At 51.8% G+C, this 114704-nt stretch carries 111 protein-coding genes, 2 pseudogenes and 1 riboswitch (2 of these 114 running past the window's edge); of the genes and pseudogenes, 62 read left to right on the plus strand and 51 right to left on the minus strand.

Going from position 1 to position 114704, the window contains the following annotated elements; translation table 11 throughout:
* Positions 1–22, plus strand: the 3' end of a protein-coding gene (locus tag LQK91_RS13265; protein ID WP_008924582.1) for a nitroreductase family protein. 719 nt of this gene lie to the left of the window's left edge; the window shows 22 of its 741 coding nt (coding positions 720–741); its start codon lies beyond the left edge, outside the window; the stop codon is at positions 20–22.
* 163 nt (positions 23–185) lie between these two features.
* Complete coding sequence (locus tag LQK91_RS13270; RefSeq protein ID WP_008924583.1) at positions 186–1388, plus strand: MFS transporter; 1203 nt, start codon at positions 186–188, stop codon at positions 1386–1388.
* 63 nt (positions 1389–1451) lie between these two features.
* Here LQK91_RS13270 and LQK91_RS13275 read toward each other — a convergent pair whose 3' ends face one another.
* Both LQK91_RS13275 and LQK91_RS13280 read right to left on the minus strand, forming a co-directional pair.
* The gene (locus LQK91_RS13275) at positions 1452–1667 is read right to left on the minus strand and encodes a YdgH/BhsA/McbA-like domain containing protein (RefSeq protein ID WP_003848189.1); all 216 of its coding nucleotides are present in this window, start codon (positions 1665–1667) and stop codon (positions 1452–1454) included.
* Positions 1668–1776: 109 nt separating this feature from the next.
* Positions 1777–2694, minus strand: coding sequence for a LysR substrate-binding domain-containing protein (locus LQK91_RS13280; protein ID WP_003848191.1), 918 nt, complete (start codon positions 2692–2694; stop codon positions 1777–1779).
* Between the two features lie 161 nt (positions 2695–2855).
* On the opposite strand from LQK91_RS13280, the gene LQK91_RS13285 reads away from it, so the two are divergent.
* Together LQK91_RS13285 and LQK91_RS13290 are read left to right on the plus strand one after the other, a co-directional pair.
* Positions 2856–3536: a type 1 glutamine amidotransferase domain-containing protein gene (locus tag LQK91_RS13285; RefSeq protein WP_008924585.1), complete on the plus strand. Its 681-nt coding sequence runs from the start codon at positions 2856–2858 to the stop codon at positions 3534–3536.
* Positions 3537–4665: 1129 nt separating this feature from the next.
* Complete coding sequence (locus tag LQK91_RS13290) at positions 4666–5190, plus strand: phenolic acid decarboxylase (RefSeq protein WP_003854933.1); 525 nt, start codon at positions 4666–4668, stop codon at positions 5188–5190.
* 17 nt (positions 5191–5207) lie between these two features.
* On the opposite strand, the gene clcA is transcribed toward LQK91_RS13290, so the two are convergent.
* Together clcA and LQK91_RS13300 are read right to left on the minus strand one after the other, a co-directional pair.
* Complete coding sequence (gene clcA, locus LQK91_RS13295; RefSeq protein WP_105099796.1) at positions 5208–6599, minus strand: H(+)/Cl(-) exchange transporter ClcA; 1392 nt, start codon at positions 6597–6599, stop codon at positions 5208–5210.
* A 93-nt stretch (positions 6600–6692) separates the two neighbouring features.
* Positions 6693–7001 carry a YicS family protein gene (locus LQK91_RS13300; protein WP_003854940.1) on the minus strand — a complete coding sequence of 103 codons (309 nt, stop codon included), beginning with the start codon at positions 6999–7001 and terminating at the stop codon, positions 6693–6695.
* Positions 7002–7164: 163 nt separating this feature from the next.
* On the opposite strand from LQK91_RS13300, the gene LQK91_RS13305 reads away from it, so the two are divergent.
* Together LQK91_RS13305 and LQK91_RS13310 are read left to right on the plus strand one after the other, a co-directional pair.
* Positions 7165–8391, plus strand: coding sequence for an FAD-dependent oxidoreductase (locus LQK91_RS13305; protein WP_003854942.1), 1227 nt, complete (start codon positions 7165–7167; stop codon positions 8389–8391).
* A 151-nt stretch (positions 8392–8542) separates the two neighbouring features.
* A complete protein-coding gene (locus LQK91_RS13310; protein ID WP_105099795.1) occupies positions 8543–10315 on the plus strand; it encodes a sensor domain-containing phosphodiesterase in 1773 nt (590 codons plus the stop codon).
* A gap of 33 nt (positions 10316–10348) precedes the next feature.
* Here the strand turns inward: LQK91_RS13310 and LQK91_RS13315 are convergent, their stop codons facing one another.
* The 6 genes from LQK91_RS13315 to ascF form a co-directional block, all read right to left on the minus strand.
* Positions 10349–11284, minus strand: coding sequence for an ABC transporter substrate-binding protein (locus LQK91_RS13315; RefSeq protein ID WP_003854946.1), 936 nt, complete (start codon positions 11282–11284; stop codon positions 10349–10351).
* 23 nt (positions 11285–11307) lie between these two features.
* Entirely contained in the window at positions 11308–12063 is a 756-nt protein-coding gene (locus LQK91_RS13320) for an ABC transporter permease (protein WP_003854948.1), read from the minus strand.
* Complete coding sequence (locus tag LQK91_RS13325; protein ID WP_008924590.1) at positions 12060–12800, minus strand: ABC transporter ATP-binding protein; 741 nt, start codon at positions 12798–12800, stop codon at positions 12060–12062. Before LQK91_RS13325 ends, LQK91_RS13320 begins: the two co-directional genes overlap by 4 nt.
* Positions 12797–13498 carry a thiaminase II gene (gene tenA, locus LQK91_RS13330; protein WP_003854952.1) on the minus strand — a complete coding sequence of 234 codons (702 nt, stop codon included), beginning with the start codon at positions 13496–13498 and terminating at the stop codon, positions 12797–12799. Before tenA ends, LQK91_RS13325 begins: the two co-directional genes overlap by 4 nt.
* Before the next feature lie 68 nt (positions 13499–13566).
* Positions 13567–13669, minus strand: a riboswitch (TPP riboswitch).
* 105 nt (positions 13670–13774) lie between these two features.
* Positions 13775–15205: a 6-phospho-beta-glucosidase gene (locus LQK91_RS13335; protein WP_105099794.1), complete on the minus strand. Its 1431-nt coding sequence runs from the start codon at positions 15203–15205 to the stop codon at positions 13775–13777.
* Between the two features lie 35 nt (positions 15206–15240).
* A complete protein-coding gene (gene ascF / locus LQK91_RS13340) occupies positions 15241–16689 on the minus strand; it encodes a PTS cellobiose/arbutin/salicin transporter subunit IIBC (protein ID WP_105099793.1) in 1449 nt (482 codons plus the stop codon).
* 257 nt (positions 16690–16946) lie between these two features.
* Between ascF and LQK91_RS13345 the strand changes: the two genes are divergently transcribed.
* On the plus strand, positions 16947–17963 hold the full coding sequence (locus LQK91_RS13345; RefSeq protein WP_003854958.1) for a LacI family DNA-binding transcriptional regulator: 1017 nt from the start codon (positions 16947–16949) through the stop codon (positions 17961–17963).
* Here LQK91_RS13345 and LQK91_RS13350 read toward each other — a convergent pair.
* Both LQK91_RS13350 and LQK91_RS13355 read right to left on the minus strand, forming a co-directional pair.
* Complete coding sequence (locus tag LQK91_RS13350; RefSeq protein WP_105099792.1) at positions 17960–18709, minus strand: DNA-binding transcriptional regulator YciT; 750 nt, start codon at positions 18707–18709, stop codon at positions 17960–17962. The genes LQK91_RS13345 and LQK91_RS13350 overlap by 4 nt on opposite strands.
* A 76-nt stretch (positions 18710–18785) precedes the next feature.
* Complete coding sequence (locus tag LQK91_RS13355; RefSeq protein WP_039661478.1) at positions 18786–20051, minus strand: DUF1479 domain-containing protein; 1266 nt, start codon at positions 20049–20051, stop codon at positions 18786–18788.
* A gap of 254 nt (positions 20052–20305) precedes the next feature.
* Here LQK91_RS13355 and LQK91_RS13360 point away from each other — a divergent pair, with 254 nt between their 5' ends.
* On the plus strand, positions 20306–21127 hold the full coding sequence (locus LQK91_RS13360; protein WP_140034045.1) for a Cof-type HAD-IIB family hydrolase: 822 nt from the start codon (positions 20306–20308) through the stop codon (positions 21125–21127).
* A 13-nt stretch (positions 21128–21140) separates the two neighbouring features.
* On the opposite strand, the gene LQK91_RS13365 is transcribed toward LQK91_RS13360, so the two are convergent.
* Positions 21141–21545 (minus strand): winged helix-turn-helix transcriptional regulator, encoded by a 405-nt coding sequence (locus LQK91_RS13365; protein WP_003854965.1) that lies wholly within the window; start codon positions 21543–21545, stop codon positions 21141–21143.
* 110 nt (positions 21546–21655) lie between these two features.
* On the opposite strand from LQK91_RS13365, the gene LQK91_RS13370 reads away from it, so the two are divergent.
* Entirely contained in the window at positions 21656–22705 is a 1050-nt protein-coding gene (locus LQK91_RS13370; protein WP_105099791.1) for an NAD(P)-dependent alcohol dehydrogenase, read from the plus strand.
* A gap of 225 nt (positions 22706–22930) precedes the next feature.
* On the opposite strand, the gene LQK91_RS13375 is transcribed toward LQK91_RS13370, so the two are convergent.
* Positions 22931–23617 carry a hypothetical protein gene (locus tag LQK91_RS13375; protein ID WP_105099790.1) on the minus strand — a complete coding sequence of 229 codons (687 nt, stop codon included), beginning with the start codon at positions 23615–23617 and terminating at the stop codon, positions 22931–22933.
* A gap of 340 nt (positions 23618–23957) precedes the next feature.
* Positions 23958–24218 (minus strand): hypothetical protein, encoded by a 261-nt coding sequence (locus tag LQK91_RS13380; RefSeq protein ID WP_370640816.1) that lies wholly within the window; start codon positions 24216–24218, stop codon positions 23958–23960.
* Positions 24219–24411: 193 nt separating this feature from the next.
* On the opposite strand from LQK91_RS13380, the gene LQK91_RS13385 reads away from it, so the two are divergent.
* Both LQK91_RS13385 and LQK91_RS13390 read left to right on the plus strand, forming a co-directional pair.
* A complete protein-coding gene (locus tag LQK91_RS13385) occupies positions 24412–24720 on the plus strand; it encodes a hypothetical protein (RefSeq protein WP_105099789.1) in 309 nt (102 codons plus the stop codon).
* Between the two features lie 188 nt (positions 24721–24908).
* Complete coding sequence (locus tag LQK91_RS13390) at positions 24909–26003, plus strand: sensor domain-containing diguanylate cyclase (protein WP_008924597.1); 1095 nt, start codon at positions 24909–24911, stop codon at positions 26001–26003.
* Positions 26004–26039: 36 nt separating this feature from the next.
* On the opposite strand, the gene map is transcribed toward LQK91_RS13390, so the two are convergent.
* Both map and LQK91_RS13400 read right to left on the minus strand, forming a co-directional pair.
* Positions 26040–26825, minus strand: coding sequence for a type I methionyl aminopeptidase (gene map, locus LQK91_RS13395; protein WP_003854972.1), 786 nt, complete (start codon positions 26823–26825; stop codon positions 26040–26042).
* Positions 26822–27067 (minus strand): ParD-like family protein, encoded by a 246-nt coding sequence (locus tag LQK91_RS13400; protein WP_003854973.1) that lies wholly within the window; start codon positions 27065–27067, stop codon positions 26822–26824. The genes map and LQK91_RS13400 overlap by 4 nt, the downstream gene beginning before the upstream one ends.
* 222 nt (positions 27068–27289) lie before the next feature.
* On the opposite strand from LQK91_RS13400, the gene LQK91_RS13405 reads away from it, so the two are divergent.
* Entirely contained in the window at positions 27290–27709 is a 420-nt protein-coding gene (locus tag LQK91_RS13405) for a cell envelope integrity TolA C-terminal domain-containing protein (RefSeq protein WP_225613826.1), read from the plus strand.
* A 109-nt stretch (positions 27710–27818) separates the two neighbouring features.
* Here the strand turns inward: LQK91_RS13405 and LQK91_RS13410 are convergent, their stop codons facing one another.
* Together LQK91_RS13410 and LQK91_RS13415 are read right to left on the minus strand one after the other, a co-directional pair.
* Positions 27819–28310, minus strand: coding sequence for a hypothetical protein (locus LQK91_RS13410; protein ID WP_225613825.1), 492 nt, complete (start codon positions 28308–28310; stop codon positions 27819–27821).
* Between the two features lie 362 nt (positions 28311–28672).
* Positions 28673–28921, minus strand: a complete 249-nt coding sequence (locus LQK91_RS13415; protein ID WP_003854978.1) for a hypothetical protein — start codon at positions 28919–28921, stop codon at positions 28673–28675.
* Positions 28922–29497: 576 nt separating this feature from the next.
* On the opposite strand from LQK91_RS13415, the gene LQK91_RS13420 reads away from it, so the two are divergent.
* The gene (locus LQK91_RS13420; protein WP_033742902.1) at positions 29498–30040 is read left to right on the plus strand and encodes a GNAT family N-acetyltransferase; all 543 of its coding nucleotides are present in this window, start codon (positions 29498–29500) and stop codon (positions 30038–30040) included.
* A gap of 39 nt (positions 30041–30079) precedes the next feature.
* Here the strand turns inward: LQK91_RS13420 and LQK91_RS13425 are convergent, their stop codons facing one another.
* Complete coding sequence (locus LQK91_RS13425) at positions 30080–31252, minus strand: EAL domain-containing protein (RefSeq protein ID WP_105099787.1); 1173 nt, start codon at positions 31250–31252, stop codon at positions 30080–30082.
* A gap of 609 nt (positions 31253–31861) precedes the next feature.
* Between LQK91_RS13425 and LQK91_RS13430 the strand changes: the two genes are divergently transcribed.
* The 3 genes from LQK91_RS13430 (at position 31862) to LQK91_RS13440 (ending at position 33860) form a co-directional block, all read left to right on the plus strand.
* Positions 31862–32833: a D-2-hydroxyacid dehydrogenase family protein gene (locus tag LQK91_RS13430; RefSeq protein ID WP_105099786.1), complete on the plus strand. Its 972-nt coding sequence runs from the start codon at positions 31862–31864 to the stop codon at positions 32831–32833.
* A gap of 185 nt (positions 32834–33018) precedes the next feature.
* Positions 33019–33336 carry an ArsR/SmtB family transcription factor gene (locus LQK91_RS13435; protein WP_003854984.1) on the plus strand — a complete coding sequence of 106 codons (318 nt, stop codon included), beginning with the start codon at positions 33019–33021 and terminating at the stop codon, positions 33334–33336.
* Positions 33333–33860, plus strand: coding sequence for a rhodanese family protein (locus tag LQK91_RS13440; protein ID WP_008924603.1), 528 nt, complete (start codon positions 33333–33335; stop codon positions 33858–33860). The genes LQK91_RS13435 and LQK91_RS13440 overlap by 4 nt, the downstream gene beginning before the upstream one ends.
* A 92-nt stretch (positions 33861–33952) precedes the next feature.
* On the opposite strand, the gene LQK91_RS13445 is transcribed toward LQK91_RS13440, so the two are convergent.
* Positions 33953–34336: a hypothetical protein gene (locus LQK91_RS13445; protein WP_192378056.1), complete on the minus strand. Its 384-nt coding sequence runs from the start codon at positions 34334–34336 to the stop codon at positions 33953–33955.
* Positions 34337–34353: 17 nt separating this feature from the next.
* Between LQK91_RS13445 and LQK91_RS13450 the strand changes: the two are divergent.
* The 7 genes and pseudogenes from LQK91_RS13450 to LQK91_RS13480 form a co-directional block, all read left to right on the plus strand.
* Positions 34354–34708: pseudogene (locus LQK91_RS13450) on the plus strand (methyl-accepting chemotaxis protein); the annotation flags it as partial.
* A 193-nt stretch (positions 34709–34901) separates the two neighbouring features.
* Positions 34902–35462 (plus strand): fasciclin domain-containing protein, encoded by a 561-nt coding sequence (locus LQK91_RS13455; RefSeq protein WP_105099784.1) that lies wholly within the window; start codon positions 34902–34904, stop codon positions 35460–35462.
* 61 nt (positions 35463–35523) lie between these two features.
* On the plus strand, positions 35524–36072 hold the full coding sequence (locus LQK91_RS13460) for a sigma-70 family RNA polymerase sigma factor (RefSeq protein WP_039661468.1): 549 nt from the start codon (positions 35524–35526) through the stop codon (positions 36070–36072).
* Positions 36069–36746 (plus strand): anti-sigma factor, encoded by a 678-nt coding sequence (locus LQK91_RS13465; RefSeq protein WP_105099783.1) that lies wholly within the window; start codon positions 36069–36071, stop codon positions 36744–36746. Before LQK91_RS13460 ends, LQK91_RS13465 begins: the two co-directional genes overlap by 4 nt.
* 112 nt (positions 36747–36858) lie before the next feature.
* Complete coding sequence (locus tag LQK91_RS13470) at positions 36859–37299, plus strand: GNAT family N-acetyltransferase (RefSeq protein ID WP_033763312.1); 441 nt, start codon at positions 36859–36861, stop codon at positions 37297–37299.
* A gap of 302 nt (positions 37300–37601) precedes the next feature.
* A complete protein-coding gene (locus tag LQK91_RS13475) occupies positions 37602–38150 on the plus strand; it encodes a GNAT family N-acetyltransferase (RefSeq protein WP_105099782.1) in 549 nt (182 codons plus the stop codon).
* A gap of 115 nt (positions 38151–38265) precedes the next feature.
* Positions 38266–39690, plus strand: a complete 1425-nt coding sequence (locus LQK91_RS13480; RefSeq protein WP_105099781.1) for an alpha,alpha-trehalose-phosphate synthase (UDP-forming) — start codon at positions 38266–38268, stop codon at positions 39688–39690.
* A gap of 186 nt (positions 39691–39876) precedes the next feature.
* On the opposite strand, the pseudogene LQK91_RS13485 reads toward LQK91_RS13480, so the two are convergent.
* Both LQK91_RS13485 and LQK91_RS13490 read right to left on the minus strand, forming a co-directional pair.
* Positions 39877–40295, minus strand: a pseudogene (locus LQK91_RS13485) (GNAT family N-acetyltransferase).
* A 106-nt stretch (positions 40296–40401) separates the two neighbouring features.
* Positions 40402–41328 carry a LysR family transcriptional regulator gene (locus tag LQK91_RS13490; protein ID WP_033763314.1) on the minus strand — a complete coding sequence of 309 codons (927 nt, stop codon included), beginning with the start codon at positions 41326–41328 and terminating at the stop codon, positions 40402–40404.
* A gap of 81 nt (positions 41329–41409) precedes the next feature.
* Here LQK91_RS13490 and LQK91_RS13495 point away from each other — a divergent pair, with 81 nt between their 5' ends.
* Positions 41410–42387, plus strand: coding sequence for an MBL fold metallo-hydrolase (locus LQK91_RS13495; RefSeq protein ID WP_105099780.1), 978 nt, complete (start codon positions 41410–41412; stop codon positions 42385–42387).
* Between the two features lie 110 nt (positions 42388–42497).
* On the opposite strand, the gene LQK91_RS13500 is transcribed toward LQK91_RS13495, so the two are convergent.
* A complete protein-coding gene (locus tag LQK91_RS13500) occupies positions 42498–43706 on the minus strand; it encodes an MFS transporter (protein ID WP_039661465.1) in 1209 nt (402 codons plus the stop codon).
* 177 nt (positions 43707–43883) lie between these two features.
* Between LQK91_RS13500 and LQK91_RS13505 the strand changes: the two genes are divergently transcribed.
* Positions 43884–44501, plus strand: a complete 618-nt coding sequence (locus LQK91_RS13505) for a TetR/AcrR family transcriptional regulator (protein WP_039661464.1) — start codon at positions 43884–43886, stop codon at positions 44499–44501.
* 100 nt (positions 44502–44601) lie between these two features.
* Entirely contained in the window at positions 44602–45003 is a 402-nt protein-coding gene (locus LQK91_RS13510) for a YkvA family protein (RefSeq protein WP_231001628.1), read from the plus strand.
* Here the strand turns inward: LQK91_RS13510 and LQK91_RS13515 are convergent.
* Positions 44984–46945 carry a sigma-54-dependent Fis family transcriptional regulator gene (locus LQK91_RS13515; RefSeq protein ID WP_105099778.1) on the minus strand — a complete coding sequence of 654 codons (1962 nt, stop codon included), beginning with the start codon at positions 46943–46945 and terminating at the stop codon, positions 44984–44986. The two genes, LQK91_RS13510 and LQK91_RS13515, sit on opposite strands and share 20 nt — an antisense overlap.
* A 186-nt stretch (positions 46946–47131) precedes the next feature.
* Here LQK91_RS13515 and LQK91_RS13520 point away from each other — a divergent pair, with 186 nt between their 5' ends.
* The 4 genes from LQK91_RS13520 (at position 47132) to LQK91_RS13535 (ending at position 51395) form a co-directional block, all read left to right on the plus strand.
* On the plus strand, positions 47132–48580 hold the full coding sequence (locus tag LQK91_RS13520) for a sugar porter family MFS transporter (RefSeq protein WP_105099777.1): 1449 nt from the start codon (positions 47132–47134) through the stop codon (positions 48578–48580).
* A 12-nt stretch (positions 48581–48592) separates the two neighbouring features.
* On the plus strand, positions 48593–49606 hold the full coding sequence (locus tag LQK91_RS13525; RefSeq protein WP_105099776.1) for a Gfo/Idh/MocA family oxidoreductase: 1014 nt from the start codon (positions 48593–48595) through the stop codon (positions 49604–49606).
* Complete coding sequence (locus LQK91_RS13530; protein ID WP_105099775.1) at positions 49606–50385, plus strand: TIM barrel protein; 780 nt, start codon at positions 49606–49608, stop codon at positions 50383–50385. The genes LQK91_RS13525 and LQK91_RS13530 overlap by 1 nt, the downstream gene beginning before the upstream one ends.
* A gap of 86 nt (positions 50386–50471) precedes the next feature.
* The gene (locus tag LQK91_RS13535; RefSeq protein WP_105099774.1) at positions 50472–51395 is read left to right on the plus strand and encodes a substrate-binding domain-containing protein; all 924 of its coding nucleotides are present in this window, start codon (positions 50472–50474) and stop codon (positions 51393–51395) included.
* Between the two features lie 163 nt (positions 51396–51558).
* Here the strand turns inward: LQK91_RS13535 and LQK91_RS13540 are convergent, their stop codons facing one another.
* The 4 genes from LQK91_RS13540 to LQK91_RS13555 all read right to left on the minus strand — a co-directional run bounded on the left by LQK91_RS13540 (position 51559) and on the right by LQK91_RS13555 (position 57317).
* The gene (locus LQK91_RS13540) at positions 51559–51906 is read right to left on the minus strand and encodes a hypothetical protein (protein WP_003855026.1); all 348 of its coding nucleotides are present in this window, start codon (positions 51904–51906) and stop codon (positions 51559–51561) included.
* 685 nt (positions 51907–52591) lie between these two features.
* A complete protein-coding gene (locus tag LQK91_RS13545; RefSeq protein ID WP_008924621.1) occupies positions 52592–54211 on the minus strand; it encodes a methyl-accepting chemotaxis protein in 1620 nt (539 codons plus the stop codon).
* An 83-nt stretch (positions 54212–54294) separates the two neighbouring features.
* Entirely contained in the window at positions 54295–55905 is a 1611-nt protein-coding gene (locus tag LQK91_RS13550) for an EAL domain-containing protein (RefSeq protein WP_105099773.1), read from the minus strand.
* A gap of 473 nt (positions 55906–56378) precedes the next feature.
* Complete coding sequence (locus LQK91_RS13555; RefSeq protein ID WP_105099772.1) at positions 56379–57317, minus strand: GlxA family transcriptional regulator; 939 nt, start codon at positions 57315–57317, stop codon at positions 56379–56381.
* Between the two features lie 472 nt (positions 57318–57789).
* On the opposite strand from LQK91_RS13555, the gene cybB reads away from it, so the two are divergent.
* Complete coding sequence (gene cybB / locus LQK91_RS13560) at positions 57790–58314, plus strand: cytochrome b561 (protein WP_003855033.1); 525 nt, start codon at positions 57790–57792, stop codon at positions 58312–58314.
* A gap of 84 nt (positions 58315–58398) precedes the next feature.
* The gene (locus LQK91_RS13565; RefSeq protein ID WP_105099771.1) at positions 58399–58749 is read left to right on the plus strand and encodes a DUF3147 family protein; all 351 of its coding nucleotides are present in this window, start codon (positions 58399–58401) and stop codon (positions 58747–58749) included.
* Positions 58750–58778: 29 nt separating this feature from the next.
* Here LQK91_RS13565 and LQK91_RS13570 read toward each other — a convergent pair whose 3' ends face one another.
* Together LQK91_RS13570 and LQK91_RS13575 are read right to left on the minus strand one after the other, a co-directional pair.
* Positions 58779–59459 (minus strand): VIT1/CCC1 transporter family protein, encoded by a 681-nt coding sequence (locus LQK91_RS13570; RefSeq protein ID WP_370640818.1) that lies wholly within the window; start codon positions 59457–59459, stop codon positions 58779–58781.
* 287 nt (positions 59460–59746) lie between these two features.
* The gene (locus tag LQK91_RS13575; protein ID WP_146257623.1) at positions 59747–59938 is read right to left on the minus strand and encodes a hypothetical protein; all 192 of its coding nucleotides are present in this window, start codon (positions 59936–59938) and stop codon (positions 59747–59749) included.
* A gap of 181 nt (positions 59939–60119) precedes the next feature.
* On the opposite strand from LQK91_RS13575, the gene LQK91_RS13580 reads away from it, so the two are divergent.
* The 4 genes from LQK91_RS13580 (at position 60120) to fetB (ending at position 63158) form a co-directional block, all read left to right on the plus strand.
* Positions 60120–60779 carry a DUF1345 domain-containing protein gene (locus LQK91_RS13580; protein WP_105099768.1) on the plus strand — a complete coding sequence of 220 codons (660 nt, stop codon included), beginning with the start codon at positions 60120–60122 and terminating at the stop codon, positions 60777–60779.
* Between the two features lie 179 nt (positions 60780–60958).
* The gene (locus LQK91_RS13585; protein ID WP_003855038.1) at positions 60959–61447 is read left to right on the plus strand and encodes a hypothetical protein; all 489 of its coding nucleotides are present in this window, start codon (positions 60959–60961) and stop codon (positions 61445–61447) included.
* 276 nt (positions 61448–61723) lie between these two features.
* The gene (gene fetA / locus LQK91_RS13590) at positions 61724–62392 is read left to right on the plus strand and encodes an iron efflux ABC transporter ATP-binding subunit FetA (RefSeq protein ID WP_105099767.1); all 669 of its coding nucleotides are present in this window, start codon (positions 61724–61726) and stop codon (positions 62390–62392) included.
* On the plus strand, positions 62379–63158 hold the full coding sequence (gene fetB, locus LQK91_RS13595) for an iron efflux ABC transporter permease subunit FetB (RefSeq protein WP_105099766.1): 780 nt from the start codon (positions 62379–62381) through the stop codon (positions 63156–63158). Before fetA ends, fetB begins: the two co-directional genes overlap by 14 nt.
* 185 nt (positions 63159–63343) lie before the next feature.
* Here the strand turns inward: fetB and LQK91_RS13600 are convergent, their stop codons facing one another.
* Positions 63344–63745: a VOC family protein gene (locus LQK91_RS13600; protein WP_039661453.1), complete on the minus strand. Its 402-nt coding sequence runs from the start codon at positions 63743–63745 to the stop codon at positions 63344–63346.
* 143 nt (positions 63746–63888) lie between these two features.
* Here LQK91_RS13600 and LQK91_RS13605 point away from each other — a divergent pair, with 143 nt between their 5' ends.
* The 9 genes from LQK91_RS13605 (at position 63889) to LQK91_RS13645 (ending at position 71263) form a co-directional block, all read left to right on the plus strand.
* Positions 63889–64203: an antibiotic biosynthesis monooxygenase gene (locus LQK91_RS13605; protein ID WP_039661452.1), complete on the plus strand. Its 315-nt coding sequence runs from the start codon at positions 63889–63891 to the stop codon at positions 64201–64203.
* 186 nt (positions 64204–64389) lie between these two features.
* Positions 64390–65349 (plus strand): LysR family transcriptional regulator, encoded by a 960-nt coding sequence (locus tag LQK91_RS13610; RefSeq protein ID WP_105099765.1) that lies wholly within the window; start codon positions 64390–64392, stop codon positions 65347–65349.
* Positions 65350–65702: 353 nt separating this feature from the next.
* The gene (locus LQK91_RS13615; RefSeq protein WP_039661451.1) at positions 65703–67157 is read left to right on the plus strand and encodes an NAD(P)-binding domain-containing protein; all 1455 of its coding nucleotides are present in this window, start codon (positions 65703–65705) and stop codon (positions 67155–67157) included.
* Entirely contained in the window at positions 67154–67636 is a 483-nt protein-coding gene (locus LQK91_RS13620; protein WP_003855044.1) for a CMD domain-containing protein, read from the plus strand. Before LQK91_RS13615 ends, LQK91_RS13620 begins: the two co-directional genes overlap by 4 nt.
* Entirely contained in the window at positions 67633–68199 is a 567-nt protein-coding gene (locus tag LQK91_RS13625) for a peroxidase-related enzyme (protein ID WP_008924630.1), read from the plus strand. Before LQK91_RS13620 ends, LQK91_RS13625 begins: the two co-directional genes overlap by 4 nt.
* Before the next feature lie 12 nt (positions 68200–68211).
* Positions 68212–68949, plus strand: a complete 738-nt coding sequence (locus LQK91_RS13630; RefSeq protein ID WP_003855046.1) for an amino acid ABC transporter ATP-binding protein — start codon at positions 68212–68214, stop codon at positions 68947–68949.
* A 20-nt stretch (positions 68950–68969) separates the two neighbouring features.
* On the plus strand, positions 68970–69785 hold the full coding sequence (locus LQK91_RS13635) for a transporter substrate-binding domain-containing protein (protein ID WP_003855047.1): 816 nt from the start codon (positions 68970–68972) through the stop codon (positions 69783–69785).
* 79 nt (positions 69786–69864) lie between these two features.
* Complete coding sequence (locus LQK91_RS13640; protein ID WP_197066380.1) at positions 69865–70554, plus strand: amino acid ABC transporter permease; 690 nt, start codon at positions 69865–69867, stop codon at positions 70552–70554.
* A 16-nt stretch (positions 70555–70570) separates the two neighbouring features.
* On the plus strand, positions 70571–71263 hold the full coding sequence (locus LQK91_RS13645) for an amino acid ABC transporter permease (RefSeq protein WP_105099764.1): 693 nt from the start codon (positions 70571–70573) through the stop codon (positions 71261–71263).
* Between the two features lie 452 nt (positions 71264–71715).
* Here LQK91_RS13645 and LQK91_RS13650 read toward each other — a convergent pair whose 3' ends face one another.
* The 4 genes from LQK91_RS13650 to LQK91_RS13665 form a co-directional block, all read right to left on the minus strand.
* Positions 71716–72987: a hypothetical protein gene (locus LQK91_RS13650; RefSeq protein WP_105099763.1), complete on the minus strand. Its 1272-nt coding sequence runs from the start codon at positions 72985–72987 to the stop codon at positions 71716–71718.
* Positions 72984–75404 (minus strand): TcfC E-set like domain-containing protein, encoded by a 2421-nt coding sequence (locus LQK91_RS13655; protein WP_231001629.1) that lies wholly within the window; start codon positions 75402–75404, stop codon positions 72984–72986. Before LQK91_RS13655 ends, LQK91_RS13650 begins: the two co-directional genes overlap by 4 nt.
* Before the next feature lie 68 nt (positions 75405–75472).
* Positions 75473–76006 (minus strand): CS1 type fimbrial major subunit, encoded by a 534-nt coding sequence (locus LQK91_RS13660; protein ID WP_105099761.1) that lies wholly within the window; start codon positions 76004–76006, stop codon positions 75473–75475.
* Between the two features lie 72 nt (positions 76007–76078).
* Positions 76079–76705: a hypothetical protein gene (locus LQK91_RS13665; RefSeq protein ID WP_008924635.1), complete on the minus strand. Its 627-nt coding sequence runs from the start codon at positions 76703–76705 to the stop codon at positions 76079–76081.
* Positions 76706–77502: 797 nt separating this feature from the next.
* Here LQK91_RS13665 and LQK91_RS13670 point away from each other — a divergent pair.
* Positions 77503–77766 (plus strand): hypothetical protein, encoded by a 264-nt coding sequence (locus tag LQK91_RS13670; protein ID WP_370640819.1) that lies wholly within the window; start codon positions 77503–77505, stop codon positions 77764–77766.
* 182 nt (positions 77767–77948) lie between these two features.
* Here LQK91_RS13670 and LQK91_RS13675 read toward each other — a convergent pair whose 3' ends face one another.
* A complete protein-coding gene (locus tag LQK91_RS13675; protein WP_003855058.1) occupies positions 77949–78179 on the minus strand; it encodes a hypothetical protein in 231 nt (76 codons plus the stop codon).
* A 1091-nt stretch (positions 78180–79270) separates the two neighbouring features.
* Here LQK91_RS13675 and LQK91_RS13680 point away from each other — a divergent pair.
* Positions 79271–80380, plus strand: a complete 1110-nt coding sequence (locus LQK91_RS13680; RefSeq protein WP_105099760.1) for an SDR family oxidoreductase — start codon at positions 79271–79273, stop codon at positions 80378–80380.
* A gap of 420 nt (positions 80381–80800) precedes the next feature.
* A complete protein-coding gene (locus LQK91_RS13685; RefSeq protein WP_181405302.1) occupies positions 80801–81883 on the plus strand; it encodes a tyrosine-type recombinase/integrase in 1083 nt (360 codons plus the stop codon).
* Positions 81884–81901: 18 nt separating this feature from the next.
* Here LQK91_RS13685 and pagP read toward each other — a convergent pair whose 3' ends face one another.
* Entirely contained in the window at positions 81902–82471 is a 570-nt protein-coding gene (gene pagP, locus LQK91_RS13690; RefSeq protein WP_105099759.1) for a lipid IV(A) palmitoyltransferase PagP, read from the minus strand.
* Positions 82472–82914: 443 nt separating this feature from the next.
* Here pagP and fhuE point away from each other — a divergent pair, with 443 nt between their 5' ends.
* Complete coding sequence (gene fhuE, locus LQK91_RS13695; protein WP_105099758.1) at positions 82915–85137, plus strand: ferric-rhodotorulic acid/ferric-coprogen receptor FhuE; 2223 nt, start codon at positions 82915–82917, stop codon at positions 85135–85137.
* A gap of 177 nt (positions 85138–85314) precedes the next feature.
* Here the strand turns inward: fhuE and LQK91_RS13700 are convergent, their stop codons facing one another.
* From LQK91_RS13700 to LQK91_RS13735, 8 genes are all read right to left on the minus strand, one after another.
* Positions 85315–86454 (minus strand): amidohydrolase, encoded by a 1140-nt coding sequence (locus LQK91_RS13700; RefSeq protein WP_105099757.1) that lies wholly within the window; start codon positions 86452–86454, stop codon positions 85315–85317.
* Positions 86455–86669: 215 nt separating this feature from the next.
* Positions 86670–87896 (minus strand): MFS transporter, encoded by a 1227-nt coding sequence (locus LQK91_RS13705; protein WP_105099756.1) that lies wholly within the window; start codon positions 87894–87896, stop codon positions 86670–86672.
* Positions 87897–87972: 76 nt separating this feature from the next.
* A complete protein-coding gene (locus LQK91_RS13710) occupies positions 87973–90327 on the minus strand; it encodes a GNAT family N-acetyltransferase (RefSeq protein ID WP_105099755.1) in 2355 nt (784 codons plus the stop codon).
* A gap of 1 nt (position 90328) precedes the next feature.
* Positions 90329–91621: a lysine N(6)-hydroxylase/L-ornithine N(5)-oxygenase family protein gene (locus LQK91_RS13715; protein WP_105099754.1), complete on the minus strand. Its 1293-nt coding sequence runs from the start codon at positions 91619–91621 to the stop codon at positions 90329–90331.
* A gap of 1 nt (position 91622) precedes the next feature.
* Positions 91623–93185, minus strand: coding sequence for a pyridoxal phosphate-dependent decarboxylase family protein (locus tag LQK91_RS13720; RefSeq protein ID WP_105099753.1), 1563 nt, complete (start codon positions 93183–93185; stop codon positions 91623–91625).
* 533 nt (positions 93186–93718) lie between these two features.
* A complete protein-coding gene (locus LQK91_RS13725; protein ID WP_008924645.1) occupies positions 93719–95092 on the minus strand; it encodes a PTS ascorbate transporter subunit IIC in 1374 nt (457 codons plus the stop codon).
* 39 nt (positions 95093–95131) lie between these two features.
* The gene (locus LQK91_RS13730; RefSeq protein WP_003855084.1) at positions 95132–95404 is read right to left on the minus strand and encodes a PTS sugar transporter subunit IIB; all 273 of its coding nucleotides are present in this window, start codon (positions 95402–95404) and stop codon (positions 95132–95134) included.
* A gap of 48 nt (positions 95405–95452) precedes the next feature.
* Positions 95453–95902 carry a PTS sugar transporter subunit IIA gene (locus tag LQK91_RS13735; protein ID WP_039661439.1) on the minus strand — a complete coding sequence of 150 codons (450 nt, stop codon included), beginning with the start codon at positions 95900–95902 and terminating at the stop codon, positions 95453–95455.
* Between the two features lie 420 nt (positions 95903–96322).
* Here LQK91_RS13735 and LQK91_RS13740 point away from each other — a divergent pair, with 420 nt between their 5' ends.
* From LQK91_RS13740 to LQK91_RS13795, 12 genes are all read left to right on the plus strand, one after another.
* Complete coding sequence (locus LQK91_RS13740; RefSeq protein WP_003855087.1) at positions 96323–97057, plus strand: GntR family transcriptional regulator; 735 nt, start codon at positions 96323–96325, stop codon at positions 97055–97057.
* Between the two features lie 419 nt (positions 97058–97476).
* Positions 97477–98475: an MsnO8 family LLM class oxidoreductase gene (locus LQK91_RS13745; protein WP_105099752.1), complete on the plus strand. Its 999-nt coding sequence runs from the start codon at positions 97477–97479 to the stop codon at positions 98473–98475.
* A gap of 19 nt (positions 98476–98494) precedes the next feature.
* Complete coding sequence (locus tag LQK91_RS13750; RefSeq protein ID WP_105099751.1) at positions 98495–99646, plus strand: amidohydrolase; 1152 nt, start codon at positions 98495–98497, stop codon at positions 99644–99646.
* An 80-nt stretch (positions 99647–99726) separates the two neighbouring features.
* On the plus strand, positions 99727–101040 hold the full coding sequence (locus LQK91_RS13755) for an LLM class flavin-dependent oxidoreductase (protein WP_105099750.1): 1314 nt from the start codon (positions 99727–99729) through the stop codon (positions 101038–101040).
* A 10-nt stretch (positions 101041–101050) separates the two neighbouring features.
* Positions 101051–101992, plus strand: a complete 942-nt coding sequence (locus LQK91_RS13760; RefSeq protein WP_105099749.1) for an ABC transporter substrate-binding protein — start codon at positions 101051–101053, stop codon at positions 101990–101992.
* A 10-nt stretch (positions 101993–102002) separates the two neighbouring features.
* Positions 102003–102515 carry a GNAT family N-acetyltransferase gene (locus LQK91_RS13765; protein ID WP_105099748.1) on the plus strand — a complete coding sequence of 171 codons (513 nt, stop codon included), beginning with the start codon at positions 102003–102005 and terminating at the stop codon, positions 102513–102515.
* Positions 102516–102524: 9 nt separating this feature from the next.
* A complete protein-coding gene (locus tag LQK91_RS13770) occupies positions 102525–103451 on the plus strand; it encodes an amino acid ABC transporter permease (RefSeq protein ID WP_105099747.1) in 927 nt (308 codons plus the stop codon).
* Complete coding sequence (locus LQK91_RS13775) at positions 103435–104229, plus strand: amino acid ABC transporter ATP-binding protein (RefSeq protein ID WP_008924653.1); 795 nt, start codon at positions 103435–103437, stop codon at positions 104227–104229. The genes LQK91_RS13770 and LQK91_RS13775 overlap by 17 nt, the downstream gene beginning before the upstream one ends.
* Positions 104226–105125: an ABC transporter substrate-binding protein gene (locus LQK91_RS13780; protein WP_105099746.1), complete on the plus strand. Its 900-nt coding sequence runs from the start codon at positions 104226–104228 to the stop codon at positions 105123–105125. The genes LQK91_RS13775 and LQK91_RS13780 overlap by 4 nt, the downstream gene beginning before the upstream one ends.
* Before the next feature lie 208 nt (positions 105126–105333).
* Positions 105334–105894, plus strand: a complete 561-nt coding sequence (locus LQK91_RS13785; RefSeq protein ID WP_003855100.1) for a non-canonical purine NTP pyrophosphatase — start codon at positions 105334–105336, stop codon at positions 105892–105894.
* A complete protein-coding gene (locus tag LQK91_RS13790; protein ID WP_003855101.1) occupies positions 105891–106685 on the plus strand; it encodes an SIR2 family protein in 795 nt (264 codons plus the stop codon). The genes LQK91_RS13785 and LQK91_RS13790 overlap by 4 nt, the downstream gene beginning before the upstream one ends.
* Positions 106686–106841: 156 nt before the next feature.
* The gene (locus LQK91_RS13795; RefSeq protein WP_105099745.1) at positions 106842–107183 is read left to right on the plus strand and encodes a YebG family protein; all 342 of its coding nucleotides are present in this window, start codon (positions 106842–106844) and stop codon (positions 107181–107183) included.
* A 74-nt stretch (positions 107184–107257) separates the two neighbouring features.
* On the opposite strand, the gene LQK91_RS13800 is transcribed toward LQK91_RS13795, so the two are convergent.
* Complete coding sequence (locus LQK91_RS13800; RefSeq protein WP_008924656.1) at positions 107258–108391, minus strand: Fic family protein; 1134 nt, start codon at positions 108389–108391, stop codon at positions 107258–107260.
* Between the two features lie 521 nt (positions 108392–108912).
* Here LQK91_RS13800 and LQK91_RS13805 point away from each other — a divergent pair.
* Positions 108913–110853, plus strand: coding sequence for a methyl-accepting chemotaxis protein (locus LQK91_RS13805; RefSeq protein ID WP_003855106.1), 1941 nt, complete (start codon positions 108913–108915; stop codon positions 110851–110853).
* A gap of 239 nt (positions 110854–111092) precedes the next feature.
* On the opposite strand, the gene LQK91_RS13810 is transcribed toward LQK91_RS13805, so the two are convergent.
* The 4 genes in view from LQK91_RS13810 to LQK91_RS13825 are tightly spaced (at most 2 nt apart) and all read right to left on the minus strand, a layout consistent with a single transcriptional unit that may run on beyond the window.
* On the minus strand, positions 111093–112175 hold the full coding sequence (locus LQK91_RS13810) for an ABC transporter ATP-binding protein (protein WP_105099744.1): 1083 nt from the start codon (positions 112173–112175) through the stop codon (positions 111093–111095).
* Between the two features lie 2 nt (positions 112176–112177).
* Positions 112178–113125 (minus strand): carbohydrate kinase family protein, encoded by a 948-nt coding sequence (locus tag LQK91_RS13815; protein ID WP_105099743.1) that lies wholly within the window; start codon positions 113123–113125, stop codon positions 112178–112180.
* Between the two features lie 2 nt (positions 113126–113127).
* Positions 113128–113967: a carbohydrate ABC transporter permease gene (locus tag LQK91_RS13820; protein ID WP_105099742.1), complete on the minus strand. Its 840-nt coding sequence runs from the start codon at positions 113965–113967 to the stop codon at positions 113128–113130.
* Positions 113957–114704: the 3' portion of a carbohydrate ABC transporter permease gene (locus LQK91_RS13825; protein WP_105099741.1), read on the minus strand. It continues 161 nt past the right edge of the window; the window shows 748 of its 909 coding nt (coding positions 162–909); the start codon falls outside the window, past its right edge — the gene reads right to left on this strand; it ends in the stop codon at positions 113957–113959. The genes LQK91_RS13820 and LQK91_RS13825 overlap by 11 nt, the downstream gene beginning before the upstream one ends.

Consider the following 114704-nt stretch of genomic DNA (forward strand, 5'->3'; position numbering starts at 1 on the left):
GGGTTTCGGCACAGATAAATAATTAACTCTTTGTTGAGTGAAACGCAAGGCCACTCGCACACCGTTGCGGGTGGCCTTTTTCATTTTGTTACTATAACGAAATGTGACTTTCCAGGTTGTAACACATAATTTCCCTGTTAACCGAAGCGCAACTGCCTTTAACACTTACTTTCCAGGGTAATTACATGTCTCAGCGTTCACTTTATGCGCTCTGTTTAATGAGCTTTTTTCTGGCCGATGTCCGCGATGGTCTGGGGCCCTTTCTGGGGATATTTTTAACGGAACGACACTGGCGACCAGACGAAATTGGTCTGGTGATGACCTGTGGCGGAATAGCCGGATTACTTGCCACCCTGCCTGCGGGCATCGCTGCCGATGCAACCCGCCATAAAAAAATGATTGTGCTGCTGGGCTGCCTTGTCATCACCGTTGCCACGCTGCTGCTGTGGTACAGCAATCAGACATGGACGGCGATGGTCTCACAAATCGTGGCAGGTATTGCGGCGGCCTTCATCGGCCCGACCGTTGCGGGAATTACCCTGGGTCTGACCGGTCAGCGTGGTTTTAACCATCAGATGGGACGCAACGAAGCCTTTAACCATGGCGGTAATACCATTGCTGCACTGCTGGCGGGTTTCTCAGCGTGGTACTGGGGAATGGGGGCGGTCTTTATTCTGATGACCGTGATGGCGGTTTTCGCAGCCTTCGCAACGCTGGCGATTCGCGGTGACGAAATCGATAACGATGTGGCGCGTGGATATGAAAAACAGGAAGAGCGACAGCCTGCGCTCAACTTATCGATGCTGATACGTAAACCCGCGCTCATGATAGCTGGCGTGACGTTACTGCTGTTTCATCTTGCCAATGCCGCGTTGCTGCCAATGCTGAGCATGCGCGTTGCTTCGGCTGGGGGCCAGGCGGCAGTAAGTCCGGGGCTGTATGCGGCGGCAACGGTGGTGATTTCACAACTGGTAATGATCCCGGTTGCGCTGTGGGTGTCAAAGCGCGTTGAAACGCAGGGTTATCGTCTTTTCATTATGGTTGCGCTGATGATTTTACCGCTGCGCGCGGTGATTGCGGCAGGTTTTGCCGAGCCGATTTTTGTTATTCCGGTTCAGGTGCTGGATGGTATTGCGGCTGGAATTCTCGGTGTGGCGGTGCCTGGCTACATTGTTACGTTGATGCGCGGCACGGGGCATGTTAACGCCGGACAGAGCGTCATTATGCTGATGCAGGGTGTAGGTGCTGCGTTGAGTCCTGCCATGACCGGCATGATCGCCGCACGTTATTCCTATAGCACGGCGTTTGCGGTACTCGGAGCGATAGCGCTGGCCGCGCTGATTTTATGGTGGCGTACCGGCAGTTCACACGCCACCCGTCTTGCCTGATCGGGCACAAAAAAGGCTGCCCGTTGGGCAGCCTCTCCTGGCAAATCCGTTTGCGACCATCCGTTATTTATACAGTTCTGCGGTCATGTGAACACGGTTATTGGTGTTCGCTTCCGTAATTTTGTACTGCGCGCCCTGTTCCTGAGCCTGAGCAGCGATTTTAGATTCTGCGCCATCCAGTGTGGATGAGGTCACAGAAACAGTCTCAGCAAAGCTACCAAACGAGATCATTGAGAGTGCAGCGATAGCGGCGATAGAGAGTGCTTTTACGTTTTTCATGGTCATATTCCTGAGTGATGAATGGGGAGGGTGTCTGCCTCCGATGGGAATAATACTAACTCAGGTTATCATATCGTTATTAACTATTAGTTCGGCAATGGTGATCATGCTAATTGTTTGTCTGTGAGTCAGAAAGCTCCCGTGCCGTTTCCATGATTAACGTCCTGAACCAGCGATGGGCTGGATCGCTGCGATAACGTGTATGCCAGCCCATTTCCACAGGAAACGTGCCGAGATCGACAGGTGCGGGAACAATTTTGAGTCGCGGATCCCGGGAAAGGTGCTGACAGATCAGACGTGGCAGGGTGGCGCAATAGTCTGTGACTGCAATCATTTCTGGCACGGCGAGAAAATGTGTCACGGATACGGCAACCTGACGACGCAGACCGCGCTGTTCAAGCGCCTGATACAATCCTGCACGCATACGGCCAGGTGGCAGAACATTGACGTGTTTAAGCTGCTCATACTGTTCGGCACTGAAGCTATCGCCTGCAAACGGATGATCTGCGCGTAATACACAGGCCAGACTCTCATTCATCAGGTGCTGCACCACCAGATTATCGGGAGGATCAACGATTCGACCCAGCACCATATCGGTGTTGCCGGAAATTACGCCGGTTTCGGTGACGTCATTGCCAAAAGGGGTGAGGCGAAGCCTGACATTAGGTGCTGAAGTCCGCAGGCGAGCCACAATGGCAGGCATCATGATGAATTCAACGTAGCTATTCGGTGCGAGAGTAAATAGCCGTGTGGCATGAAGGGGATCAAAATCCTGCTGGCCCAGAATCACTTTATCGATGGATGACAACGCCGATCCAACCACCTGAGCCAGCTGTTCGGCTTTTGGTGTCGGGCGCATCCCATAACGTTCACGAATAAATAGCGGGTCGTTGAGTGTCTCACGAAGCCGGTTCAGTGCATTAGATAGCGCCGGCTGGGTGATACCCAGTCGTTCTGCTGCGCGAGTAACGTTACGCTCTTCCATCATGACCAGCAAAACTGGCAGTAAATTCAAATCGTATTTCATTGAGCTATAATGCTATGTGAATAGCTGAAATTGAAGAGATAAATTTCATAAATACTCTTAAGCCCGCCATGATTAATGGGTCAACGCCGTGACTGGCGGCTTACACGCAGATTTTGAATATTCTTACACCTGAAACCGACTGACTGTTATATGGAGCGTAAATGAAAATTTTGATGGTTTTGACCTCGCATGATGAGTTGGGTACCACCGGCAAAAAGACCGGTTTCTGGCTGGAAGAACTTGCCGCGCCTTACTATGCCTTTCTTGATGCGGGTGCTGACATTACGCTGGCGTCGCCAAAAGGCGGACAGCCGCCACTTGATCCAAAAAGTGATGAGCCCGATTCTCAGACCGATGAGACCCGTCGCTTCCATGCTGATTCTGCTGCTCAGGCTGCGCTGGCTTCGACTGTCAGACTTGATACGGTGAACCAGGATGCATTTGATGCCGTCTTCTATCCTGGCGGTCATGGACCGTTGTGGGATCTGGCAAATGACAAACACTCCATTTCATTGATCGAACAAACGCTGCAGGCTGGCAAACCGGTTGCACTGGTTTGTCATGCTCCCGGTGTCCTGCGTGATGTGAAAAATGCGGATGGCACGCCTCTGGTTAAAGGCAAAAAAGTTACTGGCTTCACAAACAGTGAAGAAGAGGGCGTTGGCCTGACGGACGTAGTACCGTTCCTGGTAGAAGATGCATTAAAACAGAATGGCGGTATCTACTCACGTGGCGATGACTGGCAGTCCTACACGGTTCAGGATGGCCTGCTGATTACTGGTCAGAATCCGGGTTCATCGGCTGAGACCGCAAAAGTGTTGCTGGCAAACCTGAAAAAATAAAGCAGGTTTTGGCATACACTGATTGAGGGGCGCCTGCGGGCGCCTTTTTTATTACCGCCGTGCGTGGAAAATAAATAGTGACCTGCTGAATTATTTATATCGAATAGATTAGGCTTCAATTATTCTTAACCTTTAGAGGAAATCTGCGGGCTTGTGCAGAGATTAAATAATTGGTAAACCCTTCTACTGCAGATATAAACATGTCTTTAATAACAGTGTTGACATCGTTTTTTATATGCGTAAAGTAGAACTCATCAGCGGCATGAAGCAGCCCTGATACACCAGAAACCTACGGTGTTAAGCGTAAAAGGTGTCGACGAATATTGGTTCAACATCGTCGGCGGTTCTGTTAAACATTGTTCTTTGAAACTAAACATTAGTTAATGATAACCCTGTTAAATGGAGTCGAAGTAAGTTTTAAGGTGTTGTAATATGTAGTTTGCAGTATCGCGTCGCGATGATGTAAGGCCTCGTAGTTCTGAACGTTACGTTACGACAGGATACGATTGCGGTTTAAACGTCGTAATGAAAGTAAGGCAACGCATCAAAGAGTATATATCGCGATGGGGGTGTACAGATTTATACGGGCCTGACCTGTCTTTGTCTCCTGAAAGACTATCAGGTGGTGAAAACCGCTAATGGTAATGACATTTTTCTTTCGTGATCATTATTATCCGCAGGATCTGTTCATAAATAGTAGTATCGAAGCAGTACCTTTCAATTAAGTTAGTTAATGGTAAACGTTAAATCTGTCGTACCTTAAAAGCCCTGGCTATTTCAGTCAGGGCTTTTATCATTTAGTGCCTCTGATATCAGCCCCCGATTTTAAGACTCAGATGTATACAGTCTTTCAGACTAATGACGACGACCCGTCAATTCATTTATCTTCAACAATGTATGACCGGTTTGAGAGGCTCTGCTTTATGTCTGGATGAATTCAATTCACTTGCGGTTTTATCAAATAAATAAAAAACGGTCCCCGATTTTTTATTTATCAGAAATATTTCTGGCAGCATATGGCAAAAAAAAGAATCTGCGCCATAGTCTAAATTCACTGACCTATTGTGCTAAAGCCTGTTTTTGACATTCATCCGTGCATTTCAAATGCGCTTTTTTAACAGAGGTTAACATGTCAGGAGAATCTCCAGAGAATATCGCCAGCGATCTGTCTGAGTTCATTGGCACGCATTTTGTTTATACCTATGATAATGGCTGGAAATATGAGTGGTATGCTCGCAATGAAACTACCTGTGACTACCGTATCCATCAGGGATTGGTAGGTGGTCGGTGGGTAACCAACCAGAAAATGCACGCGGTGCAATTTGCGCCAGGCATCTACAAAGTTGACTGGCATGAACCTACCGGCACCTGCGTCAGTCTGTTGTTTGATTTGAATCGCACTCTGCTTCATGGAACGATCTTCTTCCCACAATGGATTGCGGGGGAAGGCCAGCATCCGGAGAAAACCATCTGCTATCAGAATGACTTTATCGATGATATGCACCGCTTCCGCGATGAAGGTCCGGCCTATCCGTACGTAATTATTCCTGAGTTTGCGAAAGTGACTTACATGAAAAACGAAGGGCCTGATAACGATAGCGTAATCAATCAGGCACCTGGACAGATGCCGTCTGATTATTTTGATAATAAGTAACTAAGCCGTCTACCCGCTCACTGCGAGCGGGTAGCGTCTGCCTGACGCGCCAGCGTGCGGGCCAGAATAGATGAGTAGAGTGGTTTTCCTCCCAGGAACTGTGCCAGTAGCGTAGCGCCCAGACAGGTAATGATCATCGGCAATATCAGCTGATAGTTATCTGTCATTTCCAGTACCAGCACAATGCCGGTGAGTGGTGCTCTTACCGAAGCCGCGAACAGTGCGCCCATCCCTGCGATAGCAAAAGTACCCGCATCAAGATGGTAAAACGGAAACAGATCCGTCATTGCCACCCCAAATGCTGTACCGAGTAGTGTCCCTAATGCCAGCATCGGGGCAAAGATACCGCCGGGTGCACCTGACCCAAAACAGAGCAGAGTCGTTATCAGCCTGACCAGGAAGATAACCAACAGCAGGGTGAACGGGAAGAGACCATGAACCGCCTGGGGAATCAGTTCAGAACCGCCGCCTGCGCCTGGAGCGAACAGAAGAGCCAGAATGCCGCAACCCCCGCCCAGCAATGCGCCTGCCAGTACCACACGTGCCGTTTTACCCGCGTAAAAGCGGGCAAAAAGATCCTGCGTGATGAATATCAGACGGTTAAATAAGACGCCGACCATACCGATAACCATACCCAGTATCAGATAGAGCCACAGCGTCTGCACTGGCGCATCGGCCAGCTTGCCAACGGAGATGACTGCCTGTTCGCCGTTGAAATAGCGAAACACGATGCTCGCCATAATGACGCCGGTAAACACAGCTTTAATCGAAATCAGGTTATAACGAAACTGCGGGCGCATCTCCTCGATGATAAACAGGATGCCCGCCAGCGGTGCATTAAAAGCAGCAGCCAGACCGGCGGCCGCACCGGTAGCCAGCAGCGTATGTCGGGCTTCATTACTGCGCATTCCCAGAATATCAATGACCATGCGTCCTATGTTCCCGCCCAGCTGTACCGTTGGGCCTTCCCGGCCCAGCACCATTCCGGCACCCAGCGTGCCCATGCCGCCAAAGAATTTCACGGGAATGACCCGCCACCACCGCACAGGTCTTAGCTCTTCAAGCGCCCCTTCAATTTCAGGAATGCCCGAGCCACCCGCTTCGGGAGCATAACGTCTGACGAGAAAATAGCCGACCATCGCCAGCAGAGCCGAGATGGCAAAGGCAGTGGCGTAGAGTATCCAGCCTTGTAACTGCCCTGGCGTCAGCGTGTCGGCACGCCACTGCTGGATGGTTTCAACGGCGCGTGCAAATGCCACGCCTGCCAGGCCAACCAGCGAACCGACCAGCGCAGCACAAAACAGCATCGCCAGCGGCGTTTTATCACGATAGAGAAGGGCGCGGAACATCCGGCTACGCGCTGCAATGGAGCGAGGAACATAAACCGGCTGCGGTGATTCTTCGTTCATTAAGACATTCTTGTTTAAACAAACCAGCGTGCCAGTTTACTGAGTGGTAAAGTGAAAACAAACGCCAGGATCAATTTCGCCTGAGGAAAAGTGTTACTCGGTTTGTGGTGGACAAACCACTTGTGCCACGCGTTCGCGATAGGCTGGATTGTCATGATTTTTCAGGGCCTGCACCGCTGCTTTTAATGTTGCCTGATTCTGTTCCATGTTCTGTTTATCGTTGATAAACGTCTGCCGCAATTTTTCATCAGATACGGCGGGCAATATCTGACACTTCTGGCGCAGATCATCCGTTATTTGCTGCTGCCGCAGAGCAAACTTCAGGGTGTCATACGGCGCGGCGACCACAACCAGTGGGCTTAACAGCGGCAGAATAAAAAGCGTATTGCGGATCACGTTCATGATGATCTCCTCACTGCTGAATCAATAATGGCCGTTCAGCAGCTTCGATTGGAATAAATCGCATTGAGTGATTAGTCTGAGCACAGCACCATCAACCGGTGGCGGTCATATCGCCACGGCTGACGCAATAATCATAGCAATACTGGCGCAACAGGGAGCTGATATGCAGCCACATTCCACTGAAATTCTCACCACTGACTGCTGTATTGTGGGTGGTGGTCCTGCGGGATTAATGCTGGGCTATCTTTTTGCCCGCGCGGGACTGCGTGTCATAGTGATCGAAAAGCACGCCGATTTTCTGCACGATTTTCGTGGTGATACCATCCACCCCTCGACGCTGGAAATTATGCATCAGCTCGAACTCCTGGACGCTTTCCTGAGGCTACCGCATCAGCGTGCTGAAAAGCTGGAGGCGGAGATAGCAGGACAGAGCATTACAATGGCTGATTTCTCACGTTTGCCGGTTCAGTGTCGCTTTATTGCCTTTATGCCTCAGTGGGATTTCCTGAACTACATGGCAGAACAGAGCATCCGCTATCCCGGCTTCAGTCTGCTGCAATCAACGTCGTTTGAGTCGCTGAAATATGAGAATGGCACGGTCAGTGGCGTGACGGCTTCTCGTGGGAATCAGCAGCTGCATATCACATGTAAACTGGTGGTCGGTGCCGATGGCCGCCATTCCCGTGTGCGCGAAGCGGCCGGGCTGACGGGACAGGAATTTGGCGCAGCGCGCGATGTTATATGGTTCCGCTTAAGTAAGCAGCCACAGGATCCCGACATTGGGATGGGACATAAAGGACCCCGTCAGAACTTTATCGTTATCGATCGCGGTGATTACTGGCAGTGCGGGCTGACTATTCCGAAAGGAGAGTTTGAAGCGAAACAGGCTGCCGGACTCGACGCGTTTAAAGCAGAGGTTGTGGCACTATCACCTTTTGAAGCGACGCGCATGGCAGAAATCGAGAGCTGGGAGGCGTTTAAGCTGCTGTCGATACGTATTGACCGGCTGGATAAGTGGGCCAGACCCGGCGTGCTCTGTATTGGTGATGCGGCTCATGCCATGTCGCCAATTGGCGGGGTGGGTGTAAATCTGGCGATTCAGGATGCAGTTGCGACGGCGAACCTCCTGACGGAATCCCTGAAGCGGGGTGAACTGCAACTGCGCGATCTGGAAAAAGTGCAGAAACGACGTCAGTTCCCTACCGTCGCCACGCAGTTTCTTCAGATTAAAATGAGTCGCAACAAAGCAAAAAGAAAACCCTCGGGCAGTAGCAAGATTCCTGCGATTATCCGTCGCCTGCCATTCTTGCGTTTCGTGCTGGGACGCCTGATTGGTCTTGGCTTCAGACCGGAGTCGCCACAGGTTGCGCGCGTGAAAGAAGAGCGTTAAATGGTTTCGACAGCGATCATATATCGTGCGACACTGTTTCGCTGTGAAAGTACTGTCAGATTGAGCCGTTATTTATCTGATAATTGGGCGTTAATTGAGCATTTGTAAGCTAAATTATTTCGATTTTTGCGCCTGCATAAGAGAGGTTTCATTGCATAACGAGCAAAACGGCAGCGACGTAAAACGTCTTAGTGCAATTAAGGCACTTTTGTCACCAGATGAAGCACGGGACAAAGTGCTGGAGAGATTTGTTAATCTCGCCAGCCAGGTGCTGGGTATTTCAGGCAGTTTTATTTCGATTGTTGACGACCACAATCAGTATATTAAAGCGTCTCGTAACTTTGATCTTAAGCAATCGACCCGTGATGAGTCTCTCTGCCGCCATGTTATTGATGGTGAAGGGCACCTGGTCGTGTATGACACCTTACTGGATGAGCGCTTTGTTACTCACCCGTTTGTTAAAGGCGACCCGCATATTCGCTTTTATGCCGGCGTTTCGCTGCAGAACCTCGACGGTGCCGTGCTGGGCACACTCTGTGTAACTGATACGCAGCCACATCCCTTTGCGGATGACAAACTCGTCACGCTGCGCTCACTGGCTACGCTGGTTTCCTCTTTTCTGGATGCCTGGAATAACGCGGGTTTTGCCGACGTTATTACGCATCTGCCGAATCGTCCCCGCCTGATTCGTGATATTCATCAGCTGACCCTGACCGCGCCTCATAGCCGTTTTCGCCTGATTCTTATCGACTGTCTCGATATCATTCGCGCTTATGAACTTACGCGCGCGGTAGGCGTTGCGCCGATGGAAAAACTCCTGAAGCAGATGGCGCAGGATGTCGCACACCGGCTCAATCTGCCGGAGAATGAAACACTCTATTCGTTTGCACCTGGCCGTTTCGCCATCGTTCAGCCCTATTCGGATCGGTTTACAGCACACAATATGCCCGACCTGTTTAAAGGCATGAAGGCCGACCTGGCGGAAAACATTACGCTCGATCTGAATGTCTTTACTGGCGAAACAGAGTTTGTTCCGGGCCAGATGAATGCGAATGAAACGATACGTCAGGCCGTGAGCGCGCTGCATGAGGCCATTGATGAAAACATCAATGCAATGTCGTTTGACGAGAGTTACGACTCGCGGCGCACCGATGATTTTATGATCATGAACGATCTGGCTCAGGCGCTGAATAAAGATGAAGAGCTCTATCTGGCCTGGCAGCCTAAAGTGTGCCTCAGAACTGGTAAGACGGTCGGGCTGGAGGCGCTGATTCGCTGGAATCATCCTGAGCGAGGTGAGCTCTTTCCATCCGAATTTATTCCGTTAGCGGGTAAAACCAACCTGATTTCCGATCTGACCAACTGGGTTATCGATCACACCGTTGAACAACTGGCGCGCTGGAATCGCGAATATGATCTGATTCCGGTCTCAATCAACGTCAGTGAGCGCGATTTCGCCAGGCCCGATTTTGCCGATGAGCTGGTGGCTAAACTCGCGGCCGCTCAGTTGCCTAACGCTATCCTGGGCATTGAGTGTCTGGAGAATGAACTGATCACCAAAAGTGATGTGGCGATAAAAGGGCTGGAAGCGCTGAAATCTCACGGTTTTGTGATCTCACTGGATGATTTCGGCACCGGTTACAGCAACATTAGCTATTTGCAGGATATCCCGCTGGATGTGATTAAAATTGACCGGTCACTGATCTCGCGTATGGGTGAGGATGACGCATCGAAAATCATCGTCAGATGCATTATCCAGATGCTGAAAGAGCTGAATTATACCGTGCTGGCTGAAGGCGTCGAAACGGAAGCGACGCTGGGATTACTGAAAACCTACGGTTGCGATCAGATTCAGGGTTACTTCTTCTCAAAACCTCTGCCCGCCAGTGACATTGAACACTGGTTGTTTCAGAAGTCTCATTAATAACCTGCCCGCAGCGCTCGCTGCGGGCGCTTATCACTCACTGCCGATAGCGTAGCGCTGAACCGGCGTGATGCCTTTAATCAGCTTGTTATCAAACAGAAATTGCTCATAAGCCTGATAGCGTGCACGATCCAGTTTTGCCGGATCGGCGGCGAACAGCGGCAGCGTGGCACGCCATGCCTGATGGTTTAGCGGTGTATTCAGCTCAGGATGCTCGCGGGCAAAGATCAGCCAGTTCTCCTCAGGATGCGCCTGCAGCTCCGCATTTCCCTTCTTCAATGCCCGCAGAAACTTCTGAATCTTCTCCGAGTGCGCCTCGTCACGGTTGGCGACGATAATCAGCTCGTCATAAGCGGGAACACCATAATCCTCGACGTTAAGCACCACGGGTTCTTTGCCGGCAAGTTTCAACTCCAGCGCTTCAATATTGCGATAGCCGCCGATAACCGCATCTACCTGGCCGGTCATCAGGGCGCTGGTGAGCTGAAAATTAACGTTAATCAATTTGACCTGATCGGCTTTGACGCCGTCATGGGCCAGCATGGTCGCCAGCGTCGCCTGCTCAATGCCACTCACTGAATAGCCGATGCGTTTACCTTTTAAATCCGCCGGTTTTTTCACCGTTTTGTCTAACGTCATCAGTGTGTTCAGTGGCGTGTCAATCAACGTGCCCACCCGCATCAGTGGCAATCCCTGATCGGCGAAGAAATGCAGCTGAGGCTGATAGGTAATGGCTAAGTCCGCCTGCTTTGCCGCGACCAGACGTGGCGGCAGGGCCGGATCGGAAGGCGGCACGATATTTACCTCCAGTCCTTCAGCGGCAAACGCGCCGGTCTGCTGCGCCACCATAATGGGCGCGTGATCGGGATTGATATACCAGTCGAGTACCAGCGTCAGTTTTTCCATCGCCTGAACCTGAGTGGTTAAGGTGGCGCTGAAGAGCAGGGTTAACAGGGGCAGTTTAGTCATGGGATTTCTCATTTTAAGGGTCATCAAATTGTCTCAGGAGCCCAGCTAATCAGGCGGCGCAGCAGGCGATCGATAGTCAGCCACAGGGCGAGGGTCATCAGCACCAGAATGAACAGGGCAGCGAAACAGAGGTCGCTCTGCATCCGGGCATTGGCATTCAGCATCACGAAACCCAGCCCTTCCGCTGAGCCGACCCATTCGCCGATAATTGCCCCTATCGGCGCGACGGCCGCCGCCATCCGTAACCCTGAACCCAGCGCAGGCAGCGCCGCTGGCAGCCTGACATGGCGCAGTTGTGCTGAAGGGGAAGCGCCCATAGTGCGAGCCAGGTCAAGGTAGCCGGGCGTAACGCGGCGCAGGCCATCAAAAAAGCTGGAGGTTACCGGGAAGAAGATCACCAGCACGGCCATCGCGACTTTGGCGCTCATGCCAAAGCCAAACCAGAGAACCAGCAGCGGAGCCAGCGCAAATACCGGAATCGCCTGGCTGGTGATCACCAGCGGCATCATCCAGCGCTGTAACCACGGTGAATAGGTCATGCCCAGCGCCAGCACACCACCCAGCAGCACGCCGAGCGCCATGCCGCTGAGGATCTCGGTCAGGGTAATCAGAGTGTGATAGCTGAGATAGTCAGCGTTCTGCCACAGCGCAATAGCGACTGCAGCGGGCGAGGGCAGCAGAAAGGCGGGAATACAGGTCAGCGTGGCCAGCCACCATGCTGCAATCAGACCGGCAAACAGCGTAATTCCACGACGCAAACGTACGAAACGTGTGCTCATCTGGCTATTCCGCTTAGCTGTTTCAACAGTGCGGCCTGACTTCGTATTAAGCCGGCGTCCTCGGCTGCCCTTGGCGGCAGGCCCTGTAGTGGTGGAGAGGCTTCGATTCCCGCCGCACCGATCACCAGCAGGTGATGACTGAGACGACAGGCTTCGGCGGCATCGTGGGTGATCAGCAGCACCGTGTGACCGACCAGCACCTCCGCCGCCAGCATCTGAATCTCATGACGGGTCAATGCATCCAGCGCGGAGAATGGCTCATCCATTAACACAACAGGCTGACGCGTGTAGAGAGTGCGGGCCAGCGCAGCGCGCTGACGCATCCCGCCGGAGAGTGTAGCGGGCCGCGCGCGGGCGCTCTGGCTCAGCCCAACCCTTGCCAGCAGATACTGCGCCCAGTCGCGATCGGCTTTCTCGCCTTTCAGCCGACTGGCCAGGCAGACATTTTGCTCAATCGTCAGCCACGGATAGAGCAAATCCTGTTGCCCCATCCAGGCGATGCGTCCGGTCAGCGGAAGGCCATCGCTGCCGCTAATCTGTCCCGAACTGGGTGGCGTAAGACCGGCAATGACACGCATCAGGCTGCTTTTGCCTGCACCGCTGGCACCCAGTAACGCCGTAAATTTACCCCCGGCGATCTCCAGATCAAGCTGACTGAAAAGTTGTTGCTGACCCAGCGTAAGGCTGAGCTGGCGAACTGAAATACCTGGCGGTGTGGCATTGCACAGCTGGCTCATGGTCTGACCCGAAGATCGGCAGCGTGATCTATCCCCATTTGCCAGAATGCCGCTTCCAGCCGGGTCGCAGTGGTGAAAATCTCCGCCAGCCGATCAAAACGTTGTTCTCCGGCGCGCTGCTGAGCCAGCGTTTCAAAAAGTATCAGTGACGAGCCTACCCCGGCCAGATAGGCTTCATCGCCGTAATTTTCAATCCATTCGGCGTAAGGGTTGCCCTCAATGCGCGTCGCAGGATCATCCAGCAAAGTCAGGCCGATTTCAGCGTAACCGGCAACACAGGGCATCAGCGCCGTTATGAGCTCCAGTGCATCGCCGGTGTGACCGGCATCCAGCACATAACGGGTGTAATTGAGCGTTTCCGCTGCTTCGGGTTCGCGTGCCATTGTTGCCTCGCTGATGCCCCATTGCTGGCAGTAAGCGAGGTGCAGCGGCAGTTCACCGATAATCGCGTTAAGTGATGCCGTAGCGCGTCGTAGAGCGTCAGGCTCAGAGAGTTTGCTGATCAGCAGACCCCAGGCACGGGCGAAGTGGAGCAGGAACAGATAATCCTGGGTGAGATAGTGACGGAAGGCGGCAGGAGGCAGCGTACCCTGACCGAGTTGCTGCACAAAATCGTGCCTTACATAGGCGTGCCATTGCGTGCCCGCCTGCTGGCGCAGACGACCATAGAAACCGGTCTCGAAAAGCGGATGTGACATGGGATCTCCATTAAAAGGGAGATCCGGGCATACGGTCTGGAACAGGGGATAGTGCAGGAAATGAGACAGAAAATCTGCCGACCCGTCCCTTCGCTGGCATGACCCAGATCAGGTTCAAAGGGTTCGGCTTTCGCCATCTCAGCCCATGACAGGACACCCCTCGGAGACATTCGTTATACGATAATTAGTGCCTGAGCACAACGGATGCGTCAGTGTTATGCTCAGGCACGTTTGCTACGCGACAGTGCATTCAGATGTGCTTTTTAAGTGACAGTGTCACTCAAGATCTGCGCCATTACTGGCAATCACTTTCTTATACCACCAGAATGATTTTTTTCGCGTACGCGCCAGCGTGCCGTTACCCAGATCGTCGCGGTCTACGTAGACGAAACCGTAGCGCTTGCTCATTTCGCCGGTCGAGGCGGCAACCAGATCGATACAGCCCCAGCTGGTATAACCCATCACCGGCACGCCATCTTCAATGGCGTCGCCCATCGCGCGGATATGTTCACGCAGATAGCTGATGCGGTAATCGTCATTAATCTCGCCATTCGCGTCGACTTCATCGCGTGCGCCCAGGCCATTCTCCACCAGGAAGAGAGGCTTCTGATAGCGGTCATACATCATGTTCATCGTGATACGTAACCCCAGCGGATCGATGCCCCAGCCCCAGTCACTGCGTGGCACATGGGGATTAGTCAGGGATTTCACCACGTTGGCGGCGCTACTGTTCTGCTCGTTCATTTCTGCCGACGCGCAGCGCGAAGCGTAGTAACTGAATGAGACAAAATCGACGCTGTTTTTCAGAATGTCGGCATCACCGTCAGCGATCTCCAGCGTCACCCCTTTTTCACGGAACACGCGGGCAGCGTAAGCCGGATAGGCACCGCGCGCCTGCACATCTATAAAAAAGAGGTTTTCGCGGTCTTTCTCCAGTGCAGCCCAGACATCTTCCGGTTTGCTCGACCAGGGATAGAAATTGCCGCCGGCCAGCATGCAGCCGACCTGATTGACCGGATTCACTTCATGCGCGATTCGCGTAACCAGCGCGCTGGCAACCAGTTCATGATGTGCCGCCTGATATTTTACCTGGTCTCTATTCTCGCCGGGTTCAAAGACCAGGCCAGCCCCGGAAAACGGACTGTGCAGCAGGATATTGATCTCGTTGAAGGTCAGCCAGTATTTCACCAGTCCATCAAACGCCTCGAAACAGCTTCGTGCGTAACGGGCAAAAAAATCGACCATTTTGCGATTGCGCCATGAGCCATATTCCGTGACCAGATGCATCGGGACATCAAAATGGCAAAGCGTGACCAGCGGTTCGATATTGTATTTCCGGCACTCTTCGAAGACCGCACGATAAAACGCAATGCCTTCCGGATTAGGCGTCAGTTCGTCACCGTTAGGATAGAGCCGGCTCCAGGCAATTGAGGTGCGGAACACGCTGAACCCCATTTCGGCCATCAGCGCAATATCTTCCGGATAGCGGTGATAGAAATCGATAGCGTCATGACTGGGGTAGAACTCGTCGTCACGCAGGGCAAAACGTTTTTCCAGACCCAGTTTAACCGGCATCCGGTTTAGGCCATGGGGGATCATATCGACGGTGGTTAAGCCCTTTCCGCCCTCACGAAAACCACCTTCACTCTGGTTAGCGGCCAGCGCGCCGCCCCATAAAAACCCTTGCGGGAACCTTGAATCAGACATGCAATCCTCTTTTTTGGGTCAGCCTGACCCTTTTCCTAATGGCTATTGATCGCGTTAGCGCGTTCGGTAGCAGGCGCAGGTTGCGCAGCGCTTTCGGGTTCTGTCTCAGGAATATCCTCGAAGCCTAACAGTAGCGTCAGCACGAATGACAACACCACCGAGAGCACCATGACCGCACCGACCCAGACAATACTCATGGGATTGGTGGGATCGAAGAACTGTACGCTGGTAAAGAGGCCGGGTGAGGCCATCGAGTGGCTGGCCAGCCCGCCAATGCCCGCAACCGCGCCACAGATAAAACCACTGATCAGACAGGCGATCAGTGGGCGTTTCAGGCGCACTGCAACGCCATACAGCGCCGGTTCTGAAATCCCTGCGATAATGGCTGATGCCGCAGCTGCCAGTGCGGTCTGGCGCAGTTCACGGTTTTTAGTGCGGAACGCCACCGCCAGCGACGATCCGCCCAGCGACAGGTTGGCGCCGATCTCTGACGGCATCACCATGCCTTCTTTGCCGGTTTCGGCAATGGTCTGGATAATGGTTGGTGTGAAAACCCGGTGCATACCGGTCATCACCAGCAGCGGCCAGAGAGCGCCCATAATCGCAACAGAAAGCCAGCCAAGATAACCATGCACGGTGTAGACCAGCGCGGAGATGCCGCTGCCGATCCAGATACCAATCGGGCCAATCAGCACAATCGCAATGGGTGCCGCAATCAGCACAATCAGCATCGGTTTCAGGAAGTTTTTAGTGACCGCAGGGGTGATGCGATCCACGCCTCGCTCAATGTGTGACAGGATCCACGTCATCACCAGCGCCGGGATCACCGTATAGGTATATTTCACCGCGGTGACCGGAATGAAAGCGAACTCGACCGGCTGGCCCTGCGCCGCTTTTGCCATCAGCTCAACAAAATTGGGATGGACCAGAACGCCGGCAATGGCAATCGCCAGCGACATATTAGTTTTGAACTTCAGCGCCGCTGAGGCGGCAACCATGATCGGCAGGAAGAAGAATGCCCCGTCGCCAATGACGTTGAGGATCACCAGCGTTGATGAACCTTTTTCAAACACGCCCGCCATATCAAGAATCATCGCCAGCAGTTTCACCATGGACCCACCAATAATGGCTGGGATCAATGGCGACATGGTGCCCACCAGCGCATCCAGAATGCCTGCGCCAATACTTCTCAGGGTAATTTTGCGTTTCACCGGCACAGTCGAAGCTGCGCAGGGCGATCCCAGTTCCAGCACCGCCTGGTAAGCCTGCGATACGTTATTCCCGATGATCACCTGGTACTGGGTATCGTTGTGTACCACGCCCATGACACCTGTGATGGCTTTAAGACGTGGATAGTCGACCTGTGTTTGATCCTTCAGGACAAAACGCAGGCGGGTCATGCAGTGAGTGACGGCTTCGATATTGGTGAGGCCGCCAAGCGCATCGACAATGGCGCGTGACACCTCGGCATAGTTCATGGGCATGATCGCTCTTCTCTGTAGGGTAAATCGGTCAAAATTTTTATGTTTTTAATGCCTGCAAGCAGACAAATAGGAAACCGGTTTCACAAAATCATGAAGGTCTTTACGTTCGGCGACAAGAGTATAAATCGGGCAGATTTCTATTTTGTGAAGTGCATCACCTGCTAAATTTGATGATGTGCGTATACATACCGGGTAAATATTTCCAATATTGAGAGGCTTAGGTAGACTGCAGGACGACGTAGCAAAGGAGCATCACAATGACAACGATTCAGGAAGTAGCAATTAAGGCGGGCGTTTCAAAAGCGACAGTGTCACGTGTGCTCTCCGGTAATGGCTACGTCGGACAGGAAAAACGTGAAAGGGTGTTGAAGGCGATTGCAGAAACCGGGTATCGGCCTAATTTGCTGGCCCGCAATCTGGCGACAAAAACGTCTCAGACAATCGGACTGGTCATCACCAACACGCTTTACAGCGGCAGCTACTTTACTGAGTTAATGGCCCACTCCGCACGCATGATGGAGCAGCAGGGCCGTCAGCTGATTCTGGCGGACGGCAAGCACACCGCCAGGCAGGAAGAGGCGGCCATTCAGTTTCTGCTCGATCTGCGCTGTGACGGCATCATCATCTATCCGCGCTTCCTCAGCATTGACGCGCTGGATGCGATTATCTCCAGCCACAAACAGCCCATTCTGGTTATTAACCGGCGGCTGCGCGTCAACCACAGCTACTGCATTTACAGCGATCAGCACGCCAGCAGTGCCACGGCCGTGGGCTATCTGCTGAACCAGGGACACCGCGATATCGCATTTATTACCGGTTCGCAGGATTCCCCGACCGGCGTTGAGCGCCTTAACGGTTATCGTGCTGCGCTGGCGGCAAAGGGCCTTAACGCTGACGACCGCCATATTGTGGCGGGTAAATGGACGGCGCAGAGCGGTATGGCAGCCGTCGACACGCTCCTTGAGCGCAACGTGTCATTTACTGCGCTGGTGGCGAGTAATGATGAGATGGCGATTGGTGCAATCAAACGCCTGACCGAGTGCAACATTGCAGTGCCCGATCAGGTCTCGGTAATAGGCTTTGATGATATCCCGCTGGCACCCTATATCACGCCGTCATTATCGAGTATGAAGCTACCGGTCACAGAAATGATCGACGAGACGATCAACCGCCTGGTAACCATGCTGGACGGGGGTGACTGGCAGACTCAGGCGCCTTTCACGGCCAGCCTGATGATGCGGGACTCCGTGACTAAAGGCCCCTGGTCGGCTTAACCTGTCGCGATCTGTATCACCTCGATCCCCTGTTTGCTGAGTTGCACGACCGTCGCGGAATCCAGTGTCTCATCAGTAATTACATGCCCGACCTGAAAGCCGGATGAGAGCGGATAGGGGTGAATCTGACCAAATTTAGACGCGTCAGTCAGCGCATAGCTTTCAGCGCCTTTCGCCAGCACTGCATCTACCACATCACAGCGCAGCATATTGCGGCCGGTGAAACCCGTCTCCGGATGCCAGCCATCCACGCCAACAAACGCTTTGTGAAAATGGACCTGCTGAATGGAATAACGCGTCAGCGGACCCACAACGGATTCACTGCTTTTCTGCAATAATCCGCCAAGCACAATCACTTCACAGGCAGCCTCACGCAGAAGCTGGGCAATATAGTGGCTGACGGTAATCAGCGTAAGGTCCGCACGGTCGGCCAGCGCCCGCGCCAGCAGCGCATTGGTACTGCCCCCTTCGATGAAAACCGACTCACCCGCCTGCACCAGGCTGGCCGCATGTCGTGCCAGCGCCTGCTTGGTAGAATAACGGGTATTCATGCGGGTGCCGACGTTATCGCTATCCAGTGCCAGCGCAGAGCCATGAACCCGGCGAAGCAGCCGATCACGTTCCAGCAGTGTCAGATCCTGGCGCACCGTCACTTCCGAAACTCCGGTATGCTGCGCCAGTTCACTGACAGTTACGCTGCCCCTGTCATTAACTAATTGAATGATCTGATGATGTCGCGGTTTCATAATCGCGCTTCGCCGTTAAATAAAAGAGGCAGTGTAACAGGGATTATCCCGCGCCGGTGCGCGACGCGGGGTTGCGTCAGGCTAAATTCAGAGACCGTCGGCCATTGAGGTTGAGATCTTCCGGCATGAAACGTTGCTCCCATTCTGCTTCATAGTCTTCAGGCGGGAAATCGGCCGGTGAACGTCCCTGCTCCAGCGCCTCTGCAACACGACGGGCATAAGCGCGGTTTTTCTCACACATCGGTGCTGCGGGGATATACATCACGTTGCCCCAGCCTTGTTGGTTCTCAACCGGTGCAACAGCGTGAATCACATCACAGTGCCACCACACGGAATCACCCGCCTCAAGAGCCGGTATTGAACAGAGCCCGGCAATCAGGTGCGGATGCCACTGTTCATTCACGGGCAATACCCGACCCGGCGCCACACCGCACAACTCATCTTCAGGCACATCCGAAAGCAGCGGACGCAGCAAAACGTAAGCCATCGCCTGCGGCACCGGCACCACATGCAACAGGCCCTGGCCGGGGATCATATCGGAGAGCGCGGTCCAGCCCTGAAAGGTGCGAAACACAGAACATTTGGTGGTGCCTGGCAGATCATATTCGTTTACGTCGGTACGGTGAGCCGCGTCCCAGGGATCGTATGCGGCAAATTCACCGTGGAACAGCTTACTGAAAACCTGCTGATAAGCGGGCAGCAACCAGCGCTCAAGTGCTCCTGAATCGGTGTGGGCACCCAGGCCTTTAGAGGTTGTACCCGGCAAGCGACGACGGATGCGATCGGGATAGATAACGCTGACATCCGGATCAAACCACTGCTTGCCCTGGGAATTAAACGTCCATAGCCGGTTAAGAAAAGATTGTGCCTCTGCCATTGCCGGGCTCTGCCGCGCCTGCATTTGCGCCTGCGACCAGTAGATGGGATAGATTTCAGGACGGGAGGCAGCCAGGGTGCCAAAAAAGTCATCACCGGGCCCACGATACTGTTCATCAAAATGATTGTGATCCAGATAGTCGAGCATCGACTTATCCCAGGCCAGAGCCTGATTTCGTGCAAAATGCTGCTTAATCACCACACAACCGCGACGTTTAATCAGCAACCGGGTTTCATCTGAAACCTTTCCTTCAGTAATGTCCTGCATTGGCACGACCGGCCAGGCCGTGCCGGTTTGCGCTTCCTCTGTTTTTGCCTGCGCAATGGCAGTGGTGATGTTGTCGCAGACCTGTTTGAACAGAGCATCAACATCGCCGATTTGTTGACGTAACTGCTGTTTCATTTTGCGGATAGCGGTTTTGACGTCGTCAGGTAATGGGGTAGCCAGGGTTTCATCACGGATCATATTCTGCTCCTTTATCGTCATGGTTGAGTTTCGAATGTAATTTAAATAATCTTCATTCGTAATTTGTCGTTGAGCTTAACATTCTTTTAACGACATAAACCGTGCGCGCTAACACAACTGATCAACCGGAACGCTCTGAAATCCGTTAGCAATGTCACTATTTGCATTCTCATTAATCCACACAGCGAGTAAGCTTTATGAATCAAATCAATCAGCCGAAAGGACAGAACGGCGAACGTAAAGGGGCAGGCGAAATGGCGGTTAAGATGATTGCGGTGGATATGGATGGCACCTTTCTGGACGATAATAAGCAGTACAACGTCCAGCGGTTTTCACGTCAGTATGCGCTGCTGAAGCAGAAGGGCATTCGTTTTGTGGTGGCGAGCGGGAATCAGTACTACCAGCTCCAGCGCTATTTTCCCGACATTAAAGATGAAATCGCGTTTGTGGCAGAAAATGGTGCGTGGGTTTCGGACTGCAATGAAGAGATTTTCTGCGGCGAGTTAGCGCAGGAGAAAGTGCATAAGATCCTCGATATCCTGGCGCATGAACCCGACATCGCGGTTGTGGTCTGCGGACGCAATGGTGCGTATGTGCACGCATCCGCTTCAGACGAGATGATGGCGCAACTGGCAAACCATTATCACCGACTCGAAAAGCGTGATGACCTTTATGCCATCGACGACACCATTTTCAAGTTCTCGCTGAAGCTGGAGCACGAAGGCGTTAATGCACTGCTGCAAAGACTGCACGCCACACTTGGCGAGCTGGAAAACATTATGCATCCGGTCTCCAGCGGCTTTGGCTTTATCGATCTCATCATTCCCGGTTGCCATAAAGCACACGGCATTGCGCTACTACAGGAAAAGTGGGGCATCAGTGACTGTGAAGTGCTGGCGATTGGTGACAGCGCCAATGACATTGAGATGCTGCGTCAGGCCTGCTACAGCTTCTCGATGGCAAATGCTGCTGAGGCTGTCGCCGCCGTGGCGCACTATCAGACACAGAGCAACAACGACGAAGGCGCGCTAAATGTGATTGCGCGCGTGCTGGCGCGCGAATTCCCGTTCGATTAATCCGTAACGTGCATCACTGGCGGTCATCTCCGCCACTCTCCTGATGGCTGCGCGCATGATTTTCCATTTCATCCAGCGCAGCCTGATTCTCCAGACCCCATTCATACATCTGCTCAATCGGTTCTGCAAAGGTATGGCCGAGTGGTGTAAGGCTGTACTCCACTTTCGGCGGGACAACCTGCCAGACATGACGCGACACCAGCCCGCGCTGCTCAAGCTCGCGCAGCGTCTGAATCAGCATCTTCTTTGAAATTCCCTGCAGGCTGCGCTCCAGTTCCCCTGTGCGCGCCCGATTTTCCGGCCAGTGATAAAGCGCATGCAGCACCATCGTGCTCCATTTCACGGAAAAGAGCTCAAGCAGGCGACGTGGTGGTGAGTCCGCATAAAAATAAAGTTTTCCTTCAACCCAGACCGGCACAGTCTCTCCTCACATTCATGGTAACCAAAAGGTAACTACTACCAAACAGGTTCCTGCATGTCTATAGTGGGCCGCTTTCTTTACGACCATCAGATGAGAAGAGGCAACAGATGAAAATTAACGCGCTGGTAGCCACCCAGTCAGATCAACCGTTAAAGGCGGGTCAGATTGAGTTACGTGACGTGCAGGCTGACGATGTCAAAATCGAAATCCTTTATTGTGGCGTCTGTCATTCTGACCTTCATATGGCACGGAATGAATGGGGCGTGAGCCGCTATCCACTGGTTCCCGGTCATGAGATTGTAGGACGCGTGGTGGATAAAGGTGACAATGTCACACGCTTTTCTGTCGGAGATACCGTAGGCGTGGGTGTTATGGTCGATTCATGCCGTGAATGCCATTTTTGCCAGCAGCAGGAAGAGCAATATTGTGAAGCGGGCTTCACGCCAACCTATAACGGCACCGACAAATACACTGGCAATACCACCTTTGGCGGGTATGCGCAGCATGTCATTGCCGACCAGCATTTTGTGGTGACGGTACCCAACAATCTGGCGCTGAGTGCTGTGGCACCGCTGTTGTGTGCAGGTGTGACTGTCTGGTCACCGTTGCAGCATTTTAATGTTAAAGCAGGCGACCGCGTAGGTGTTATCGGCCTTGGCGGACTGGGACACATGGCGGTTAAGCTCGCCAGCGCATTGGGTGCAGAAGTCACTCTGTTTACCACTTCTCCTGCAAAAGGGGCGGATGCGCGCCGTCTGGGTGCTAAAAACGTGGTCATCTCGCGAGACGCGGCACAAATGGCAGCGTGTCAGGCCTCCCTGGATATCATTCTGGACTGTGTGGCTGCGGCTCATGATCTCGATCCTTACCTCAATGCGCTGAAAACCAATGGCCAGCTGGTGCTGGTCGGCATCCCCGATCAACCGCATAAGTCACCGAATGTCACCCCAATGGTGTTTCGCCGCCTGAGTATTAGCGGCACCTCAATTGGCAGCATTAAGGAGACGCAGCAGATGCTCGACTTCTGCGGTCAGCACAACATCACGGCTGACGTTGAGATGATCACCGGTGACGACGTTGAAAAAGCCTTTGAACGTATGCTGATTGGTGACGTGAAATACCGTTTCGTTATCGATATGCAGAAAACTCACTGGTAATGACGGCAGGCCCGCTATCAAAGCGGGCTTTCTGGCGGAGATTCTTCAGCGCTAAGTGGGGTATAATAAGGCTGTCATATAGTTACAACATACAAAGGTTGTGTTCGTTTCGCGTTTCATTGAATTCACTGCAAAAACAGGCCTGCCAGTAACAATGGTCTGTTTGTGGAAAAAAAATACCCGGCTCACAGTGGCCGGGTATTCTGACACCGCAGAAGATCCTGGTTAATCCTGTTCTTTATCCGCGTCACGCTTTTCTGATTCATCTTTATCCATCACATGGATGAAAGGCTTAAGCAACTGAATATCCAGAATCACATACACCATGGTGCTGATGAACAGCGAAATCACACTACCGAATACACCGCTGGTGGTGAATGTAAGATAGTTATAAATCACCAGCCAGGTTACACAGATAAACATCGCCAGCGAAATGGAGAGGTTAGGCACGGAGTAATTGCTGGTGCCGCCACCCTGGGTGTGTGTCACCTTGAACAGGTTTCCGATGGCGTATTTCTCCAGCACCAGAATCGTTTTTTCCCAATTACGCTGTTTACGCGCACTGGCGCGAGTCAGGAAAAGATAGAGAATAGAGATGAAGAAACCGGAGAAGGCGATGAGTACCGGAATCGCTTCCAGCGCATAGGCAATACTTTTATGGCCCGTGCCCGGGGCGCTGAGATCAAGCGTCAGTGAAGCACCCAGCGCAGCATACAGAAAGAGAAACAGCAGCAGAAACGTCAGGCTACGCTTCAAGTCGCCATCGGCCTCTGCACCTTTTTGCTGAATGGCCAGCTGAAGAGATTGCTGAATTTTTTGAGCCTGCGGCGATTCTGTTTCGAGAGTGTGGCAGGGTGCATCAAAGAAGTTTTGCATAAACAGCTCATCTTCTTTGTGAATGGTGATTTTCATCAGAAACCTGTATTCGGGGAGTTTGCTTTATTCTAATCAGCACCGGTTTAATTAACACTAAATTTGGCGTTGAACCGGATGAACACTCTCCGGCTTACCAGGTAGACAGGCGCAACAGGCTGCTTTCCACTGATTCCGTTGCATACTATTGTGCGGCATTATCTTCTTCGTGACGCATCGGCTGATCGTGCTGCAGGGCTGCAATGGCGTTATCGGGTGCTGCACGCCATATACCTTCTTACAGACCCTCGAAACTTCGAGCATCCTGATTATCCTGCATCACAACACAAACGGTTCTGACGGCGTGATCCCTCTGAAACAGGTCATGAATCAGGCGGGATTATTTCTCATCAGGGTTATCCAGCGCTTTAAACTGCTTAATGGCTTCGTTGATATTGTTAGTTTCTACAGTCGCAATACAGCGGTCACCATTGAAAACATCATAGCGGGCGTTGTGCAACTGAAAAAGCAGATCTCTGCCTCTGAAGTGTAAGCGTTTCTGTTTAATGCCAATCCCATGCCGCCGTAATAATGCCTGTGACAGGCGATCGGTCTCTCTTATCATTGGTTCTGCTCTCTGGCGGTACGTGGTCACTACCATTAAACCTGATGAACATTAGTTTAATATTAAGAAAGAAACCTGATTGAGTCAGGCTTACGAATAGGATCAGGCGTATTTGTCCTGCCGGAAGGCTCATGAAACTATCACGTCGACGGATTAATGCCATTCCCTGCATTAACGAACGGCAAATGCGGTACACTTGCCTGAATAACTCGCCACAGGACATGCCGCTATGAACGATAAGAAGATGATTTCCATTGATCATTTCAACGCTGATGAACGTCTGGCCGTCGAGCAAACCTACAACGGACTGGCAGAGAAGTACCGTCAACGAACCGGTAAAGAGCCTGATAGTAAGAAAGAAAAAGAATTTAATAGTGAAGCACGTCAGATCGTCATGACCAGTAAACTGGAGAAGGAAAAAGCGCTGGCGCTAAAAGCGCAGAAAAAGCCGCTTCGTAAAAAGAAGCCCTCTTCATTGACCGCCAGTGAAGTCGGCGATTTCAACTGGTCTGCCTCAATCGTTAAAGGCCGCAGATAATCTGCATCAGAGATGCCGCGCGTTATTCACGACGCGTGGCAATCTCTCACCGCTGTTTCCAGTCCCGTAAGTTAATTACACCTTTTAATTAACTCGCGTACAAGCAATAAGAATAATCTGCAAATAATTCACAATTTTTCTTCATTTACCGATAAACTTACCTGACCTGTAACTGCTTCAGTGCGCGTATGAATTATTACACCCCCGATGATGTACAACTGAAGCGACGTTCGACGCGATTTGTCCGGCGAATGTTTATGATGCGCCAGCTTGGTACCTTTCTCTGTTTTCTGCCCATTCTTTCTGTCCTGATGGAGATGGGAATGTGCCCGCAGCTCTGCGCCTTATTGTTTACTAATGCGTTTGTCTGGCCTTATGCAGCGTACCGACTGGCGTTGCGATCCCGCGACCCCACTGGATTTGAACGCAAAAGTTTAACGCTGGATGCCGCCTTTGGCGGATTCTGGGTTGCAAACATGGCGCTCAGCCCGTTGCCCTCAATTATTATCATGGCGGTGCTGATCTCCGATCGCTATTCGGCTGGGGGCTGGGTTCAGCTGAAATCCGCAATAAAGGCTTTTCTGTTTACCTTCATGCTGGCCTGGCTGGTGGAAAAGGCGCCCATTCTGCTTAATTTCAGTACCCGTACCGTCTGGCTGACCTTGCCGCTGGCCAGCGGATATCTGCTGGCACTCAGCGTGGTGTCACATAATCTGACCCTGAGTCTGCGCAAAAAGAACCGCGAGCTGGAACGTATTGCACTGATGGATCCCGGGCTGAAAATCCCAAATCGACGTCTGTTTGAGCAGCGTCTGGAAAGTGAGTTTTTGCGCACCCAGCGAGGTGAGGGTAAAGCCTGGCTAATGCTGCTGGACGTTGATCATTTCAAGCAGGTGAATGACACCTTTGGGCATGAGGCTGGTGACTTTCTACTGGCAGAAATCTCGGCACTGCTGCGTAATAGCGTCGGACTGAAAGATATTCCTGCCCGTTTCGGGGGTGATGAGTTATGCGTCATTGTGCGGGATGCAGACGAAGCCAGCATTACGCTGCTGGCAGAGCAGATTAAACAGGGCATTGCGCTGCTGCGGCTGCCAGCGTCTCCCACTTTTCAGTGCTCGGTGAGTATTGGAATTGCACCGGCAAGTGATGCGGAATCCATCCATCAATGGCTGAGATGCGCTGATGAAGCGTTGTATCAGGTTAAGCGCGCCGGTCGCAATAACATACAGGTCTGGCATTCGGGCACGCTGGAAACGCTGGATGAAGTCAGAAGCAGATAGAGAACACTGCCTGAGACAGTGTCTCAGGCAGGGGGATTAAATTGCGGGATAGTCGCCGGTGCCTTCAGGCCACGGCGTCAGCAGATCAAAACCTTCTTCAGTCACTGCGACGGTGTGTTCCCATTGCGCGGAAAGCGAGCGATCTTTCGTGACCACCGTCCATCCATCTGACAGCACGCTGGTGCCTGCTTTACCGGCGTTGATCATCGGTTCAATGGTGAAAATCATGCCAGCTTTCAATGGCATCCCTTCACCGGGTGTGCCGTAGTGCAGCACCTGCGGATCGGTGTGGTAAATCTCCCCGACGCCGTGACCGCAATATTCACGCACCACCGAGAAACCTGCGGCTTCCGCAACGCGCTGAATTGCTGCACCCACATCACCCAGCGTCGCGCCAGGACGAACTGTTTTAATACCCGCAACCATCGACTGATAGGTGATCTCAACCAGACGTTTGGCCCGGACTGATGGGGTGCCGACAAAGTACATGCGGCTGGTATCGCCGTACCAGCCATCTTTGATGACCGCCACATCGATATTCACAATATCGCCATCCTTAAGCGTCTTACTGGCCGGAATACCGTGGCATACCACATGATTAACCGATGTGCAGGTGGTGCGGGTATAGCCGTGATAGCCAATGTTCGCGGGTGTGACCTTAAGTTCATTCACAATGAAGTCGTGGCAGATATCATCCAGTTCTTCCGTGGTGATACCGGGACGCACATGAGGCGTGATCATCGCCAGTACCTGAGCAGCAGCCTGTCCGGCTGCGCGCGCCATTTCAATTTCCGCTGCGGTATGTATTTTAACGGTGTTCATGACACGTCTCCTTGTGGGATGAGGCTCTCTTTTGGGAGCATACTGCGAATATCAGCGCTGCCTTCCAGTTCAAGCCGGATCAGCATTTGCGCCAGTTGGTGTTGAGTCTGCTGCGGATAGAGTTCAGCCAGCATGCCAAGCTTAAGCCAGTGTTCTGCCTGGGCATTGATCGAGCGGCTCATCGCCTGGCTGGCGATGCGGAGATTCTCATGCATCAGGTCGGAAATTTTTACGATACCCATACAAGCCTTATATGAAGTGTATACGTTTCGTATAGAGTAACGGTAGCGGATGTGATTTGCAAAGAGGGCGTGAATGGCTGTATGAATTTCCGTACAAGTTTTATAGACTTTGTCGGGTTGCCGGTGTGTAGATCGTGGTATTTGCTTTGAAGAGAGTCTATTGGCGGTGGCTACTCAATTGCACTATTCATGATACAAATCAGGAAAATCGACAGGGAAGCCATGATGAAAAAAATTGTTGTTTTAACATTCGCACTGGTCATTTCCGGATGCCATACACGAACAAACCCTATTAATCATAAGGGAATTGAGTCTCCAGACGCATCAGAGATTAAATCACAGTGTGAAGCTCAGACACCTCAGCAAACGCAACAACGCGAGGTGATGCTTTGGATATGCCAGGCCTCAACATCAATACAGCATCGCTTCTTCGATGCAGATACTTATCGCGGTAAAACATGTGACGTAAGAATTAAGCTGGCGCAACGCGATCATCCGGTAAAGATAAATGTTGTGGGCGGCGATCCGGATCTGTGCGTTGCGGCTACTGAAGCCATTAATCAGGCAGTAGATAACAATACTTTCCCCGTGGGCCGCCCATTCCAGAAGGACAGTATGACAATCCATTTTGCTCCGCAGTAAACGATGAGAGCTATCCGGAGTGTAAAGCACTGGATTCAATGCTGATCTGTTTATGTATTACGCTTCTGAAACCCAGACTACGCTTTCACATGCTGTATCAGGAATAATGTCACTTACCGATATAAATATTATCAAAGCCGGAAGCTGGGCTTCGATCAAGTACGACAGTGAACGTTGTGGTTGTCGGATTAGCAAATTTCAGGTTGAAACGGCAGAGGGCCGTTTTAAGTGGAATGACAACGCGTTGCCATTTTGAGGTGTAGCAGAACATGACGTTCTGGAATGAATAACCCTGTTCCTGTGTAAAACGCTGAATAGACTCTATCATCTCTGCAGTAATGAGGTGTGATTCAAATGTCACGCTGTGATAATTTTTATTTTCAAGATCCTGTAAACACTTTTTAAGTGAAATAATAACGTCGCTAAGATCGGACGTGTTCCCTGGTGTGCCGAAAACTGACAGGCGCAATGAGACATCTTTTTTTCTTTTATCAAAATAGATAAATCGTCCTGAAAAGCTGCGTGTAATTTTCAGGTAATATATCCAGAAGGCAATAAGAAACAGCATAGCTAATTTGATGGAATCTGAGTCTGTCATCATGCCTCCGCAGCGAATAATATACAGGACAGGTTTCGCCAGAGTGCAGAGAATATCACAAGGGTATGTCGGATGTGCCTGATCTTTTAAGGACGACTACAACGTTATACCCTCTCAGCTTGCAGCCCATCTGATGAATCAGACGCGAACGTCGCCTTGTGTTCAACACTCAGTTTACGACTGATCAGCCAGACCGCTGCACGGGAAAGCCTTTGCGAGGGGGGTGAAACCGAGAGCAACCTGAAAGCCTGGCGGTCGTGGCCCAGGTCCGCCTCGGACGGATGCGTCATTCTGTTGAACGATTACGCTATGCGGCCAGAGACCGACTGCTAAAAGCGGTAAGCAGATGTCGAACTGCGATGCAGTTACACGTTGCCAGCAGCAGGCAACAGATTCTCACGCCGATAGGAGCACCATTGTGACCAGCAATGCTCAGGATTGATATCAAAATAGCCCCGGCATTCGGCCATCGTGAAAGCAACATCACGCGGCACTTCGATAAACGTGGCGTTATCCCGGACGTGGCGGACTTCATCCTCTGTCAGTGGGCTTCCTTTCTCATTCTCTTTTTTCATCAGTAAGGGAATGAGGGCAGGTATATAAACGATGCTCATTTTTCATTTCCCGCAGTAGTGAAAACAGACGCCGTCGGGACGTCACGTCTTTGTGGGCTCTTCATCATGCTATAGGTCACGTTCCGGACGTCTCTGCTTCCTGAAATATATCGGTTCATCGTTGTTCCAGTGCTGCCAGACTACTTAAAGTGCATTGCTCTGGGAAACAGGCAGGAGCGTTAAGCCCGGCTGGCTTGCCAGAGAGCGTGATGAACATGCAGGAGCAATATCTTCTATTACTCCTCCCTTTATGTTTTTATTTTCTCATTATGTTTTCGACAAAAATCACGATATCTTCAGCCCGATTAGTCATATTTTTTAGATTGAGTTAAGTCATTAATCGCCGGCGATCTTAAAACAAGTCCGGATGGTAAAAAGAGGATTAATAGTGAACAGTAGCGGCGTCTGTTAATTTGACTTACCGGGACGTAAGCACGATGAAATAACGGCTATCACTTTATCACAACGTTGTTCAGGTGACGTATTGACTGGGTGACCGGCACCTTTTACTGTGTTTATTATCAGTTGTGCCCGTTTCTTTACCGAACACAGGAGGTTCTTTTGCAGCCAGACGTCATGCGGTTAGCCCTTCGTCCAGTCAGCGAAGCAGATGCAGGCGACCTTTTCAGGATTTATGGTGACCCTGCGACGAACGTGTTTAATCCAGCCGGTCCTTACCCGAATATTGAACATGCACGGGATGTCTTGTCTCGCTCAATAAGCCACTGGGAAACACAGGGTTTCGGCAATTGGGCTATTTCGCTTCGGGATGATCCTGACAGAATCATAGGCTTCGGAGGGCTGAGCATCCGAAACTTCGCCGATATCACGATCAATAATCTGGGGTATCGATTCTCGACGGAATCCTGGGGGAAAGGGCTGGCGACAGAGTTTGCCCGATATGCAGTCAGATATGGGTTTAGTGAGTTAAAACTCACGGAAATCTCTGCAGTGGTGAGAGCAAACCATCTGGCGTCACAAAAGGTTTTGATTAACGCCGGACTTCGGCATATTCGCGATGTCTATGATGTGCCAGATGCGGCTGCAAGCATGCTTTTTACGCTGAGCCGGGATGACTGGCATCAAACATTTTTGATTGATAGAAGGAGGGGACAATAAGGTGATGAGTGCTGTCTGATTCGTAATCCTGACAGCAATCTAATTTGCTTCATTGCCGTGACGACCCGTTAGTTTGACACCGAAAACGCAGAAGCCTAACAGGTCCTTTGCTTCATCTTCAACACGCGTAACCATGACAAGATCGGATGAACCGTCGGGCAGTACGACTTCATATGGCGGGTAGGGTAGCCCTTTTATTCGGAATTCCTGCAGCCAGAGCAACTTGTCCGCCTGAGAGGGTATCACCTCATAAATGTATTTGTGAATAACATCCTGTGGGGCCCAGCCAAGCCTTTCAGCAAAGGTGTCGCTTGCATCAACAATCATCAACTCCGGGTTAAGAAAGCAGATGGAGGTACCAGGAACTGCGTACATTGATGATATCTGATGCGCCCGCTGGTCAAGAGAAAGACGCACAACCCGGCGAAGAAAACCTTTTTCGGGCGCTTTGGCGAGCATCAGATGGCTTTCTGCCGCGGCCACCGGCTTGCCGAACAGATAGCCCTGCGCATACAGGCATCCAATTCCGCGTAACATTTCAGCCTGCTCATCCGTTTCAACCCCTTCGGCGATCACATCCATATCAAGACTTTGGCCCAGTCCAACCACGCTGGAGATAATTTTTCGGCTATCCTTTTTATCCAGCATGGAGCGAATAAAGCTGCTATCAATTTTAAGAGTATTGACGGGTAATTGAATTAACCAGGAAAGACTGGAATAGCCTGTCCCAAAGTCATCCATCGCAATCGTACAGCCCATATCAGACAAGGCTTCAACCTCTGCACGGGCTGTTATGATGTCATCTAATAGGGCAGTTTCGGTTATCTCAATCTTTAATCTTGTCAGATCAAACTGAAATCGATTAGCAGTTTGACTGATCATTTCAGCCAGGTCTCTGCCATTGAGCTGAGAGGGTGACACATTCATCGACAGAAATTGATGTTCCGGCCATGCAGCTGCCGTTTTGAAACCTTGCGCTATCAGGCTGAGCATCAGCTCGTCCAGCAGACCGTTTTGTTCCATGGCAGGAATGAAGTCTGCTGGTGGCGTAACGGTTCCTTGCGGGGAAATGTGGCGTGCGAGCATTTCAAAACCCATCACGCGCAGGTCTTCCAGTGAGACGATAGGCTGAAAAAACGGGTGAAACTCACCGCTGTTAATACGCCGTAGCAAAACTTCACGCGGCTCGTCATTTTTCACAACAGGTTTCATTTTATTCCTGTAAATCCATAATTTTCAGCCGGTTAAAAAACTATATACATTCTAAACAATGAAAATTGAACAAAAATGAGAGCATCCCATTTCAACTTTTAAATTATCAGCCTGATCACATCAAACAATGTATGTTTAATAAGAGTGGTATGTTCAATCCTGCTTAACATTATTAACGGGTTGATAGTCTGATGTTATCATTTTCAAATTATAACTGACGACGTAAGTTCACGTTCCAGATGTCTGTCATTATCGGCTAAGCCTCACTTTTCATTACCTTCTGATTGTAAGATGTTGACACAATCCCTCCTTTACATCCTGTAATGACTTCGCTTCCATTGACGGAATCTCGTCTCCACATGCAATAAGCACTGGACACAACATTGAACCCTCGCGGATTCGAAAAGCGAGTGTTCTGAAATGTTCCGGAGAGGGTATGCGGGAAGCCCCGCGATGAGGATAAACGGATCTGCTCGCCTGCAGAAATAACTCACATATCATGTAATTAAATATCCGCTATGGCACAAAGTCTGGAAGCCGTTAGTATGACATAACGTTATTTGATTAAAGTTAATGCTCTCCGAAAATACTCCACAAAGAGGATGATTGATGGCCATTCATATAGTGATTCCAGACGATTATCAGCTCGCTACTCAGCAGTGTGACTTTCTTCAGCACAACGACAAATACCTCTGCTCGGCTCTGGGAGACCTCACTAAAGATTCAATGGCTGATCACCATCTATCTGCAGCAGAGGCATTGATACTCATCAGGGAAAGAACAGTGGTTGATGCAGCCTTTCTGCGACGCACACCGCGTCTTAAATTAATCAGCCAGACGGGTAAGCTGGCGAGGAATGTCGATGTTGAGGCCTGTACAAGGGCGGGTGTGGCAATTGTAGAAGGGACCGGTTCCCCGGTCGCGCCTGCAGAATTAACCTGGCTGCTGATCATGGCATCACGCAGAAAATTAGTCTCTTCGGTGAATGCAATGGCCGAAGGACGATGGCAAACAGAAATAGGCTCTGCAGTCAATAATCAGCTCATCGGCATTCTTGGCTATGGGAAAATAGGAAAACGTCTCGCTTCTTTTGCAGCCGTTTTTGGGATGAGAGTGCAGGTATGGGGAAGTCTTCGCGCACAGGAAGAAGCCCGTACTGACGGATGGATAGTGCCGGAGAGTCGGGCGCAGTTTTTCGCCACCAGCGATGTGGTAACCGTACATCAAAGGCTGGTCGCGTCGACGGAAGGTAATATCACGGCGGCCGATCTTGCACTGATGAAAACGGATGCGTTATTTGTGAATACCAGCCGCGCTGAACTCGTTTCGAAAGGCGCATTGTTAAACGCCCTGAAACAGGGGCGCCCCGGATTTGCGGCACTGGATGTTTACTACGATGAACCGTTGTACGACGCGCAACATCCTTACCTGCAGATGCCAAATGTGCTGTGCACGCCACATCTGGGCTATGTCGAGAAGGCCAGCTATGCGCTCTACTTCAAAACGGCCTTTGATAATGTCGTACGTTACTTTAGTGGTGATAGATCACATGTGATTAATGCTGGGGTATCAGAACGATAAATTTACCCGTGATCTGGCGATAAAGGCTTTTTCTGACCGTGCATTTCTGATGCCGGACGATTCAGTTGCAGGCTGTGTGCTTACCGTCAGGCCTCTTCAACAGTCATCGGCAAAAATTAGTCATTGCATCCCGCCTGCTTGTATTTTAGTATTTACTTAATTTAGAGAATCCTAAAATAGTAAACATGAAAAACAGTCAGCTTGTTCGGTTGCAGGAAAGCGCTTCGCTGGCGACAACGTTGCTGAAGTCGATGAGTAACAGCAATCGCCTTTTAATCCTCTGCATCCTTATTGAAAAACCCGGCACCTCGTCAGGGGAGTTGGCCCAGCAAAGTGGGCTGACACCTTCTGCCACCTCACAGCATCTGGCGAAAATGAAAGAAGATGGTCTGATTGAGTCTTCAAAGGTGGCTCAGCGGGTGAACTATTTCATAAAAGACGATGCGGTTAAAAAAGTTGTCTCCACACTAAAAGATATCTATTGCCCGGAGGATTTAAAATGAAGTCTGAATCGATATCGCCGTTGCAAGCCAGTGAGATGATTGCGCAAGGAGCCGTGCTGATTGATATCCGTGAACGTGCAGATTATCTCAGAGAACACATTCCGGAGGCGGTCTCACTGCCACTTTCCGACATCACCGCGGGTAAATGCGTCGATAACGCAGGCTCCCGTCCTGTGATTTTTCACTGTCAGGCAGGGATGAGAACCACCAGTAACGCTGATGCACTTATAAAAGCGGCAACCTCTGAAAACGTCTTCCTGATGTCCGGAGGCATTAATGCGTGGAAAAGTGCCACGTTCCCGACAGTCGAAGATAAAAAACAACCGTTGCCTGTCATAAGACAGGTTCATATTACGGCGGGTTCACTGGTTCTGCTGGGTGTGGTGTCTGGATATACCCTCGATAGCCGATTATTTTTGCTCTCAGGAGTGATAGGTGCCGGTTTAATTTTCTCTGGCGTGACGGGTTTTTGCGGGATGGCAACGTTGTTGCAAAAAATGCCCTGGAACAGAACGGCGAAATAGATTCCAGGACGCATCTTAATTCTCAGCTTTCATCAATGTGAGGCAGATGCGTACTGTTTTCATCGTATAAACCACAGCGATATTTTATGTCATTAAGACCACTCTTTATGTATCGATTCCAGCATAGAGACTGTATCTATTGTAATGTCAGCACGCATGACCGGACTGGTCAGCCTGTTACTGTCCAGGCACGCATGTATATGCTGAACTTCATAAACAAGCTCAAAATCGCAGGGAAAATGCAGCTCTTCTGTTTCGCCGCTGGAATAATGCACGGTCGCCCGTCTGGCTTTCCAGTAGTCGGGTATTTCAATGTAGCCTTTTTCACCATAGATAAATGCTTTGTTAATAGCATTAACCTGCTGGGAGATTTTACTGACGATGAGAATGCCAGCCTGTGTGGTCAGATTAATAACACACTGTGCATCAGTGCCTGAAAATGAACGAATTGCTGTACTCGCGCGATATTCCGGCATTTCATCAAACAGAAAAGGTCGCCGGTGAAGTCAGGACGCTGGCGCAGCGCGACGGCTGCCCGGGATATTAAACATCTGATTGAAGAGGCTGTGGCGCAGGTCGAAAGTGGTGTTGTCGTAGCAACCGGAACCGGCAAGAGTATTCTGGATATCAACGCTATGGTCGGAAAACTGGCTGTGGCAATGGATAACATCTCGCTCGCCTCGGCTGAACAGATGCAGGGTATTTCTCAGGTCAGCATTGCGTTAAACCAGATGGATGGTGTGACGCAGAATAATGCGGCGCTGGTGGAAGAATCCTCTTCTGCATCGCAGTCTCTTTCAGTTCAGGCGCACTCTTTACGTGAAGCCGTTAACGCCTTTAGCATCTGAGCAGACAGGTAACTACTCAGGTCCGAATGGACTTATGACAGACAGTGAGTGACATCTGTTCAGGCCCCGGCAGCAGGGCCTGAACAGGCAGCTCAAAAAAAGTAAAATTTTTTGCATCCGTTTCCCTCCTTCATTCGTATTAACAGATAAGGGCACTTCGGCCCTGTCCGCAAACTGAATGAGGGAAGTGAAAATGAAGCCATTCCTGCCAACTCTGCTTTTATCTGCATTAGTCTTCAGCGGCGCCACTTTCGCGGCGAGTATGGACAGCGACACGGTGATGGTCGGTGGAGCGGCCATGTACCCGTCAAAAAATATTGTTGAGAACGCAATTAACTCCAAAGATCACACCACGCTGGTGGCCGCCGTCAAAGCCGCCGGGCTGGTTCCGACGCTTGAAGGCAAGGGGCCTTTTACCGTATTTGCACCGACTAATGCGGCGTTTGAAAAATTGCCGAAGGGTACCGTCGATTCCCTGCTGAAGCCCGAAAATAAACAAAAACTGACCAGCGTGCTGACCTATCACGTGGTCGCAGGAAAAATGGACATGAAAGCGCTGGAGAAAAAAATCAAAGCCGGTCGCGGTAAAGCCGAGCTGAAAACAGTCAATGGCGAATCACTCTGGGTGATGTCCAACGGCCCACATAACATTCAGCTTAAAGATGCTCAGGGCAATATTGCTAATATCACCACCTATGATGTGAACCAGAGTAACGGTGTCATCGACGTTATCGATACTGTACTGATGCCATAAAGCGTTACCTATACTGTGTGTGGCCACTGATTGCGTGGCCACACCTTTTACAGGGAAGCCGATGACAAAAAATGTGCCCCACATTCAGGCCGACTTAATGAACCAGATAGCCGGCGGTGATAAAGCTGCTCTTGAGCAGCTTTACCGCGTCCTGTCGCCCCGACTTTATGGGATCATCCTGCGGATGGTCAGGCGCCGGGACTGGGCAGAAGAGATCCTGCACGACACGTTTATCCATATCTGGCAGTCGGCAAACTATTACGATGATGCGCGCAGTGAGCCGCACATCTGGCTCAGCCACATAGCCAGAAATCGGGCGATTGATTTCCTGCGAAAACATGAGAACCGATGCTGTTCACTGGAAGAAATCAGTGAAGCGGAAGCGGGTTTTCAGGCGTTACTTCCCGCGGATGACAGTCCTGCAGAGGCGCGTCGTCTTCAACATTGTATGGCGCACTTACCTTCAGAACAGCGACAAAGTATTTCGCTCGCTTATTATCGTGGCCTGTCGCAGAGTGAGATTGCGCTCTCCATGAGTCAGCCTGAGGGTACGGTTAAAAGCTGGATCCGTCGCGCGTTAATCCATCTTCGGGAGTGCATAGGCCTATGACTGCTCAGGAACACAATGATCTCACTGCGGCGGAATATGTGCTGGGTCTTACCGACGATGTGACACGCCATCGGCTTGATAAACGTCTCAATGACGATTCACACTTTGCTGCAGAGGTGCTGCGCTGGCAGAAAGCGTTTAACGGCATCGATTTGCTCACCCACGACGTTATTCCTCCCGCTACGGTCTGGCCGCTGATCAGGCAGGACCTTAACCGGAACGCTGGCGCCTCTGGCACGATATCAGTCCGCAGGCAACCTGGCTTCTGGCTCGGCTGGAGTCTGGCGGCGGCAATGGCGGGCCTCCTCATTTACACCCAGGTGATTAAGCCGGATACCCCGCATTCCCTGCAGCCCATTGCGGTACTCAGTGGCGCGCAGCCCAACGCACAGTTTGTGGTGAGTCTGGATAAGTCAGCGTCACGCATTCAGGTCTCGGCGCTAAACATCACGCTGCCAGAGAATAAAGCCCTGCAACTCTGGCTGATCAGGGGCAGTGCTGCGCCGCAATCGTTGGGACTGATCAATCACATCGACAGTAACGCTTTCCGATTAGCACCAGGCGAGTTAAACAATCAGACGGTGCTGGCGGTGAGTCTGGAGCCTGTTGGGGGTTCTAAACTCAGCGGGCCATCCGGGCCGGTGATTTTCCAGGGCAAAGTGACGTTGCTCTGATAGTCAATGGCGCAGGTTCAGCCGGAATTCAGGAGACAGGGTGAGTGGGTGGCAATCCGAATGGCAAACCTCCATTTCTTTACATTCACAACATCAGGGGGAGGACAAAAGAATGGAAATCAGAGCGGCCATTGAGTCTGATGCGACAGGCATCAGTGAGCTGATACACAGTGTGTCGATAAAGTGTAACTTTTCAGAGGCAGAGCCCTGTCCGCACTGGTTTATCGAGAGCATAAAACCCGATGTGCTTAAACCTTTGATCGTTGCAGATGACTATCTCTGGCTGATTGCCGTGGAAAGAGGTGAGGTAACAGGCGTACTCACCCTTTTCGAAGGCAATCTAGTGAAATACTTTTTTGTGCATCCAAAGTTTCACCGTCAAGGGGTGGCAAGGGCACTCTGGCAGCAGGTAGCGCCCATGCTGCGATCAGAAATCAGTGTACGGTCCTCACTCTTCGCCGTTCCCTTCTATGAAAAACTGGGATTTAAGAGAGTGGGAGAGGTTAAGTTTTTCAACGGCGTATCATTCCAGACAATGATGGCTCGGTTCTGATTTAAAAGAGATTTTTTAATTTCTTCATTTCTGCAGTAAATATGGCCCTGCCACGCGTTTAGTAAAGCCGCTTTGGGAGGGAGTGGACCCGGGCAGGCCACTCTTCTTGACTTATCACTGCGTACATTCTCTGTATTCAACTCGCTGACTTATTGCACCTTCCCCGTCCGGCGATGCCAGGGCGGCGGATGTTTTGCAGCGTTTTTACGTTTCATCTGCCTCTTTTTACGCCTTTTTTACAGGCCGATCGGTTTAATTAACGGCACCGGGCGCTGATGCGCCTATGTTCAAGGAAGCCGTGGATGAAATGCATTAACAAACCCTGGTCCATACCGGGGTGCAGCGATGCTGCTGTCGCTGAACTTGCTGAGCAACAGCGCCTTCGCCTTGTTTCGCCCCGCAAATGGTTCAGAGATGCCATCGAGGCCAGTACCGATCCGGCACTGCTGAACTATCGCCTGATCTCTCAGTGGCTGGGCGAATCGATACCGGACACCCGCTCTCTGACTCTGGCGCTGAACAATAGCCTCTGTTTTGGACTTTACCGCAATGGCCGACAAATCGGTTTTGCCCGCGTCGTGACCGATATGGCGGAGACCTGGGTAATCCGGAACCTGTTCATCTCGCCTGAATATCGTTTTATCGGGCTCGGCTCATGGCTGCTGCACTGCTGTCTGTCTCATCCTGGCGCCAGGGGCTGCCGGAGCATCATTGCAATGGGTGAGCCTGTACCGGATTTCTTCGAGCGTAACGGATTTATCTCTTTTCCCTCGCTGCCCGGTGTCTACGTGACGACGCTGCACGAAGGGGGATACGACCCGATTTGCGCCAAAAGCGCCAGCAGGCACTAAGCCCGGGCGCACGCAAATGAGCGGTTTTCTCCAGTTTATTATCCGACCTCCGATTAATAGCCGCTCACTGCCAGGCAATGTTGCCTTCTCGCAGCGGGTTCTTAAGGAACACACCATGTCAGGCCTTATCCTTGTTTCTCATAATCAATGTCAACGTTCGACGCTTACTGCCGTTTATGAAGGCATACTTTCCCGTCAGGGCGGGCTGTGGATTAGCTGGGATGGTGAGAGCAAAATGATACCCAGCGACGCGTCAAGACCCTACTTAGTGCAGCAGGCTGGCCAGTATGAAACCGTGACCTTCTCCTATACGCCGGGCGAGCTGAATGAGGGTTACCACAACTATATTCACAAAGGACTCTGGCCTGTTTTTCACCAGCGCCCTGACATGGCCCGATTTTCTACCAGTGGCTATCAGGAATATAAAAATATTAATAAAGCCTATGCGCGCGCCATTTGCGAAAATGCCACACCCGACGATGTTATCTGGATTCAGGATTATCATCTGCTTGGCTGTGCTTCCTATATTCGTGAAGAAGGGCTGACCAACTCAGTGGGTATTTTTCTGCATCAGCCTTTCCCGGCTGGCAGGATGTTTGAAACGATTCCCGAATGGCGCTGGTTCACTGACTCATTACTGTGTTGTGACCTGATTGGCTTCCAGACGGTACAGGATATGAATAACTTCCTGGTCTGGCTGGAGAGCGAATTCAGACTGGAGCGACTGGAGGCACAGCGTTTTCGAATTAATGGCCGGATAATAAGAGTGGGTGTATTTCCGGTCGGGATTGATCTTGATGATGTGCAATGTCTGCACGAGAGCAACAGCTGTGCTTACATGGAAATGCAGTGCCGCGAAAGTCTGCCAGAAAATACCGTGCTTAGCGGCGGCCATCTTGATGAGAGTTCGGGGCTGCCTTACCGCATCAGTACTCTGGAGGTACTGTTAAGAAGACATGATTGCTATCAGAAAAATATCACGCTATTGCAGCTGGCACCTCCGGCAGCCGGACACGCGCATGATGCATCTGAACTCGGTCATGCGCTGGAAGCACTGTGCGGCGAGCTGAATGGCGTACATGGCACAATGAACTGGTATCCGGTGAACTATCTCACTCATGCTTATAGCCGGGAAGAGCAGGCTGGTATCTATCGAGCCTCACGCGTTGCGCTGGTAACGCCATTAATGGCGGGTATGAGTCTGATGGCGAAAATGTATGTCGCCCTGCAGGACCCGAAAAATCCTGGCGTGCTTATCCTCTCGCAGTTTGCCGGTGCAGCCGAGCAGATGGAGGGAGCCATCATCGTCAATCCTTATGATCCTGACGCCATGGCCAGTGCGGTGCATCGCGCCCTGCAGATGCCATTACACGAACGGCGAAGTCTGCATGCCCGTCTGATGAAAGGCCTGCATATGCACAACAATCATCACTGGGCCGGGGCGTTCTTAAGCATGCTGAACGCTGAGCCGGCGGCGCCTCAGGCTCTGCCGCCACCGGCATTTTTTCCGCGATTAAGCAGTAGCCGGGCGAGATACTGAGATTCAGAACGTAAACGGTGCTTTATAAAGTGAAGGTGTGGAAGTTAACGGGTTCACGCTGACAGAGAGCAGAGCAGAGCAGAGCAGAGCAGATAACGTTTTATCTACCTGCTCATCAATGTGTTGTTTGGATCAGTGCTTAATGATGTGATGTTACGGTCTGCATTAAACGGGAGCATCACTATTTCATGACGTTTTGGTATTTTTCCAGATCCTTGCCATACCTTCACTTACAGGGCTGACGCGCGTAAAACCAAATTTTTCGTACAGCGCCGGAACATCTGCCATCAATGTGACATAAGCGCTATCACAGGCATTTTGATCGAGCCACTTTGTCAGCGTTTCCATTATCATGCGGCCCAGACCTTTTCCCTGATGCGTGGATCTACAGCGACATCGACAATATCCATATTCAGCGCGCCGTCGCCTACGATACGCCCCATTCCGATGACGATTTCCCTATAAAGGATATGAACACCATAACAGCTGTCAGGACGTCCCTGGCGGGCAGCTTCGGCGGGACGTGGCGTCAGTCCTGAGATAATACGTAAGCGGCAAAAATTCTCTACAGATTGAACAGTTCCAGCAAGCTGGTAGTCAGACAATTTTTATTCTCTTCTCAGCATCCATTTTCTGCAAAGTCTGGTTTTCGACGTTGTTCAGGGCGGGTAATCTGCAAATCAGGTTTTAGCATCCCACAAGAGCAGCTACTCAGATTCGCTCTGTCATTACCCCACGCAGTTCCTCCCTGAGCCAGCTCAGCGGCATATCGTTATCACAGCGTTTATGCCAGAGCAGCGAAAGAGCGATTTCGGGAGTCGCCACCGGTACAGGGCTGGAGCATAAACCGTAATGGGTTATCCAGTCATCCGCCAGCCCGGCGGGGACGGTAGCTAACGCGGGCGTGCGCACCAGTAGCGGCGGCAGAGAGGAAAAATGCGGCGTCACGTAGCGAATCGAACGTGCCTTTCCAAGGGTCGCAAGCTGGTCATCAATGGCGCTCCAGGTTGATCCACGATAGGAAACCAGCAGATGATCATGCGCCACGTAATCCTCCAGCGTCAGCGGCGCAGATAACGAAAGCTGCTCCGGATGCCACAACGTACAAAAGCTATGTGAAACGATTTTCTCGCGCTGCAGCGTGGCGGGCGTGTTATCGCCCACCGATATGGCAAGATCGATCTCGCCACGTGCGACCAGTTCCACATCCCTGAAGGGATCGCTGGCCGTGACCTGAAGCGTCACGCCCGGCGCGGTGCGCGTGATGCGCGCATACAGTGCCGGCATGATTGAGCGCTCAACCCAGTCGCTCATCCCCAGCCGAAAAACATGCGTCACCTCAGAAGGCGTGAAGGATGCTGGCTGAAAAAGGACATTCTGCATCTGCGCCATCAGAGGCCCCAGCTCAGCGATCAGCGCCTCGGCTCGTGGGGTAGGCTCCATTCCTCTTGCTGTCCGCACAAAGAGCGGATCGCTGAACATCACCCGCAACCGGGCCAGTGCATTACTGACCGCAGGCTGACCCAGATGCAGCTTCTCTGCTGCACGAGAGACGCTGCCTTCCCGCTTCAGAACTAACAGCACCGTCAGTAAATTCAGGTCGATACGATGAAAATCATTTTCTCTGATAGTGAGCATCAGTTTAATCAATTTGAGTGATATGGATTGTCTGAGGATACTGCCCACCACGTTGTGATAAAACATTCTGGAGAATAATTGATGAAAATTTTACTGATGCTGGTGGCGTCACTTATAGCGTTCAGTCCGGTCTATGCAGCCGAACAGCCGTCTGCACGGGATCAACAGGCTCCGGGTTATTACCGGATGATGTTAGGTAAATTGCGCATTACCGCCGTTTCCGACGGCACGGTGACCATTCCCCTTAATACATTACTGACAAACATTTCACCGGATAAACTCAGCAAGGGAATGGCCAGAGAGGCGATGACGCCGCAGGCTGAAACGTCGATTAACGCCTTTGTTATCGATGATGGCAAAAAGCGCATCTTAGTGGATACTGGCGCCGGTGAGCTTTTTGGCCACGATGGCGGACATCTGCTGACTAACCTGGCTGCTGCTGGCTATCCGGCTGAATCGATCGATGCTGTGCTTCTGACTCATGTTCATGCCGATCATTCAGGCGGTGTCTCGCGTGCAGGCAAGCCGGCTTTTCCTGAAGCTGAAGTGTATGTGGATAAACGGGATGTCGATTTCTGGCTTAATCCGGCCAACGCCAGCAAAGTGGAAGCCAGTCAGGCTCACACCTTTGCGGATTCTGAACGAACGCTTCGCCCGGTCATGAATGCTGGCCTGCTTAAAACATTTATGGCACCCGCTACATTACCGGGAGGAATCCGTGCTGAGTCGACCGCTGGCCATACGCCGGGCAGCGTACTTTATCGCGTGGAAAGCCAGGGGCAGACGCTGGTGTTATGGGGAGACATCATCCATGCCAAAGCGGTGCAAATGCCAGACCCCGAAGTGGCCATCCATTTTGATGTCGATCAGAAACAGGCTATTAATACACGTGAAAGGGTACTGAAACAGGCTGCCGATCAGGGCTACTGGGTGGCTGCGGCGCATATCGCTTTCCCGGGTCTGGGTCATGTTCAGCACGAGGGTAATGCTTATCGCTGGGTGCCCGCTAATTACTCCACCGAGCTCGGGCAGTCAGTTTCTGACGAGGCCAACAATTAACACATAATGGGTTTGGCAAAACGCGTTCAGACAGATTTACCGGTCACAAGCTCAAAGCAAAGCAGATTGGATATTTATCGGGCGTCCATTGCGGACGCCTTTCAACATCACTATTTCACTGGGCCTCCTCTGGCACCCGGCCTGAAAGCATGCTTTTTCGCCCGCCAGGCGATGATCAACGCAACCGCCATAAAGGTGAGTAGCGCCCAGGGGAAAGATACCGCACCGGCATTATTGAGAAGCAGTCCTCCAGTAACGCCGCCGCTGGCGATAGCCAGATTCCATGCGGTTGTCACCATCGCCTGAACAACGTCGACATGATTGCCAGCCGAATCAGCGGCGGCCGTTTGCATCTGGGTTGATGCACCACCAAACGACCAACCCCATACGATGACAGCCACATAGACCACAATCTGTTCCCGCATGCCTGCGACCAGCACCACAGAAACCGCCGCCAGTGCTGCAAGGCTGAGCAGAACCAGATGTCGCAAATGACGATCTACCAACATTCCGGTGATCCAGATGCCGACCAATGCCGCGATGCCAAAAATCAGCAGGATAAGTCCGACGTTTCCGGTCAGTCCCGACAACTGCAGGAATGGTCCGATGAACGTATAAAGAATGTTGTGAGCCGTCATCCACAGAAAGATAACCGCCAGAACGGGCCTGACGCCGGGCATACGGAAAACCTGCCATACCGGCAGTCGACGGTCAGCCTGCTGGCCCGGCAGGTCAGGAACCGCCACCCATGTCCAGATAAAGAGAATAATGGCCAGTGCTGCCATGATCCCAAAGGGGACTCTCCATCCCATCATACTGCCCAGCCATGCGCCTGCCGGGGTTCCCAGCGACAGGGCAACCGGTATTCCAACCATCGCAATAGCCAGCGCGCGGCCCTGTAATTCAGCAGGAACGAGGCGGCGCGCATAGCCCGCCAGGATTCCCCATGCAAGTCCGGCAGCCACACCGGACATGAAGCGAGCCCCCATCGTCAGCCAGTAGCTGGATGAAAGGGTGGTAACGGTGTTGAAAATCAGGAAAGTCCCGACGGCAAGCAGCAGCACTTTTTTACGTCGCCATCCACTGGTCAGAACCGTTAAAGGAATCGCCGCCAGCAGCGATCCCAGCGCATAGATACTGACCAGCTGGCCTGCCATTACCTGAGAAACACCCAGACCTTTTCCGATCTCCGGAAGCAGACCCGCCGGAAGGGTCTCGGTCAGAATGGCGATAAAGCCAGTCATGGCAAATGCCAGCAGGGAAGCCAGAGGCAGGCCTCGTTGTGTTGTGGTTTCACTGAATGCGGTATTGACGTGCACGTTGAGTCCTTTTTTAAGTTTGTAACGCTTAAATATTGCGAAAACCCGCGTGATAACAGGCTGGCTGATATAAATATCGATCGGTATATATATTCGAAACTATAAGCCCCCGCGCAACTTGTCAAGAATATATGTATCGATTAGTATTTATGTCTGGCAAGTCAAAAAGGAACGGATATGGCTCAGATGGGACGTCCACGAACGTTTGACCGTGACGAAGCAATTCGTCAGGCGATGACACTTTTCTGGCAACACGGTTACGAGTCCACTTCGCTTGCCATGCTCAAGTCGAATCTCGGTAACGGTATCACTGCCCCCAGTTTTTACGCCGCATTTGGTTCTAAAGAGGCGCTGTTCGAAGAGGTTGTCGAATGCTATATGACGACTTATGGTCAGGTGAACGATTGTCTATGGGACGATTCGCTTGAACCCCGACAGGCTATCGAACTCGCCTTGCGTCGCTCCGCAAAGATGCAGACAGATCAGGGACATCCCAGTGGTTGCCTGATCGCGCTATCCGTTAATACCTGTTCACCTGCAAACGCGCACATTCGTGAGCTTCTGGCAGCGCAACGCGATCGAACCAGAGCGGGATTTTTGAGATGTGTCACCAGAGCGAGAGAGGCGGGGCTTCTGGTTTCCGGTACAGATGTGCAGGCACTGGCCAGGTTTTTTCACAGTTTTGAAATTGGCCTGTCGACCGAAGCCCGCGATGGCGCAACCGGTAAAGAACTTGATGCGGCGGTATCAACTGCCATGAAGACCTGGGATGCCGATTGCCGTAGTGTTGATTGACAGAAAATGGCGCCCGGACTCAACACGGCACGTGAGTCTTTGTGAGGAGCGTTGTACGAAAGCGGAATAACCGTTGTCCTCAATAAGGAAAAGACGTTTCGTGAAAAGTAAGCTTATGACTGACATCAAAACGTGGGCACGAAACATCAAACGGTATGTGCATGCGGTATGGCTCGCCGCCCGCGATCCCCGTACACCGTTAGTGGCTAAAGTGCTGGCGATGATTGTCGCGGCCTATGCGGTTTCACTCATCGATCTGATCCCCGACTTCATTCCCGTTATCGGCTATCTCGACGACCTGATCATTGTACCGCTGGGGATCATGCTGGTGGTGCATCTTATTCCCCCCGAGGTGATGCGCGAACATCGTGAAACTGCAGCGCAAGCCAGTACACATCCGGTCAGTCGCGTAACGGCAGGAATCGTTATCGCGATATGGATTGTTGGTGCCACTGTGCTGTTCAGCCAAATCGTCGCAGCGTTCAGGCACCATTTTTCCTGAAAGCACGGTAGTCGATTTTCCATGCATTGAGCTTGTTATATAACGCCGTTCGTGAGATCCCCAGCAGTTGCGCCGACTGACGCAGATTCCCCTGTTGTTCACTGACAACCTGTAAAATATGCATCCGCTCCAGATTTTGCAGTGAGGGTTGAATCCCTCCGGGCGCATCACTGGCTGAGACTTGCTGCAGGGATTCGGGCAAATCGGCGCGGGTTATTTCTAACCCTTCACTCAGGTTGACGACACGCTCAATCACATTTTCCAGTTCACGTACGTTTCCCGGCCAATCCCAGGCTTGCAGACAGGTCATTGCGTCCGGCGCGACCACAGGCGGAATACGCTTCAGACGTGTGCAGAGCGCCTGAATGAAAATATTCACCAACTCCGGTATGTCTTCACGACGGTCACGCAGCGGAGGAATTTCTAATGAAATTACATTCAGACGGTAATAGAGATCGCGCCGAAAGGCATTTTTCTCCACGGCATCCAGCAGGTTGCAGTGCGTTGCCACGATAATGCGGACATTCACTTTCACGGGCTGAGCCGCGCCGATACGCAGCACTTCACTCTCCTGCAGCACGCGTAGCAAGCTGGTTTGCGCTTCGAGCGGCATCTCACCAATCTCATCCAGGAAAAGGGTTCCGCCGTCAGCCAGTTCAAACTTGCCCGCCGAACCGCCACGCCGTGAACCGGTGAAGGCGCCATCCGCATAGCCAAACAGCTCGCTTTGCACCAGATCGCGTGGCAGTGCGCCGCAGTTAAGAGCGATAAACGCTTCCTGCTGACGTGGGCTGGCATTATGGATGGCCTGCGCAAACAACTCTTTGCCGGTGCCACTTTCACCGCTGAGCAGCACTGTGCTGTCGGTTCGGCTGCTGACCCGGGCCTTATGAATTGCCTGCTGCAGACGCGACGAGCGGCCGCGAATCATGTCAAAGGTGTAACTGGCATTCACGCCCATGACACGTCGTGTAATGGCACGGATACGCTGATTTTCACGCAGCGACAGCACGCGTCCGCCATCCGGCGCGGGCATCAATGATATCAGGCAGGAGAGGGGGGCCAGGCCGGCCGGCCTGAACTGCAACTCGATGTCATTACAAAAAGGCATGGTCAGCAGCGATCCGCCTTGTGGCTGTAGCAGTTCATCAATCGGGATATTGCCTGGATTCAGCCCGCTGAAAATCTGGCGCGCATAGCGGTTAAGGGTTTTAATGCGTCCCTGTTTATCACAGACAATCACACCTTCATTCAGCGTCTCAAGAATGGACTGCTGTTCAGCCAGCAGGCGTCGTAGCATCAGTTGCTGTCCGACTGCTTCTGCAGCCGCCTGGACCGTGCCAAGTGTGTGGACGTTGAAATTATCAGGCGTGGCGGTCAGTGTGAGCACACCTATCAATTGTCCGTTTTCATTACGTACGGGGGCCGCAGCGCACTGCCGGCGGCGTTTTCGCAAATCAAACTTCCAGTTTTCACCGCTCAACACATAGACCAGTCGCTGTTCAATCAGGCAGCGCGCGGTACAGTTAGTACCCAATACCTCTTCACGCAGAATACTGCCGATCGGTGTCAGGTCGGCACCGCAAAAATGGAGCGTTACACCCTGCGCATCGGTGAGGTTAATGTGCCCGTCCGGATTATAGGCGAGCAAATTTTCCATAATGCTGCGTGCAACAAGAATGAGTTCTGCATTGTTTTCAAGAATCGCAGTCAGTTCGCTGGCTGGGGGCGCGGTATAGATAAATCGATCTGGATCGATAGCGTACTGCTGCGAGCGTTGCCAGGAGTGCAGAATAGTTTCACGAAGCGCTGGCGGCGGTTCGCCCTGGGTAAAGCTCTCCCAGCTTCGCCATAACAGCGCGTCCCAACTGTCGGCGGCCTCCCTGTCGGGCAGGCTGAAGATCGACTCGCTCTCATCTCGTAATAACAATTGCTGATTCACACGCCACTCCAGTGGAATTAAATGTCCATTTTATGGACATGTTAAGTTGACATGTAAACATTGTTGCCAGTTTGTGGTGTGACGTTGTGTCAGCGCTCACAAAATTTCCCGGATTTTGGTTGGCACCCCCTTTGCAAAGGTTGATGCAATCACCTGAATCAATCATGCGAAGGGAAATAAGTTGTTATGCGCAAACATAATTTACGGCTGATTCTGTTTATCTGTGCCATTGCTTCACTGAGTGGCGTGATTCTCGGTTATGACGCTTCTGTAATCTCTGGCGTTATCGACCCGCTGACAGAACATCTGAATTTAACGCCATGGGAAAGTGGCTGGGCGGTGTCCAACGTCATTCTCGGCTGCATCGTCGGCGCATGGAGTGTTGGCTTCATTTCTGATCGTATCGGTCGCAAAACGACCCTAATCGTTACCGCTCTACTCTTTTTGCTCTCCGCAGTGGGCGCTGCGCTGGCGGGATCGCTGACCGATTTCGTTATCTGGCGACTGACTGGCGGGCTGGCGGTCGGGATGGCCTCTGCGATTACGCCGCTTTACATCGCTGAAGTTTCACCCAAAGACTGGCGCGGACGGATGCTCGGCCTGCAGCAGATGCTGATGGTGGGCGGACAGGTTACCGTCTATGTCGTGAATTACCTGATTGCACGCGGCATGCCGCATCAGTGGATTGTCAGTGAAGGCTGGCGCTGGATGCTTGCTTCGGGCGTGGTGCCTTGCGTGCTATTTCTGCTGCTGGTGCCGTTTATGCCAGAGTCACCGCGCTGGCTGGCGCTGAACGGCAAAAAAGAGCGGGCCCTTGAGGTGCTGACGCGTCTTTCAAATGCCCAACACGCCGAGCGACTGTTACAGGAAATCCTGACGTCAAATCGGGATGACCACATCCAGACCCGTCAGCGCGGCATCCTGCGGGATGCGCGGGCACGCTATATCCTGCTGGTGGGTTGTGCCATTGCTATTTTGCAGCAGATCTCCGGTATCAACATCCTGCTCTATTACGCGCCGTCACTCTTACAAAATGTCACCGGCAGTACCCAGTCTTCCCTGTTTCACAGCATTTTCATTGGTCTTGCGCTGCTGGCTGGCGTGGCCGTTTGTCTGAGTACCATTGATCGTCTGGGCCGGACAGTGCTGCTGCGCTGGGGGGCACTGGGATGCGCGCTCTCTATGATCTTCACCGCCCTGGCATTTATCGCCGATGCAGGTGGCCTGCTGCCGGTGATTGGACTGCTGGCCTTCGTGCTGATATTTGGCCTCTCATGGAGCCTGGGTGCCTGGCTGCTGATCTCAGAAATCTTTCCTAATCGGATTCGCGCCGTGGCGATGGGCTTTGCGTTCGCCTCGATGTACGTCGCTAATTTTATCGTTACCCAAAGCTTCCCGATGATGAACCGCAGCCAGGTGCTGATGGAACACTTTCATGGTGCCTTCCCACTGATGTTATGCGCGGTGGGATCGCTCATCGCATTCTGGTTTGTCCGTCGTTTTTTACCGGAAACCCGGGGCGTGTCGCTGGAGCACATTGAACCGCTGATGCTCTCCAAATCCCGTCGTTTCGCTGCTGAGGTGAAGCGATCTGAACAACACCCTTCATCGCCCGCCTGGACAAAAGCAAAATAATAAGGAGTTTTTATGAACCATCAAACAGTACGCGTGGGTTTAATCGGCGCAGGCCGCATGGGCAGCTTCCATGCGGAAAATCTGGCCTGGCGTGTGCCTGGTGCCACCCTTGCGGCAGTGGCGGATCCGTTCCCTGGCGCAGCAGAGAAGCTCGCCAGCCGGCTTGGGGTGAGCAAATCGTATAGCGATCTGTATGCGCTGCTTCAGGATGATGAAATCGACGCCGTTGCGATTGCCGCGCCAGCACGGACGCATGCGGAGTGGGTGATTGCCGCGGCCAGAGCCGGCAAACATGTGTTTTGCGAAAAGCCTATGGCTGTCACGCTGGATGAGGCCGATCGCGCCATCGCGGCGGCAAAAGAGGCAGACGTCGTGTTACAGGTGGGCTTTAATCGCCGCTTTGATTCCGGTTTTGCGGCAGCAATTGCAGCGGTAAAAAACGGTGAGAATGGCACGACCCAGCTTAGTCGCTCTGTGACCCGTGACCCAGGCCTGAACGATCCAGCGCCGATTCCGCAATGGACCATCTTCCTTGAAACGCTGATTCACGATTTTGACACGCTACTGCACTTCAATCATGGCGCAAAGCCGGTAGAAGTCTATGCGCTGGCCGATGCGCTGGTGCGGCCAGATTTTAAGGATAAAGGGCTGCTGGATACCTCGGTTGTGACTATTCGCTTCGACAACGGCGCTATTGCTATAGCTGAGGCAAACTTTCAGGCGGTCTATGGCTATGACGTGCGCGGTGAGGTTTTTGGCAGTAAAGGCATGCTGCAGGCGGGCCACATCAATGCCAACCACTGCGTGCGTTACACCGCCAGCGGAATAGCCGTCGATACGTCGCGACTGGATTCAGATCTGCTGCGAGAGGCCTATGTGGCAGAAATGACCGAGTTTGCCCGCTGTATCCGAAGTGGTGAAACGCCTCGCGCCACGGGCGAAGATGCGCGCAACGCGCTGGAAATTGCGCTGGCCTGTATCGAATCTGTACAGAGCAACCTGCCGGTTAAGCTGGGGGCGCGCTGATGGCTGATTATCAACTTTCCGTCTGCGCTGAAATGGTATTTCTGGAGCTGCCATTTACAGAGCGCGTAAAACGCATTCATGAGCTGGGTTTCGGCGTCGAAATCTGGGGATGGGCCAACAAGGATATTGATGCGCTGGTGGCGACCGGTGCGCGCTTTACCTCTATGACTGGTTATCTGAGCGGTAATCTTACCGATGAAACAGAGATAGCGCAGTTACTGCAGAGTGCTGAAGCCTCACTGGCTGTGGCCGAACGTCTCAGTTGTCCTGTACTGAATCTGCATGGCACCGGACTTGACGACCGCGGACTGCCGGTAAAACCCGTGACAACGGTAACGGGCGCTATGTGGCTCAAGGCCGCCGATACGCTTCGCCAGGTTGCACAACTTGGTGAACGAGCCGGACGCGTTTTCACCCTCGAAAACCTTAATCTGCCGGTCGATCATCCGGGCACACCCTTCGCCCTGGCCTCTGAAACGCTGGCGCTGGTCGAGGCGGTCAACAGCCCGGCGCTGAAGATGAATCTGGATCTCTACCATGCACAAATTGGCGAGGGCAATCTGATTGAACTGGTACGGCGCTGCGGTTCTGCGATAGGGGAAATCCAGGTTGCCGATGTACCAGGCCGCCAGCAGCCGGGCACCGGCGAGATCAATTACCGGGCTATTGCCCGGACGCTGCAGGAGATAGGTTACAGCGGCACCGTCGCCATGGAGGGCTGGGCCAGCGGTGATAGCACAGCGGCTGTCCAGCAGTTCCGCGATCACTTTACGTTGTAAGCAGCATGCGTCGGGTATTTGCCTGTTACCCGACGCACAATAATGTTAATGAAAACAATAACAACCTCAACCTACAGGAATTGACTATGAACATCAGAAACCTTCTGCTTTGTCTTTGCTCCCTGCTGTTTAGTGCAGGAATCAGCGCCAAAACGTTTACCGTTGGCGTCGCGCTGGCTAACTTCGACCTTAACTTTGTCTCCATCCTTCGCACTCAGATGCAGAAAGAGCTTAACGCCAGTGAACTCAAGAGCCAGTTTGTTGATGCCAAAGGCGATGTCGCGCTGCAGGTGCAGCAGGTTGATGACTTTATCAACCAGGGCGTTGACGCCATTATTCTCAATCCGGTTGATACTCAGGGTGTTTTACCGATGATCACGGCCGCCAAAAATGCCGGTATTCCGCTGGTTTTCGTAAATCGTAAACCGGAAGTGAAACTGCCAGCAGATATGGCATATGTTGGTTCTGATTCGGCGCTGGGTGGTGAAATGCAGATGGAGGCGCTGGCAAAGAAAATGAACTACAAAGGTAATGTAGCGATACTGATGGGCGCGCTGTCGAATGAAGAGGCCCGTGAGCGTACCCGTGCTGTGGAAGCGGTTATCAGTAAATATAAAGACATGAAAGTTATTGAGAAGCAGACAGCGAAATGGCAACGCAATGAAGCGGTTGATGTGGTTTCTGGCTGGCTGCTAAATCAGCGTCCCATTGACGCCATTGCTGCAAACAACGATGAGATGGCGATTGGCGCGATTATGGCTTTAAACCAGGCGAAGAACGATAAAATCCTTGTGGCGGGAATTGATGGAACACCCGATGGTCAGCAGTTCATTAAAAACGGCAGGATGGTGCTCACTATTTTTCAGGATGCAAAAGGACAGGCTACCGGCGCAGTTCAGGTGACCAAAGCCCTGCTGAACAAACAAAAGGTTGAGACGCTTAACTGGGTGCCTTACAAGCTGATTACACCTGAAAATTATCTGAACTTTGTTGCTGAGAATTCAAAGTAGTCCCACGTTCAGGGTTATTTACGAACATCTCTTTCAGGTGAAAATGATCAACCGCGGTACCTGAACAATGATGAATATGCGCGCGTATTCTGGACCGTGAACGGTGAAAGGGGGAATTGAACACGCGCGCAAATTGCCAGTGAATGATTTTCAGCCGTCTCTCTTACAAACCGACCAGCGTAATCTGTTTCTTGATGGTCAGCGCTTTATAGAGTGCTTTAGCCAGGCTGCCAGGCTCAACGTCAGGCCTGACGCCCTCCGGATCAGTCCAGAACGATTTAATCCGCAAAATGGTGTTGATGCTGGTCACGCGCTCCAGTTCCAGAACGGCCAGTACAGGGTGACGCATTTCGCCGAGTTCTTCTATTGTATCGGCTTCAATGACCGCGGCACGGGATGCCTGACTATCAAAGATCACGTGGCAGCGTGCCCCCTTGAGGTTAAGAATGTCGATGACTTCATAAAGGCATTCAACAGCCTCTGCACTGTAGGTTGCGGACACATTAAACATAGCAAATCCCTCTGACGTAAAACGTAGTAAGCAGCCAGCATAGGCGAACTACAATCAGAGTAGAAGTTACTGTTTTTGAATGAAAAATATAGAGTCAAAAGGTGACGATAACGTGTGTCATTTTAACTCTTATTTAGACTGGCACTAATAATAAGCGAGACGTTAACAGATTCTGGCGATGGGAGGCGGATTTGACTTAAAGAAGGACTCACATCGGGCATGCTAATCGTTCCAGTGAGCAGTGTATTTACAGATGTAAGTAGCGCATTCAGCTACAGGTTTTCGCTATTTTACACAATGAACCTCAGGTTAAGTTTAAGATTTATCGCTCTCTTAAATCTCAAATTCCCCAGGCTGACTGGAGTAATGACTTAACCTGGCTCAACACTCAGTCTGATTTGTTTCTGCGGTTCAGCGGGATATTCTGGTGGGTCAACATCCTGATGGGGTTTCGCAACTCAGGTGAGTAGTACGGCGTGAAGCGGATTTGGCGGCGGATAAGACGTCCCGGAATTATGCAGGTTTGTTCACATATGCGGGCGACACGCTGGCGGTTACTGCCTGATCAACCAAATTTCAAAATACGAAAGCGAGAAAAGCCACCACAGAGGATGGCTTTGCCTGCACGATAATCTGCGTGTGGCGTGAGAGCATGGCTACCTGAAACCTGAGTTAATCAGGTTCATCACGCCGTGGCGTAAGTTATTTCTTTGTGATTGCTCAATCCCTGAACATTCTCTGACGGTGCGTCCTCAGTCCTGAATGCGCTTACCGTACGCATCATGATAACGGCCTGATCATTCAGCATGGCGGAAGCAGCAAGCGATTCCTCTACAAGAGCAGCGTTCTGCTGGGTGGTGGTGTCGATCTGCGTAATGGCAATATTAATCTGAGCAATACCGTCCGCCTGTTCGACGGCAGCCTGATCGATTTGGCTCAGGATTGTTTTCATCTCAGAAACGTTGCTGATCATGCCGCCCATCAATTGGTTTGCGTCCGTTGCCATTCTTTGTCCGTCTCGTGTCTGGGATGAAGACTTTTCAATCAACGCTTTTATCTCGCTGGATGAAGTGGCCGTCTTCTGTGACAGGGAACGAACCTCCTGCGCCACTACCGCAAATCCCCGGCCATGCTCACCGGCACGCGCTGCTTCAACCGCCGCATTGAGCGCCAGAATATTGGTCTGGAACGCAATCGAGTCAATCAAGGTCAGTATTTCCGCCATCTGACGTGAGGAGGCTTCGATTTCATTCATCTTAACCGTCACGGCCTGCATCATTTCACCGTTTTGACTGACGGCATTCTCAGCCTGCGCTGAGAGCGTGGAGGCAAAGCGCGTATTGCTGCGGGTGTGGGCAATGGTGGCGGTAAACTGCTCAACAGAGGCAGCCGTTTCCTCTACCGAGCTGGCCTGCTCTTCCGTTCGTTCCGATAAATTACGGGTGCCGGCGAGTATCTGATGGGCCCCGGTAGCGATATTTTCTGCACCTTCGCGTATCTGACGGACCATCACACTGAGATTAGTTTGCATGGCGCCAATGGCGTTCATGAGAAGTCCTGTCTCATCCCGACGTTGCGTGCTGATACTGTTAGTGAGGTGCCCTTCAGCGACTCGCTGTACCCGGGCGATAACGTCATAAAGCGGGGCAGTAATCGATCGGGTAATAAACAGTGCCAGCGTAATGGCTGTCAGGATGCTGAACAGAGAGATGAAAATAATCTCCTTGCGTACGCTGTTATATCGCGTAGTGAAACTTTCATAGGAGCTTTTCATCTGGGCTTCCTGTAACCCGATGAAATTCGATACTTGCTTAACATACGCATCCTGTAGTTTCACTGTTGAGTTGAGATAAAACGAGTTTGCCTCCGCTTTATTTACGGCCAGGCGCGACAGGAAATCCTGGCGCGAACTCAGAAATTCGCGGCGTTTGACCTCAATATCATCAAGGATCCTCTGTGAGTCACTGTCGTCTGCAAGACGCCGCAGTTCGCCAAACGTGGTGCTGATATTCTTTGTTTTTTCCAGCATCTCACGCTCAATGGTCACTTTGGAAACGGGATCTTCGGCATTTATCAGCATCAGCTGTAGCTGGACACCCTGATTTATATTCTGAATAAGGTCATTGCCTAAAGATATCGTTGGATAGTCGTCGTTAATCATACCGGTGATACTTGTTCTGGCCATTCCCAGCGCGTTGAGTCCGATAAGGACGCTGACAAGCAGAAAAGAAATCAGTGCGAAATAAGAAATTCCAAGCTTTGATCTGATCTTTAGATTTTCAAAAACCTGCTTAACTCTGTTCATTATTAACGTTCCTGGTGAGTGTGTGGTGAAAATGAAAATGGGGGTAATGCCGCAATGGTTACCCTAAGCATTAATGTGTTCATTCATGCATTATGATTTATGAAATAACCAAATTGTTGTGGGCAGAGTGGGCGCGACCACAGATATCCCTGTATCAGAACTTCATTTTTCAGATCCATTCGGCTGATAAGTTCTAACTGCTGTTGTGTTTCAATTCCCTCTACGACAATGACTTTACCCAGTTTCTGGGCCAGTTGAATACTGGACTCCATTACTGTGCAGGCAAGTGGGTTAGAAATGGCTTCTTCAGTCAGGCTTTTATCAATTTTTATGCACCTGAAGTTGCTGTTGTAAAGATAGCGAAGCCCTGAACTGCCGGTTCCGAAATCATCCACGGCCATCTCAACACCCGCTGCGATTAAAACGCTGAGAGTTGTCTTTACGCTCATCTGCTGCGCCAGTTCCTGGCGTTCAGTTAATTCCAGCACCAGTTTTATTTTGCAGGCTGCCGTGGCATTCAGAAAGTACTGACAGGCAATGATAAGAGATTCCTGTTCAAAGTGAGAGGAATGAACATTAAAGTTAAGCCTGAACGAAGGCGGAAGTATCAGACTTCCTGCTAAGATTCTGTCAGCAATATCGGTTAAAAGAAACTCTGCCAGTTTGTTCACGATATTATGTTTTTCAGCAACAGGAATAAAAAGGTGGGGCGATATCATTATGGACGGGCTCACTCTCCAGCGTATCAAAACCTCGCCTCCCATAAGGCGTTTTTCGTTCAGGCTGAATACCGGTTGTATGTCAAAAGAGAAAGCCTTGTCTCTAAGGGCGTTAATGATGTAACGCTTTCTGGAGTAGAATCGGTTGAGTGTCCAGCGTGAGGTAAGGAAAAATGCCAGAAACAGGGAAGAAAAAAAACCAGCAGAGATTATAGTATGGTCAATGCCATCGGTATTTTCTGATGAGGTCTCTATTATTTTGTACGGAAACAGGGTGGATTTTTTTAAATAACCATTTTCTTCCACCGAAGAAGATGCTGTTAAACCATGCCAGGAGAGTCGCATTCCATCTGCTTCAAGTGTATAAATTTTGTTGCTTACCAGATGGATTGTGCTGAGTGGTGTCGTAAAATATCCGGCATCTATTGCAAGTGTCATTATGCCATTATTGAAAGGTATTAAAATCACCATTGCATTTTTATCTGGCACGCGATTGGAGCCGGATATGAGTTTTATTGAAATTCCTTTTTCATTTTGTTCGATGCGTTTTCTGATATCGTGCCTGATGTTCAGGTTAACCCTTTCGTTTGGAATGAAGGTCTGACCTGTCGATGAGGAGCAGTAAATATTCCCGGAGGAATCAAACAGAGTCAGCGATCGAATATAGCCGTTTGTCTGAACGGTTTTTTTTATTGACTGCAGTTGCTGGCTTGTGCAGTCTGTCCCCGTTTTTATTAGTGCGGTGGCACTTTCGATCGCGTCCGCCAGAATTCCGTCGATTTTTATTACCAGGTTCTCCAGTGTCCGGGTTCTTTGTTTGTCGTCAGAGGATGAATTAATGCAGTAAAAAAAGATCGCTGACAAAGCGACCAGAATTGATGAAATGATCAATGACGCCCATAATTTCTTTTTATCCGCACGCTCAGGGTGTTGAAAGGCTTCTGAAATTATAGTTGCGTGCCTTGCCTTCATCATTTCTCCCCTGGTGTTATGTGGTTTAAAAGAAATTAATTTTTCCCAAAAAACACTGGGTCAATGGCTAAATTTTTGTCTGAAGGATTTCGGTCAATCATATAAATAATGAATGACGTAATATCACCTTTTTTTCTAAAATAGATTGTGTAGCGCAACAGCTAATACACTGTAATCTAATCATCAATTTTATGTCAAGATGATCGGGTTGGCGTAAATTATCAGTGTGACGCCAGGTAATAACGGTAAACGTTAATACTCGGAAAAATAAACATGTCGTTATATCGGCAATGTAACAGGAAAATATAGTTCAAATAAAGTGAACGAGTGCAGGAGCTGTAATCAGTTTAACTGATTACGGCCTGCAGAAAGGGGGCTTTAATCCAGAGTTTATATTGATAACGCTAAGTGATCATCACCTCATAATAACCTGCTGCCAGTTCATCCAGTATCCCATCTGTAAATGCCGGTATGTTTTAGCCCTGTGGTGAGGCTTTGTCGGCAAGCCATTGGCGGTAACGTGCTGGCGCCATTCCCATTATCTGTGTGAATGCTTTTCTGAAGGCTGTCTCTTCTGAATAGCCACACTCTGTCACCACCTGACGTATGCTGATCGTAGGATTCGCGAGCATGACACAGGCAGATTCTATTCTTATGCGGGTGATGAATTCTTTAGGCTTTTCCTGCGTGAGCGCTTTAAGTTTTCGTTGCAGCGTGCGTTCAGTGGTATTGAGTGCTTCAGCCAGTTTTGCCGCGCTGATAGAGGGGTTTTTAAACCGTATGATGTCCTGAGCACGTAATAAAAGCGGGTGGCCATTATCTGCCAGCCCGGGAGGGACATAAAGGTGCTGGCATAAAGAGTCGTTGTCCGTTAGCGACATGCCTGCGGCAAGTTTTGCCACATCGGCTCCAGCGCCTTTCTGAATAATATGCAGAACCAGCGAAATCCATGAGAAACAGCCGCCGGTGGTCAATACCCGTCCATCTTCCTCAAGCACCTTACCCCATTGAGACTGGGCAAGTGGGTAGCGTTCCCGCATGGTGTGATAAAACCACCACGTTGTTGAAAAAGACTTTCCGTCAAGCAAACCTGCTTCGCCCAGTATGAACCCACCTGTACCTGTTGAGGCGATGATAGAACCGGCGTCATATTGCTTCCTTAACCAGACGGCGGCCTCTTTTACGCCCAGCATATTCACGGGCTCCCGGTTGTTTCCCAGCACCATGCCGGGGGCAATAATGACATCAGGTTGACCAACTGACTGAAAGGAGCTGTCAATGTGAATGAGACGGCCCTGAACGTCCCATACGGGGCCACCATCCGGACTGACGATAACGGTCTGGAAAGGGTCGTTTTCAAACCGGGCTGCATGTTGTGGACTGGAAGCAACGGCATAATTCGCTATCCAGAACATGTCTGCTATTCCTGAAATGGCTGAGAGAACGCTGCCCTCAATAGCCAGTATCGCAATTCGCATTGCCTGAACCCCATGGTGTTAAATTGTCGTAAATTGCGTGAAAATTGTTACTTACTGCGTAACACAATCAAAGCAGCTGTTTAACCTGTTAAGCGTGTATAGAGCCACAACGCGCTACCGTCATGCAAACTGAACCTGAGATGCAAAACATCTGGGCAGTAAATGAATGTAATCAGATTGTTAAATAGAGGGTTTTTTCAGCCACAAATGCGTCTGAGAAGGTGAAGGGGATGCATTACAGCGTGAAACTAACGAAGCGTGCAATCAGGCCATAGCCAGATGCTGTGAAGCATCGGATGGCTGCTCTGTAGCTGAGTTATTAAACTTTAAAATCACAGGTAAATTGCTAATAAGCATCTAATTATTTACTGGTATAGTGACACAAAAAAATAGTCACTGGAGTTTATCGATGTTGAGCAAATACAAAGGTTCGCAAATTCTTTTTCACTGGCTTACGGTTCTGTTGATCATCGTGGCTTACGCTACGATTGAGCTGCGCTGGATGGCAGACAAGGGCACCTGGCAGCGAAATGTGGTTATGATTACTCACTTTTCAGCAGGTTTCTGCATATTGCTCCTGATGATAGCCCGTCTTTTTTTGCGCACCCGCACGAAAACCCCGCCGATCACGCCACCTGTTGCGCCATGGCAGACGGGTATTTCGCATCTGGTGCACACCTTGCTGTATGCACTTTTTGTTGTATTACCGATCCTGGGGCTGAGTTCACGTTACCTGCGCGGAAAAGAGTGGTCCCTGTTTGGGCTTAACATGCCTGTCGCGACGATTCCGGACCCTGCCACTGCCAGTATGTTAATTGACTGGCACGAAACCCTGGCGCCACTGGGATACTGGTTAATTGGTCTGCATGCGGTGGCGGCGTTGTTCCATCACTATTTTCTGAAAGATGACACGTTGCGCAGGATGATGCCGTAAGCGCGTGGCCTGATAATCAGAGCGTGTTGATCGTTCACGATCCTGCACTCGTCGGTGAGATGTACAGGAATTTTGAGGAGAATCATGCTCTGGTTAATAGCGAAATATGCCATTACGGCGTTTATGGTCGTACTGATATCAGAAGCGGCGAAGCGCAGCGATCGACTGGGCGGCCTGCTTGCCGCCTTACCGCTGGTCACTCTTCTGGTGCTGATCTGGATGAAGCTGGAAGGGCAGACACAGGAAAAAATTAGCGCTCATGCCTGGTACACTTTCTGGTATGTGGTGCCGACACTGCCGATGTTCGTTCTTTTTCCCTGCCTCTATCAGCGAACCGGCTTCTGGCTGACGCTACTGATATCCTGCGTAATCACTGTCATCCTCTTTGCTCTCTGGGCGCTGTTTTTAAAGCGCTTTGGTATTCAGCTTATGTAGTTAAGGTGACGCTTAAGCGTCACCTTAATTCACCCTGCGAAATGGCCAAACAAAGCGCCAGTCACACCGGACAGCGCCATTGCGAGACTGCTCCAGAAACTGACACGGATGATGCTGCGTATGACTGGTGCTCCGCCGGCTCTGGCGGCGACAGCCCCTAAAATCATCAGCGCCAGCAGAGCCGAGATAACAATACCCGCAATACCTGAATAAGTCAGAGCGACAATAAGCGGAATTAATGCCCCCACCGTAAAACTGCCTGCAGAGAACAGTGCAGCCTGAAGCGGCCGGGCGCTGGAGATATCAGAGATGCCAAGTTCATCACGCGTATGCGCATCAAGAGCGTCATGTTTCATGAGTGCGGTGGCAACCTCATGCGCTAATTCTTTATTCAAACCGCGATGAGTATAAATTGCTGCCAGCTCGTGTGTTTCAGCCTGATAGTTGCTTTCCAGTTCGGCCTGTTCTTCGGCAATAGCGGCGCGCTCGGTGTCAGCCTGTGAGGAAACAGAAACGTACTCACCTGTCGCCATAGACATGGCACCGGCCACCACGCCGGCTACGCCTGCCAGAAGCAGACTATGAAAAGCGCTGTTAGCAGCAGCGACACCGGTGAGAAGGCTTGCCGTCGAAACAATGCCATCATTGGCACCCAGCACGGCTGCTCGCAGCCAGCCAGATCGCGAAATTTTGTGCGATTCTCCATGTATCAACCGTTTATCCCTCTTGTGTCAGACGTTAACGTTTTAAAGCAGGCCGCAGCAGGCACTCAATCTGTAAATCATGACGTCGTCGGTTTAGATCAGTCGCCCTCGAAAAAGTATAGACGCGGGGCGAAAGTCAACGAGGGAACCGGCGGGCCATCGTTAAAAAACCTCAATCAAGCTTGCTGAGGTCACGTTCAATATCGGCATGCCGTCCATTGTCAGCGATTTCCCGCCCTGGACGCGGCGCTGCTTTGAGTGCTTTTTCCAGATATTGCCTGACGATCTGGTTATTACCCTGATTGAGCTGGAAATCGCCATAAAAATAAAGAGGGTGGAGATTTATTTTCACTGCCCTCAGGTTGGCGTAATTGAGAATTATTAACATCTGTTTTAATCGTAAAGGCGAAATAGATAATTAACCAAAAACCAACTGCTAAAGCGGCAGTCATACCTGATAAAATAAACACCGTTAGATTATTCACCCTCTCAATACCCGCAGACTTTACTGCATAAGTGATTCGCTGCGCTTTTTACACATTTCACGTTCTGGAACCGAATCCTGGCGGATACTTAAAAAGTGTAAGTATTGATTCTTTATTTATAATTTTTACCCGGTTTTAGCTAAAGTGGATATCATTCTGACTAAACCATAATGGCTTTACGATGCCGACATCTTTAACCTCCACGCTCTATACCCGCTTGCGTCTGGTGCTCTCTGTTGCTGCCGGTTTAATGTGCTACTTTTTGCTCTCTGCTCAGTTGGGTCAGATGCAGCGTTTGCTGATTAGCTGGAATGTGTGGGCCTGGCTCTATCTCTGCATTCTCTGGGTTCGCATGCTGCGAACCGATGCAACAGGAATTAAGCGTATTGCTCAGCTGCAGGATCAGAGTGCCGCGCTGGTGCTGGGGATTGTAATCGTGGCGTGTATGGTCAGCATTGTGGCTATTCTGAGTGAACTCCCTACCCTGAAAGGACTCACCGGCACACCACGACTCCTGCATTTGTTGCTGACAGCAATGACATTGATCGCATCCTGGGCCATGTTGCCCAGCTCATTTGCGATGCACTATGCTCACCAGCACTACCTTAACCGGAGTGAAAATGTGAGTCCGTTGATATTCCCCGATAAAACGACGGATCCGGGCTACTGGGATTTCCTCTACTTTTCATTCACCATCGCGGTTGCGTCACAGACTGCGGACGTCGCCACCGGAACCACAGAGATGCGTAAACTCGCATTACTGCAATCTGTTATCTCCTTTATTTTCAATCTGGCTATTCTGGGTTTATCGGTGAATGTCGGGGCTGGTTTACTGAATTAAATCCAGTGACAGCCTGGCATCATTTGCGGAGCTGTCATTCTGTAACAACCTGGTAACCTTTAGTGATTATAACAATGTGTAATGAGGTGTTATCTGCCTCTTCAACCGACACGCACTGCCGTGTAAGTTCTGTCGTGTTATACGTTTGTTGTTCCCGTGATCCGATCAGGAGAAAGAGAGTGAAAGCAACTGCAATGGTTACAACCAGCCTGTTAATGCTGATGAGCAGTGTTCATGCTGAAGGTCTGACGACCTCAGCGGATGGTAAAAACCTGACTGTCAGTTTCGGGCAGCCCACCATCAAACAGGTGCTGCACTACCGCAAAATGTATGACAAAAAGCCGTTTCCGGACGCTGAGATCTATTATTATGACAACGGTACCTACAAGATCATTTCTCAGGGCGAAAACCACTACGGTGTTTACGTTATGCAGGGCAAGTTTGATGATGAAACGTTCACCGTGCGTTTTATCTCTCTGCCTTCTGCTGACTGGGGGAATAAAACGGCCTTTCACCAGTTAACCTTTATCAAAAGTGAAAAGCAGAACGTTTTTATTCAGAACGCGATTGTCGACACCGGCGAGGCCATCGCACAGCAGAACGGCACCTATACACAGGAAATGAATACGGTCACAAACCCCGTTTCTACCCACTGGGAAAACAAATAATTGCCGCAGCGGATCAGCCACCTTTGTCTGACCCTCGTGCTTTTTGCGGAGGAACGACCCACAGCTGTCTCAATCCACTCATTTTTAACTCAGAAGATGATTAGCCGTTCTGAAATGACTACTCTTATGTCTCGCAGTCCGATGCGCTTAACCCGCCATTCGCGCTGTAAATGGGCGGCAAAGCACACCACGTGTATCCGGCCCATGAAAGGCAGTGTCTGATTCCGTCTGACGCAAAAATCCTGCCACTTTCTCTTAAGGTCCTGAGGCGTAAATATGGACAGAGTTTTGCCCCTGCTCGATGTGCAGGAGGTCACTTTTTCAGTCGGAGATCGTCAGCTACTACGACCGGTATCTCTGCAGTTACATCAGGGCGATTGCGTATTACTGACCGGCCCTTCTGGCAGTGGAAAAAGCACACTTTTAAAAATTATGGCTTCCCTCATTACGCCAGATTCCGGGCAACTCTTCTTCAAAAACCACGACATCACCACCCTGGACGCAGAGGCGTATCGCCAGCAGGTCTCGTACTGTTTTCAGACACCGCAGCTGTTTGGTCAGACGGTTTACGACAACCTCGCGCTTCCCTGGCAGATCCGGCGCCAGAAACCGGATCGGGAAGTGCTTGTGGCTCATCTCGAGAGTGTCAATCTCTCACCCGATATGCTGAATAAATCTGTTGAACAGCTCTCCGGTGGGGAAAAGCAGCGTATCGGGCTGCTTCGTAATCTGCAGTTTATGCCGGATATTTTGCTACTGGATGAAGTCACCAGCGCCCTTGATGACGTAAACAGGCTGGCGGTGCTTTCATTGATTAACAGAATTTCAGTTGAAGACAAGGTGGCGGTGGTGCGTATCAGTCACGATGTAAATGACATTCAGCAGGCCGGGAATGTGCTTCGTCTGGCAGCGCCCGAAGAGGAGCATCAGCGTGAATCAACATAATATCAGTGACACCTCACTGTTGCTCTCATTGACGCTGGTCGTCATTGCTTTGCTAATCAGTCAGAAAGAAAAGCTCGGCATGAGCAAAGATATTATCTGGAGTGTATGCCGGGCGATTATCCAGCTGATTATTGTTGGCTTCGTGCTGAAGTCAATTTTCGACGTTAATAACAGCTGGCTGACGGTAGTGATGGTGTTGTTTATCTGCGTAAATGCCGCAATCAATGCACGCAAGCGCGGTCGGAATATCGATAACGCCTTTGCGATATCATTTGTCGCTATTTTCAGTGGCACCGTCATCACACTGACGATTCTGGTGCTTAGCGGCGCAATCGCCTTTGTGCCGATGCAGGTCATTCCCATCTCAGGCATGATTGCCGGTAATGCCATGGTCGCGGTAGGGCTCTGTTACAGCAATCTGAACCAGCGTTTCAGCGATAATCACCAGAAAATTATGGAGATGCTGAGCCTGGGCGCATCAGTGAAGTTGTCGTCGGGCCGTATTATTGCTGACAGCATTCGTACAGCTTTGATCCCCACGGTAGATGCGGCCAAAACGGTCGGACTGGTCAGCCTTCCAGGGATGATGTCAGGATTGATCTTCGCAGGAATCGATCCGCTCAAGGCAATTAAGTATCAGATTATGGTGACGTTCATGCTGATTGGAACCGCCAGCCTGTCAACAATCATTGCGGTCTACTTATCTTACCGACGTTTTTATAATGCCAGGTCGCAGCTGAAAATATCGGAAAATAAGCGTGATTAAAGATACTAATTCGCGGATCTGAACGTTGCAGCCTGAGCGCAATAGAAGCGCTATTGGTTTACTTGCTGATATTTAGCTGATAACAACGTGCCGGGAAATAATTCATAAGCACTTATCCAGTATCAAAGATATCGTGTCTGGATTCGTGCTTTTGCTGGTCCATCGCGTTATCTGGAGGACAGCTTTTAAGTTTGTCTGTTCTGATAAAGGTCCCAGCGGTTACCGTAAAGATCTTCGAATACCACCACGGTGCCATACTCTTCTTCTCGCGGCAGCTGGCAGAACGTGACGCCTTTCGATTTCATCGCGTTGTAGTCACGCCAGAAGTCATCTGTCTGCAGAAAAAGGAAAACTCTTCCGCCGCATTGATTGCCGATAAAATTTTTCTGTCGTTCATTTGATGCGCGAGCCAGAAGAAGATTGCAGTCACTCTCAGGATTGGGTGTGACTACAACCCAGCGCTTACCCGGCTGTGGTGTATCTTCAACAAGTGTAAAACCCAGTTTTTGCGTGTAATACTCAATTGCCCGGTCATAGTCATCAACTACGATTGCCACGTATCCGATACATCGCTTCTGTGTTCTCATTTCTGCTCCAGCTGGTTTCCGTTCCGGTTTGCGTAAAAGAGTGTTTTAACACAAACATGATTTACCCGCTCCTGATAAATAATTCCGGTTTAGCGAGTGGCATGCTATGGTTAAAATCCCTTCCATAACATGAGGATAGTGAAATGATTGTCAGGACATGGCACGGATGCGTACCAATTATCCATGCAGAGAGTTTTGCGATTCATCTGCAGAAGACCGGCGTTGAACATTCACAAAGGACGCCTGGTAATCTGGGAGCCTATGTGAGAAGAGAGACGCAAGGGAAATGGGAACATTTTTTTCTTGCAACATATTGGGAAGATTTAGAGGCAATCAAAGCGTTTGCTGGTGAAGAGTACCAAATTGCCGTGACCTATCCTGATGATGAACAGTTTGAACTGATATCAGATCCTTTCGTCTTCCAGCACCACGTTCAGACGATAACAGCATTAGAGTGACCTGGCCGCCGCCACATTAAGGCGGCATGAATATCCTGCATTCAGTCGCCGGATACACGCCGTGACGAATCGGCAACTGCCACGCGATTTTTGTCGTTATGGCTAATTTGACAAACTCTCTCTATGATGGATTTTTTCCCGTGTGTTTATCGGGAACGATCAATGACTTAGGGAAGAATCCTCGCGATGACTTTGTTAAATGACCTCGATCTGCGTCAGCTGGAAGCCTTCTCGGCGGTAATCTCTGCGGGCAGCGTCACCGCGGCAGCCAAAGTGCTAAACCGCTCACAACCCGCCGTTTCCCGTCTGATTCAGGAGCTGGAGCAGTCGCTGGGTTACCCACTGTTTATTCGTAATGGTCCGCGCATTCATCCCTCAGAAGAGGCCTTGCAGCTGCATCAGTATGTGCAAAAAGCGCTGCTGTCATTACAGCAGATACGCCTGCGTGCTCAGGAAATTGCGCATCAGCAGCATCGCCCGCTCAGTATTGCGGCTACGCCCGCGCTCGCTGCCGGCTTATTGCCACAGGCACTGGCTGCACTGAATCTGCAAAACAAAGTGCAAATCATCAGTGAATCCGCCGTTCAGACGGCGCATGCGGTGATCACCGCAGAGGCTGACATCGGTTTGTGCAGTTTGCCTCTAGAACATCACGCGGTTGAGTTGCACTGGATTGGACAGTCGCAGTGCGTGGTCGCGCTGCCGGAAAAAGATGAGCTGGCATTGAACAGTACGCTATCGCTGAGTCAGTTAGCAGGCCGCCGTTTAATTGCCCCCTGGAGTCCGCAGCGTTTGCGTGGCCGCTATGATAAAGCGCTGAAGAAGGTCAAAGCGCCGCTGATGGAAACTATCGAAACCAATTCGTCGGCGAATATTCTGGGCTGCGTGCGGGCTGGATTAGGTGTAGCGATCCTCGAACCGGTTACAGGCTGGGGCATGCCGCTGGCCGGTGTGGCGATCCGCCCGCTTCAGGAAGATATCCCTTACTTTTTTGGTGTGATCACGCCTCAGGGCCGCCAGCTTTCCAGCGCGGCGCAGGCGCTGGTGGAGGCGCTGGCAGATGCCGCCGCGCAGTTGCTGCCTGGATTTAAACGTCTGACTGCCAGTGAACACCCTCGCATTATGCGAATCATCAATCAGGATTAATAACGGTTTTCGTTTTAACGTCACTATCAAGTGGAAGGCTGCGATATAGAGATCGTTTTTACTGCAGGTATTAAGGCAGAACCAGACACCCATTTATAAAAAATCCCTTCATATTCAATGCTTATAGCTTTTTCAGCATAAGATATAAGAAATCCATTGGTCGAATCCTGAGCGGAGTTATTGACTCTGAATTAGGGCAAGAGGATTATGCGAAAACTTAGTTCTTACTATGCGTTTTAATGATTGTTAGCAGCCTATTATGTGTTTTGAAGATAATCAAAGGCCGTCTCATTGACGCACATTGACCGTTTTCGCTCGCTCTCATGCGATCGCTGACACCAGGGGATTGCTTTATGACATTTGTCGCCAAAGGTCTTGATGCGCTGGAAGCTCAGCTTCAGCAGGATCTGGAGTTTCTGGAGCTGCCTGCCAAATCATGGGTACCGGAACGGACTTATCAGAGCGCACCCGTTCGCGATGTAGTGGTGATTGGTGCGGGCATGTGCGGTCTGGCAGCGCTCGCTAAATTACAGTTCACCGGCATTAGCAATGTGGTGGCCTATGACGCTGCGCCCGCAGGGCTGGAAGGGCCGTGGGTTACTTTTGCGCGCATGGAAACGCTGCGCTCGCCGAAAACGCTACACGGTCCGGCTCTGGGGCTCGCGCAGCTGACCTTCCGTGCATGGTTCACGGCACAGTGGGGGAATGAAGCATGGGAAGCACTGGACAAAATTCCTAAAGCGCAGTGGATGGATTACCTGATTTGGTACCGCAGGGTATTGAATCTGCCGGTGCAGAACAACGTGCGTGTCACCCATATCGCGCAGGCCGGGGATCTCATTGCGCTCGATCTGGACGGTGCCGAAACCGGGCGCGTCTACACACGCCGATTGGTGCTGGCTACCGGGCGTTCAGGACTCGGTGGTTTTGCCGTCCCGGATTTCCTGCAAGGTATCGATCGCCAGTTCTGGGCACACTCCGCCGATAACATCAATTTTGCCGCATTACAGGGCAAACGCGTCGCGGTGATTGGCGCAGGCGCATCGTCGATGGATAACGCTGCCACCGCCCTGGAGCAGGGCGCTGCCGCAGTCGATCTGCTGATCCGACGTAAAGAAATGCCGCGCATTAATAAGATGACGGGCATTGGCAGTCAGGGCGTGGTGCATGGCATGTATCAACTCCCCGACGTCTGGAAGTGGAAGTTTGTCGATTACACCGCCGCGACGCAAACGCCGCCGCCGCGTGCTTCAACCCTGCGTGTATCCCGTCATGACAATGCACGTTTCTTCCTCGACTGCGCCATCAAGGCCGTTAAGCAGGAAGTCGATGGCTTGCTGATCGAAACGACCCAGGGCGTATTGCGCTACGACTTCCTGATCGCCGCCACCGGCTTCACCAACGATTTCCACGGTCGTCCGGAGTTTGCTGCCATTGCGCCACATATTCGTAGCTGGTCCGACGGACGCTATCAGCCGGAAATGGGGACTGCACGACACAGCCTGCTGGAAGCGCCGGATCTCGGACCTTCGTTTGAATTCCGCGAATTGACGCCGGGTGCCTGCCCGATACTGGCACACATTCACTGTTTCAATGATGCTGCGATGCTGACGCACGGCAAAGTTTCTGGCGATATTCCTGCAGTGAGTGCAGGAGCGGAACGCCTGGTGCGCGGCATTGCTGCTTCACTGTTCGCCGATGACGTCGGGCAGCACTATGCCAACTTACAGGCTTTTAACACCCCGGAATTACTGGGCGATGAATGGGTAGATTCAACCCCGCGACTAAAACAGGAGAACGCGTTGTGAGCGACGTTATTGATCAGGCAGCCGGATTAGTACCCGAAGAAGCGTTGTATCAGACGCGCCGCCTGCGTCCCGAATTTGTTGAGGGTGCAGAAGCGTGCCGTCTGTCAGTGTTAACGCCGGAAGACGAACAGGGTTTGCCTGCGGTTCTCCGTCTGGCGCTGGCGCAACGTATGGCGGTCTTGAACGCGGATGAACCGCTGCAACGCGATTATCATGCACAGCTGGCAGTGTTGAACCCGTCTGACGCGTTACTGGCGCTCGCGGCCGGTAATCCTGTGCATGAGGAACCGCTGGCATCGATTGCACGCCATGCTGACATGGTGACACAGCACCCGATTCAGGCGACTGAACAGCACATTCGCCTGCTGGAGCAGGCCGGCTTGAGCAACCCGCAAATTGTCGCGCTCTCTGAACTGATCGCCTTTCTTAACTTCCAGACGCGGGTCGCGGCTGGCTTACGTCTGATGAGGTCCGCATGATTCCGTCGGTTAATCTCAAGCCGCTGCACTGGCATCCCTATATCACACCCGTAGAGGTTGAACAGGCAACGCCGGCACAGCTTGATGCGATGAAAGTGACGCCGTCCAACAAGAAGATCTCAGAGTATGTGCGCACGCTGGTACACGATCCAGAGAGCTACACTGCGCGTACCGGTTTATTCAACGCCATTATGTATGTTGACGGTGGTCTGAACCGCGCGGATCGTGAACTTGGCGCACTGGGTGCTTCCATTGTTAACGGTTGCCGCTACTGTGCGGTGGTGCATGCGCGCCGTCATGCACAGCTGGCCGACAGCGACGCCGTGGTCAGTGCCATCTATTTCGACCGTGCGGACGTGCTGGGTGAACGCGACGCGGCTATTTATCACTTTGCGCGTCGTTTATCGGTCACACCGTCTGAAGCCACGCCGGAAGATGTTGCCGCACTTCGCGCCGTCGGCATGAACGATCAGGAGATTATCGATCTGATCCACGCTATCGCCATCTTTGGCTGGGCCAACCGTCTGATGCATGTGCTTGGCCATGCTGACCTGAACAAATAAGGGCTGCACCGGATGTTAGAACTCAACAATATTACGCTCGCGTACGGAAGTAACCCGATTCTGAAAGGTGTCGATCTGTCAGTAAAACGCGGCGATGTGGTTTCGATCATTGGGCCAAGTGGTACGGGGAAAACTACGCTGCTGCGCTGCATTAACTACCTGGCGAAGCCGTCAGCGGGGACGATTCAACTCGACCAGATCCGCATGGATTATCAGTCACCCGACAAAGCAGCGATTCAGGCTATCCGTCTGCGCACTGCCATGGTGTTTCAGCAGTTTAACGTGTTTAAAAATATGACGGTGCTGGAAAATGTGATGGATCCGTTGATTGTTATCCAGCGTAAAACCAAACAGCAAGCGCGCGACATCGCCGTGCAGGAGCTGGAACGCGTAGGCCTGGGAACCCGGCTCGATCACTATCCATCGCAGTTATCGGGCGGCCAGTTACAGCGGACCGGTATCGCCCGTGCGTTGGCGGTGCGTCCGGATGTGATGCTGTTTGATGAACCGACCTCATCGCTCGATCCTGAGCTGGTGGGTGAAGTGCTTAAAGTGATTAAAGATGTGGCGTCATCCGGCATTACCTCGCTGCTGGTGACGCACGAAATGCAGTTTGCGAAAAGCATTTCGAATCGCATCGTGTTTATGGATCAGGGTGTGGTGGCGGCGCAGGGGACGCCAGCAGAGATGTTTGATAACCCAACGCTGCCGCGCCTTGCCCAGTTCCTCAACTCAGAAAAAGTATTCTAATAATTAAAGGAATCAAAAACATGCCTGCAATCAAAACCACATTACGTCGCCTGGCCGCGCCTGGCATCATCGCACTGGCCCTGATCAGCGGTAACAGCTTTGCTGACGCCGTTCGTACTATCAAAATCGCCACCGCTGCAGAATCCAAGCCGCTGTCATGGGGCGCAATTGGTCACGAACCCGAGGGATACGAGCCGGACGTGCTGAAAGCCATCAACGCGAAACTGCCACAGTACAAATTTGTGATGGAAGGTGCGGCGGATATCGCACAGGAAACCGGCCTGGTAACCGGCAAATATGACATGGCCACCGGCGGATACTATAAAGCGCCTGCGCGCAGCAAACAGTTCCTGATACCTGATGCGCCAATCGGTGCCAGCCTGATGAAGATCTACAGCCGCAGCGATAGCAATATCAATGGTATGAAAGATTTGGTCGGCAAGAAGATCGTGCCTGTCACCGCAGGTGGGGGCGTGTATAAGTTCGTCACCCAGTGGCAGCAGGATAACCCGAACGACAAGATCACCATCAAAGCGTCCAGCGCCGGGGTGCCTTATCCGGATCGTCTGAAAGAAGTACAGAATGGTAAATATGACGCACTCATCCTGCCTTCAAACCTCGGTGAGCAAACGGTAATCGACAACCAGAAGCTGGCTATCAAAGCCAGTGAGCCGGTGGTCATTAACAATACCTATGTTCTGATCCACCGCTCTGCTCAGAATCAGGCACTGAATGATGACATCACGAAAACGCTGAAAGAGCTGAAGGCGGACGGCACGCTGGATAAGCTGGCGCAAAAGTGGTTTGGCGAAGACGTCTCCAAATACATGAAGTAATAGATTCACTGCGTCCGGCGATGAGCCGGGCGCATGCTGTCCTTATTAGCAGGAGTGTTTAACCGTGAATCTTTCCTCCATGATTCCAGAACTGCTGTCGGCACTGCCTTTAACGCTCGGCATCATGTTTGTGGCGATGATTGTCGGGTTTTTTCTGGCGCTGATCGCGACCTTTTTCCGCGTGCGCCGTATTCCCGTGCTCAGCCAGCTGGCCGATCTCTACGTTTCTTATGCCCGCAGCGTGCCGGTTGTATTGCAGCTGTTTGTGGCTTTCTACGGCATGCCACTGATCACCGATAACTTTGGCTTTAACGACTTCTTCACGGCCAACGTGGCGGCAATGATTGGTCTGAGCCTGTATCACGGCGGTTATTTATCGGAAGTGATGCGCCCGGCTTACCTCGCGGTTGAACGTGGTCAGCACGATGCCACCGACAGCCTTGGTTACAGTTTCCGCCAGAAAATGCTGCGTGTCGTTGGCCCGCAGGCGGTGCACTTTGCGCTGCCGGGTTACGGTAATGCAATCATCTATCTGATTCACAACGTGGCACTGGTGATGTACATCGGTGCAGCAGATGTGATGGCGACCGCGCACCTGATTATGGAACGCGATTACAACCAGTATCAGTTCGGCACCTATCTCGTGCTGGCCGTACTTTATTCGCTGCTGTGCGGCGTTGCATGGCTGGTTATCCGCTTCTTTGAACAACGTCATGCGAAATACAGCTCGAAGTCTGCTGCGCGCGTGAAGTTCACCACCAGCGTTTGAGTGAGGAAGAAAAACCATGTTTGATGCTGAGGTTTTGCTGCCGGACTTCTGGAGCATTCTTGATGCGGTGCCAGTGACGCTGTTGATGGCTGTTACAGTTTTTATCTGTTCGACACTACTGGGCGGGCTGTTTGCCTTTATTGAGCATCGCCGCATGCCGGTGCTGCGCCAGCTGGTGATTATCTACAAAATCGCCTTCAAAGGTGTGCCGATGGTAGTGGTCATTTTCCTCGCCTATTACGGCTTGCCTCCGGCGCTGCACTTTGTTGCCACGTTACTGGGCGTGGAAGCCAATGCACACTCGCTGCCGAACTGGGTGATCATTATCGTGGCGTTAAGCGCCTGCGTCGCAGCATTCCAGGCTGAAGTGTGGAAAGGGGCACTGAACTCGTTTGACAACGGCCAGTCGGATGCCGCCCTGTCACTCGGTTACAGCGGCGGACAGCTGTTTCGCCGGGTGATGTTCCCGCAGATTATCGTCGCGGCGATACCCGATCTGGCAAATGCTTTTATGGTGATCATGAAAGCGCTGTCGCTGGCATTTGCCATCGAAGTAGTCGATATCTTTGCTCAGGCACAATTGACGGCAGCACTGAACTTCTATTATCTCGAAGCTTTCCTGATTGCGGTGGTGTTCTACATGGTAATTGCCTACTTAGTCACCCGAATTGCTGACAGGATTGAGGCAGCGCTGCGCGTGCGGACTTAATCAGTATCGTGCTTTACCTGACCGGCAAGTCACTAAACGGGTTGATGCCGTTTTGATAATTGGCGATTAAACAATCCAGCAACTGTATAAAAATCCGGAAGCGTTTCGTTTCCGGATTTTTTATGTCGTTTAGTCAGACCATGAACCGAAAACAGACACCTGGCCTATACAGGCATGCCCTTAAACCCTGGAGCAGGGCAGGCCCCATTGTTGATGACTGAATAACCCGTACAGGATGAACGGCATTCACCCTGAATGCGTATCAGCCAGTTACTGCGCTATACATAAGTGAATTACTAACTGCATTTTTATCGTTGTGATGAAGAGTCATGATAAAACGTTGATGTCGTGATTATTCCCGTTGCGAACTGATTGCCCGCAACGGAAACGTTCTGTTTCAGCGCCTTTTAATCCATCAACATGATAAAAACAGCGGCATTGCCAGATTGATTTTAATAAATATCCGGATCAAAGATGACTGTTACAGCACCACGATACGTATCCGGGCGGGTTTTTAGCATGGTATCAACGTCTTTTTGCCCTACCAGAAATTCGATGCTTCCAGCTCTGTTCTGACCAAAGCTTTTTGTTGTGAATACGTTTTTTGTTAAATCTTTCCCTGTGGTCAGTCGCCGTTTTGACACGGTTGAGCCTGTTGAATGATCAATAATATTCTCCGGCAGGGTCAGAAGGGTCCGGACGGGCACGGTCTGCGAAGGCGTGTTGTCGCTTTTAAGGGCGCAGTCTGAACCGCTCTGCTGCTCGCATTGGAGATAAACCGTAAATTCGCCAGAGCTTGAAAGATTAAAGTTACTTTTTCCGGTCAGTTCAGGAGTGATACGGTTCACCATCCAGCGCTCCCAGTTTGCAGAACCTTCCTCTTCACTACAGATGCGGCCGGGCGCACAGGGCTGCAGGGACACTGCCCGGTTTTCGGGTGTCGTTGTCAGTTTGAGTTCATGATTCACGGTCAGTGTAAAATTGATATCGAGTTCGTTGTCTGATGCCTGAAAGTTGTCACCGAAATCGATATCGCCTCCAGGTCCGACACGTAGGGCTAGCCTTCCAGTATAAATTCCGGATTCCATTTTCAATGGATCTGGGGCTTTGAGGTCATATCCAAAACTTAGCTCATTGACTTTATTTATGAATTTACTATCGCCAACCGGGCGTTCAACACTGCTTATTTTATAACAACCGGAATTTCCTTCTGGGACCCACCATAACCATTCCAGCCAAGCATTAGCGCCCCAACCTGCATGTAAACTACTGCAACCGCCATCAGGATATAGACTGAAAGCAGCGTCTCCCCGACCCCAATTGTATACTCCTGAGTCACTATTGGCAGTATAACGACCACTAAACGACGATACCCTGAAATGCACCTCCTGCGTGTTTCCCGTTTCTATATTTGTAACCATTATTTTCCGGGTAGACGAGGGCCATTTAAAAAAAAGACTCTCTCTTTTGTCATCCTGTGGTGTCAGCCCTCTGGATGGGGTAAGTGTCAGTCCAGTCGCCAGACTTTTTGTCCCGTCGACACAGTTTGCTGGGTGTGTGGCACAAAATCCACTTTGCGGTGTGGTATTCGTGAACGCATTATTTTCCGGATTATCCATTGAAGGTGAAAACGATGCTGAGATATCCATTGTTGCGGCGTTGGCCGATGCACAGCCGGCAAGCAGCAGGGTGCTCATCAAAAACCGTAATATTACGCTCTTCATTTTTTGTCTCCCGTGTCGATAGCCCGGCATTTTATTGCGCTGATGAATTGCACTTTTTTATTTCTGTCGATTCCGGTCGGGAGGTCACACTGCATTGCGGGTAAACCTTCTTCGGCCCTGATCTTAAGTTTTCTGTTCTCTGTTCCGGATTCCAGTGTCAGTACTCCCTCAGCGTTTATCACGCCACTGACTACATCAGTGTTCACATAGCGGTTTCTCAGGACATTGCCATTTTCGTCCTGCAGCATCCCTACGAGAGTGAAGGTCTTCACTGCCTTTACTTTTATGTATTTCACGCTGCCACGTTGCATCTGCACACTGTCGAAGGCTGGTGAGACCTGTACAGCATCACCGCCACTGGCAGTAAACTGGACGTTATCTTTTTTCCACAACTCTGCCGGTACAATATTACGACCCACTTTCAACCGCGTCTCAGCCATCCGGCCTGAAGCCAGGATATTCGTCGTGTCATCATCTGAGTCCACGTCGACAATCAGGGCGGACTCCATGCTACGACTTTTACTTCCGTTGACAGACGCCATTTTGCCTCCGCCAATAACCAGAACCTGGCTCAGATTACCGCCCGCTACGTTGGTATTACCCTGAGTATTATGTTGAACGTAACCATCTCCGCTAACGTACGGCGTATCAACTGAGGCATTGCCGCTGATGACGGTATTTAGCTGACTGTATGAGACGCCGCCTCCGAGAGTGCGGATGCTACTGTCCTCTCCGGGCTGCCACTGATAGTTCAGACTGGAATACCCATGGTTCTGGTTCATGCCTGTTTCAGTTGACAGGATGTGCCGTGCCGCCGGTGCCAGTGAGATGCTGACACCAAATGAAATACCATGGTCGCGACGATTGTCATTAAAGCCGGGGCGGTCGTATGCGCTGACCCGATAATTTATGTCATGTCCGGACAGAGAGGCCAGCGTGGTCAGTGATATATCGGCACCCAATCCGCGGCGCCAGACAGTATCCATATATTGCCCGTTAACAATGACGGATGTTGACCAGGGAAGCCGGAGCGAAAGGGTGCTTCCCCATGTATCGCCCTGCTGGCGTGATGACGTTCTGTGCCCATAGATATCTGACGTTGTTGAGCGCCAGAATATGCTGGCAGAACTGCCACCGGAGATATTGCGATAATAGCGAATGTCGGTATTTTGGTTCGTTTGATATTCTGTGTTTCCCAGCGTGTATTGGGCAAAAAGACTGTCATCAGGGGATAGCGTTATATTCGCCCGTGTTCTGACCTGATTTTCCTTATCTGTCGCCGCTCCGCTAATGCCCAGAACAGCACGGGGGTGTGCCAGCACATCAATGCCACCCCCAACGGCATAAGGGTTATCGTCTCGTACGCGACCCTTTCCAGAAGCCAGGGTTCTGTGCTGGCCACTCCAGAGATTCATACGCCAGCGTCGGTTTGGGTCGCTCCATCCCTGAGGTTTGTAGATCTGCGCCTGCTGAGTATCGACGGTTTGCCCATTTTCAATGATTTTAATGGTTATATCGTAAATGCCACCAGGCAACTGACGGGTGTCCAGCGCCTGCACACCAGCCTGTAATTCCTGGGTATGAATCAGGCGATTATCACGCCAGACTTCTGCGATGGATCGATTACGTCCAGTCACATAAACAGGCCAGGCGCTGACACTGTCCGTACTGACCAGGAGTGTATCTGAAGTTCCCCACATTGCACCGACTACGGTGTCGTAACCGAATCCGGATGTCTGTACATTACCGGTATCATTGTCTGGAGTAAAAAAGCCCAGGCGAATAAAACTGCCCTGAAGTTCTTTTTGCGTGTAGAGTTCATAAAGACTAGAACTACTATAGTTATATTTACCGTTCGTTCCGGATGACTGAAAGGATGCTTTCTGGCTCCAGTTAGCAAGAGATGAAGTGAGCGATGAATTTATGCCCCAGCTTCGTGATGCCTCCGAGGTTGTAACCGATGCATCGTTATACATAATTATTCCACCGGGTGTTTCTTCCGGCATGGAAATGTATGTGCTTCTGGCACGGGCTGTCTCATAATTCTGGGTATAAAGTTTCAGCACAGAATTATCAAGTTTGTACTGCACCGCCATCAGGCCGGATGGACAGTTTTTCTCGCATTTACCAATCGATACGCCTTTTGCAAGTAAATCACGCCATAGCGTCTGAATTTCCGGGTCAGTATCCTGAGCGTCATCGATTATACGCAGCAGACGAATATTTCCATTTTCTTTTAAGGCAACCGCCGCATCAAATAACCGGCTGTCATTCAGATAGACCTGAACAATAATCTCAGAGTTGTAGAAGTACCGGCGGAAATCTTCAGGTAATTTCCGCATATTTGCGGCCAGCATCATATCATCAGCATGGGATATAAGCGGAAGTAAAATAAGTGCAAAAAGAGTCTTTTTCATAAAAAACCGCCACAATCCTGTGGCGGCCCTCATCTGGTATGCTCAATGAAATATTTAACTCATATTTATCAGGACTCTGGCGTAACGACAGCAGGTTCAAAGACCATTGCAACTGAACCAGTGAACGAACCACTCATATCAAGAGCCTTCTCATCAGCCTGAGAGATTTTTAACATTGTTCGACCACCGGTTTTGGCATTTTCATTGGTAACAACAGTTGTAGCTGTTTTGCTAAGGGTTACACCATTAAATGTCACAGCCAGAGGAATAACATCTGTTCCATTAGATAGCTGCGGTTTACCATCAGAGTTGAGGTTTCCGGTCAGTGTTGCCTGAATACCACCATTGGTATTTTTATACTGAAACTCTTTCTCAAAGACTTTAAGTTTGCTGGTAGAAATGTCGTAAGCCATATCCTGTGTCTGGTTAATCCAGCCAGAATCAACAGGGATCACCTGAAAAGTATCTGAAGGAACAGTTGCAGATAAATTGATGGTATAGCTTTGGCTGTCAGCTGCATGCGCAACTGCGCCGCCTAAAATTGCACAGGAAATTAGTGCGGTAGAAAAGGATTTTTTAAGAATAGAAAGGTTGCGTTTCATGTTTAATAATATCCTAATGATTTAAGTGGTCTTTAATTACAGGCAAACTTTCGCCTGAAGATATTTACGGAATTAATAACTCAAATTCCGTTTGTTGCTTCCCTCAATAAGAGTGAAATTCGTTTTATATCCTGCCTTCCGTTTCACATCGTGTGTTCGGCCAGGAAGAATGAATTCTCGTGTTACGGAACCACAATCCGTATTCGCAAATTTACATTGGCGTATTGCATCCAGTGACACCGTAGCGTTGCCGTTATTTCGCACTGATAAAGAGTCTGGCGCCGCATCGTGTATAACGGTATTAAATAAAGGCTTTTCCGGTTGGACGATTAGAATAGTTCCGTACCCGGTGAGGACATTAAGTCCTGCCTGCAGGTTTTCTTTACGGTATTCACTCACTGCTTTCTTATCAAGTCCAAAGCCATCGTCGCTCTCTGGCATAACAGGGATGAATCTGATGCGAAAATATCGCTCACTGTTACGCTCACCAGGCCAGAGCATACGGACACTCTGAAATCCTGATGGGGGAATAATAAGGCGCTGTGGTGTCACAATAAGTCTCTCACGTTCCAGTGTTTTTCCGGATACCTCTTTTTGTGGTAACTCATTATTTTTATCCTGTCGCTCAGGATGTATTTCAAGAATCTCAACCCGAACAAATGCGGTGGAGTCACCTGTGTTATATATTCTTTTAGTCATACTTTGCATTCCTGGCGTCAGGACATCATACATACTGCCGATGCCAATAACCGGTGTAGCGAAAGTTGATGGCGAAAATAACAAAAAAACAAGGGCTGCACTCACGCAGGAAATTATCCGATTAGTATATTTTACTATCATAAAAAACCAACTTTATAGAATTACTCAGCCCTGATCGAAGGCCATGAGTAAATGTCACAATACTGTTTCACCCGTTTTGCCTGTACTGGCTGATAGAATGAAAAAGCCAGCATTCCTGAATTTATTCCATGATTAAGGGGTTGCTATCCAGCATTGCAATTATAAATATCAAGCCAGAATTAAGGTTCATAACGTATAGAGTTGTACGATCAACAACTACAGCTGGCCATATTCATTGTTTAAATTACTTCTCAATAACTTTATCTTTTCTTTTTTGTTCCACGACCTTCTCCCATAATGAATAAAGCTTAGCGTGAATCCTAAAACCAACCTCAGGCAAGCAACGCTATAAAACGTGATGTCATTATCTGAGATGACAAACTCACTGTGCTCTGGGTTTGAGAATTGTACATCGATGAAGGTTTGCGACAATCTATATGTATAAAGAAGAAGTATATAGGTTTTTATTCTAATATTTAGATATAATTTAGATGATAGTACTGATATTCATTTAATAACTGGAGGGTTACATTTCCAGGATTAGGCACACAATAGTCTGTTGTTCGCAGGATTGAGATGAATTGGACTGCGTTAAATTATCGTCCTCACTTCTGGAGGAAATCGTGAATAACAACAGAATCGTTTTTAGTCTGGTTATCGTCCTGACAATATTTTGGGTTGGTGCGTCTCAAGCGAAGACATCAAAGCAAAACGATGATCTCATTCGCCAGCGCATTATCGAGGATTCAATCGTCTCATATCCTGGTGTATGTGCATGCCCATTTAGTGCTGCGCGAAATGGCAGTAGCTGTGGCGGACGAAGCGCATGGAGCGAGCAGGGTGGTTATGCACCGATCTGTTATAAAAAAGAGGTCTCAAAGCAGATGGTCGATGAATGGCGTCAAAATCATGATGCTTAAATAACTGCGGAATTGGTAGGTGATAATTTTATGAGCCAGCGTAAATCATAAGCTGCGAATCCCTGCTGTTCATGCACAGCTACACCTGTATTTATTCTGGGTAGTTAACAATAAAAATCAACAATAGCCGGATAAAGTGTTATCCGGCTATTGGCGGGTCTAGGTCAACACCAAAGTTCAGCTTATTTCTGAGCCTGCTGTGCCTGCTGATTTTTCTCAGCTTCTTTCTGCTTTTTCTTTGCCATATGATGACCGACTGCGCAGCCTGCTGCAGCTCCGGCGACACCATGATGAGCAACATGACCTGCCACGCCTCCAACTGCGGCTCCTTTAAGACATCCCTCAGCATTAGCCTGTAAATTTACTGACAAAAACAAGCCGGTAGCAATAACGATAACTGATAATTTTTTCATTACTCAATATCCTGGTAGTCATAGTTGCACGTTGAACTCATCAGAGCTTAGCTCCTCTTTGGCTCTTTTCTCTCGTCAGGATACAGATATCACGAAGATAGTTACCTGTGGTTACGCTTTTCAGCCAGTGAGGCGAAAAAATGGCGAGTTTTTATTCAGAATAGTAATCTGCATCTGTTTACAGATAATATTTCGTGCAGGAATTCTTTTCCTTTATAAAGTGAGAGGGCATGTAGTCACTGTGAACCAGAAGAATAACCGGCTGTCGCAGAGATTGCTCTTTTGGCTCGATACTTTTAAACGTGACATGACGCGCGCTTTCCCATCGGCCTGTTTCGACCCTTTTCACGCCATTCATGCGAGTAAGAGAGCCTTTGGCTGGCTGGGTTGTCAGGGATTGATCGTATTCATACAAAATACCCATGGCATCCTGTTGAGAACTGGTCATGCTTTGAGCGGGTGTCGTTCTTGCGTTAAATTCCCTCGCCGGGAAACCGTTTCTGTCTGACGCGGCACTGAAACGTCTCAGAGCGCCTGCGTTTTAAAAAGACTATTATGATTGGCAGAGACAAAACGATGATAATTAAACGCTGTTTAAACGGCTTGCTTAATGAATAATTTAAATTTTTTTTGTTTAACCTGCAGACAATCTTTGAAAAATAATTCGGTTCTAATGGATTCTTAATAAACTTAATTTATAACTAACCTGTAAAGTTCACAAAATATAAATCTAATATAGCTTGATCCCGACTGAGGAAAATGGTTCAAATTAAAGCGGCAGCTTAGCCGCAGAGTGGGGAGCTCAGCAGTTATTACTCCTGTGGGGAATATAAATAAATCTTCAACGAACGTGTTTCGTAAAATATCTGCAGTGTTGTTTAGCCTGGCGATAGAAACTGGCCTTATACTGGTCGGGTTTACGAAGTGACAGGTTTGGAAAGCATTGACGTCGGACTCAGCAGTAAACCTGAACTCACCAGCGCATACATCAGAAATGATTTACCTGAAAAATTTATTTTTTTTAATTGTTTCCTGTTTGGGAAGCGGTTTAGTAATGCTTCCTTTGATCAATCAGATTAAATGGCACTATCATGAAAAAAATCCTTATTACTGGTTCTACAGGTTTTTTAGGCGGGGCTGTTGTAGCAAATTTATTACAGAACAGGGTCAAGGATAGGCTGCTGCTGCTGGTCAGAGGCGAGACGGTTGAAGAAGGGCTAAAAAGGCTTAAAGCTAACCTGAAAAACTTTGGCTTAAGTGAGTCAGTTATTCACACGTTAACACCTGAAAATATCATTTTAGGTGATCTGGCATTAACGGAAAACTTTATCAATGACTCTCGGATTAATGACGTCACCCACGTTATTAACTGTGCTGCCGTTGCCTCTTTTGGTAACAATCCCACTATCTGGAAAGTGAATGTTGAAGGCACATTCCAGTTCGCTGAACGCATGAGCCGTGTCGCGGGACTTGAGAAATTTATCCACGTGGGTACGGCGATGTCTTGTGCACCGGAGCGTGGCTCGCTGGTGACTGAAGGCGGACTGGATTCCAGCCGCGATCAACATGTTGTCGAGTACACCTGGAGTAAGGCCTCAATTGAAAAAATGATGACCGAAAAGCTGCCGGAACTGCCTCTGGTCATCGCCCGGCCATCAATCGTCGTGGGCCATTCCGATCAGGGTTGTCTGCCGTCAGCCAGTATTTTCTGGGTATTCCGTATGGCGCTGGCATTAGGGAAATTCACCTGCGACCTGGACGATCGTATTGATGTCGTTCCGGTTGATTACTGCGCGGATGCGCTGGTGATGCTGCTTGATGCAGAAGACGTCATTAATGAGGTGATTCATATCTCTGCTGGCACACAAAGCAGTGTGACCTTCGCTGAAATTGACGAAGCGATGGCTAAAGCATCAGGGAGCAGGGCACTCGGCGTTGATTATCAGAAGGTGTCCTATAAACAGCTCTCTGACAGCAGAAGAACCTTTAAGGATCTGTTCGGGCCCTGCAACGAGCGCATCATGCTGCGCGCCATGAATTTGTATGGTCATTTCTCAAACCTGAATGTGGTATTCGATAATTCCAAACTGCTGCAACTGGGTATGAACAAACCCTCAAGATTTACCGATTACCTGGATCGCTGCGTAGTAACAACCCGCGACTCCACCATCGCCGAGTTGATGCAGGTTGATTTCAAATAGTGGATACGGTGAGCCTGCCAGTAAAGCACATGCTGTTTTGGTGAAGAGCGGGCTGTGTAAATCATTATCCTGTCAGGCTGGCAGCTGATGACGCACAGCGTTCATCCCGGGCTGGTATAACTTGCTGCCCGATTGAGACTGGAATTTATACGCCATGGATGGCATTGAGGAACATAAGTGAGTCACAAGATCATTACGTTGATGTTTCACTCCTGAAGCACTTCTTTATCGCATTTTTATCCAGTAAAAATCGCTTTTCTGGTTCAGCATAACACCCCATCAACGCCTTCAATTTTACTCAAAACGCGTCTTTGTGACTCCAGACTTAATAGGTCTGGAGTCATAAGAAAATTGTGACTAGAATGGCCCGCTTTGAAGTTAGCTACAGGTAGCGATGTGACAACAAATCTGACTCAGACCATGGACCGTTCAGCGTATGTGGGCCGCCATGTACTGGTCTGGCTGGAGCAGGTAAAAACTGCCACACTCAGTGAGCTGGATAATTTTGGCGATGAGGGCACCGTTGAGCAGGTGATGAAAGTCTGGGTCAAACTGTCATTGCTTAGCAGCAGGCGGCGTCCCGAGATCGCGATCTCATCGCTGCTGAAACATGTTCTGCCCAACATCGGGTTGCTGCCCCTCAAAGCACTGAACCGTTTACGGCTCAACCGGCTCTACAACATTCTGATTGCCGACGGTAAAAAAGAGGAGGCGCGAAGGGTCTTTGCGCTGACTAAACAATTCCTTGCCTGGGCTGAGATGCAGGGTTATCTCGATCATTCACCTATTGCCTCAATGAAGAAACGGGATGTCGCAGGTCGCTCAACGCCGCCGCGCAGTCGGCAACTTACCGATGCGGAAATCTGGGTTTTCTGGCATGGGCTGGACAACTGGGCATTATCAGAACAAGTCCGCTGGGCGCTGCGTTTGTGTCTTGTCAGTGCCCGACGGCCTGATGAAATCGTACAGGCGCAAAAAACGGAGTTCGATCTGCAGTTAGGATTGTGGATGCAGGGCACACGCAATAAATCACAGCGGGAACATGTGTTACCCATTTCACCCCTGATGAAGCAATGCATTGAAGCATTGCTGCGCGATGCGGATCCCGATTCCCCCTGGCTGGTGCCCGCGCCACGTGATCCGCAACAGCCACTGTCAAAAGGCGCACTGAACCAGGCATTGCGCCGGATGATTCGCGCTCCACGCGGACTCGGGCTGGAAGCCTTTACGCCGCGCGATTTGCGCCGGACCGCACGATCTAAACTTTCCGCGCTCGACACGCCTAATGATGTGGCCCGCAAAATCATGAATCATGCGCTGGAGGGTATCGACCGGGTGTATGACACTCATGACTATCTGAGCCAGATGCGCAGCGCGATGAACACCTTCTCGGATGCAGTTGAGCAGATTATTCACTGCGAAAGTTATTATCTGCTGCGACATCGCTATGATGGCGAGACGCTTTCCCTGAACGATCTCTCTATCATGGCGATGTCACGCTAACGCTTTCATTCAGGGTAATCAGAAGTGGTAGCGCAGCCAGGCAAAATAGACGTTCCCGTTGTTATGCGTACCGGGAATATAGGTCATCTGGAAATCGAGATCGCCATAGCCGATTGAGGCCAGTGGCAGGACGGCTGGCACTGGAATATAGTCCCAGTTGTGTCGTGCGGTGACGCCAACAGTGTAACCTGCACCCCAGTGAAAATTCTGATCAGCAAGCGGGCGCCAGGTTGCCACCCAGCCATAGCCACCGAAGGGTTCCCATTCATTAAAGGAGTCCTTAAAAGCCATTAAATAGATGCCGTTCCAGTTGCCTTTTTCGTCGTAACGGGAAATCCCTCCACCTGCGCCCCAGGGTCTTTCATTATATTTATTAATATGTTCCCGATCGTAGGTTGCACGGTTGTGCCAGGTAATAGCGGGAAGGTAAAAGTCGATTCCCTCAGGTTGCTGCCAGGTGGTGGCGACGTTATTGCTGAAATTTTCCCAGCCTGAACTCACATTCTGCATAAGTGTGGCGGCGGAGGCTGAAAATACACTGAAAACGGACGTAATGATCAGCGCTTTAAGAGGTAAAATTTTGCGCATTGACGAATTCCTGCAATATCTGGTGTTAAATAAGGAAAAAAATGAATCAAGACGGGGATTGTTGCATGAGAAAGGGAAACTTCAGCTCAATGAACGGGCATTACAGGATTTTATAATTATTTAAAATGAAGCAGCATTTGCTTACCGAGGTTAAATTCGCTTTTACACTGATGTGAAAATCCCTTCCTTGCTGGCGATCCTCTCCAGCAGTCCGAACCCGATAAATACTTTTTTGAAAGAATCAGCATTGTTTGTTAACCAAATCTTGCATTGATAATCGCAATGCGTATATTTCTCATTTGCTTTAAAGTTTTTTCACACTTGCGCGTAAACGCTTACGAGAGGGTTTTTGATTTCTCTGAGCATAAGCAGTCAGGCGATGCCCGCAGGATGCAGGGCCGTGATAATGGCAGCATAAAAACATAAAGATAATTGAGGAATTAATGAACGCCTTCGATCTTCAGCATCCCAGGATTAAGAACGTGATTGCTCTGCAACGTCCATTTCGCTTCTCGTTGCTGGCCGTGATTGTCGCCTCATCACTGGCACATAACATTGCGCATGCCGCAGAGACTCAGGCACCCGCTGCCAGCACTGACCAGACTCTGACCGTTACCGCTGCCGATAATGCTGCAGCGGTCTCTTCGCCTGAAACCGATTACAGCGTCCCGGTTACCCGTGCAGGCACAAAAATGCTGGGCACTGCGCGTGATGTGCCGCAGTCAGTCAGCATTGTCAGCAAGCAGCGAATGGCTGATCAGCAACTTCAGTCGCTGAATGATGTGCTGGCAAATACCACTGGAATCCGCGGCATCAGTGGGGATATGGACCGCACTAACTACTATGCGCGCGGCTTTATGATCGACAACTATATGGTCGATGGCATTCCCACTGCTTTTGCCGAACGCTGGAACCTGGGCGATGCACAGACCGATATGGCCCTGTATGAGCGCGTTGAAGTGGTTCGCGGCGCAACGGGGCTGATGACCGGGCCAGGCAATCCTTCAGCAGCCATCAATATGGTACGCAAACATGCGGACAGCAAAGAATTCGGCGGCACCGTCTCTGCCAGCTACGGCAGCTGGAACAAACAGCGTTATGTTGCCGATCTTTCGGCGCCGCTCAGTGAGTCAGGTAATGTGCGTGGCCGACTGGTTGCAGGCTGGCAGGATAACAACAGCTTCATCGAACGCTACGGCGCTAAAAAACAGTTCATCTATGGCGTAGTTGACGCCGATCTGACGGATTCTGCCACGCTCTCTGTCGGTTATGAGTTCAGTCAGGTCAATACCGACTCCACCATGTGGGGCGGCGCACCACGCTGGTACACGGACGGCACACAGATTCATACCCGTCGCGGCTACAACACAGCGCCTGATTGGGCCTATAACGACAAAGAGAATCGCAAACTCTTTGTAAACCTGAAGCAGGATTTCGATAACGGCTGGAACATCACCCTGAACGGGGCGCACAACGAGATGCGTCTGGACAGTAAGCAGATCTATCTTGATGGCTATTTCGATCGCAATACCGGCGCGGGTGTCTCTTCCTATGCTGACTATCCGGTGGTGGGCGGAACCGGTTATAACACCGGCAAACGGAAAGTGGATGCAGTGGATGCTTTTGCCAGCGGCCCGTATGAACTGCTGGGGCGCCAGCATGAGCTGATGGTGGGCGTCAACTACACCCGCCAGGATAATAAGTACTTCAGCACCTTTGAGAATATCTCGTCGGCGTCGTTAGGTAACTATAACGACTTCAACGGCCAGTATCCGGAATCCAACTGGACACCGCGTCTGCCTGCCAGCGATACCCAACTGGTTCGCCAGAAATCAACTTACATGGCAACCCGCCTGTCACTTGCTGATCCGCTGCACCTGATTCTCGGCGCCCGTTACACCAACTGGAATCGCGAAACCTTAAGTGGCGAAGCGGAAGAAAACAACATTACGCCGTATGGCGGGCTGATTTATGACTTCGCCGAAAACTGGTCGGCTTACGCCAGCTATACCTCGGTGTTCCAGCCCCAGGATTACCGCGATGCCAGCGGTGCTTACCTGTCGCCGGTTATCGGTAAAAATTACGAGGCTGGCGTGAAATCTGACTGGCTGGACAGTCGCCTGACCACCGCCGTTTCAGTTTTCCGCACGGAGCTGGATAACGCAGGTGAAGCGACGACGCAGACCATTCAGGGCTCAGGAGATGTTGCCTACGTTGGCCGCAAAGGTGTTGTGAGTCGTGGTGTGGAGTTCGAAGTCAACGGTGCATTAACCGACAACTGGCAGATGACTTTTGGCGGGTCGCGTTACATCGCGGAAAACCGCGATGGCAGCACGTTTAACCCGCAACTGCCGCAGACCAGTTTTAACCTGTTCAGTAGCTATCGTCTGCCGACACTGCAGCAGCTGACGCTGGGTGGCGGCGTGAACTGGCAGACGCACGTCTGGAACGATGTCGGCGGCCCGGAAGGTAATGGCACCTGGCGCGCGCGGCAGGGCAGCTATGCACTGGTTGATCTATTCGCCCGCTATCAGGTGAACAAAAACCTGTCACTGCAGGGCAATCTCAATAATCTGTTCGACAAAGAGTATGACACCAACGTGGCCAGCTCTGTGGTCTACGGCGAACCGCGTAATTTTTCAGTGACCGCCAGCTACACCTTCTGATTTGTATCGTTGTAACGCCTGTGAAAAACGCCTCATTTGAGGCGTTTTTCACAACATAACAGGTCTGCACTCAGGTAAAACGTAGTGCCAGGTTAAAACCTTCAGTGGACTCCACCACAATCGCTTCAGGCTGCTCCTGAAATGCGATGTCACCCGTCACCGGCATTCCTTTTTTCGTCATTGCGCCGCCACAATCTGCAACGCACGCGGTACCAGCTGGGTGAAGTACGCCACCGCCGGACCAATCAGCGCTTCATCCGGATCGAAGGCGGGATGATGCAGCCCAAACTGGCTGGCACTGCCGATGCTGACAAACGCGCCCGGCACCTGTTGCAGATAGAAGGCAAAATCTTCTCCGCCCATCTGCGGCGTCTCAGCATGCTCCGCGAGATAGCCACTCTGTTCTGCAACGTCCAGAGCAACATCCACCCAGCCTGGCGTGTTAATCAGGGCCGGCGGTCCCTCGGTCCACTCCAGTTCTGCGGTCGCACCAAACCCGGCGGCGATACTCTGAATCAGTGACCGCATGCGGTGCGGGATCTGCGCCCGAATCTCGCCGTTGTGAGTGCGTACGGTGCCCTCCAGCTCAACGCTTTGCGGCAGCACGTTCCAGGTATTACCGGCGGTAAAGCGCGTTACGCTCAGCACCACCGTTTCCAGCGAGCTGAATACCCGGCTCGGCAGGGTCTGCAGTGCCGTCACGATATGACTGGCAATCACGATCGAATCGATCCCCTCCTCTGGTCGTGCGGCATGCGCGCCTTTGCCCTCAATGCGGATCACAAAGCGGTCGACGTTGGCATAAAATGCACCCGCCCGGCTCTGAAGCGTGCCCAGCGGCAGGTCAGGCGCATTGTGCAGGCCGAATATCGCCTGAACGCCTTCCAGCGCACCGGCTTCAATCAGCTGACGCGCGCCATTAAAAGTCTCTTCGGCGTGCTGAAACAGAATCCGCACCCGGCCTGGCAGCGTCTCTTCCTGCTGTTTCAGTTGCAACGCCACACCGAGCATCACGGCGCTGTGAACGTCGTGACCACAGGCGTGCATCACGCCCGGCTGCTGTGATCGCCACGGTCGCTCGGTGGTTTCTTCAATCGGTAACGCATCAATATCCGCGCGCAGGGCGATCAGCGGTTCGCCATGACCGATTTCTGCCACGACGCCGGTTTTCAGCCCCAGCGGCTTCAGCCGGATTCCTGCCTGTTCCAGCCAGCGTGTAATCCGTTCCGTAGTGGCATATTCATGATTCGAAAGTTCAGGATGCTGGTGCAGTTCGCGACGCCACTGCACAAGTTGTTCAGTTAAAGGCAAAGTCATGGTATCCCTGTGTTTCCGGCATAAAAGATTTATCCATTGCCTCAGCAGGCGCAATCATCATCGAATGACGCAACACGCAGATAAAGTAACGATTTGGTCGAAGCTTATCTGAATAAAATCAATGCGGAAGTGAAGGAGATTTAATCAGTGTTCTGAGCGTGCGGAATGACAAACACTGTTTTGCCATCCCGCAATTTTTTATAGCTGGGTAATGACTACTCCGCGCATAATTTTCGCTGTCCTGCACGCAGGAATGCGCTGACCAGACCCAGCCATAGCAGACCGCAGATCAGATTCACTATGCTAAAACCACCGTTGCCGAAGCTGAAATACGCGGTTTTGGCGGCTTCAATGCCGAGTGCAATGATCAGAATGCTCACCATCCCAAGCATCGCCGCCACACTGCCTTTGCCTGCGTTGCTGGAAAAAAGCGTCATGCGATAGAGCCCGGCGTTGACCAGTCCGGTGCCAAAACCGTAGAGACTCATTCCGGCAGTCAGCCACAGATAGCTGTCTGGGTTAATCATGGTGGCGATCGCTGCAATGGTCAGTCCGCAGACCACAGGCCATGCACCGAGTCTTACAGGCTGTTCAATGGGCAGACGGCTGGATAATCGACCCAGAGTCAGATTACCTGCAATCATGGCGGCAAAAACCGGCAGCTGTAACAGCGCATAGTCGATGCGGCTCAGTTGCGCACCGTGGATCAAAATCACGGGCGACAATGCTACCCAGGCAATGCAGGGCACGGTGACCAGCCCGATCGCCAGCGAGCCGCGCATCACCTGAGGTTCTTTTAGCAATAAGGCATAACCGCCAATAATCGAACGCAGCGACAGCGGTGTCTGACGATCGCCCGCCGTTTCAGGCATGGCATACCACAGCCCGGCCAGCGCCAGCGCCGCGACAGCCCCAATCAACCAGAACAGGGTGCGCCATTCTCCCACGGTAAGAAAAGCTGCGCCCGCCAGCGGCCCGGCCAGTGGGGCCAGCAGGGCGACGTTGGCCATCAGCGCCATCATTTTAATACTGAGCGACTCTGTGAACGCCTCCTGTATCGCTGCGTAACCTACCGCCCCGATAAAGCAGAGGCTCATCCCCTGAAGAAACCGCAGCAGGATGAACTGTTCAATACTCTGTACCCAGTGGGTCGCGATGCAGGAGAGCATAAAAAACGCCACGCCGCTGAGCAGCACCGGACGCCGCCCGATGCGATCCGAGAGCGGTCCAAGCAGCCACTGCAGCAGAATGCCACCCGCCAGATAGGCGGTCAGCGAGGTAGAAACCCATTCAGGCCCGACCTTAAACTCCTGTGTCACCAGCAGCATGCCGGGCTGGATCATGTCATGGGCGATATAGGTGGCGAACTCGAATAACACCAGCGAGAGCGGAAAGATGAGATGTCGGCGGGTCAGTTTCGCCACCGGGAGAAAAGAAGCCATGATGAATACCTGCAATATAACCATTAAAAAGCGGCCACCGAAGTGACCGCATTAAACCAGAGTGACAGTGTAACGTTTAGCGCCAGCGGGCAATCGGGTTGACAAGCGTACCCGCGAATTTAAGATTCTCGGCGGGGTCGGCAAGGTTGATCATCTGCTGATTATTCGCCAGCTGCAGGCGGTTCAGACAGGAGCGGGTAAACTCCGGCGCAAACATGTCATAACGGGCGAACTTAGTGGCATGCTCGGGATGCGCCTGCTGATAATCCTTCACGCATTGCGCCACCGCCTGCCAGAAATCCTCTTCCGGCAGCGTTCCTGACTGATGCAGAATCGCGCTGATAAAGCGGAAGATGCAGTCAAATACATCGGTAAAGATCGACAGTAATTTGAGGTTCTCCGGCACATCCACCGCCAGGCGCTGAACACCCTCCGGCAGCACGGCATCCGGGTTCATCACGGCAATCTCTTCGCCGATATCCTTCATGTAAGCACTGACTGGCACGTTGTTCTCCAGCAGCATGATCAGGTTTTCACCATGCGGCATAAACACCAGGTCATGCTGATAGAAGCAGTGCAGCAGCGGGCTGAGGTAGCAGGTGAGATAGCGATCAATCCACTGCTTCGCCGGCAAACCGGAGTCGGCAATCAGTTCAGGCAGCAGAGCCTGCTGATGGTGATCAACGTGCAGGAATGAGGCCATGGTCATCAGACGCTGGCCAGGTTGCAGGCTGGCCGCGGGATTATCCCGCCACAGCGCTGCAAACATCTTTTTGTAGGCGGAATCGCCTTTGATCGCCTGCTCATAGTAGCGGTTGTGATAGCCGACGGAAGCGACTTCGCGCAGGATACGGAAATCACAGCGTTGAAGCCACGCATCCCCCGCCACCAGCTGTTCCAGCCAGCCGTTAATAGCAGGCGTTGTCGCCATATAGTAGGGTGACAGACCGCGCATAAAGCCCATGTTCAGCACCGACAGTGCGGTTTTCACATAACGCTTAGAAGGCTGGCTGCGATTAAAGAAGGTGCGGATGGACTGCTGCGCCTGATAAGCATCGTCGCCGCTGCCAAGATAAACAATATCGTGATTAGCGATGTCCGCCGCAAACACGGTCAGCAGTTTGTTCTGCCACTGCCACGGATGCACAGGCATCAGGATATAGTCCTCAACCGCCCGCCCTTTATTCACCAGCTGCGTATTGAAGTGTTCCAGGGTGGTGTCGCCCAGCTCATCACGCATCAGCTGTTCATAACTCAGCCCGCTAAGGCTGGAGAAATGGGCATTGCGGCGGTGAACAGCGACCCAGATAAGGTGTACAGGCGCCGCGGCTTCCGGCGCATAGGCCAGATAATCCTGCGCATCGAAACCGATACGTCCGTTGTTAGCGACGAAGCAGGGATGGCCTTCGGTCATTGCCGCTTCCACGGTCTGGAAATCGGCTGAGACCAGCGCCTGGCTGTCGGGATTATTCTTCTGAAGTTTATACACGCTGCTGCACAGTGTGCTGCTGATCTCCTCCATATAGGTCGCCAGCAACGCCTGCGGAATGCCAATCTCGCCATTGAATTCCACAATAAACTTCAGCGCATCCAGCGGCAGATCGCGACCGTTCTCCTGCTTGCGTAGTGACTTCGCGTCGATTTCCCAGTGATCCAGCGCCAGCCGCGCCGCCTGGAAATGGTACGTTGCTTCACCGCCCGGCACCGCCAGTTGATAGCTGCCATCCTGCGATGCCTGCGGCGTGATGATTTTTTCATGCGTGAACTCGGCAATCGCTTTGCGGATCAGCATGCGGTTGGCCTGTGTCCAGTTGTCGCCCGTCAGATGTGTGCCGTCGGTCAGTGAAGCGGAGGTATTCATGGTCTGCGACTCCTGCAGTAACGCGTGTTGATAATCGTCCCGCTGGCAAAAGGCCAGCCAGGCGGTTTTATGGCCCATGTCGATGGTGTGCTGATAGCGGAATCCGGCGCGTTTATTCAGCACGTGGATTTTTTCATTGCGTACGTCCGGCTCTACCACGACACGGTTTACCTCGGGGCGGCTGAACATGTAGTCCATCACCAGCGTGAAGACCTGCCAGCTAAAGGCTTTGATTGGCTGGCTGGCCGGGGCAATCAGAATGTGCATGCCGTAATCATCAGGCGCGGCCGGATAAAACGTGCCGACCTCGTCGTCGCGGGCGCGATAACACTCAATCAGGCAGATGGGCTTGTCATTGCAGCAGCCAATCAGCGCGGCATGAGGATTGGATGCGGTCAGCGTCTGATAAAACGCCGCGACCTGTTCCAGACTCTGCTGCTGCATGCCCCAGAAGCGCGCGTAATCACGGGTGACCCAGCTGTGGATGAGTGACGCATCGCGCTCAAGGATCGGTCTCAGGGTAAACTGGCCTGCGGGACGATCGGCCCTGAACAGTATTGGTGAACTCATCTCAGTGCTCCGATTTAGCCGGGAAAGTCTGGAAGGCGATCTGACGCTCGATGGGATACACCTCGCGTCCGGTCAGTTCACGCAGCAGGACTGAGTTGCGGTAGCAGGCCATGCCGAGATCCGGCGTGACAAAACCGTGGGTATGCAGTTCGGCGTTCTGAACGAAGATCTGATTGTGATGATCGATGCTGTAGTTGCGCTGAACGTCATAGCGGCCTTTGTCATCCCAGCGCAGGCGGGCGTGGATACCCTCTAAAAACATCGGTGGCTGGTAGTGATAACCGGTCGCCATCACCAGTCCTTCGGTGCGACGGGTGAAGGTGCAATCCTGCTCTTCCTGATGCAGCGTCAGTTCGAATTCGCCCTGCGGCAGCCAGCGCATCGCGGTAAGCGCCGAGTGGGTAAAGAGATTGACGTTGAGATCGCCGTCGAGCTGTTTGACATACATCAGGTCATAAATGTCATTGATTAAGCTGCTGTTAATCCCCTTGTAGAGATTCTTGTGGCGCGTATTCAGCTCGTCGCGTGTGCTGGCGGGCAGGGCGTGGAAATAGTCCACCCACTCCGGCGAGGTCATCTCCAGCGTCAGCTTGGTGTACTCCAGCGGATAGAAGCGCGGCGCGCGGGTGATCCAGTTGAGCTGATAGCCAAAGCGGTCGATATCGGTCAGCAGATCGTAGTAGATTTCCGCTGCACTCTGGCCGCTCCCCAGCACGGTAATCGAACGCTTCTGCTGCAACTCCGCTTTGTTGGCCAGATAATGGCTGGAGTGGGTCAGGCGCTGGCGGTGCGGCTGGCTGCACGCCGGCATCCAGGCTTTTGGCCCGGTGCCGAGCACCAGATGACGCGCCTGATAGCGCTGTTTCTCTCCGCTTCGGGTGTCGGTCACCTGGAGGTGATAAATGCCGGCCGCTTCATCGTAGCTGACATACTCCACATGGCTGTTCCAGCGCAGATTAGACAGACGAGAGCTGGCCCACTGACAGTACTGGTTATACTCTTTGCGCATCAGGAAGAAGTCTTCACGGATATAAAAAGAGTATAGTTTTCCTTTTTCCTTCATGTAGTTAAGCAGGCTGTACGGGCTGGTCGGATCGGCAAGTGTCACCAGGTCGGCCATAAACGGCGTCTGCAGATGGGCGTTTTCCAGCATCATGCCGGTGTGCCAGTCAAAGCCGGGATTCTCATCCAGGAAAATACCGTTTAATCCCTCAACCGGCTCACTCAGACAGGCCAGGCTCAGGTTGAAAGGGCCAATGCCGATGCCAATAAAATCGTAAACAGGATTATTCATTTCAGATCGCTCCCTGATTCGCCGCGCTCAGCGCAGAAGCACGAACCTGTTCGCGGCCGTAATGCGCAATCAGGCTCAACACATCTTCGAGGTCGGCAATGGTGGTAGTGGGATTTAACAGGGTGAATTTCAGATACTGACGTCCATCCACTTTGGTTCCGGCGATCACCGCATTACCGGAGCGGAACAGCGCTTTACGGATGGCGGCGTTGATCTCATCGATCTGCGCGTCGCTGGCATGTTTGCCGGGAATGTAGCGGAAAATCTGGGTAGTCAGCTCAGGCGCGTGCAGCACTTCAATGGCCGGATGCGCCGTTAATAGCTGATGCGCAGCCTGTGTCAGATCGATCAGGGTATCGAAGGCATCACCCAGCGCCGCCGGGCCCATGACGCGCAGTGTCAGCCACATTTTCAGCGCATCAAAACGGCGGGTGGTCTGAATGCTTTTGTTGACCAGGTTCGGCGTGCCTTCCTGCTGGGCGCTGAGCGGATTGAGGTAGTCCGCATGGTGCGTGACATGCTTCAGATTCTGGCTGTCCCGCACAAAGAAGGCACCACAGCTGACGGTCTGGAAGAACGATTTGTGATAATCAACGGTCACGGAGTCCGCGCGCTCAATGCCATTCAGGCGGAAACGATGATTTTCAGAGACCAGCAGGCCACAGCCATACGCGGCGTCAACGTGCATCCATAAACCGTAATCGTCACAGAGACCGGCGATTTCCGGCAGTGGATCGATGCTGCCAAAGTCTGTGGTGCCGCTGGTGGCGACCACTGCAATCGGGATTAGCCCTTCACTGCGGCAACGCGCGATCTCCTGTGCCAGACATCCCGCGTCCATGCGGTAATGGTCATCGTGATCGACGGCGATAACCGCGTCATAGCCCAGACCGAGAATCGCCATCGATTTCTGGATGCTGAAGTGGCTGAGTTTCGAGGTAAACACCCGCCATTTCGAGGCAGTTTCAGGCAGGCCACGATGCTTAATCAAATGTCCCGGATGATGTGCGGCACACCAGCTGTCACGCGCCAGCAGCATTGCCATCAGGTTGGATTGGGTACCGCCGCTGGTGAAGATCCCATCCGATCCGGCTGGCAGACCGATACGGCCAAGCGTCCAGTCGATCACCTTCTGCTCAATCAGGGTGCCGCCTGCGCTCTGATCCCAGGTATCGACCGAGCTGTTGACTGCCGCCATAATCTGCTCTGCCATCAGCGAGGGCAGCACCACCGGGCAGTTCAGGTGCGCCAGGTATTTAGGATGGTGAAACCAGACGGCGTCACGAAGATAGAGCTGGCTCAGCTCCGCCAGTGCATCCTCGTTGTTGCCGAGTGGGTGATCGAGATTGACCTCGCTGAACTCCGCCGCCAGTTCGTGGGGCAGAATGCCGCTGAAGGGCTTCTCTACGCCGGTAACGGTGCGCGTCATCAGCGTTAGCACTTCCTGAGTCTGCTGCGACCAGGCCGCCAGTTGCTGATCGTTAAAAATGGCCGTTTCGGCACCGCTGGCGTTGGAGGCTGGCGCGAGATCCAGAGCCGCCTGTGTGGATGAGCGTAAAAGCATGTTCAGTTCCTGTGCGTTAATACCAGTGACCCTGCCGGCATTAAGCCAGCAGCGTTGGATGTGCGCTCAACAACTCCAGTAAACATAAATCTGACTAACCAGATAAAAATCCTGACAACCAAAGACGCCAGGGTTTTAACCTTAAAAAAATAAATACCGCATATTATTTGTGGACTTTGCAGCGTTTAACGCTTTGTTATATGCGGATGAGAGTGTAAATGTTAATCATTATCATTCAATTGTTTTATTGTTAAATTTTATCTATTAGCCGGACTAATGTTGTAAATGTGATATAGATCACATTTTGTGTTCGGAATAGTCCTTTTTTAGTGTGATTAGTGCCAGAAGATGTCAGTGAATCTGTGTGACGATGAGGCGTTTCAGGTCAGGGATGAGCGTAACGAGCGTAAATTACGGCTATTGTCGGCACAGGTGAGGGGGATTCTGATAAGGACCAGGAGGGGAATGAAGAGCCGATGAAACACACGCCCAGAAAGGGCTAATCGCCCTTTCTGGGTTAGTACACTTTCTTTTTACCCTGCATTCGTTTCAGCAGGTGCCTTCTTTTTGGCCATGAAGTTATAAATCACTAACAAGCCAAAAATACCGGTGATGATCATTGTGATGGTTCCCTTGTCCATAAAGTGAGCCATATTGCCAAGCAGAATGCCGGTCACGCCGAAGTCGGTATCCGAGAAGGTCGTGTTGGTCAGGCCGATCTGTCCCAGTACCGGTAGCAACGCGACGGGCAGGAAGGTAATCAGCAGGCCATGTGCAAAGGCACCGCAAATCGCCCCGCGTTTGCCACCGGTGGCATTACCAAATACGCCCGCCGTAGCGCCACAGAAGAAGTGGGGCACAACACCCGGCAGAATTAATACCCAATGCAGCTGACCGAGGACAAACAGCCCAACCAGGCCACCAACAAAGCTGGAGATAAAGCCGACCAGCACCGCATTCGGGGCATAAGGGAAAACAATCGGGCAATCCAGCGCGGGTCTTGCATCCGGTACCAGTTTTTCTGAAAAGCCGGTAAAGGCCGGAACGATCTCAGCCAGGATTAAGCGCACACCCTGCAGAATAATAAAGACGCCCGCCGCAAAAGTTATGGCCTGAATAAACGAGTAAACCAGGTAGTTCTGACCATGACTGAAGTTGGCCTCTACATACTCTTTACCTGCTGACACCGACAGGATTAAGTAAATAATCATCATCGTTAGCGAGATGGAGATCGTGCTGTCGCGCAAAAAACTGAGGTTTTTTGGCATGTTCATCTCTTCGGTGGATTTAGAACCTTTACCCACTAAAGAGCCGATCCAGCCAGATAAGACATAGCCAATGGTCCCGGTATGCGCCAGCGCGACATGGTCGCCCCCGATGATCTTACGCATATAAGGCTGTGCAATTGCCGGGAAGGTGGCCATCAGAATACCCAGAAGCAGTGAGCCGGTGTAAATAAGCTGCACACCTTCAAAACCGGCAACTGATAAAATAATCGCGATCATACAGGCCATATAGAAGGTCACATGGCCGGAAAGGTAGATATATTTAAGTCGGGTAAATCGGGCAACAACGATGTTGGCGACCATGCCGAAGGCCATGATCATCGTGGTTGGCGCACCATATTTTGCCAGTGCGATAGAGACCATTGCTTCGTTATTAGGAATGATGCCCTGAACATCAAATGCATGTTTAAAAATGTCGCCAAGTGGTGTCAGGGAACCGACCAGGACGGTCGCTCCGCCTGCCAGCACCAGGAAGCCCAGAATGGTTTTAACCGTGCCCTTAATAACGTCAGGAAACGGCTTCTTCTGCGCAATCAGTCCGAAACATGCCACCAGTCCGACTAATATTGAGGGCACTTTCAGCACGTCGACGACGAACTGCAAAAGATTTTGAGTAAACATATTAACCTCGAGGGTAAGGTGTTTATCTAATTATTAGCGTCAGTTTTTCTCAAAATACTCGCGTATTTTTTGTTCCACTTCTTTCAGGTCAATAATGTTGTTAATGATGATAACCTTCTGTTCAGGAAGGTTGGCGCTGTAGGCAATATCTTTTGCCATCACAAAAACATCCGCCACATCGGGCGTAACAGAGCCGAGATCAGAATGTTCAACTTCCGCTTCAACACCAATAGTTTTAAGCACCTTCTTAATGTTCATTTCCATCATGAAGCTGCTGCCCAGACCTGAACCACAAACCGCCATAATTTTCATATCTCACCTCATTCACTGTTGATCACATGTCGTGTTTTAGCGGGCAATTCAGACGCCCGATAAAATCGTTATCAGCGCTTCTTTACTGGTCACCCTGAAGAGTTGGGCCATGATCGCTTCATCAGACAGAACTTCTGCAAGCTCAGAAATCATTTCGATATGGCTATTGCTGTCCGGCGCGGCAAACATAAAAATGGCCTTTACCGGATCGTTCTCTTCAGAGTCAAATTTCACGGCTGTGCCCAGCAGCACAATCGACAACCCCAGTTTGTGCGCGCCCTGTTCCGGACGGGCGTGAGGCATTGCAATCTGCGGAGCGATGACGAAAAAGGGCCCGATCTCCTCTTTTTGCTGAATGATCGCATCAATGTAATCCTGCGAGATTGCGCCCTCACTGAGCAGAGGACGCCCCGCAATGACGAGTGCTTCCTGCCAGTCAGCAACGCTTTCGACATACTGGATTTTCTCGTTGTTTAACCACTTAGCCAGGTGTGACATCGCCTTGCTCCTGCTGAAAATGCCTGAATATGTACAGTCATTTTTTATTAAAACGCCTTTCATCCCTTTTTGACTGAACCTGCAGGCAACCTGCGTCCACTCACTGTGCGGGAAAATAAAGGCAGTCCGATTCGTAAAAGAACGTTTTATCAAGCCGTTAAGAAATAACGCGTTTCTTAGCGTGCACATAAAATTAAATTTCACTTTAACCGGTACATCTGTACATGTTAAAGATGTCTAGTCATCTCGATAATGTCCTTCGACGTGTACTGACACAACATGTAAAGTTAAAATTTGGCTGAACAGGCTTAACATCAGTGCCAATTTGATAAGTTGATCACATATTCAGCGAGCCGTAGTGGTACTCATCCGGCAATGTCAGGCAGAACTGTACTGACACGGATAATGGGAAGAAAGCCAATGGCTGATGGCATTACTGAAAAGCAAAAAGAGGTGGTTAATTACATCCTCAATAAAATTAAGGATGATGGCCTTCAACCCGGAGAAAAGCTGGATACCGAAATATCAATTGCCAAAAATATCGGCATTACACGCGCAACGGTGCGTGAGGCGACACGTATTCTGGTAGAACAGCAGAGAATATATCGGGTAAAAGGATCGGGTATTTTTGTGGGTTCCGCGGAGATAAGTAGCCAGGCTCACCGATATCATGTGCTTTCACCTTTTGATTATCAGGCTCAGAGAAATGGCCATAAAGGTGTCAGAAAAATTATCTCTGTCAGTATCGTCAGGGTTCCTTCAGCGGACATGGCCCAGGCACTGCGTATCAAGAGCAGCGATCAGATTTATAAAATTTTACGTCTGATGTGTTTTGACGATATTCCGGTGGCACTGGAACATATCCACCTGCCAGTAAACCTGTTCAACAGCATGGAATTCAGCAAGCTGGAAATCTCCAAATATGCCTATATTGAAGAGGTGACAGGTAAAAAAGTTCAGCTCAGAGACCAGCATTTAACAGCCGTCAATCTTGCGGATACACAATCACTTACGTTACTTAATTTAGCGGAAGGCGATGCGGTCATTCAGCTTAATGAAACGGTTTATCTCGACGACGGCATTCCCTGTGAAGTCAATGTGGCGATTATCAATACCCGGTATTTTCCTCTGAAACAAAACTCGCAGCGACCTTAACTAAAATAATGTTTTAGTCACTTATCTTTCCTCAATTGAAAGCTCAGTATGCTTATTTAATTGCCCGACGTTCTGCGCTTTCTTCCTCCAGTACAGAATGGACTTCAGTGTGTTGTATTCCCGATGTCTGTTATCAAGGCAGCGCCGCGGCAGAACGCATAACAGCTTTCCATACTTAAGACGATTTTCTGCATAACTTTGCCGGCTCGCTGGTTTCAATCGCCTTTTTTTCAGGTAACAGGCCGTTTTATCCGTGAGATCTGGCTATCAAATCCTGTTTCAGCGCCGTTATCCTCATTTATCCTTTCATCCCTCCCCATTATGACGAATTCAATAAAGCATAAAACAATATGATGTTTTACCAATAATCACCTGCGCAGCACACTGGTCAGCAACCGGAATTAACAAGGACCAGGTGAATGGCATATCGATTGAGTCTGTTAGATAAAGCACCCGTGCTGCAGGGCGAGACACCCACCGCAGCGCTGCAGCGCACCCTGCAGCTGGCCCAGCTGGCAGAGGAGTGGGGATATCACCGTTTCTGGCTGGCAGAACATCACAACACCGCGCAGCTCGCCAGTCCTTCACCGGAAGTGTTAATTGCGTGGATCGTTGCCCAGACCCGTCATATTCGCGTCGGATCGGGCGGAGTGATGTTGCAGCATTACAGCCCCTATAAAGTGGCAGAAAACTTTAATCTGCTCGCCTCTCTGGCTCCCGGACGTATCGATCTCGGTGTAGGCAAAGCGCCAGGTGGATTACCGCTCTCCACCCATGCACTGCAACAGGGTGTCGATGCCGCTAAAAAAGGGAGCTTTGCTAATCAGCTTCAGCTGCTGGATAGCTGGCTCACGGCCGCTCAACCTCATGTTGATGACGAAGGCTTAGCCGCCACGCCACTGCCGTCACGTCCGGCCAATCGTTTTCTGTTGGGTGCCAGTGAAGAGAGCGCCCGGCTCGCGGCCAGTCTGGGCTGGCAGTTTGTGTTTGCGGCCCACCTCAATGGCGATCGTCAGTTACTGGAGCGCGCGTTAAGTACTTTCTCCCGCCTGAGTCACGGTCAGCGCGCACTGGTGGCTGTACAGGTGGTGGTGGCCGATTCACCCGCCGGTGCAGACCTGCTGGTTTCCGGTCTGCGCCATTATCACGTCGCAGTGAAAGAGGGCCCAGGCGTCAATGTCGCCAGTCTTGAGCAGGCCGAACGCTATGTGCGTCAGGGCGGTTACAAGGATTACAAAATAGAGCCGCGCACACCGTCATTGCTAAAGGGCACAGCTCCGCAGGTTCATGCTCAACTGGATGCACTGCATCATAATTTTGATATTGATGAGTTCGTGATCGACACGCCGATTACCGAGCCGGTTGCCCGCCTGACGTCACTTAAACTGCTGGCTACGCATCATCTGGTCGCAGCCTGAATCTCAGTGGAGAGTCATCATGAACCATGAGTCACAACTGATCGAATGGCGACGTGAACTGCATACCTGGCCAGAGCTGTCGGGTCAGGAGTTTGCGACCACGGCGCGACTGCAGGGATGGTTAGCCGCAGCGGGCATCAGGATTCTGGATTATCCCCTCAAGACGGGCGTGGTGGCGGAGATTGGCAGTGGAGAGACGGTAATTGCGCTGCGCGCGGATATCGATGCGCTACCGATCCATGAGGCGAGCGGCGTGCGGTTTCATTCCCGTCATCCTGGCGTCATGCACGCCTGCGGTCACGACCTGCACAGCGCGGTGATGCTGGGCGCAGCGTTGCAGCTCAATACGCTGTCCGATCAATTACCTGGCCGGGTACGCATTCTGTTTCAGCCCGCAGAGGAGATCGCGCGAGGAGCCAGACAGTTTATTGAGGTGGGTGTACTTGATGAGGTACAGGCCATTTTCGGCATGCACAATGAACCCTCGCTGCCCATTGGCACATTCGCTACCCGCAGCGGGGCGTTCTACGCCAATACGGATAAATTTATTATTCGCGTGACTGGCAAAGGCGCACACGCTGCGTATCCGGAACAGGGCGTCGACAGCATTGTCACCGCCAGCCAGATCATTCAGGCGTTACAGGGACTCACCAGCCGCAGCTTCAGTGCCCTGGACAGTCTGGTGCTGAGTATTACGCGTATCGACGGCGGTAAAAGCTGGAACGTGTTACCCGGCGGCGTTGAGTTTGGCGGCACGGCCCGAACCCATGATTTACGGGTGCGCGCGGAACTGGAGCGGCGGGTGCGGGTGCTGGTTGAACACGTTGCCGAAGCCAATGGCGCGCAGGCAACCCTGAGCTGGCATCCTGGCCCGCCGGTGCTGATCAATGACGCGCACTGGGCGAACTTCAGCAGTGAAGTGGCGCAGCAGGCGGGTTATCGGGTGCAGACGGCCGATCTGCATCTGCTGGGCGAAGATTTTGCCTTTTATCTGCAACAGGTGCCCGGTGCGTTTGTCAGCATTGGCAGCGCCAGTGATTTTGGTCTGCATCACGCCAGTTTTACCCCGGATGAGGCGCTGATTGCCCCCGCCGCCGACTACTTTGCCCGACTGGCCCGCCAGGCGCTGCAACATCTTAATGCGCGATGTCGGGAATCCATTCTGAACTGAATTCATCTGCAGCCCGCTAACGCACGACGGTTCTGAACACCGTCGTCGGGCAACGCTACGACTAAAAAAGAGAGAGCATCATGACCACAAGACAACTTCGGCTGGGCACTATTCTGCATGGCGCATCGGGAAACATGTCCGCCTGGCGCCATCCTGCGGCACAGGCTGATGCCAGCATCAGCCTGGATTACGCAAAAAAAATCGCCCGTAAAGCGGAGCAGGGCAAGCTCGACTTCCTGTTTGTCGCCGACGGATTATTTATTAATGAGAAATCGATACCACACTTTCTCAATCGCTTTGAGCCGCTGACACTCCTGTCTGCCCTGGCGGGCGTTACGGAACATCTGGGACTGGTCGGCACCGTTTCCACCTCCTACAGCGAGCCGTTCACCGTGGCGCGTCAGTTTGCCAGCCTCGATCACCTCAGCGGCGGTCGCGCGGGGTGGAATGTGGTGACCTCGCCGCTGGAAGGTTCCGCAAAAAACTTTTCCCGCCAGAAACATCCTGAGCATGCGTTGCGTTACCGCATTGCCGATGAGTATCTGCAGGTGGTGAAAGGCTTATGGGATTCGTGGGAGCAGGATGCTTTTGTGCGCGACAAAGCGAGTGGGCAGTTCTTCGATCCGGCAAAGTTACATACGCTCGATCATCACGGTGACTTCTTCCAGGTGCAGGGGCCGCTGAACATTGCCCGCACGCCGCAGGGCCGTCCGATTATCTTCCAGGCCGGGGCCTCTGAGGACGGTAAAAAGCTGGCGGCGCGCCACGCTGACGCCATCTTTACCCATCAGCCGACCCGCGAAGAGGCGCAGGCGTTTTATCAGGATGTGAAGCAGCAACTGGAGGCGAATGGCCGTCATCCAGAGGATCTGCACATCTTCCAGGGTGTCAGCGTGATTGTTGGCGATGATGCAGAGGATGTGGAGCGCCAGTATCAGACCACGGCGGCGCTGGTATCAATTACCGATGCGCTCAATTACCTGGGGCGTTTCTTCGACCATCACGACTTTTCACAATACCCGCTGGATCAGCCGTTTCCGGACATTGGCGACATAGGTCAGAACAGTTTCCGCAGCACCACCGACGAGATCAAACGAAAAGCCAGAGAGCACGGTCACACCTTGCGTCAGGCGGCGCTGGAAGCCACCACGCCGCGACCGCTGTTTCACGGGACACCGGAAGAGGTCGCCGATGGTCTTCAGCAGTGGTTTGAGACCCAGGCCGCTGACGGCTTCATCATCAATGGCGGTACGCCCGATACCTTTGAACGCTTTGTCGACCGCGTGGTGCCGATTCTGCAGGCTCGCGGGCTGACGCGTCGCGACTATCCGGGCAGCACCCTGCGCGACAGCTTTGCCCTGAAACAACCCGTTAATCAGTTCACCTCACAATAGGGCACAGGCCATGAAAAAAACATCACCTCTTCTCGCCCTGCTTATTCTGGCGGCAAGCAGCCATGCGCTGGCGGAAGATACCCGCGTTTCCTATAACGGCCAGCGGGTCAGCCTTGAAGCGAATAAAGCGCCAGTCAATACCGTGAAGAATCCGGGTGCCATCGCTCAGTTGCCTGCCGGTCATCACTTTGTGGTGCCAGGTTCCTTTACCGTGGCGGTTGCGGCACTGAATTCGCCACCGCTCACCGTGTTTTCCGACGACAACAAAACCCTGCTCGGCAGTGAAGTGGACATTGCCCGGCTTGTCGCTGACAGCCTGGGACTGAAACTCAACGTCGTGCCTGCGTCGTGGGAAGACTGGCCGCTGGGTGTGGCCTCAGGCAAGTATGACGCGGCGATCTCCAACATCACCGTGACCAAAGATCGTAAAGAGAAGTTTGACTTTGTTACCTACCGTAAAGACTCCCTGGGTTTTTATGTCAAAACCAGCAGCCCGATAAAATCACTGACTAAAGCAGAGGATATCGCCGGGCTGCGGATCATCGTGGGATCCGGCACCAATCAGGAGGCGATTCTGCTGGCATGGGATAAAGAGAATCAGGCAAAAGGACTCAAAGCCTTTACGCCGATCTACGCCAAAGATGATGCGGCTCAAACGCTGGCGCTGCAGGCGGGCCGCGCAGATGCATACTTCGGTCCCAACGTGATTGGAGCCTGGAAAGCGGCACTGACGGGTAAAACCCGCCTGGTGGGCAGTGTCGATGGTGGCTGGCCAAAAGCGGCACACATCGCCGTTACCGTGAAGAAAGGCAGCGGCCTGGCGGAACCGATCAGCACTGCGCTGAACGGCGTGATCGGCAATGGCGACTATCAGAAGGTGCTGAACCGCTGGGGTGAAGGTGTTGAGAAGATCGACCGTTCAGAAATCAATCCCGCCGGGCTGGGCGACTAAGGAGCTGACCATGAGTGAATCCACTTTTCGCGATGTTTCACCCGATGCACCAGCGCTCCAGCCGATTCTCGGCGGGCTATTTGATGAATATTCCGCGCGTTACGGTGACTACTTTGCCCGGCATAAAGAGCAGGAACTGACCGAATGGTATCTGCCGCCGCAGGGGCTGTTTATTGTGCTGGAGCGTGACGGCAAGATTATCGCGATGGGCGCTTACAAACCCTGTGATCCACAAACCGCCGAGCTGAAACGTATCTGGACACGCAGCGATCTGCGTCGTCAGGGGCTGGCACTGGTGGTGTTACAGGAGCTGGAGCGGCGTGCGCTGCAGGCAGGTTATCAGCGGCTGTTTCTCACCACCGGCTTTCGCCAGCCGGAAGCGGTGCGGCTCTATACCGGCCACGGCTATCAGCCTCATTTTGATCTCAGCGGCGATCTGGAGCGTTACGGCCAGCCGCCCCATGACGGACGACTGCGTTTTAGTAAAGTCATCGGCGTTTATAACGTCGCCGAAGCGAGTTAAGGAGTGACGATGAGCAAGCATCAACAACTACAGGTGGTGCCAGCGCGCTACCCGGCCCGCACCGCCGGGGCTATCGTGGCGCTGTTTATACTGGCGGGCGTGGTGCAGTCGGTGGCCTTTAACCCACGCTGGGAGTGGAGCGTGTTTGCCCGCTGGTTCTTTGATCCTGTGATCCTGCATGGCCTGGGTCAGACGCTGCTGCTGACCCTGCTGGGCACAGTATTCGGCCTGCTTTTGGGCGGTCTGCTGGCGCTGGCGCGACTTTCCTCGTCATGGCTGCTGAGCACGCTGGCGTGGGGTTATATCTGGCTGTTCAGGTCACTGCCGCTGATTGTCGTGCTGATTATTCTTTATAACTTCTCCTATCTTTACGACACCCTGTCGATCGGCATTCCGTTCACCGGTCTGTCGTGGGGCGCGTATCAGACGATTAACGTACTGGGCCAGTTCCAGGCTGCCGTTATTGGTCTGACGCTGGTGCAGGCGGCTTACAGTGCGGAGATTATTCGTGGCGGTATCCTCGGTGTCGATCACGGTCAGGTAGAAGCCGCGTCCGCGTTGGGTCTCTCCGCCACGCGCCGCACCTTCCGCATCATTCTGCCGCAGGCACTGCGCGCCATTATTCCTGTCGCCTTTAACGAGATCATCAGCCTGGCGAAGGGCACTTCCGTGGTTTACGTACTGGCGATGCCGGAGCTGTTTTACACCATCCAGATGATCTACAACCGTAATCAGGAAGTGATCCCGCTACTGATGGTGGGGGCCGCCTGGTATCTGATTATTACCACCGTATTGTCCGTGATTCAGTATAACGCTGAACGCTGGATGGCCCGCAGCGTCACGCGTGAACCGCAACCCTCTCGCTGGCGACAGTGGCGCAACCGCGTCACACCCCTTCATCCAACCGAGGAGATCAGCCATGTCAGAAGCCATTGATTACCGCACTTCACACACCACCGGAGCCATCAGTATCACCGGGGTCAGTAAACGTTTTGGTAAACATAAAGCGCTGGATGATGTTTCGCTGTCGCTGGAACCCGGTTCAGTAACCGTGATTCTTGGCCCCTCCGGTTCCGGTAAATCCACGCTGCTGCGCACCATTAATCATCTGGAGCGGGTCGATGAGGGATTTATTCAGATTGATGGTGACTACATCGGCTATCAGCAACGCGGCAATAAGCTTTATGAGCTGAAAGAGAAGGCGATTCTGCGCCAGCGCATCAACGTCGGCTATGTGTTCCAGAATTTCAATCTGTTCCCACACCTCAGCGTGCTGGATAACCTGATTGAAGCGCCGATTGCGCATCGGCAGTTAACGAAAACGGAAGCGATACAGCGCGCCGGTGAACTGCTGGATATTGTGGGCCTGCGCCATAAAGCGGATGCCTGGCCACGTCATCTGTCGGGCGGGCAGCAGCAGCGCATCGCTATTGCGCGTGCGCTGATGCTTAATCCGCGTGTCATGCTGTTCGATGAGCCGACCTCGGCGCTGGACCCGGAGCTGGTCGGCGAAGTCCTCGACGTGATTAAAAAGCTTGCACGTTCCGGGACTACGCTGGTGATTGTGACGCATGAGATCGGCTTTGCCCGGGAAGTGGCGGATAACGTGGTCTTTATGGTGGATGGCCGGATTGTGGAGCAGGGCAGCACGACGCAGGTGCTCAATCATCCGCGTCATGAACGCACCCGCCGTTTCCTGGCGCGAGTGTTATGAGAGGGCTAACGTTTACCGCGTTGATGCTTCTTCCGGCGCTGACCTGTTCAGCGGCAGAGAAGCTTGATGTGCTTAAAAATGAGGTGCCGATCCCTGCCCCGGCTAATCCGCAGGCGATCGCTAAAATTCCCGCTGGTTTTCATTTTATCGAAACTGGCACGCTGACGGTCGCGACCTCAGCCACCAACTCACCGCCGCTGTCACTGCTGGCGTCAGACAACGTGACCCGGATTGGCAGTGACCCGGATATTGCCAGACTGCTGGCGGACAGTCTGGGCTTAAAGCTGAAGCTGGTTCCGGCTTCATGGGAGGACTGGCCGCTGGGCATCAGCGCCGGACGCTATGATGTCGCGATGTTCAATATAGCCGTTACTGAAGAGCGCAAGAAAAAGTTCGATTTTGCGACCTATCGCGCCGACAACCACGCCTTTGCAGTGAAAAGCGACAGTCAAATCCGCCGGATTAATAGCCCGGCGGATATTGTCGGCAAGCGGATTATCGTCTCGTCGGGCACCAATCAGGAGCGTATATTGCTGAGCTGGGATCAGCAGAACCGGACCCAAGGTCTGCCTGCGGTAACGCCGATCTACCTTACTGATGATGCATCGGCGACGCTGACGCTGCTGTCTGGGCGGGCCGATGCGATGTTTGGACCTCACTCCATGGCGGCCTGGAAAGTGGCGTCACGCGGTCAGACAAAGCTGGTGGGCAGTGGGCCGTTTCGCGCCTGGGTTGCCGTGACCACCAAAAAGGGCAATGGTCTGGCCCCGGCGCTACAGGCTGCGCTCGACGGCACCATTACGGGCGGTCAGTATCAGCAGGTGCTGGCCCGCTGGGGCGAACAGGATGAAGCTATTACGCACTCCACAGTAAATCCACCGGGCATTGTTTACTGAGTCCACAGAGCCGGCGCTGTTCCGGCTTTTCATTAAAAAAGTGAGCCAGAACAATGTTGGATCTCCTCCCGCGCCTCTCTCGTCTGACCGCCCCCGGCTCGCAGCGCCTCACCGAATTGAGCTACACTCTTCAGCGTTAGTGATTTATCCTGCCCGCCTGTTTCCGTTAACATTCAGTGCCTGGTGGAGTAATTAACCTGGAAGCCCCATGAAAATCAGATTCCTTTCTGCCAATGAACCAAAACTGGCTGAGGTGCGCAAGATACTCGAACCCATCGGGGTCGAAGTGCTGCCCATTGCCCGTCGCATCGAAGAAATTCAGACTGAAAACGAGCTTGACCTGGTGCGCGACAAACTCACCAAGGCGTTTTCGCTGATTGGGCGACCGCTGTTTGTGGAGCATACCGGCCTCTATCTGGATGGCCTCAATGGTCTCCCCGCCGGTCTGACCCGCATCTTCTGGAACCGCCTGGACGCTGAGCGCTTTACCGCGCTGGTGCAGGGGCTCGACAGCCAGGCGGTGACGGCTAAAACGGTGCTGGGCTATTGCGATGGCCGTAAAATGTATCAGTTTTCTGGCGAACTGCGTGGCACCATCGCCGCGAAACCTGCCGGGACACGTGGCTTTCAGTGGGACTGTGTTTTTATTCCCGAAGGCTATGACCAGACCTTTGCGGAGATGGGTGAACTCAAGAATGAGATTTCGATGCGGCGCATTGCGCTGGATCGCTTCGCTACCTTTTTAAAAACCTCGCGGGGAGTGGCATGAAACCTGAACTTAAGCGCGCCTATGATTCCGGCAAACTGATTCTGTTTGCCGGTGCCGGTATTTCGCGCAATTTTGGTCTTCCCGAGTGGCACGAACTGATTGCGCATCTTGCAAACGAGCTGGGTTACGATCCCAAAATCTTTAATACCTATGGCACGCATCTGTCGCTGGCGGAGTATTACAAGCAGAAGAAAGGTTCGTTAGGCCCGCTGCGCAGCTGGATGGATCGCGAGTGGCACCGTCCGGATATCGATGTCCGGTCTTCTGAAATTCATACCATGATTACCCAGGGTAACTTCTCCCGCATTTACACTACTAACTATGATCGCTGGCTGGAAGCGGCGCACGACGCGCACGGCGTACCCTATTATAAAGTGGCCAATGCTGCCGACCTGGTCTCTTTGACCGAAGATAAGCGCCACATCATCAAACTGCACGGTGACTTCGATGATGACACCTCAATCGTGCTTGATGAGAGCAGCTATTTCGAACGTCTCTATTTTGACTCGCCGCTCGACATTAAACTGACCCATGACGTGATGGGCAATTCTGTGCTGTTTGTCGGCTACAGCATCAGTGATTTCAACATTCGCCTGCTGTTTTACCGTCTGACTAAAATGTGGGGCCGCACCGGGCTGGCGACGGCGCGACCAAAATCGTATCTGTTCACTAACCGTAATAACCCGGTCGCCAAAGAGGTGCTGGGGCAGTGGGGGATCGAGGTGATCGTTTCTGAAGAAGACGATCCACGCAAGGCGCTGGCGATGTTTCTCGAAGAGCTGCTGGTCTAGTCAGCGCAGTTTCCGGCAGAGAAGTCTCAGGAAAATAAAAAAAACCTGCGCCAGGTTAAGGTTAGCCGGTGCATAACCGATAAACTCTATTCTCTGCTGGCAAAGCATAACCGGCATGATATACTGTATGTATACACAGTACCTGAGGGCGAAAAGATGGCTGTTGAAACAAAATTTGTTGTAGTCAGAAAGGGTGAAGAGAAGATGACGTTTGCCAATAAGAAAGAGGCCGATGCCTACGACAAAATGCTCGATATGGCCGAAGCTTTCACTGACTGGCTGTTACAGCATCAACCTGCACTGGATGAATCTCAGGCTGAAACCCTGGGCCTGCTGATTGCAGAACAGAAAGATGCGGTTCAGCATATTCTGCGCACCAGCAAATTGCCGGAAGCGGCAGTCTCCGTCTCTCAACCGGAAGCCGTGTCAGAGGCTGGCGCGGATGATCAGGCTGAAGAGCCTGCGGCCAGGAAAGTGCGCGCTGTTAAAGCCGCGTAATTGCCACAATGCCGGAAGCGAACCTTCCGGCGTTGCTGTTTTTGAATAACGGTTTGATCACCGCTTTCATCCCATTAATCTGTAAGTATCTCGCGGGTTTTAACCTGATAGCGGGTGCTTCTGCCGCCTCCCTCAAGCCGGAACAGACACCCTTTTTCAACCAGATCCGCCAGATGACGGGTCGCCGTGGCTTTACTTACTTTCGCGACTTTCTGATACTGGCTGGCGCTTATCCCCTGTTCGAAACCCTGCTCGCCACCGTCTAACAGCCGGTTAAGGACTTTTACCTGTTCCGGACTTAATGCCATCCCCTGATGTCGTAACCAGAATCGCGCTTTCAACTGTGTGCGATCAATAACATCCAATGCCTGTTTCAGGCTCTCATCCAGGATATCCAGAAACCACACCAGCCAACGGGTGATATCAAGGCCGCCTTTCTGCGTCTGCTCAAGGATGCGGTAATACCCGGCACGCTGCGCCAGTATTGCCGGAGACATGGCGTACAGGCGGATGCTCTGGCTGTCAGCCTGTGCCAGGGCGAGATCGGTCAATGCTCGCGTGATACGGCCATTGCCATCATCAAAAGGGTGTAGCGTGACAAACCACAGATGGCAGATGGCGGCCCGCAGTAGCGGGTCCAGCATCACATCATGCTGACTGCTGTTAAACCACGCGATGAACTGTGCCAGCTGTTGCTCCAGTCCGTGTCGCGGTGGGGCTTCAAAATGTACCGTGGGACGATCTATGCGTCCTGAAACCACCTGCATCGGTTCACTGCCACGCAACGTCCCGACGCTCAGGCGCTGTACTGTCCATTCATCTGCCGGGAAGAGCCAGTGATGCCACTGAAATAACCGTTCAAGCGTTAATGGCTGGCTGCGATTGTTGATGGCATCGAGCATCATCGCGGCCAGTCCTTCTGACCGATCGGAGACCGGATAGGGCTGCGTTTCCGTAACGCCTAACCGGCGCGCCAGAGACGAGCGAACTGACTGCACGTTGACCCGCTCCTCTTCGATTGCCGAAGAGGAAAGAATATTACCCAACAGGGTATCCAGCGTCTGTGATTCAGTGTCTGACTGCAGGCTGGCGCGGCCAAGCAGCAAACCGCGCTGCTGCTGCAAATGGCGCAGGCGTGGTAGCAGCTCGTTATCCTGCCAGTGAAATTGGGGCCATTCCGGCTGTTGCCAGATCCAGTCAACGCTCATCATCCACTCACGGTTAAAGAGAATGAGCCGAATAAGTGTGGTTAATCGGCTCATGATATGAGTCGATAATAGCGGATATTTGGCTCACAGGCCAACCGTGCGGAATGGCAGGCAAAGAAAAGGACCCGAAGGCCCTGTTTACTAGCGGGAGAACTGCATAAAAGTGTCTGAATAGTAGTGAACGATCCAGGCGATATACGCTAGCCAGACAACCATCCCAACAGCCAATCCTGATTTACCGATCATTGTTCTCTCTCCACTGCGATAAGGGGGCTACAGCAACTGTTGACATAAACTGACAGTAATAGCGGACGGCGATATTGTTGCAGATCAAAAAAAGCCCGTTCTGCAGTTTTGCCATCTTCCCCTGGCGATCAACTTTCCTGTACCGCGCACGTTGAGACCCCCATCACGGCAGGATAAGCCCCATTAAAGTTCAAAAAAACGCCGCCGATAAATGATCTCAGGAGCACCATGAACACAGGGAGGTATTGAGGCAGGTAAATTCCAGGGGAATCACTATGGCCGGTCAGGTAACGCATAAGAAAAAAATGAGTACCCGTGCGCAGATGTTAATCATGGGTGGTTTAACGATAGTGCTGGGATTTACCGTGACAATTGGGGTCCTCAGCTGGCAATCAGGTAAAGAACAAAAACAACTGGCCGAAAAATATCTGCAGCAGATTGCGCAAAGCCGTGCCTTGCAGGTGCAGCAGGAGCTGAGCCATGCCCGCGATGTTGCCAGCCTTCTCGGTCAAAGTCTGATCGCGTTACCCCGCGCCGGTATTACCGATCGCAAAGCGGTCGATAAAGTGATGGAGTATGCGTTACGCGCGAATCCTGACTATCTGTCGATGTCAGTCATCTTTGAACAGAATGCGTTTGATGGCCGTGATGCAGAGTTCGCCTCACAGCCTGGACAGGCGCCACAGGGGCGCTATGCCTTTTTTGTGGATCGTGACGCAGCAGGTAAATATGCCATGCATCCGCTGCTCTCTTATCTGACGCCGGGTCAGGGCGATTACTATCTGGTTCCGCAAAAATCACAAAAAGACACGCTTACCGAACCCTATAGTTATGCCTATAACGGCGTGCCGACCCTGCTCACCTCCGTAGCGGCCGTCATTATGGATCAGGGCACCTTAAAAGCAGTTGTCACCTCTGATATATCCCTGGCTTCACTGCAACAGAAAGTGAATCAGATTAAACCCTGGCAGGGCAGCGGCTATGCGTTGCTACTCTCCAGTAACGGTAACGTTGTCTCCTCGCCGGTGAAAGATGAGGCTGGGAAACCGTGGAAAGGGGAAAAAGATGGCTTTACGTCGAAAGTCGTACAGCATTTTGATGCCGTGCTGGGTGAAGATGCCCTGGTTACCTGGCAGCCAGTAGTGATTGGGAACAGCGACAAAGCCTGGTATCTGGGCGTTGTTGCACCGGTCAGTCAGGTGATGGCCGCATCCACCCAGCAGCTGATGTGGGCGGTGATCCTGATGGTCGTCAGCGTTCTGCTGGTCGGCGCGGTACTGGGCATGCTGTTCAGCCGTAAAGTGCTGCGTCCAATTGGGGGCGAGCCGGTTGAAGCGGCGCATATTGCCCTGGCCGTTGCTGATGGCAAGCTGGATAACCGGATCCCGGTGAAGAGGGGTGATAGCAGCAGCCTGTTCTTCGCGCTTAGCACCATGCAAAGCCAGCTCCGACAGATTGTTGGACAGATAAAAGATTCCAGTGAATCAGTGCGTCAGGGCGCGGGCGAAATCGCCAGCGGCAATCTCAATCTGGCATCACGCACCGAGGAACAGGCTGCTGCGCTGGAGCAGACCGCAGCCAGTATGGAGCAGATCAGCGCCACTATTCGTCTGAATGCCGACAATGCACAGCAGGCAACCAGCCTGACTGAAAACGCGACGCATATTGCCAGTCGCGGTGCCTCGCTGGTGGGTGAGGTGGTGCAGACCATGGCGCAGATCGATGACAGTTCGAAAAAGATCGGCGACATTACCACGATGATCAACAGCATTGCCTTTCAGACCAATATTCTGGCGCTGAACGCGGCGGTGGAAGCCGCACGTGCCGGTGAACAGGGCCGCGGTTTTGCGGTAGTCGCCTCTGAAGTACGCAACCTTGCCCAGCGCAGCGCGAATGCGGTGAAGGAGATTGGTGCACTGATTGAAGAGTCGAGCGTGCGAGTCGAGAGTGGTGTCCGGCTGGTAAATGATGCCGGTAAAACCATGCAGGAGATGATGCACGCGGTCAATTCAGTGCAGGGCATTATTGGTGAGATTGTTACTGCATCAAGCGAACAGGCGCGAGGCATCAGCCAGGTGACGATTGCCGTCAATGAAATGGATGGCGTGACCCAACAGAACGCCGCGCTGGTGCAGCAGATGTCGGCGGCCGCCAGCTCACTGGAAGATCAGGCGCAGCAGCTGTCACAGACGGTGGAGCAGTTCCATCTGGCATAAGGATGCAGCTCAGGGAGCATACGCCTTACGCAAAGACGCAAGAGCGCCATCCCTGGCGACTCAACGCGGCGAGGACGCACCTCAGCCCTGAGGTGCGTCCTTAGCCGGGCTAACGCTTTACGTTGTTCAAAAAGCGCCGGGAGTTTTTTGTCCGTAGCCCGCGATGCGTTGCTACAGGCTTATGCTCCCATCGCTTTAAGCGGGTTTGCCCCCTGCATTCACTACTGACTTCAGATTAATCATTGCTCCGTCAGCCGCTCACCGCTGCTGGCATCAAACAGGTGCATTTTTTCCGGGTTTACGGTGACCGCTAGCGTACCGCCAGGCATGGCGTCACTACGACCGCTCAACTGCATATGCAGCGGGAAACCCTGCCAGTTCAGATGCAACAGCGTTGATTCACCCGTGATCTCCACAATATTTACCGCAGCGGGTTGTCCGCTGGCATCAAAAATCAGATCGTGAGGGCGCACGCCCAGCGTAACCGGCTGGCCGGCCTGCTGCTGCGCGGCACGGTGCCAGCGAGGCGGCAATGGCAGCCACTGCTTACCACAGCAAACACCAGGCAGGCCATCCCGTGACTGGAAGCAGGCATCCATCAGGTTCATTGGCGGCGAACCGATAAACCGCGCCACAAACGTGTTAACCGGCCGATCATAAATCGCCAGCGGCGCGCCCTGTTGCACAATCACGCCCTCTTTCATTACCACAATCTGATCCGCCAGCGTCATCGCCTCGACCTGATCGTGGGTAACGTAAACCATCGTGGTGTTGAAGCGCTGATGGAGGGATTTAATTTCGGCACGAAGCTCCATACGTAACTGGGCATCCAGGTTCGAGAGCGGCTCATCGAACAGAAATACCTGTGGGTTGCGGACCATGGCTCGTCCCATCGCTACACGCTGCCGCTGTCCGCCGGACAAGGCCCGTGGATAACGCTGTAAGAGCTGGTCGATGCCGAGAATGCCGGCGATGCGGGCGATTTTGCTTTTCTGCTCCTCGCGCTTCACCTTTTTTACCTGCATGTGAAACGCCAGATTCTCTGCAACGGTGAGGTGCGGATAGAGCGCATAGCTCTGGAATACCATGGCGATATCCCGGTCGGCAGGATCGAGATCGTTAATCCGCTTTTTATCCAGCATAATCGCCCCATCAGAGACGGTATCAAGCCCGGCAAGCAGCCGCAGCAACGTCGATTTTCCGCAGCCGGAGGGGCCGACCAGAACAGTAAAACTGCCATCAGGAATGGTTAAATCCAGCGGGTGCAGCACGCTCTGTTTACCATAACGCTTCGCCACCTGTACAAGTTCAACACTGGCCATGTTCAGCGCACCTCATTTGATAGTTGGAGTTGTTGCCAGCTGGGATAGCGGCGCGGAGAGCTGCTTATGGCTTGTGAGGCCACTTCAATGCCCCAGCGCAGCGCGGTATGCGATGACTGGCGGTAAAGCAGTGCAGTCAGAAAACCGGCATTAAAACTGTCACCGGCCCCAATGGTATCGACTACCGTTACCGGCTGACCGGCGGCAAATTGCACCGAGGCCGCAGACCAGAGACGCGCGCCCTCTGCGCCACACTTAATCACGCAACCACCGCAACCACTGAGCTGAGCCGCCAGCCGTTTACCGCTCTGTTCCAGCAGGTCTGCGCCCGCCAGACCCAACGCTTCCACTTCATTCAGCAACAGCCAGTCACAGTCAGGCAACCAGTTACCCATTTCCAGGCGAAGCTCATCACTCCAGCCCGCAGGCGGCCAGCCGGTATCCACGGCGACACAAAAGCCCCGGTGCTGTAGCGCGGCCAGCAACGTCGGATAGCGGCGATAAAGTTCATGACAGAGAAAGGTGCCACACAGCAGCACAATATCGCCCTGCGTCGCCTGCTGGGGTAACTGCGCCAGCACATCGTCAGCGGTGAGCACGGTAATATGACCGTGATTGCTCAAAAACGAACGTTCGTGATCAGGATGGGTTATGCCCACCGTGAGCGAGGTCTCACAGGCGTAACGTGGCCAGTGTGCGGCGCTGTGGGGAAAATGGCTGGCGAGCCAGTGACTGAAGCCATCGTCACCCTGATTGGCAATAGCCCGATGCGGCACCTGCATTGCCTCCAGCGCCAGCGCACAATTACCCGCTGAGCCACCGGGACGTAACGCACTGTGCTGCAGCATCACTTCCGTACCGCGTGCCGGCCAGTCGCCGAGCGTACCCATGATTAAATCGACATTAATGTTGCCCACCACATAAAGTGTGGACGCAATGGTCTTATCCATAATTATCCCTTACTTCCACCGCTGGTGAGACCGCTGACCAGCGTTTTCTGCAACCAGATGGCAATAAACAGTGGCGGCACCGAAGCCAGAATACCAATCGCCGCGATCAGGCCATCATCGGTCGCACGTCCGGCGGTGAAACCGGCAATCGCGACTGGCAGTGTCTGTGCTGAAATGTTGCTGGTGAACAGCAGCGCGTAGAAAAACTCATCCCAGGCCAGCAGCCAGCCAAACAGTGCTGCGGCACCGAGCACTGGTTTCGCCAGCGGCAGTGTGATGCGTAGCAGAACCTGCCAGAAGCGCAGACCATCCAGACGCGCTGCCTGTTCGATATCACGCGGCAGCGAGTCAAACTGGTTCTTCAGCATCCAGGTCAGAAACGGCAGGATTAGCGAGCAGTAGACCATCACCAGACCGGGACGTGTGTTGAGCAACCCCAGCTGTTGCAGCAGAAAGTAGAGCGGCAGAACAAACGCCACCGGCGGCACCATATAGATCGCCAGTGCACCGGAGAGCCAGGCATCACGTCCGCTGTAGCGTGAGAAACTGAATGCCGCCGGTATTGCCAGCAGCAACGAAATCGCCGTTGCCACCGTTGCTACCAGCAAACTGTTGCCGAGTGCATGCAGAAAAATGTTGCCCGGCTGGTTTGGTGCCAGTGAAACCAGTCCCTGATAGCGGCTGAAATCCCACTGACGCGGCAGCCACTCCAGCGGAACGCGTGAAAGATCACTGGCAGAACTGACGCTCATTAAAAACAGCCAGCCCATTGGCGCCACAATGCTGATGGCGACCAGCAGCGCAGCCATATAACGCAGCATACCCCGCAGTTTAGTTTTCATAAGCGGAACTCCGGCGACGCTGATGCCATAACATCAGCAGGTAAAGCGTAATAAGCAGGGCGCACATCAGGGTCATCAATATTGCGTAGGCCGCACCACTGCCAGCACGCAGATAGCTGAACGACTCCTGATAGACGAAAAAGCTTAAGGTTTTGGTGCTGTCCACCGGGCCGCCGCGGGTCATGACATAGATGATGTCGAAGATTTTAAAAGCATCGATGGTGCGTAATACCAGTGCAACGCCAAGCGGGGCAACAATTGCCGGGAAGGTAATCGCCCGGAAACGACGCCAGGCGGATGCGCCATCCAGCCGTGCCGCTTCAAACAGATCCTCAGGGATCGATTGCAGTGCCGCCAGCACCAGTAGCGTGACCAGTGGATAGTTTTTCCAGATATCCGCGAACATTACCGCGTTGAGTGCCGCATCCGGCGAGCCAAGCCAGCTGCGATAGCCATCAATAATACCGAGCTGACTGAGCAGGGCGTTGATGCTGCCGTAATCAGGGTTAAAGTTCAGCCGCCACATCATGGCATTGACAATGGTCGGTAGCGCCCATGGCAGAATTACCAACACCCGCAGCACGTTGCGCCCGATGAATTTCTGATTCAAAAGCAGCGCGACCAGCACACCGATGATGCCTTCGAAGGTGACGGATACAACAGTGAAGTAGAGCGTGCGCCAGATCGACGCCCGAAAGTCGGGATCGCTAAGCGCATAGAGATAGTTTTCCAGGCCA

The organism is Pantoea sp. MHSD4, from assembly GCF_021043305.1.
GTDB lineage: Bacteria > Pseudomonadota > Gammaproteobacteria > Enterobacterales > Enterobacteriaceae > Pantoea > Pantoea eucalypti.

Excerpts from the sequence above, each read along its gene's own strand:
- LQK91_RS13270 (WP_008924583.1), top strand. The coding sequence starts at position 186 with ATGTCTCAGCGTTCACTTTATGCGCTCTGTTTAATGAGCTTTTTTCTG.
- LQK91_RS13275 (WP_003848189.1), bottom strand. The coding sequence starts at position 1,667 with ATGAAAAACGTAAAAGCACTCTCTATCGCCGCTATCGCTGCACTCTCA.
- LQK91_RS13280 (WP_003848191.1), bottom strand. The coding sequence starts at position 2,694 with ATGAAATACGATTTGAATTTACTGCCAGTTTTGCTGGTCATGATGGAA.
- LQK91_RS13285 (WP_008924585.1), top strand. The coding sequence starts at position 2,856 with ATGAAAATTTTGATGGTTTTGACCTCGCATGATGAGTTGGGTACCACC.
- LQK91_RS13290 (WP_003854933.1), top strand. The coding sequence starts at position 4,666 with ATGTCAGGAGAATCTCCAGAGAATATCGCCAGCGATCTGTCTGAGTTC.
- clcA (WP_105099796.1), bottom strand. The coding sequence starts at position 6,599 with ATGAACGAAGAATCACCGCAGCCGGTTTATGTTCCTCGCTCCATTGCA.
- LQK91_RS13300 (WP_003854940.1), bottom strand. The coding sequence starts at position 7,001 with ATGAACGTGATCCGCAATACGCTTTTTATTCTGCCGCTGTTAAGCCCA.
- LQK91_RS13305 (WP_003854942.1), top strand. The coding sequence starts at position 7,165 with ATGCAGCCACATTCCACTGAAATTCTCACCACTGACTGCTGTATTGTG.
- LQK91_RS13315 (WP_003854946.1), bottom strand. The coding sequence starts at position 11,284 with ATGACTAAACTGCCCCTGTTAACCCTGCTCTTCAGCGCCACCTTAACC.
- LQK91_RS13320 (WP_003854948.1), bottom strand. The coding sequence starts at position 12,063 with ATGAGCACACGTTTCGTACGTTTGCGTCGTGGAATTACGCTGTTTGCC.
- LQK91_RS13325 (WP_008924590.1), bottom strand. The coding sequence starts at position 12,800 with ATGAGCCAGCTGTGCAATGCCACACCGCCAGGTATTTCAGTTCGCCAG.
- tenA (WP_003854952.1), bottom strand. The coding sequence starts at position 13,498 with ATGTCACATCCGCTTTTCGAGACCGGTTTCTATGGTCGTCTGCGCCAG.
- LQK91_RS13335 (WP_105099794.1), bottom strand. The coding sequence starts at position 15,205 with ATGTCTGATTCAAGGTTCCCGCAAGGGTTTTTATGGGGCGGCGCGCTG.
- ascF (WP_105099793.1), bottom strand. The coding sequence starts at position 16,689 with ATGCCCATGAACTATGCCGAGGTGTCACGCGCCATTGTCGATGCGCTT.
- LQK91_RS13345 (WP_003854958.1), top strand. The coding sequence starts at position 16,947 with ATGACAACGATTCAGGAAGTAGCAATTAAGGCGGGCGTTTCAAAAGCG.
- LQK91_RS13350 (WP_105099792.1), bottom strand. The coding sequence starts at position 18,709 with ATGAAACCGCGACATCATCAGATCATTCAATTAGTTAATGACAGGGGC.
- LQK91_RS13355 (WP_039661478.1), bottom strand. The coding sequence starts at position 20,051 with ATGATCCGTGATGAAACCCTGGCTACCCCATTACCTGACGACGTCAAA.
- LQK91_RS13360 (WP_140034045.1), top strand. The coding sequence starts at position 20,306 with ATGGCGGTTAAGATGATTGCGGTGGATATGGATGGCACCTTTCTGGAC.
- LQK91_RS13370 (WP_105099791.1), top strand. The coding sequence starts at position 21,656 with ATGAAAATTAACGCGCTGGTAGCCACCCAGTCAGATCAACCGTTAAAG.
- LQK91_RS13375 (WP_105099790.1), bottom strand. The coding sequence starts at position 23,617 with ATGAAAATCACCATTCACAAAGAAGATGAGCTGTTTATGCAAAACTTC.
- LQK91_RS13380 (WP_370640816.1), bottom strand. The coding sequence starts at position 24,218 with ATGGTAGTGACCACGTACCGCCAGAGAGCAGAACCAATGATAAGAGAG.
- LQK91_RS13385 (WP_105099789.1), top strand. The coding sequence starts at position 24,412 with ATGAACGATAAGAAGATGATTTCCATTGATCATTTCAACGCTGATGAA.
- LQK91_RS13390 (WP_008924597.1), top strand. The coding sequence starts at position 24,909 with ATGAATTATTACACCCCCGATGATGTACAACTGAAGCGACGTTCGACG.
- map (WP_003854972.1), bottom strand. The coding sequence starts at position 26,825 with ATGAACACCGTTAAAATACATACCGCAGCGGAAATTGAAATGGCGCGC.
- LQK91_RS13400 (WP_003854973.1), bottom strand. The coding sequence starts at position 27,067 with ATGGGTATCGTAAAAATTTCCGACCTGATGCATGAGAATCTCCGCATC.
- LQK91_RS13405 (WP_225613826.1), top strand. The coding sequence starts at position 27,290 with ATGATGAAAAAAATTGTTGTTTTAACATTCGCACTGGTCATTTCCGGA.
- LQK91_RS13410 (WP_225613825.1), bottom strand. The coding sequence starts at position 28,310 with ATGATGACAGACTCAGATTCCATCAAATTAGCTATGCTGTTTCTTATT.
- LQK91_RS13415 (WP_003854978.1), bottom strand. The coding sequence starts at position 28,921 with ATGAGCATCGTTTATATACCTGCCCTCATTCCCTTACTGATGAAAAAA.
- LQK91_RS13420 (WP_033742902.1), top strand. The coding sequence starts at position 29,498 with ATGCGGTTAGCCCTTCGTCCAGTCAGCGAAGCAGATGCAGGCGACCTT.
- LQK91_RS13425 (WP_105099787.1), bottom strand. The coding sequence starts at position 31,252 with ATGAAACCTGTTGTGAAAAATGACGAGCCGCGTGAAGTTTTGCTACGG.
- LQK91_RS13430 (WP_105099786.1), top strand. The coding sequence starts at position 31,862 with ATGGCCATTCATATAGTGATTCCAGACGATTATCAGCTCGCTACTCAG.
- LQK91_RS13435 (WP_003854984.1), top strand. The coding sequence starts at position 33,019 with ATGAAAAACAGTCAGCTTGTTCGGTTGCAGGAAAGCGCTTCGCTGGCG.
- LQK91_RS13440 (WP_008924603.1), top strand. The coding sequence starts at position 33,333 with ATGAAGTCTGAATCGATATCGCCGTTGCAAGCCAGTGAGATGATTGCG.
- LQK91_RS13445 (WP_192378056.1), bottom strand. The coding sequence starts at position 34,336 with ATGCCGGAATATCGCGCGAGTACAGCAATTCGTTCATTTTCAGGCACT.
- LQK91_RS13455 (WP_105099784.1), top strand. The coding sequence starts at position 34,902 with ATGAAGCCATTCCTGCCAACTCTGCTTTTATCTGCATTAGTCTTCAGC.
- LQK91_RS13460 (WP_039661468.1), top strand. The coding sequence starts at position 35,524 with ATGACAAAAAATGTGCCCCACATTCAGGCCGACTTAATGAACCAGATA.
- LQK91_RS13465 (WP_105099783.1), top strand. The coding sequence starts at position 36,069 with ATGACTGCTCAGGAACACAATGATCTCACTGCGGCGGAATATGTGCTG.
- LQK91_RS13470 (WP_033763312.1), top strand. The coding sequence starts at position 36,859 with ATGGAAATCAGAGCGGCCATTGAGTCTGATGCGACAGGCATCAGTGAG.
- LQK91_RS13475 (WP_105099782.1), top strand. The coding sequence starts at position 37,602 with ATGAAATGCATTAACAAACCCTGGTCCATACCGGGGTGCAGCGATGCT.
- LQK91_RS13480 (WP_105099781.1), top strand. The coding sequence starts at position 38,266 with ATGTCAGGCCTTATCCTTGTTTCTCATAATCAATGTCAACGTTCGACG.
- LQK91_RS13490 (WP_033763314.1), bottom strand. The coding sequence starts at position 41,328 with ATGCTCACTATCAGAGAAAATGATTTTCATCGTATCGACCTGAATTTA.
- LQK91_RS13495 (WP_105099780.1), top strand. The coding sequence starts at position 41,410 with ATGAAAATTTTACTGATGCTGGTGGCGTCACTTATAGCGTTCAGTCCG.
- LQK91_RS13505 (WP_039661464.1), top strand. The coding sequence starts at position 43,884 with ATGGCTCAGATGGGACGTCCACGAACGTTTGACCGTGACGAAGCAATT.
- LQK91_RS13520 (WP_105099777.1), top strand. The coding sequence starts at position 47,132 with ATGCGCAAACATAATTTACGGCTGATTCTGTTTATCTGTGCCATTGCT.
- LQK91_RS13525 (WP_105099776.1), top strand. The coding sequence starts at position 48,593 with ATGAACCATCAAACAGTACGCGTGGGTTTAATCGGCGCAGGCCGCATG.
- LQK91_RS13530 (WP_105099775.1), top strand. The coding sequence starts at position 49,606 with ATGGCTGATTATCAACTTTCCGTCTGCGCTGAAATGGTATTTCTGGAG.
- LQK91_RS13535 (WP_105099774.1), top strand. The coding sequence starts at position 50,472 with ATGAACATCAGAAACCTTCTGCTTTGTCTTTGCTCCCTGCTGTTTAGT.
- LQK91_RS13540 (WP_003855026.1), bottom strand. The coding sequence starts at position 51,906 with ATGTTTAATGTGTCCGCAACCTACAGTGCAGAGGCTGTTGAATGCCTT.
- LQK91_RS13545 (WP_008924621.1), bottom strand. The coding sequence starts at position 54,211 with ATGAACAGAGTTAAGCAGGTTTTTGAAAATCTAAAGATCAGATCAAAG.
- LQK91_RS13550 (WP_105099773.1), bottom strand. The coding sequence starts at position 55,905 with ATGATGAAGGCAAGGCACGCAACTATAATTTCAGAAGCCTTTCAACAC.
- LQK91_RS13555 (WP_105099772.1), bottom strand. The coding sequence starts at position 57,317 with ATGTTCTGGATAGCGAATTATGCCGTTGCTTCCAGTCCACAACATGCA.
- cybB (WP_003855033.1), top strand. The coding sequence starts at position 57,790 with ATGTTGAGCAAATACAAAGGTTCGCAAATTCTTTTTCACTGGCTTACG.
- LQK91_RS13565 (WP_105099771.1), top strand. The coding sequence starts at position 58,399 with ATGCTCTGGTTAATAGCGAAATATGCCATTACGGCGTTTATGGTCGTA.
- LQK91_RS13580 (WP_105099768.1), top strand. The coding sequence starts at position 60,120 with ATGCCGACATCTTTAACCTCCACGCTCTATACCCGCTTGCGTCTGGTG.
- fetA (WP_105099767.1), top strand. The coding sequence starts at position 61,724 with ATGGACAGAGTTTTGCCCCTGCTCGATGTGCAGGAGGTCACTTTTTCA.
- LQK91_RS13600 (WP_039661453.1), bottom strand. The coding sequence starts at position 63,745 with ATGAGAACACAGAAGCGATGTATCGGATACGTGGCAATCGTAGTTGAT.
- LQK91_RS13605 (WP_039661452.1), top strand. The coding sequence starts at position 63,889 with ATGATTGTCAGGACATGGCACGGATGCGTACCAATTATCCATGCAGAG.
- LQK91_RS13610 (WP_105099765.1), top strand. The coding sequence starts at position 64,390 with ATGACTTTGTTAAATGACCTCGATCTGCGTCAGCTGGAAGCCTTCTCG.
- LQK91_RS13615 (WP_039661451.1), top strand. The coding sequence starts at position 65,703 with ATGACATTTGTCGCCAAAGGTCTTGATGCGCTGGAAGCTCAGCTTCAG.
- LQK91_RS13625 (WP_008924630.1), top strand. The coding sequence starts at position 67,633 with ATGATTCCGTCGGTTAATCTCAAGCCGCTGCACTGGCATCCCTATATC.
- LQK91_RS13630 (WP_003855046.1), top strand. The coding sequence starts at position 68,212 with ATGTTAGAACTCAACAATATTACGCTCGCGTACGGAAGTAACCCGATT.
- LQK91_RS13635 (WP_003855047.1), top strand. The coding sequence starts at position 68,970 with ATGCCTGCAATCAAAACCACATTACGTCGCCTGGCCGCGCCTGGCATC.
- LQK91_RS13640 (WP_197066380.1), top strand. The coding sequence starts at position 69,865 with ATGATTCCAGAACTGCTGTCGGCACTGCCTTTAACGCTCGGCATCATG.
- LQK91_RS13645 (WP_105099764.1), top strand. The coding sequence starts at position 70,571 with ATGTTTGATGCTGAGGTTTTGCTGCCGGACTTCTGGAGCATTCTTGAT.
- LQK91_RS13650 (WP_105099763.1), bottom strand. The coding sequence starts at position 72,987 with ATGAAGAGCGTAATATTACGGTTTTTGATGAGCACCCTGCTGCTTGCC.
- LQK91_RS13655 (WP_231001629.1), bottom strand. The coding sequence starts at position 75,404 with ATGAAAAAGACTCTTTTTGCACTTATTTTACTTCCGCTTATATCCCAT.
- LQK91_RS13660 (WP_105099761.1), bottom strand. The coding sequence starts at position 76,006 with ATGAAACGCAACCTTTCTATTCTTAAAAAATCCTTTTCTACCGCACTA.
- LQK91_RS13665 (WP_008924635.1), bottom strand. The coding sequence starts at position 76,705 with ATGACTAAAAGAATATATAACACAGGTGACTCCACCGCATTTGTTCGG.
- LQK91_RS13675 (WP_003855058.1), bottom strand. The coding sequence starts at position 78,179 with ATGAAAAAATTATCAGTTATCGTTATTGCTACCGGCTTGTTTTTGTCA.
- LQK91_RS13680 (WP_105099760.1), top strand. The coding sequence starts at position 79,271 with ATGAAAAAAATCCTTATTACTGGTTCTACAGGTTTTTTAGGCGGGGCT.
- LQK91_RS13685 (WP_181405302.1), top strand. The coding sequence starts at position 80,801 with ATGGACCGTTCAGCGTATGTGGGCCGCCATGTACTGGTCTGGCTGGAG.
- pagP (WP_105099759.1), bottom strand. The coding sequence starts at position 82,471 with ATGCGCAAAATTTTACCTCTTAAAGCGCTGATCATTACGTCCGTTTTC.
- fhuE (WP_105099758.1), top strand. The coding sequence starts at position 82,915 with ATGAACGCCTTCGATCTTCAGCATCCCAGGATTAAGAACGTGATTGCT.
- LQK91_RS13700 (WP_105099757.1), bottom strand. The coding sequence starts at position 86,454 with ATGACTTTGCCTTTAACTGAACAACTTGTGCAGTGGCGTCGCGAACTG.
- LQK91_RS13705 (WP_105099756.1), bottom strand. The coding sequence starts at position 87,896 with ATGGCTTCTTTTCTCCCGGTGGCGAAACTGACCCGCCGACATCTCATC.
- LQK91_RS13710 (WP_105099755.1), bottom strand. The coding sequence starts at position 90,327 with ATGAGTTCACCAATACTGTTCAGGGCCGATCGTCCCGCAGGCCAGTTT.
- LQK91_RS13715 (WP_105099754.1), bottom strand. The coding sequence starts at position 91,621 with ATGAATAATCCTGTTTACGATTTTATTGGCATCGGCATTGGCCCTTTC.
- LQK91_RS13720 (WP_105099753.1), bottom strand. The coding sequence starts at position 93,185 with ATGCTTTTACGCTCATCCACACAGGCGGCTCTGGATCTCGCGCCAGCC.
- LQK91_RS13725 (WP_008924645.1), bottom strand. The coding sequence starts at position 95,092 with ATGTTTACTCAAAATCTTTTGCAGTTCGTCGTCGACGTGCTGAAAGTG.
- LQK91_RS13730 (WP_003855084.1), bottom strand. The coding sequence starts at position 95,404 with ATGAAAATTATGGCGGTTTGTGGTTCAGGTCTGGGCAGCAGCTTCATG.
- LQK91_RS13735 (WP_039661439.1), bottom strand. The coding sequence starts at position 95,902 with ATGTCACACCTGGCTAAGTGGTTAAACAACGAGAAAATCCAGTATGTC.
- LQK91_RS13740 (WP_003855087.1), top strand. The coding sequence starts at position 96,323 with ATGGCTGATGGCATTACTGAAAAGCAAAAAGAGGTGGTTAATTACATC.
- LQK91_RS13745 (WP_105099752.1), top strand. The coding sequence starts at position 97,477 with ATGGCATATCGATTGAGTCTGTTAGATAAAGCACCCGTGCTGCAGGGC.
- LQK91_RS13750 (WP_105099751.1), top strand. The coding sequence starts at position 98,495 with ATGAACCATGAGTCACAACTGATCGAATGGCGACGTGAACTGCATACC.
- LQK91_RS13755 (WP_105099750.1), top strand. The coding sequence starts at position 99,727 with ATGACCACAAGACAACTTCGGCTGGGCACTATTCTGCATGGCGCATCG.
- LQK91_RS13760 (WP_105099749.1), top strand. The coding sequence starts at position 101,051 with ATGAAAAAAACATCACCTCTTCTCGCCCTGCTTATTCTGGCGGCAAGC.
- LQK91_RS13765 (WP_105099748.1), top strand. The coding sequence starts at position 102,003 with ATGAGTGAATCCACTTTTCGCGATGTTTCACCCGATGCACCAGCGCTC.
- LQK91_RS13770 (WP_105099747.1), top strand. The coding sequence starts at position 102,525 with ATGAGCAAGCATCAACAACTACAGGTGGTGCCAGCGCGCTACCCGGCC.
- LQK91_RS13775 (WP_008924653.1), top strand. The coding sequence starts at position 103,435 with ATGTCAGAAGCCATTGATTACCGCACTTCACACACCACCGGAGCCATC.
- LQK91_RS13780 (WP_105099746.1), top strand. The coding sequence starts at position 104,226 with ATGAGAGGGCTAACGTTTACCGCGTTGATGCTTCTTCCGGCGCTGACC.
- LQK91_RS13785 (WP_003855100.1), top strand. The coding sequence starts at position 105,334 with ATGAAAATCAGATTCCTTTCTGCCAATGAACCAAAACTGGCTGAGGTG.
- LQK91_RS13790 (WP_003855101.1), top strand. The coding sequence starts at position 105,891 with ATGAAACCTGAACTTAAGCGCGCCTATGATTCCGGCAAACTGATTCTG.
- LQK91_RS13795 (WP_105099745.1), top strand. The coding sequence starts at position 106,842 with ATGGCTGTTGAAACAAAATTTGTTGTAGTCAGAAAGGGTGAAGAGAAG.
- LQK91_RS13800 (WP_008924656.1), bottom strand. The coding sequence starts at position 108,391 with ATGAGCGTTGACTGGATCTGGCAACAGCCGGAATGGCCCCAATTTCAC.
- LQK91_RS13805 (WP_003855106.1), top strand. The coding sequence starts at position 108,913 with ATGGCCGGTCAGGTAACGCATAAGAAAAAAATGAGTACCCGTGCGCAG.
- LQK91_RS13810 (WP_105099744.1), bottom strand. The coding sequence starts at position 112,175 with ATGGCCAGTGTTGAACTTGTACAGGTGGCGAAGCGTTATGGTAAACAG.
- LQK91_RS13815 (WP_105099743.1), bottom strand. The coding sequence starts at position 113,125 with ATGGATAAGACCATTGCGTCCACACTTTATGTGGTGGGCAACATTAAT.
- LQK91_RS13820 (WP_105099742.1), bottom strand. The coding sequence starts at position 113,967 with ATGAAAACTAAACTGCGGGGTATGCTGCGTTATATGGCTGCGCTGCTG.